This window comes from Janthinobacterium sp. Mn2066, from assembly GCF_049319705.1.
Classification (GTDB): domain Bacteria; phylum Pseudomonadota; class Gammaproteobacteria; order Burkholderiales; family Burkholderiaceae_D; genus Janthinobacterium.
Genome location: NZ_JBMOUF010000005.1, coordinates 346,030 through 449,942 on the forward strand (window position 1 = coordinate 346,030; position 103,913 = coordinate 449,942).

At 61.3% G+C, this 103,913-nt stretch carries 96 protein-coding genes and 2 pseudogenes (1 of these 98 running past the window's edge); 45 read left to right on the plus strand and 53 right to left on the minus strand.

Going from position 1 to position 103,913, the window contains the following annotated elements; genetic code table 11:
• Nucleotides 1-1,332 carry the start of an XrtA/PEP-CTERM system TPR-repeat protein PrsT gene (prsT, locus tag ACL9RI_RS12030; RefSeq protein ID WP_422726804.1) on the minus strand. 1,449 nt of this gene lie to the left of the window's left edge, so the window shows 1,332 of its 2,781 coding nt (coding positions 1-1,332); the start codon lies at nt 1,330-1,332; its stop codon lies off the left edge, out of view.
• Nucleotides 1,333-1,548: 216 nt separating this feature from the next.
• Between prsT and ACL9RI_RS12035 the strand changes: the two genes are divergently transcribed.
• Nucleotides 1,549-2,841, plus strand: a complete 1,293-nt coding sequence (locus ACL9RI_RS12035) for a nucleotide sugar dehydrogenase (protein ID WP_422726805.1) — start codon at nt 1,549-1,551, stop codon at nt 2,839-2,841.
• Nucleotides 2,841-3,932, plus strand: coding sequence for an SDR family oxidoreductase (locus tag ACL9RI_RS12040; protein WP_422726806.1), 1,092 nt, complete (start codon nt 2,841-2,843; stop codon nt 3,930-3,932). Before ACL9RI_RS12035 ends, ACL9RI_RS12040 begins: the two co-directional genes overlap by 1 nt.
• 8 nt (nt 3,933-3,940) lie before the next feature.
• Here ACL9RI_RS12040 and ACL9RI_RS12045 read toward each other — a convergent pair whose 3' ends face one another.
• From ACL9RI_RS12045 to ACL9RI_RS12055, 3 genes are read right to left on the minus strand one after another with little or no spacing between them, the layout of a single operon-like run.
• Nucleotides 3,941-5,362, minus strand: a complete 1,422-nt coding sequence (locus ACL9RI_RS12045; RefSeq protein WP_422726807.1) for a SpoVR family protein — start codon at nt 5,360-5,362, stop codon at nt 3,941-3,943.
• Nucleotides 5,359-6,645 carry a DUF444 family protein gene (locus ACL9RI_RS12050; RefSeq protein ID WP_422726808.1) on the minus strand — a complete coding sequence of 429 codons (1,287 nt, stop codon included), beginning with the start codon at nt 6,643-6,645 and terminating at the stop codon, nt 5,359-5,361. The genes ACL9RI_RS12045 and ACL9RI_RS12050 overlap by 4 nt, the downstream gene beginning before the upstream one ends.
• 2 nt (nt 6,646-6,647) lie before the next feature.
• Nucleotides 6,648-8,693, minus strand: a complete 2,046-nt coding sequence (locus ACL9RI_RS12055) for a serine protein kinase (RefSeq protein ID WP_422726809.1) — start codon at nt 8,691-8,693, stop codon at nt 6,648-6,650.
• A 243-nt stretch (nt 8,694-8,936) separates the two neighbouring features.
• Here ACL9RI_RS12055 and ACL9RI_RS12060 point away from each other — a divergent pair, with 243 nt between their 5' ends.
• Together ACL9RI_RS12060 and ACL9RI_RS12065 are read left to right on the plus strand one after the other, a co-directional pair.
• Nucleotides 8,937-10,118, plus strand: a complete 1,182-nt coding sequence (locus ACL9RI_RS12060) for a hypothetical protein (protein ID WP_422726810.1) — start codon at nt 8,937-8,939, stop codon at nt 10,116-10,118.
• A 117-nt stretch (nt 10,119-10,235) separates the two neighbouring features.
• Nucleotides 10,236-10,553 (plus strand): hypothetical protein, encoded by a 318-nt coding sequence (locus tag ACL9RI_RS12065; RefSeq protein WP_422726811.1) that lies wholly within the window; start codon nt 10,236-10,238, stop codon nt 10,551-10,553.
• Between the two features lie 58 nt (nt 10,554-10,611).
• Here ACL9RI_RS12065 and ACL9RI_RS12070 read toward each other — a convergent pair whose 3' ends face one another.
• Together ACL9RI_RS12070 and ACL9RI_RS12075 are read right to left on the minus strand one after the other, a co-directional pair.
• Nucleotides 10,612-12,048, minus strand: a complete 1,437-nt coding sequence (locus ACL9RI_RS12070; protein WP_422726812.1) for a catalase — start codon at nt 12,046-12,048, stop codon at nt 10,612-10,614.
• A 300-nt stretch (nt 12,049-12,348) separates the two neighbouring features.
• Nucleotides 12,349-13,050 (minus strand): annotated as a pseudogene (locus ACL9RI_RS12075) (GNAT family N-acetyltransferase); the annotation flags it as partial.
• Nucleotides 13,051-13,182: 132 nt separating this feature from the next.
• Between ACL9RI_RS12075 and ACL9RI_RS12080 the strand changes: the two are divergent.
• Nucleotides 13,183-14,625, plus strand: a complete 1,443-nt coding sequence (locus ACL9RI_RS12080) for a PLP-dependent aminotransferase family protein (RefSeq protein WP_422726813.1) — start codon at nt 13,183-13,185, stop codon at nt 14,623-14,625.
• On the opposite strand, the gene ACL9RI_RS12085 is transcribed toward ACL9RI_RS12080, so the two are convergent.
• Nucleotides 14,622-15,254 (minus strand): TetR/AcrR family transcriptional regulator, encoded by a 633-nt coding sequence (locus ACL9RI_RS12085; protein ID WP_422726814.1) that lies wholly within the window; start codon nt 15,252-15,254, stop codon nt 14,622-14,624. The genes ACL9RI_RS12080 and ACL9RI_RS12085 overlap by 4 nt on opposite strands.
• Nucleotides 15,255-15,323: 69 nt before the next feature.
• On the opposite strand from ACL9RI_RS12085, the gene ACL9RI_RS12090 reads away from it, so the two are divergent.
• Nucleotides 15,324-16,055, plus strand: coding sequence for an SDR family oxidoreductase (locus ACL9RI_RS12090; protein ID WP_422726815.1), 732 nt, complete (start codon nt 15,324-15,326; stop codon nt 16,053-16,055).
• A 22-nt stretch (nt 16,056-16,077) separates the two neighbouring features.
• On the opposite strand, the gene ACL9RI_RS12095 is transcribed toward ACL9RI_RS12090, so the two are convergent.
• From ACL9RI_RS12095 to ACL9RI_RS12125, 7 genes are all read right to left on the minus strand, one after another.
• On the minus strand, nt 16,078-16,770 hold the full coding sequence (locus tag ACL9RI_RS12095; protein WP_422726816.1) for a tetratricopeptide repeat protein: 693 nt from the start codon (nt 16,768-16,770) through the stop codon (nt 16,078-16,080).
• A 100-nt stretch (nt 16,771-16,870) separates the two neighbouring features.
• Nucleotides 16,871-18,970 (minus strand): bifunctional 2',3'-cyclic-nucleotide 2'-phosphodiesterase/3'-nucleotidase, encoded by a 2,100-nt coding sequence (locus ACL9RI_RS12100; RefSeq protein ID WP_422726817.1) that lies wholly within the window; start codon nt 18,968-18,970, stop codon nt 16,871-16,873.
• Nucleotides 18,971-19,071: 101 nt separating this feature from the next.
• The gene (locus ACL9RI_RS12105; protein ID WP_422726818.1) at nt 19,072-20,250 is read right to left on the minus strand and encodes a GGDEF domain-containing protein; all 1,179 of its coding nucleotides are present in this window, start codon (nt 20,248-20,250) and stop codon (nt 19,072-19,074) included.
• Between the two features lie 96 nt (nt 20,251-20,346).
• Entirely contained in the window at nt 20,347-20,805 is a 459-nt protein-coding gene (locus tag ACL9RI_RS12110) for a TlpA family protein disulfide reductase (RefSeq protein ID WP_422726819.1), read from the minus strand.
• Nucleotides 20,802-21,281 (minus strand): DUF3299 domain-containing protein, encoded by a 480-nt coding sequence (locus ACL9RI_RS12115; RefSeq protein ID WP_422726820.1) that lies wholly within the window; start codon nt 21,279-21,281, stop codon nt 20,802-20,804. The genes ACL9RI_RS12110 and ACL9RI_RS12115 overlap by 4 nt, the downstream gene beginning before the upstream one ends.
• A 10-nt stretch (nt 21,282-21,291) precedes the next feature.
• Nucleotides 21,292-22,485, minus strand: a complete 1,194-nt coding sequence (locus tag ACL9RI_RS12120) for an FtsX-like permease family protein (RefSeq protein WP_422726821.1) — start codon at nt 22,483-22,485, stop codon at nt 21,292-21,294.
• On the minus strand, nt 22,482-23,144 hold the full coding sequence (locus ACL9RI_RS12125) for an ABC transporter ATP-binding protein (RefSeq protein WP_422726822.1): 663 nt from the start codon (nt 23,142-23,144) through the stop codon (nt 22,482-22,484). The genes ACL9RI_RS12120 and ACL9RI_RS12125 overlap by 4 nt, the downstream gene beginning before the upstream one ends.
• 157 nt (nt 23,145-23,301) lie before the next feature.
• Here ACL9RI_RS12125 and zigA point away from each other — a divergent pair, with 157 nt between their 5' ends.
• The 3 genes from zigA to ACL9RI_RS12140 are packed head-to-tail and all read left to right on the plus strand — an operon-like array spanning nt 23,302 to nt 26,355.
• Nucleotides 23,302-24,540: a zinc metallochaperone GTPase ZigA gene (zigA, locus tag ACL9RI_RS12130; protein ID WP_422726823.1), complete on the plus strand. Its 1,239-nt coding sequence runs from the start codon at nt 23,302-23,304 to the stop codon at nt 24,538-24,540.
• Between the two features lie 19 nt (nt 24,541-24,559).
• Nucleotides 24,560-25,564, plus strand: a complete 1,005-nt coding sequence (locus ACL9RI_RS12135; protein ID WP_422726824.1) for a CobW family GTP-binding protein — start codon at nt 24,560-24,562, stop codon at nt 25,562-25,564.
• Nucleotides 25,561-26,355, plus strand: coding sequence for a hypothetical protein (locus tag ACL9RI_RS12140; protein WP_422726825.1), 795 nt, complete (start codon nt 25,561-25,563; stop codon nt 26,353-26,355). Before ACL9RI_RS12135 ends, ACL9RI_RS12140 begins: the two co-directional genes overlap by 4 nt.
• 6 nt (nt 26,356-26,361) lie before the next feature.
• Here ACL9RI_RS12140 and ACL9RI_RS12145 read toward each other — a convergent pair whose 3' ends face one another.
• The 8 genes from ACL9RI_RS12145 to ACL9RI_RS12180 all read right to left on the minus strand — a co-directional run bounded on the left by ACL9RI_RS12145 (nt 26,362) and on the right by ACL9RI_RS12180 (nt 36,061).
• The gene (locus tag ACL9RI_RS12145) at nt 26,362-26,787 is read right to left on the minus strand and encodes a Fur family transcriptional regulator (RefSeq protein ID WP_422726826.1); all 426 of its coding nucleotides are present in this window, start codon (nt 26,785-26,787) and stop codon (nt 26,362-26,364) included.
• Nucleotides 26,788-26,872: 85 nt separating this feature from the next.
• Nucleotides 26,873-28,195 carry an alpha/beta hydrolase gene (locus ACL9RI_RS12150; protein ID WP_422726827.1) on the minus strand — a complete coding sequence of 441 codons (1,323 nt, stop codon included), beginning with the start codon at nt 28,193-28,195 and terminating at the stop codon, nt 26,873-26,875.
• 91 nt (nt 28,196-28,286) lie between these two features.
• A complete protein-coding gene (locus tag ACL9RI_RS12155; protein ID WP_422726828.1) occupies nt 28,287-29,165 on the minus strand; it encodes a peptidase in 879 nt (292 codons plus the stop codon).
• 57 nt (nt 29,166-29,222) lie between these two features.
• Nucleotides 29,223-30,032, minus strand: a complete 810-nt coding sequence (locus tag ACL9RI_RS12160; RefSeq protein ID WP_422726829.1) for a transglutaminase family protein — start codon at nt 30,030-30,032, stop codon at nt 29,223-29,225.
• On the minus strand, nt 30,032-30,976 hold the full coding sequence (locus ACL9RI_RS12165; protein WP_422726830.1) for an alpha-E domain-containing protein: 945 nt from the start codon (nt 30,974-30,976) through the stop codon (nt 30,032-30,034). The genes ACL9RI_RS12160 and ACL9RI_RS12165 overlap by 1 nt, the downstream gene beginning before the upstream one ends.
• Nucleotides 30,976-32,424, minus strand: a complete 1,449-nt coding sequence (locus ACL9RI_RS12170; protein ID WP_422726831.1) for a circularly permuted type 2 ATP-grasp protein — start codon at nt 32,422-32,424, stop codon at nt 30,976-30,978. Before ACL9RI_RS12170 ends, ACL9RI_RS12165 begins: the two co-directional genes overlap by 1 nt.
• Before the next feature lie 142 nt (nt 32,425-32,566).
• Complete coding sequence (locus ACL9RI_RS12175; RefSeq protein ID WP_422726832.1) at nt 32,567-33,706, minus strand: sensor histidine kinase; 1,140 nt, start codon at nt 33,704-33,706, stop codon at nt 32,567-32,569.
• A 150-nt stretch (nt 33,707-33,856) separates the two neighbouring features.
• Entirely contained in the window at nt 33,857-36,061 is a 2,205-nt protein-coding gene (locus tag ACL9RI_RS12180; RefSeq protein ID WP_422726833.1) for a TonB-dependent receptor, read from the minus strand.
• 248 nt (nt 36,062-36,309) lie between these two features.
• Between ACL9RI_RS12180 and ACL9RI_RS12185 the strand changes: the two genes are divergently transcribed.
• The 4 genes from ACL9RI_RS12185 (at nt 36,310) to ACL9RI_RS12200 (ending at nt 39,921) form a co-directional block, all read left to right on the plus strand.
• Nucleotides 36,310-36,990: a hypothetical protein gene (locus tag ACL9RI_RS12185; protein WP_422726834.1), complete on the plus strand. Its 681-nt coding sequence runs from the start codon at nt 36,310-36,312 to the stop codon at nt 36,988-36,990.
• A gap of 78 nt (nt 36,991-37,068) precedes the next feature.
• Nucleotides 37,069-38,019 (plus strand): 2-hydroxyacid dehydrogenase, encoded by a 951-nt coding sequence (locus tag ACL9RI_RS12190; protein WP_422726835.1) that lies wholly within the window; start codon nt 37,069-37,071, stop codon nt 38,017-38,019.
• A gap of 137 nt (nt 38,020-38,156) precedes the next feature.
• On the plus strand, nt 38,157-39,341 hold the full coding sequence (locus ACL9RI_RS12195) for a low temperature requirement protein A (protein WP_422726903.1): 1,185 nt from the start codon (nt 38,157-38,159) through the stop codon (nt 39,339-39,341).
• A gap of 421 nt (nt 39,342-39,762) precedes the next feature.
• Nucleotides 39,763-39,921 (plus strand): hypothetical protein, encoded by a 159-nt coding sequence (locus tag ACL9RI_RS12200; protein WP_422726836.1) that lies wholly within the window; start codon nt 39,763-39,765, stop codon nt 39,919-39,921.
• Between the two features lie 275 nt (nt 39,922-40,196).
• On the opposite strand, the gene ACL9RI_RS12205 is transcribed toward ACL9RI_RS12200, so the two are convergent.
• The 4 genes from ACL9RI_RS12205 to ACL9RI_RS12220 form a co-directional block, all read right to left on the minus strand.
• On the minus strand, nt 40,197-40,481 hold the full coding sequence (locus ACL9RI_RS12205) for a hypothetical protein (RefSeq protein ID WP_422726837.1): 285 nt from the start codon (nt 40,479-40,481) through the stop codon (nt 40,197-40,199).
• Between the two features lie 448 nt (nt 40,482-40,929).
• A complete protein-coding gene (locus tag ACL9RI_RS12210) occupies nt 40,930-41,964 on the minus strand; it encodes a hypothetical protein (RefSeq protein ID WP_422726838.1) in 1,035 nt (344 codons plus the stop codon).
• A 143-nt stretch (nt 41,965-42,107) separates the two neighbouring features.
• The gene (locus tag ACL9RI_RS12215; RefSeq protein WP_422726839.1) at nt 42,108-42,596 is read right to left on the minus strand and encodes a hypothetical protein; all 489 of its coding nucleotides are present in this window, start codon (nt 42,594-42,596) and stop codon (nt 42,108-42,110) included.
• A gap of 43 nt (nt 42,597-42,639) precedes the next feature.
• A complete protein-coding gene (locus ACL9RI_RS12220) occupies nt 42,640-43,557 on the minus strand; it encodes a LysR family transcriptional regulator (RefSeq protein WP_422726840.1) in 918 nt (305 codons plus the stop codon).
• Nucleotides 43,558-43,620: 63 nt separating this feature from the next.
• On the opposite strand from ACL9RI_RS12220, the gene ACL9RI_RS12225 reads away from it, so the two are divergent.
• The 10 genes from ACL9RI_RS12225 (at nt 43,621) to ACL9RI_RS12270 (ending at nt 51,340) form a co-directional block, all read left to right on the plus strand.
• Nucleotides 43,621-45,129, plus strand: a complete 1,509-nt coding sequence (locus tag ACL9RI_RS12225) for an MFS transporter (protein ID WP_422726841.1) — start codon at nt 43,621-43,623, stop codon at nt 45,127-45,129.
• A 104-nt stretch (nt 45,130-45,233) separates the two neighbouring features.
• Entirely contained in the window at nt 45,234-46,784 is a 1,551-nt protein-coding gene (locus ACL9RI_RS12230) for an EAL domain-containing protein (protein ID WP_422726842.1), read from the plus strand.
• Nucleotides 46,781-47,224, plus strand: coding sequence for a GNAT family N-acetyltransferase (locus ACL9RI_RS12235; protein ID WP_422726843.1), 444 nt, complete (start codon nt 46,781-46,783; stop codon nt 47,222-47,224). Before ACL9RI_RS12230 ends, ACL9RI_RS12235 begins: the two co-directional genes overlap by 4 nt.
• A gap of 216 nt (nt 47,225-47,440) precedes the next feature.
• The gene (locus tag ACL9RI_RS12240; RefSeq protein ID WP_422726844.1) at nt 47,441-47,737 is read left to right on the plus strand and encodes a hypothetical protein; all 297 of its coding nucleotides are present in this window, start codon (nt 47,441-47,443) and stop codon (nt 47,735-47,737) included.
• A gap of 449 nt (nt 47,738-48,186) precedes the next feature.
• Nucleotides 48,187-48,591, plus strand: coding sequence for a hypothetical protein (locus ACL9RI_RS12245; RefSeq protein WP_422726845.1), 405 nt, complete (start codon nt 48,187-48,189; stop codon nt 48,589-48,591).
• Nucleotides 48,592-48,927: 336 nt separating this feature from the next.
• Nucleotides 48,928-49,212, plus strand: a complete 285-nt coding sequence (locus ACL9RI_RS12250) for a hypothetical protein (protein ID WP_422726846.1) — start codon at nt 48,928-48,930, stop codon at nt 49,210-49,212.
• A 435-nt stretch (nt 49,213-49,647) separates the two neighbouring features.
• On the plus strand, nt 49,648-49,983 hold the full coding sequence (locus ACL9RI_RS12255) for a hypothetical protein (RefSeq protein WP_422726847.1): 336 nt from the start codon (nt 49,648-49,650) through the stop codon (nt 49,981-49,983).
• Nucleotides 49,984-50,063: 80 nt separating this feature from the next.
• The gene (locus ACL9RI_RS12260) at nt 50,064-50,336 is read left to right on the plus strand and encodes a hypothetical protein (RefSeq protein WP_422726848.1); all 273 of its coding nucleotides are present in this window, start codon (nt 50,064-50,066) and stop codon (nt 50,334-50,336) included.
• 3 nt (nt 50,337-50,339) lie between these two features.
• Nucleotides 50,340-50,675, plus strand: a complete 336-nt coding sequence (locus tag ACL9RI_RS12265; protein WP_422726849.1) for a hypothetical protein — start codon at nt 50,340-50,342, stop codon at nt 50,673-50,675.
• A 56-nt stretch (nt 50,676-50,731) separates the two neighbouring features.
• The gene (locus tag ACL9RI_RS12270; protein WP_314631997.1) at nt 50,732-51,340 is read left to right on the plus strand and encodes a hypothetical protein; all 609 of its coding nucleotides are present in this window, start codon (nt 50,732-50,734) and stop codon (nt 51,338-51,340) included.
• A gap of 178 nt (nt 51,341-51,518) precedes the next feature.
• Here ACL9RI_RS12270 and ACL9RI_RS12275 read toward each other — a convergent pair whose 3' ends face one another.
• Both ACL9RI_RS12275 and ACL9RI_RS12280 read right to left on the minus strand, forming a co-directional pair.
• Nucleotides 51,519-52,901, minus strand: coding sequence for a serine hydrolase (locus ACL9RI_RS12275; RefSeq protein WP_422726850.1), 1,383 nt, complete (start codon nt 52,899-52,901; stop codon nt 51,519-51,521).
• A 31-nt stretch (nt 52,902-52,932) separates the two neighbouring features.
• On the minus strand, nt 52,933-53,865 hold the full coding sequence (locus ACL9RI_RS12280; RefSeq protein ID WP_422726851.1) for a VirK/YbjX family protein: 933 nt from the start codon (nt 53,863-53,865) through the stop codon (nt 52,933-52,935).
• A 183-nt stretch (nt 53,866-54,048) separates the two neighbouring features.
• On the opposite strand from ACL9RI_RS12280, the gene ACL9RI_RS12285 reads away from it, so the two are divergent.
• Nucleotides 54,049-54,696, plus strand: a complete 648-nt coding sequence (locus ACL9RI_RS12285; RefSeq protein ID WP_422726852.1) for a hypothetical protein — start codon at nt 54,049-54,051, stop codon at nt 54,694-54,696.
• Nucleotides 54,697-54,720: 24 nt separating this feature from the next.
• Here the strand turns inward: ACL9RI_RS12285 and ACL9RI_RS12290 are convergent, their stop codons facing one another.
• Nucleotides 54,721-55,737: a DNA-binding protein gene (locus ACL9RI_RS12290; protein WP_422726853.1), complete on the minus strand. Its 1,017-nt coding sequence runs from the start codon at nt 55,735-55,737 to the stop codon at nt 54,721-54,723.
• A 251-nt stretch (nt 55,738-55,988) separates the two neighbouring features.
• On the opposite strand from ACL9RI_RS12290, the gene ACL9RI_RS12295 reads away from it, so the two are divergent.
• Nucleotides 55,989-57,017: a site-specific integrase gene (locus tag ACL9RI_RS12295; protein ID WP_422726854.1), complete on the plus strand. Its 1,029-nt coding sequence runs from the start codon at nt 55,989-55,991 to the stop codon at nt 57,015-57,017.
• A 2-nt stretch (nt 57,018-57,019) separates the two neighbouring features.
• Here ACL9RI_RS12295 and ACL9RI_RS12300 read toward each other — a convergent pair whose 3' ends face one another.
• Complete coding sequence (locus ACL9RI_RS12300) at nt 57,020-57,454, minus strand: winged helix-turn-helix transcriptional regulator (protein WP_422726855.1); 435 nt, start codon at nt 57,452-57,454, stop codon at nt 57,020-57,022.
• 101 nt (nt 57,455-57,555) lie between these two features.
• On the opposite strand from ACL9RI_RS12300, the gene ACL9RI_RS12305 reads away from it, so the two are divergent.
• Both ACL9RI_RS12305 and ACL9RI_RS12310 read left to right on the plus strand, forming a co-directional pair.
• On the plus strand, nt 57,556-58,446 hold the full coding sequence (locus ACL9RI_RS12305) for an NmrA/HSCARG family protein (protein ID WP_422726856.1): 891 nt from the start codon (nt 57,556-57,558) through the stop codon (nt 58,444-58,446).
• A 93-nt stretch (nt 58,447-58,539) separates the two neighbouring features.
• On the plus strand, nt 58,540-59,682 hold the full coding sequence (locus ACL9RI_RS12310; protein WP_422726857.1) for an acyltransferase family protein: 1,143 nt from the start codon (nt 58,540-58,542) through the stop codon (nt 59,680-59,682).
• Here the strand turns inward: ACL9RI_RS12310 and ACL9RI_RS12315 are convergent.
• The 4 genes from ACL9RI_RS12315 to ACL9RI_RS12330 all read right to left on the minus strand — a co-directional run bounded on the left by ACL9RI_RS12315 (nt 59,669) and on the right by ACL9RI_RS12330 (nt 62,067).
• Nucleotides 59,669-60,091 carry a GNAT family N-acetyltransferase gene (locus ACL9RI_RS12315; RefSeq protein WP_422726858.1) on the minus strand — a complete coding sequence of 141 codons (423 nt, stop codon included), beginning with the start codon at nt 60,089-60,091 and terminating at the stop codon, nt 59,669-59,671. The genes ACL9RI_RS12310 and ACL9RI_RS12315 overlap by 14 nt on opposite strands.
• On the minus strand, nt 60,092-60,535 hold the full coding sequence (locus ACL9RI_RS12320) for a PaaI family thioesterase (protein ID WP_422726859.1): 444 nt from the start codon (nt 60,533-60,535) through the stop codon (nt 60,092-60,094).
• 75 nt (nt 60,536-60,610) lie between these two features.
• Nucleotides 60,611-61,129: a MarR family winged helix-turn-helix transcriptional regulator gene (locus tag ACL9RI_RS12325; protein WP_422726860.1), complete on the minus strand. Its 519-nt coding sequence runs from the start codon at nt 61,127-61,129 to the stop codon at nt 60,611-60,613.
• A 44-nt stretch (nt 61,130-61,173) separates the two neighbouring features.
• Nucleotides 61,174-62,067: a LysR family transcriptional regulator gene (locus tag ACL9RI_RS12330; protein WP_422726861.1), complete on the minus strand. Its 894-nt coding sequence runs from the start codon at nt 62,065-62,067 to the stop codon at nt 61,174-61,176.
• A gap of 98 nt (nt 62,068-62,165) precedes the next feature.
• Here ACL9RI_RS12330 and ACL9RI_RS12335 point away from each other — a divergent pair, with 98 nt between their 5' ends.
• The gene (locus ACL9RI_RS12335; RefSeq protein ID WP_422726862.1) at nt 62,166-62,720 is read left to right on the plus strand and encodes a GNAT family N-acetyltransferase; all 555 of its coding nucleotides are present in this window, start codon (nt 62,166-62,168) and stop codon (nt 62,718-62,720) included.
• Between the two features lie 119 nt (nt 62,721-62,839).
• The gene (locus ACL9RI_RS12340; protein WP_422726863.1) at nt 62,840-64,330 is read left to right on the plus strand and encodes an MFS transporter; all 1,491 of its coding nucleotides are present in this window, start codon (nt 62,840-62,842) and stop codon (nt 64,328-64,330) included.
• On the opposite strand, the gene ACL9RI_RS12345 is transcribed toward ACL9RI_RS12340, so the two are convergent.
• Both ACL9RI_RS12345 and ACL9RI_RS12350 read right to left on the minus strand, forming a co-directional pair.
• Nucleotides 64,311-65,375: an alpha/beta fold hydrolase gene (locus ACL9RI_RS12345; protein WP_422726864.1), complete on the minus strand. Its 1,065-nt coding sequence runs from the start codon at nt 65,373-65,375 to the stop codon at nt 64,311-64,313. The genes ACL9RI_RS12340 and ACL9RI_RS12345 overlap by 20 nt on opposite strands.
• A gap of 67 nt (nt 65,376-65,442) precedes the next feature.
• On the minus strand, nt 65,443-66,360 hold the full coding sequence (locus ACL9RI_RS12350; protein WP_422726865.1) for a LysR family transcriptional regulator: 918 nt from the start codon (nt 66,358-66,360) through the stop codon (nt 65,443-65,445).
• Between the two features lie 140 nt (nt 66,361-66,500).
• Between ACL9RI_RS12350 and ACL9RI_RS12355 the strand changes: the two genes are divergently transcribed.
• A complete protein-coding gene (locus ACL9RI_RS12355; RefSeq protein ID WP_422726866.1) occupies nt 66,501-67,283 on the plus strand; it encodes an SDR family NAD(P)-dependent oxidoreductase in 783 nt (260 codons plus the stop codon).
• A gap of 20 nt (nt 67,284-67,303) precedes the next feature.
• Here the strand turns inward: ACL9RI_RS12355 and ACL9RI_RS12360 are convergent, their stop codons facing one another.
• The gene (locus ACL9RI_RS12360) at nt 67,304-68,323 is read right to left on the minus strand and encodes a GlxA family transcriptional regulator (RefSeq protein WP_422726867.1); all 1,020 of its coding nucleotides are present in this window, start codon (nt 68,321-68,323) and stop codon (nt 67,304-67,306) included.
• Between the two features lie 169 nt (nt 68,324-68,492).
• On the opposite strand from ACL9RI_RS12360, the gene ACL9RI_RS12365 reads away from it, so the two are divergent.
• The 3 genes from ACL9RI_RS12365 to ACL9RI_RS12375 are packed head-to-tail and all read left to right on the plus strand — an operon-like array spanning nt 68,493 to nt 74,346.
• Nucleotides 68,493-69,680, plus strand: coding sequence for an efflux RND transporter periplasmic adaptor subunit (locus ACL9RI_RS12365; protein WP_422726868.1), 1,188 nt, complete (start codon nt 68,493-68,495; stop codon nt 69,678-69,680).
• Entirely contained in the window at nt 69,677-72,859 is a 3,183-nt protein-coding gene (locus tag ACL9RI_RS12370; RefSeq protein WP_422726869.1) for an efflux RND transporter permease subunit, read from the plus strand. Before ACL9RI_RS12365 ends, ACL9RI_RS12370 begins: the two co-directional genes overlap by 4 nt.
• Nucleotides 72,859-74,346: an efflux transporter outer membrane subunit gene (locus tag ACL9RI_RS12375; RefSeq protein ID WP_422726870.1), complete on the plus strand. Its 1,488-nt coding sequence runs from the start codon at nt 72,859-72,861 to the stop codon at nt 74,344-74,346. The genes ACL9RI_RS12370 and ACL9RI_RS12375 overlap by 1 nt, the downstream gene beginning before the upstream one ends.
• Nucleotides 74,347-74,370: 24 nt before the next feature.
• Here ACL9RI_RS12375 and cyoE read toward each other — a convergent pair whose 3' ends face one another.
• Nucleotides 74,371-75,222, minus strand: a complete 852-nt coding sequence (gene cyoE, locus ACL9RI_RS12380) for a heme o synthase (protein ID WP_422726871.1) — start codon at nt 75,220-75,222, stop codon at nt 74,371-74,373.
• Between the two features lie 317 nt (nt 75,223-75,539).
• Here cyoE and ACL9RI_RS12385 point away from each other — a divergent pair, with 317 nt between their 5' ends.
• Nucleotides 75,540-75,860: a DUF3817 domain-containing protein gene (locus tag ACL9RI_RS12385; RefSeq protein WP_422726872.1), complete on the plus strand. Its 321-nt coding sequence runs from the start codon at nt 75,540-75,542 to the stop codon at nt 75,858-75,860.
• Between the two features lie 17 nt (nt 75,861-75,877).
• Nucleotides 75,878-76,276, plus strand: coding sequence for a CopD family protein (locus tag ACL9RI_RS12390; RefSeq protein WP_422726873.1), 399 nt, complete (start codon nt 75,878-75,880; stop codon nt 76,274-76,276).
• Nucleotides 76,277-76,287: 11 nt separating this feature from the next.
• Here the strand turns inward: ACL9RI_RS12390 and ACL9RI_RS12395 are convergent, their stop codons facing one another.
• The 3 genes from ACL9RI_RS12395 to ACL9RI_RS12405 all read right to left on the minus strand — a co-directional run bounded on the left by ACL9RI_RS12395 (nt 76,288) and on the right by ACL9RI_RS12405 (nt 82,014).
• Complete coding sequence (locus tag ACL9RI_RS12395) at nt 76,288-77,772, minus strand: alpha/beta fold hydrolase (protein ID WP_422726874.1); 1,485 nt, start codon at nt 77,770-77,772, stop codon at nt 76,288-76,290.
• A gap of 91 nt (nt 77,773-77,863) precedes the next feature.
• Entirely contained in the window at nt 77,864-79,621 is a 1,758-nt protein-coding gene (locus tag ACL9RI_RS12400; protein ID WP_422726875.1) for a cholesterol oxidase substrate-binding domain-containing protein, read from the minus strand.
• 176 nt (nt 79,622-79,797) lie between these two features.
• Nucleotides 79,798-82,014 carry a heavy metal translocating P-type ATPase gene (locus tag ACL9RI_RS12405; RefSeq protein WP_422726876.1) on the minus strand — a complete coding sequence of 739 codons (2,217 nt, stop codon included), beginning with the start codon at nt 82,012-82,014 and terminating at the stop codon, nt 79,798-79,800.
• Nucleotides 82,015-82,115: 101 nt separating this feature from the next.
• Between ACL9RI_RS12405 and cadR the strand changes: the two genes are divergently transcribed.
• Entirely contained in the window at nt 82,116-82,571 is a 456-nt protein-coding gene (gene cadR, locus ACL9RI_RS12410; protein WP_422726877.1) for a Cd(II)/Pb(II)-responsive transcriptional regulator, read from the plus strand.
• 26 nt (nt 82,572-82,597) lie between these two features.
• Here cadR and ACL9RI_RS12415 read toward each other — a convergent pair whose 3' ends face one another.
• The 5 genes from ACL9RI_RS12415 to ACL9RI_RS12435 all read right to left on the minus strand — a co-directional run bounded on the left by ACL9RI_RS12415 (nt 82,598) and on the right by ACL9RI_RS12435 (nt 86,940).
• A complete protein-coding gene (locus ACL9RI_RS12415) occupies nt 82,598-82,978 on the minus strand; it encodes a hypothetical protein (protein ID WP_422726878.1) in 381 nt (126 codons plus the stop codon).
• A 126-nt stretch (nt 82,979-83,104) separates the two neighbouring features.
• A complete protein-coding gene (locus ACL9RI_RS12420) occupies nt 83,105-83,662 on the minus strand; it encodes a DUF4142 domain-containing protein (protein WP_422726879.1) in 558 nt (185 codons plus the stop codon).
• Between the two features lie 99 nt (nt 83,663-83,761).
• Nucleotides 83,762-84,451 (minus strand): SMI1/KNR4 family protein, encoded by a 690-nt coding sequence (locus ACL9RI_RS12425; RefSeq protein WP_422726880.1) that lies wholly within the window; start codon nt 84,449-84,451, stop codon nt 83,762-83,764.
• A 50-nt stretch (nt 84,452-84,501) separates the two neighbouring features.
• Nucleotides 84,502-85,806, minus strand: a complete 1,305-nt coding sequence (locus ACL9RI_RS12430; protein ID WP_422726881.1) for an NRAMP family divalent metal transporter — start codon at nt 85,804-85,806, stop codon at nt 84,502-84,504.
• 3 nt (nt 85,807-85,809) lie between these two features.
• On the minus strand, nt 85,810-86,940 hold the full coding sequence (locus ACL9RI_RS12435; protein ID WP_422726882.1) for a catalase family protein: 1,131 nt from the start codon (nt 86,938-86,940) through the stop codon (nt 85,810-85,812).
• A 188-nt stretch (nt 86,941-87,128) separates the two neighbouring features.
• Between ACL9RI_RS12435 and ACL9RI_RS12440 the strand changes: the two genes are divergently transcribed.
• The 4 genes from ACL9RI_RS12440 (at nt 87,129) to ACL9RI_RS12455 (ending at nt 90,293) form a co-directional block, all read left to right on the plus strand.
• Nucleotides 87,129-87,689 (plus strand): TetR/AcrR family transcriptional regulator, encoded by a 561-nt coding sequence (locus ACL9RI_RS12440; protein ID WP_422726883.1) that lies wholly within the window; start codon nt 87,129-87,131, stop codon nt 87,687-87,689.
• A gap of 243 nt (nt 87,690-87,932) precedes the next feature.
• A complete protein-coding gene (locus ACL9RI_RS12445) occupies nt 87,933-88,523 on the plus strand; it encodes a hypothetical protein (RefSeq protein WP_422726884.1) in 591 nt (196 codons plus the stop codon).
• Nucleotides 88,524-88,539: 16 nt separating this feature from the next.
• Complete coding sequence (locus ACL9RI_RS12450; protein WP_422726885.1) at nt 88,540-89,187, plus strand: hypothetical protein; 648 nt, start codon at nt 88,540-88,542, stop codon at nt 89,185-89,187.
• Between the two features lie 8 nt (nt 89,188-89,195).
• Nucleotides 89,196-90,293 carry a hypothetical protein gene (locus ACL9RI_RS12455; RefSeq protein ID WP_422726886.1) on the plus strand — a complete coding sequence of 366 codons (1,098 nt, stop codon included), beginning with the start codon at nt 89,196-89,198 and terminating at the stop codon, nt 90,291-90,293.
• Between the two features lie 76 nt (nt 90,294-90,369).
• Here the strand turns inward: ACL9RI_RS12455 and ACL9RI_RS12460 are convergent, their stop codons facing one another.
• Together ACL9RI_RS12460 and ACL9RI_RS12465 are read right to left on the minus strand one after the other, a co-directional pair.
• The gene (locus tag ACL9RI_RS12460) at nt 90,370-91,152 is read right to left on the minus strand and encodes a class I SAM-dependent methyltransferase (protein WP_422726887.1); all 783 of its coding nucleotides are present in this window, start codon (nt 91,150-91,152) and stop codon (nt 90,370-90,372) included.
• A 33-nt stretch (nt 91,153-91,185) separates the two neighbouring features.
• The gene (locus ACL9RI_RS12465; RefSeq protein ID WP_422726888.1) at nt 91,186-92,082 is read right to left on the minus strand and encodes a LysR family transcriptional regulator; all 897 of its coding nucleotides are present in this window, start codon (nt 92,080-92,082) and stop codon (nt 91,186-91,188) included.
• A gap of 102 nt (nt 92,083-92,184) precedes the next feature.
• Between ACL9RI_RS12465 and ACL9RI_RS12470 the strand changes: the two genes are divergently transcribed.
• Nucleotides 92,185-93,621 (plus strand): amidase, encoded by a 1,437-nt coding sequence (locus ACL9RI_RS12470; RefSeq protein ID WP_422726889.1) that lies wholly within the window; start codon nt 92,185-92,187, stop codon nt 93,619-93,621.
• Nucleotides 93,622-93,902: 281 nt separating this feature from the next.
• On the opposite strand, the gene ACL9RI_RS12475 is transcribed toward ACL9RI_RS12470, so the two are convergent.
• Nucleotides 93,903-94,319 carry a DUF2061 domain-containing protein gene (locus tag ACL9RI_RS12475; protein ID WP_422726890.1) on the minus strand — a complete coding sequence of 139 codons (417 nt, stop codon included), beginning with the start codon at nt 94,317-94,319 and terminating at the stop codon, nt 93,903-93,905.
• 191 nt (nt 94,320-94,510) lie between these two features.
• Nucleotides 94,511-95,872, minus strand: a complete 1,362-nt coding sequence (locus tag ACL9RI_RS12480) for a chitinase (RefSeq protein WP_422726891.1) — start codon at nt 95,870-95,872, stop codon at nt 94,511-94,513.
• A 368-nt stretch (nt 95,873-96,240) separates the two neighbouring features.
• Between ACL9RI_RS12480 and ACL9RI_RS12485 the strand changes: the two genes are divergently transcribed.
• A complete protein-coding gene (locus ACL9RI_RS12485) occupies nt 96,241-97,806 on the plus strand; it encodes a serine hydrolase domain-containing protein (RefSeq protein WP_422726892.1) in 1,566 nt (521 codons plus the stop codon).
• A gap of 309 nt (nt 97,807-98,115) precedes the next feature.
• Nucleotides 98,116-98,253: a hypothetical protein gene (locus tag ACL9RI_RS12490; RefSeq protein ID WP_422726893.1), complete on the plus strand. Its 138-nt coding sequence runs from the start codon at nt 98,116-98,118 to the stop codon at nt 98,251-98,253.
• 976 nt (nt 98,254-99,229) lie between these two features.
• Here the strand turns inward: ACL9RI_RS12490 and ACL9RI_RS12495 are convergent.
• Nucleotides 99,230-99,628, minus strand: a complete 399-nt coding sequence (locus ACL9RI_RS12495) for a hypothetical protein (RefSeq protein WP_422726894.1) — start codon at nt 99,626-99,628, stop codon at nt 99,230-99,232.
• A 561-nt stretch (nt 99,629-100,189) separates the two neighbouring features.
• The gene (locus ACL9RI_RS12500) at nt 100,190-100,492 is read right to left on the minus strand and encodes a hypothetical protein (RefSeq protein ID WP_422726895.1); all 303 of its coding nucleotides are present in this window, start codon (nt 100,490-100,492) and stop codon (nt 100,190-100,192) included.
• 123 nt (nt 100,493-100,615) lie between these two features.
• Here ACL9RI_RS12500 and ACL9RI_RS12505 point away from each other — a divergent pair, with 123 nt between their 5' ends.
• Complete coding sequence (locus tag ACL9RI_RS12505; protein WP_422726896.1) at nt 100,616-103,243, plus strand: hypothetical protein; 2,628 nt, start codon at nt 100,616-100,618, stop codon at nt 103,241-103,243.
• Nucleotides 103,244-103,381: 138 nt separating this feature from the next.
• A complete protein-coding gene (locus ACL9RI_RS12510) occupies nt 103,382-103,531 on the plus strand; it encodes a hypothetical protein (RefSeq protein ID WP_422726897.1) in 150 nt (49 codons plus the stop codon).
• A 34-nt stretch (nt 103,532-103,565) separates the two neighbouring features.
• On the opposite strand, the pseudogene ACL9RI_RS12515 reads toward ACL9RI_RS12510, so the two are convergent.
• Nucleotides 103,566-103,913, minus strand: a pseudogene (locus tag ACL9RI_RS12515) (integrase core domain-containing protein); the annotation flags it as partial.

Below are 103,913 nucleotides of genomic sequence, written 5' to 3' on the forward strand. Positions count from 1 at the left end.
GGTGCCGGCTTGCGGGGCTTTGTCATCGAGCACGGTAGCGCGCTCCAGTTCAGCGATGGCGCGCCCGCTTTCCCCCATGCCCAGGCGGCTCACGCCCAGCGCCGCATGCAGTTTTGCCGTATCGGGCGCCAGCAGGGCGGCCTTTTCGAAGTAGGCGGTGGCCTTGTCGTAGCGGCGGGCCCGCAAGTGCGCTTCGCCGGCCAGCGACAGCAGTTCCACGTCGTCGGGATTGCTTTGCAGCAGCGGCATCAGCAAGTCGATGGCCGCATCGCTATTGCCGCGCATCAGCTGGATCGAGGCCATCATCTTGTTGGCATACACATGCCTGGGATAGGCGGCCAGGAAGCGCTGCAGATAGCTTTCCGCCAGTTGTGGCGAACCCAGCGCCAATTGCACGGCGCCCGCCAGCAGCAGCGCCGGCATATGCTCGGGCGCCGCCTTGAGCACCAGTTGCAAGGCTTCCAGCGCCGCCTTGTTCTTGCCCTGGCGAAAATCGAGCAGCGCCTGCGCCTGCAGCACGCCCACGCTGTTGGGCGCGCTCTTGCGGGCCGCCGCCAGTTGCGTGCCCGCTTCGCTGTAGCGGGCTTGCTCGGTGTCGAGGTTGGCGAGGTCGATATGGGCTTGCGTATCGGCAGGCTTGAGCGCGATGATGTGTCCGTAGGCCTTGCGGGCCTCGTCGCGCTTGCCTTGCAGGCGCAGCAGGTCGCCCGAAAGGCGCAAGGCGTCCAGATTGTCGGGACTGTGCTTCAGGGCTTGCGCGATCAGCAACTCGGCTTGCGGCAATTGCTGTGCCAGCGCGGCGATGCGCGCCAGGCCCAGCAGTGCATCCGGCTGTTCGGGCTGCGCCTGCAGCATGCGCTGGTACAGTGCGCGCGCTTCATCCTGCCGCCCCAGTGCCAGCAGCGCATCGCCGCGCAAGCCCAGGATCGCCTTCGGCTGCGCCGGGTCGTCCGGCAAGTCGCTCAGGACTTTCTCGAATTGCCCCTGCATCAGCCAGGTCTTGCCCAGCAGCGGCATGACTTGCGTGGCCGGCACGCCCAGTGTTTTGGCCTTGCGCAGCTCTTTCTCGGCCGACAGTACTTCGCCCGTTTCGATATAGATATCGCCCAGCAGCAGGCGCGCCTGGCGGTTTTCCGGGTCTTGCTGCAAGACGTTTTTCAGCTGGATGATGGCGGCCCGCGCCTCGCCTTTCTGACGGTATTGCCGGGCTTCGGCCAGCAGGCTGTCGCTGCTCTGCGTGCCGTGGCACGCCGTCAGCATGCCCGCCAGCAGGATGGTGCACAGGGCCGTGGCAGGCCAGACACGGTGCTTGGGCGAAAAGGCCAGGGCCATGGGAATCTCCGGTGGGGACGGGCGCAGGAAAAGAACAAGGCAAAGGGGAACTCTAGAGTAAAAAAGATGGACGACCCTCTCATTGATTGTCCTCAAGGGCTTGCCACTTGCCTGCCGGCCTGGCTGCCGGCAGTGGGCCGGGCTTGTCCCCGCTCAAGAATGGCTGGGCCTGCAATCGTAGAATTTCCGAATCAGCAACCATTCGGAGCAAACACTATGGACAGGCAAGCGGGCGTCGTGGGCGTGGTGGGGCTGGGCTATGTGGGCCTGTCGCTGGCGGTGGCTTTCGGCACGCGGCAACGCACGATCGGTTTTGACTTGTCCGAGCGCAAGGTGGAAAGCTACCGGCGCTACATCGACCCCACCGGAGAAATCAGCGAAACCCGGCTGCGCGCCGCGCAATGGCTGAGCGTGGGCTGCGATCCGGCCGAATTGCAGCAGGCCGACTTCATCATCGTGGCCGTGCCCACGCCCGTCGACAGCGCCCACAATCCCGATTTCACGGCGCTGGCAGGCGCCAGCGCCGCCGTCGGGCGCAATATGAAACGGGGCGCGATCGTCATCTTCGAATCGACCGTCTACCCTGGCGCCACCGAGGAAATCTGCATTCCCTTGCTGGAAAGCCATTCCGGCCTGCGCTGGCGCGAGGATTTTCATGTGGGTTTTTCGCCTGAACGCATCAATCCCGGCGACAGCGAACACACTTTGGGCAGCATCCGCAAGGTGGTGTCCGGCGACGATGCGGCCACCCTGGAACGGGTGGCGCAGCTGTATGAAGGCGTGGTCGAAGCCGGCGTGCACCGGGCCTCGAGCATCCGCGTGGCCGAGGCGGCCAAGGTGATCGAAAACACGCAGCGCGACCTGAATATCGCGCTGATGAACGAGCTGGCCATCATTTTCGACCGCATCGGCATCGATACGGCCGAAGTGCTGCAGGCGGCCGGCACCAAATGGAATTTTCTGCCGTTCCGGCCCGGCCTGGTGGGCGGCCACTGCATCGGCGTCGATCCGTATTATCTGACGCACAAGGCGGAAATGCTCGGTTATCACCCGCACGTGATCCTGGCCGGGCGCCGCATCAATGACGGCATGGCCAAGTTCGTGGCGGAAAAAACCATCAAGCAAATGGTGCGCGCCGGCTTCAAGCTGAAAGGCTCGCACGTGAATGTGCTGGGCTTGACCTTCAAGGAAAACTGTCCCGATCTGCGCAACTCGAAGGTGGTCGACATGATTCATGAATTGCAATCGTATGGCGTGCAGGTGCATGTGCACGACCCGGTGGCCGATAGCCGCGAGGCGCTGGAAGAATACGGGCTCGTGCTGGAAAGCTGGGAGCAGCTGCCGCAGGCCGAAGCGCTGATCAGCGCCGTGTCGCACCAGGCGCTGCTGGTCCGGCCGCTCGGCGACTACCAGGCCAAGCTGGTGGAAAGCGGCTGCTTCATCGACATCAAGTCGCGTTTCGATGCCCGCCTGCTCGAGCAGGGTGGCCTGCATGTGTGGCGGCTGTGATGGCGGCCGAAGTAACGGTGAGCCCGGGCGCCCACGCGTATGGCCGGGCGTGCGGACAACTGGCCGACCGGCCACAGCGCTGGCTGGTGACGGGCGTGGCCGGTTTCATCGGCTCGCATCTGCTGGAAACCCTGTTGTCGCTGGGCCAGCAGGTGCGCGGCATCGATAATTTCATGACGGGCCACCGGCACAATCTGGCGCAGGTGCGGGCCAGCGTGGGCGAGAACGCCTGGAAAAATTTCGACTTTATCGAGGGCGATATCCGCGATGGCGGCACGTGCGCCGCCGCTTGCGCGGGCATCGACTTCGTGCTGCACCAGGCTGCGCTGGGCTCCGTTTCGCGCTCGCTGGAAGACCCGCTGCTGTGCCATGCCGTCAATGTCAGCGGCTTTTTGAACATGCTGGCCGCGGCCCGCGCGGCGCAGGTACGGCGGTTTGTGTATGCGGCCTCGAGCGCCACCTATGGCGACCATCCGGCCTTGCCGAAAGTGGAGTCGCAGATCGGCGCGCCGCTGTCGCCGTATGGCTTGAGCAAATACGTCAACGAGCTGTATGCGCAAATCTATGCGCGCTGTTACGGGCTTGAAACGGTAGGCTTGCGTTATTTTAATGTCTTCGGCCCAAGGCAAGACCCGCTGGGCGCCTACGCGGCCGTGATTCCCCGCTGGATTAGCGCCATGCTGGCCGAGCAAAGCGTGCACATCTACGGCGATGGCGCCACCAGCCGCGATTTCTGTTTTGTCGACAATGCCGTGCAAGCCAATCTGCTGGCCGCCACCAGCATCGACCCGGCCGCCATCAACCAGGTCTATAACGTGGCCGTCAATGCGCGCACCAGCTTGATGCAGTTGCATACGTCCATGCAAGCCATGCTGCGCCTGAGCTGCCCGGAATTGTTGCCGCAAGCGCCGCAGTATGGCGACTTTCGCGATGGCGACGTGCGCCATTCGCAAGCCGACATTGCCAAGGCGGCCCGCCTGCTGGGCTACTCTCCCACGCACGATTTGCGCCAGGGCTTGCGCAAAACCATCGCCTGGTATGTGGCGGCGCAGCGCCCGGCACAGCTTGCCGATCCGCTGGCCCACGGTTGACTGCGCCACTACGCCGGTGGACGCGCCGGTGGCGCAACGCGCGTGCTGCCGCTACTGCCGCTGGCCAGCACGCGCGGCGTGCCGCGAAAGTCGGTCGTATGCAGGCTCGCGGGCCGGCGCCATACCCTGGCCACATAAGCGAGCACCCGTTCGGCCTGCTCCAGGTCCAGCCCCCGGCCATCGCGCTGGTGGTCGTGCCGCAGCACCAGGCTGCCATCGTCGCTCAGAACGGTGACGGCGATGCACGGTGCGCCATAGTTGTACTTGGGCGCCAGGATTGCTTCGCGGATGGCGTGGAGGTCGCGGCTGGCCAGGCGCGTTTCGCCATCGCGGCGGCTTTCGTGCACGAACAGGCCCAGTTCGTCGGCCAGTTCGGCGTCCAGGTAATTGCGGATAAAGCTGAAGTCATCGTCATCGCGGCAGATCTGGCGCGCTTTTTCCAGCCCCTGGTCTTCGATGATGCGTTCCCACATGCGAAATCCCAGGTGGTAGGGATTCAGCGACAAGGCCAGCTGCCGCTCGCCGGCATGCGGCCGCACCACGTCCGAATGCGACTTGATGGCGGACAGATACAGTGCTGGCGGCAGGAAATCGGCCTCGCGCAACAGCCGCGCATGCCAGTACGAGGCCCAGCCTTCGTTCATGATCTGGCAGGCATAGACGGGATAAAAATAAAACGATTCTTCGCGTACCGCCAGGAAAATATCGCGCTCCCAGTCTGCCAGCTCCGGCCCGTACTGGGCGATAAACCATAGCAAGTCATGCTCGGGCTGCGGCGGCAGCAAGGGGCGCCCCGCCGGCTGTTCCGCGGCGGGCCGTTCGCCCGGCAAGTGCTGGTAGCGTTGCGTAAACGACGCCAGCGGCGAGGGGGCGGGCACGGCGCCGGCCGTGTCATGACAGCAATAGCGCGTCCGGTGCAGCGGCAGGTTGATATCGACATGCTGTTCCAGCGCCAGGGCCGCATCGAGTACGGCTTCGACCTGCTCCTGCCCATGGCGCTGCAAGGCCTGCTCGATACGGTGCGCCCGCGCCGCGCTTTGCTCGAGGATATGCATGCCGGCCATGGCGCCGAAACGGACGAACAGCTGGTTGCGGTGGGCGAAATCGGCGTGGCCCAGCACATGCGCCGTGACCAGGGTGTTGTCGGCCACGGAGTTGTTCTCTGCCATATAGGCGTGGCAGGGGTCGCCGGGAAACATCACTTCAAAGATGTGTGAATTGCCCATCTTTTGCTGCACCAGCTGCTGGATGTAGCGCAAGCCGAACGACCAGTGGCGCATGCGCACAGGCAAGCCGTAGATGGCGATTTCGGCCATGAAGCTATTCGGCACCAGTTCAAAATCGACGCGATGGAAGTCCAGCCCCAGTTCCACGGCCAGCGCCTCGATGCGCGCCGCATAGTCCGCCAGCGTAGCCGCGTCATTGTTCATGGCGATGCCTGCATTGCGGCGCCTTCGTGTTGAAAGAAGGTGCGGATGGCGGCCCAGACATCGTCTGTTTTGGCCAGGATGCTGCAGTGCAGGGGCAAGCCGTGGCGCTCCTGCTCCGCGCACAGGCGGTGCATTTCTGTTTCCAGGGTGCGTGGCGTGCCGGGAACGGTTTCCAGGTAGCCCATGTAGTTGAGCAAGGGTAGCAGCTCGCCGAGCGCCAGGCTGGCCGCGCTGCGGTCTTCGCTGAAGTTCTCGCCATCGGAAGCATAGAACAGGTAGGCGTTGTACTGGCCGGACGCATAGTGTTCGTTCAGCAATTCGCGGCCCAGGCGAAAGGCGCCTGAAGCGATGGTGCCGCCCATGCCATTGACTTGAAAGAATTCTTCCTCGGAAAACTCCCAGGCCCGTGTCGTATGGGCGATGAAACGCGCCTCGACCCTGGCATAACTGCGGCGCAAGCCTTGCAGTGCGAAGAAAAAGAAGGATTTGGCCAGTTTGCGCTCGGCCTGCGCCATGCTGGCCGACACGTCGAGGACGAAAAACACCACGGCGTTCGCACTGGGGCGTGGTTTCAGCAGCAACTGGCGGAAACGCAAGTCTTCGTTGATGAAGGCGACCGGCTGCTTTTGAGTCTGCGGCGTCTGCAGCTGCGTTTGCACTTGTGTCTGCACGGCGCGCCGCTTGATCGCTTCCTTCATGGTGCGCCGCCGGTCCAGCCGCGAGCGCGCGCCATGCTTGTCCCAGCCGGCCCGGACATAGGCGGCATCGTCGATCGTGCTCAGGTGCCGCGGCTGCAGATTCGGCAGTTTCAGCTCTTCCCACAGCCAGTCCATGATGTCGTCGATGGCAAATTCCAGCAGCAGGCGTACTTCGCCCTCGCCATTGCCGCCGTCGCCTTGCTCTGCTTCATCGTCGGAGCCCGGCGGCCGCGCGGCGCGCAGGATGTCGCCCGGCTGGCCTGCCCCCTGGCCGGCGCCGTGGCTGCTGCGCGGCTGCGCCAGGCGGAAGCGGGCGTGTTCCAGCAGGCGCACGGGCACTTGCACCTGGCGCTGCTGCGGCCCGCTGATGACGTCGGGGCTGGTGATCAGGTCGGACAAGTGCGCCTGCACGGCGTCGCGTACCTTTTGGCTGTGCCGCAGCCAGTCGCGCGCGCCGCGTGAAAACAGGGCGTACCAGGGCTGTGCCAGGCGCTGTCCGGTCTCGCTCTCAGCCCTGATCCCGGCCCCTGGCGTGCGTTCCGGCGTGACGTTCCGATCGGCAGCCATGTTGCGGGTCGCTTGCATGCTTACTCCTGTGCCAGCAGGGTGGTGACATAGTTGAGCGCTTCGCGCGCGCTGTGGGCGTCATAACCGTATTCATCGACCAGGCGCCGTTCGACGGCGGAAATCTTGTTGCGCACGTCATCGTCGGGGCGCTTGGACGAGCTGACCAGGCGCAGCACGTCGCGCCGCTGTTCAAACAGATATTGCTGGACGGCGTCATGCAGCTGGACATGGCTGCCCAGGCCAAATGGCTCGCCACGCTTGAAGGCGCCCATGGCCTTGCGCACCACTTCCTGGCGGAAGGACTGCTTGCCGGAATCGCTGATATGGATTTTTTCTTCCACGGTGCGCAGGAACCGTTCATCGGGCCGCCGTTCTTCATTGGTGATCGGGTCGCGGATCTGGCGGTTGTCGAGCATGGCTTCCACCTCGTCGAGATACTTGTCGAGCAGGTCCTGCGCTTCCTGCTCGAACGAGACGAACAAGGCCTTGTGCACGTCCGCCTTGACCCAGCGGTTATAGAAATCCTTGCGCGTCAGCACCAGGTAATCGATCCACTTGCGCTTGCGCCGGGGCTCGATGCGGGCGTCGTTCTCGATGGCGTCCTTCAGGGCCAGCAGTACCTCCATGGTGGAGAGGCTGTTGCGCTGCGCGGAAATGATGGCGTGCGACAGCGCATTGATGACGAAGCGGGGCGAGACGCCGGCCAGGCCTTCCTCTGGCGCCTTGTCCCTGTCGCGCAGGCGCCGCACTTCGGCCTGGTTCAAGTCTTCCACTTCTTCATCGGCGTAGATGCGCAGCTTTTTGACCAGCTCGCTTTCCTTGTCGTCGCCTTCCTGCATGCGGCTCAGGATGGCGAATACGGCGGCGGCATGCAGCACGTGCGGGTCCAGGTGCACCTCGCGGAAGGCGGGCGCGGCAGACAGGATCAGCTTGCGGTAGATGCGCGCTTCTTCGCGGTAATTGAGCGTGTACGGTACTTGCACGATGACCATGCGGTCGAGCAGGGCTTCATTCTCGCTTTCTTGCAAAAACTTGCGGAATTCCGCCAGATTCGTGTGGGCGAGGATGCATTCATCGAGATAAATCAGGGGGAAGCGCGATACCTTGACATTCTTTTCCTGCGTCAGGGTCAGCAGCAGGTACAGGAATTCGCGCTTGACCTTGAGGATCTCGATCATTTCCAGCATGCCACGGCTGGCTGCATACACGGCGCCCGACCACGACCAGGCGCGCGGATCGCCTTCGTCGCCATAATGGGCCACTTTTGACAGGTCGACCGAACCGACCAGGTCCGCCAGGTCGGCCGTGGTGGGATCATGCGGCGCATACGTGCCCACGCCGCAGCGGCTCGCCTCGGAAATCATGATGCGTTCGACGGGCATGCGCAGGAAATCGCCATGGTGCTGGTCTTCCAGGCGGGCGCAGCAATGCGGGCACAGTTCGCCGCGGATCTCGACGCCATAACTGTCGCGGAAGGCGGCGCGCATGGTTTGCGGCACCAGGTGCAGCGGCGATTCGTGCACGGGACAGCCGGCGATGCCATACAGGGCGCCTTCCTGGGTGCGGCTGTACTCTTCCAGCCCGCGCTTGAGCAGGATCACCAGGGTCGACTTGCCGCCCGAAGGCGGCCCCAGCAGCAACAGCATGCGCCGTCCGACTTCGGAGCCGGCGGCGGCCGCCTTGAAATAGGCGGCCACGCGGTCGATCGCCTCGTCGATGCCAAACAGTTCGTCGTCGAACAGGCGGCAGCGGAAATGGCCGCCGCTGTCTTCATGCCCGCTCCAGCGCATCATGTCCCACAGATATTGATGGGCGTTGCGGGCCAGCTGGGCTGCGCTACCCGGCAGGATGTGGGCGACGAAGTCGGAAAAAACGCCATCCCAGCGGTCCACGCGGTGCTCCGCCGTGAACGCTTCCATGCGCCGCATCAGGCTGCTGCGCTGGGTCGCGTCATCTTCCCCGGCTTGCGCCGCCGTGACATCGATGGCGCTGCCGTCGGGAGTCTCGCTGCCGCCGGCGGCCAGCGGCTGCGCTGGGTAGTGTGGCGTCGTTCGAAGTATCGTCATCTTTCTACTATCCCTCCGGTGGTCAGCGCGTGGATTCCAATTTGCCATCTCAGTATAGGGCGCTGGCGATGCCGGCGACGGTCGCACACCTGATGTCGCTCAACTCAAAAGGTGGAACTATTTACCTGGTCTTTTTGAAATCATTTTTATGCGCCGGCACACCTGGACACCTGGATCCAGATCAATGCCGGCCGCCGCCAGCGGCCCACACTGCCTGGGGGAGATGCCCACAAGGAGAGCAAAATGATGAGCGATGAACAAGGATTCAGTACGCCGCCCGCAGGCGGCGCCGGCAAGGGTCAAAGCGCCGACGATGAAGAAGCCGTGGGGCAATTTTCCGCGCCAGGCGAGGACGATACCGGCATTGAAAGCGCCTCGGTGGCGGCAGTCCAGGATGCGCTGGCCGGCGTCAGCATGGAATTGCTGGAAATGAAGCGCAGCATCGAGGACGGCATGCGCACGGCCATTTCGCAGGCGGCCGGCGTGCGCGCGGTCGATGCCTTCAACGATGCGGGCAATATCCAGGGCGTCGCGATCGGCCTGGGCGAGGGCGCCAGCGACAGTTCCTCCGGCGAACCGGGCCTGCCGGCGCTGACCCTGTATGTGGCCGAACCGACCTCGGTCGACCGCGCCAAGGCGGCCATCGTGTCGGCCATGGGCATCCGCGCTATGGCCAGCGACAAGGTGCCCGTCAACATCGTCGTCACGGGCGTGATCGACGCCCAGCCGCACCGCTTTCGCCTGCGGCCCGCGCCGGGCGGCGTGTCGGTCGGCCACTTCCGCATCACGGCAGGCTCCATCGCCTGCCTGGCGGTGGGCCGCAGCGCGCCGCGCAACAGCCGCCTGATGATCCTTAGCAACAATCACGTGCTGGCCAACTCGAATGGCGCCGTGTTTGGCGACTGCATCGTGCAGCCGGGGCCGATCGACGGCGGAAAATGTCCGCAAGACCAGGTCGCCACCCTGGAGCGGTTCGTGCCGATCAATTTCAGCGGCGGCGTCAATTTTGTCGATTGCGCCACCGGCTGGGCCTGGCCAGACCGGGTGCGGCGCGAACTGGTGTTTCTCAGCGGCGGCGTGCCCGCCTATTTTCGCATCAGCAGCGGACTGGTCGCCCCGGCACTGGGCATGCTGGTCGGCAAATCCGGGCGCACCACGCAACTGACGCAGGGCCGCATCACGGGCCTGGGCGCGACGATCAATGTCAATTACGGGGGCGGCAGGGTCGCGCTGTTCCAGGATCAGATCGCCATCCAGGGCTTGAGCGGCGCCTTCAGCGCGGGCGGCGATTCCGGCTCGTCGATCTGGACCTGGAATCAGCAGCGCAACCCGGTCGGCCTGCTGTTTGCCGGTGGCGGCAACGTCACGTTTGCCAACCAGATGCGCAGGGTGGTAGTGGCGCTTGATATCAACCTGTACACCTGATTTGCACCTGAGCAAGAGTCCGTGGGCGCGCCGGGATGCCTGCTTGCGCAAGCGCCTGTTTTGCACGATGATGGTAGTGTCGCCAGCAGTGTTGTGCACGGCGGCAGGAGAAAAATCATGTCAAACAGTAAATTCATGCAAGACCCTTATCTGCTGGCGGAAGATGCGGCCATGCCTTATCTGCCCGATAGCGACGGCATGGCGGCGCCATCCGTCGTGCATGGCAGGCTGGAGGCGGCGAAGCGGCGCAATGAGCGCGCGTTGATGGCCATCGAGGGCGTGGAAGGCGTCAGCCTGGGGCATAACCTGCGCGGCAACGAGACCATCGTGCTGTACGTGCGCGACGCCTCGGTGCGGCAGCGCGTGCCGGCCCAGGTGGAGGGCTATGCGGTGGAAACGAGCATCACGGGACAGATCGATATCCTGCAGCGCTAGCAAAAAGCCGAAAGCGCCGGCGTCTGCAAGGACGCCGGCGCTTGGGCAGCGTTGCCGTTTATTTGCTCAGCCTGCCGATCGCTTCGGCCACGCCGGCGCCATAGGCCGGGTCGCACAAGGTACAGTTGCCGATATGGCGGGCCTTGACTTCCGGCGAAGCGCCGGAAATGGCGCGCGCCGTGTTCTCGAACAGTACTTGCTGCTGTGCTTTTGTCATGAGCTGGAACAGGGCGCGCGGCTGCGAATAATAATCTTCATCGACCCGGTGATTCCAGTGGTCGGCCGCGCCTTCGAGGCTCAATGGCGGTTCGCGGAAATCGGGCTGTTCGGCCCATTCCTGCTTGCTGTTCGGTTCGTACGCCAGGGTGCCGCCCAGGTTGCCATCGACGCGCATCTGGCCGTCGCGGTGGTAGCTGTGGAACGGGCACCTGGGTGCGTTGACGGGGATGTGGGCATGGTTGACGCCCAGGCGGTAGCGCTGCGCATCGCCATAGGAAAACAAACGTCCCTGCAACATTTTGTCTGGCGAGAAACTGATGCCTGGCACCACATTGGCCGGGTTGAAGGCTGCTTGTTCCACTTCTGCAAAGTGGTTTTCCGCATTGCGGTTCAGCTCCAGCACGCCCACTTCGATCAGCGGATAGTCGCCGTGCGGCCACACTTTCGACAGGTCGAAAGGGTTGATGTGGTAGGTGCCCGCTTCTTTTTCGGGCATGATCTGCACGTACAGGGTCCAGCGCGGGAAATCCTTGTTTTCGATGCTTTCATACAGGTCGCGGTGCGAGCTTTCGCGGTCTTGCCCCACCAGCGCCTCCGCCTCGGCATCCGTCAGGTTTTGTATGCCTTGCTGGGTTTTAAAAGTGAACTTGACCCAGAAACGCTCGTTTTGCGCATTCAGGAAGCTGAAGGTATGGCTGCCGAAACCATGCATGTGGCGAAAACTGCGGGGCAAGCCCCGGTCGCTCATCACCACGGTGACCTGGTGCAGCGCTTCCGGCAGCGAAGTCCAGAAGTCCCAGTTGCTGTTGGGGCTGCGCAATCCCGTGCGCGGATCGCGCTTGATGGCGTGGTTCAGGTCGGGGAACTTCAGCGGGTCGCGCATGAAAAACACGGGCGTGTTGTTGCCCACCAGATCCCAGTTGCCTTCTTCCGTATAAAACTTCAGGGCAAAGCCGCGGATATCGCGTTCCGCATCGGCCGCGCCCCGTTCGCCGGCCACCGTGGAAAAGCGCGCAAACATCGGCGTGCTCTTGCCCACGGCAGAGAAAATTTTCGCGCGTGTATAGCGCGTGATGTCGTGCGTGACGGTAAACGTGCCATACGCCCCTGATCCCTTCGCGTGCATGCGGCGTTCCGGGATGACTTCGCGGTCAAAATGGGCCAGTTTTTCCAGGAACCAGACATCTTGCAGCAGGGCGGGACCCCGTGGCCCCGCTGTCTGGATGTTTTGATTGTCGACAACAGGCGCGCCGGCGGCAGTGGTGAGCTTTTTCATTGGACTCTTTCTGAATGAGAAGGGCAATGAACCGGCCTGGTGCGCACGGGCGTCCTGACGCTTATCTCTGCGCTTTCCCCATACCTGCTGTTTACCACTGGCTGGGATGCACGAAGCTCACCGGGCTGGTTCAGAATGGCGATTTCTAAAAAGCATTTCAGTGTAATCCTGTCGGGAGGCACAGCATCCCGGCGCCGCCATCGAAGGCGGCAAACCCATCATAGCCTGACGCCGCCGCCAGCTCCAACACGATTGACATGGCGCAATGAACGTTGCTGCACCTTATTGGCGGCATCGCTCCCGCATGCTGGCCAGCGACTGTCGCTGCACGCCGTCGGCCAGCATATTGTCTGGCGCCAGCCATTGCAGGAAAGCCGAGCGCAAGGCCGGCCATTCGCTGTCGATGATGGAAAACCAGGCCGTGTCGCGGCTGCGGCCCTTGTAGACGCTGGCCTGGCGGAAGATCCCTTCGAATTGAAAGCCCAGGCGCAGCGCCGCTTGCCGCGATGGCGCGTTCAGGTGATCGCATTTCCATTCATAGCGGCGGTAGCCCAGGGTGTCGAAAGCATGGCGCATCAGCAGGAACTGGGCTTCGGTGGAAATCGGCGTGCGCTGCAGGCTGGGAGAAAACATCACGTGGCCCACTTCGATGGCCCCATTGGCCGGGTCGATGCGCATCAGCGCCAGGGTGCCCACGGCGCGTCCGCTACGCAGGTCGATTACGGCGAAATGCAGCGGGTCCATGCTCTGCGCGGCCAGCTCCGCATAGGCCCGGTAGCCGGCCGCATCCGTGAACGGGCCGCTGACCATATAGGTCCAGCCCCTGTGATCGGGCGCCTGTGCATAGGCTTGATACAGGTCGCTGGCGTGGCGTCCGGCGTCGAGCGCTTCCAGGCGGCAGTAACGTCCCTGCAAGCTGATGCGTTCAGGACGGGGGCGGGTGGTCCAGCCGGGGAGCGGGGCGCCTATCGGTTGCTGCAGGTGGTTGAAAAAGGAAGACATGGTGCGCTTTCTACAAGATGGCACCGGCACCATGCCGGCCCCAGAAGGGCACGATACGGCTATCGAGGTACCATGACAAGATCCAGATCCTGTATATTTGATGGTGCCATAGACTAGCTCACGATCAATCCCATGCATCCGCAAACCTTTTTGGAACTGCCGCTGTCGCGCGCTGCCGGCGCCGCTCCCTTGCAACGCCAGCTGCATGCACGCCTGAAGAGCGCCATCCTTGGCGGCGAATTGGCGGCCGGAAGCAGCCTGCCCGGTTCACGCGCCCTGGCTGCTACCCTGGGCATCGCGCGCAATACCGTCAGCGCCGTCTATGATCAATTGGCCGTGGAAGGATATGTGCTGGCGCGCAGACAAGGCACGCAAGTGGCGCCCAGGTCGCAGCGGGAAGAAAAGCCGGCGCAATCCGCGGCACCGGTGCTGGCCCGGCGCGTGGCGCAGTTTGCCGCACCGTTGGCGATGCACAGGCCGGCGGCGCTGCGGCCGGGCGAGCCGGCGTTGCCGCAATTTCCGCTGGCCGCCTGGCGCCGGGCCCTGGATGTGGCTTATCAAGGCAACACGGCAGCGCTCGGCTATGGCGATCCGGCCGGCGAGCCTGCCTTGCGGGCCGCCATCGCCCGCTACCTGGCCGTCGCGCGCGGCGTGCGCTGCAGCGCGGAACAGATCGTCATCACGGAAGGCGCGCAGGAAGCGCTGACCTTGTGCGTGCGGCTGCTGAGCAATCCCGGAGATATGGTCTGGGTGGAGGATCCTGGCTATCGCGGCATCAAGGCGGCCATGCAGGCGGGCGACTTGCGAATACGGCCGATGCGGGTCGATGGCCACGGCCTGGCGGCCACGCCCGAGGATTGGCGTGAGTATCCGCCACGCCTGGTCTATACCACGCCGGCCCATCAGTATCCGCTGGGCGCGGTCTTGCCCGTGCCGCGCCGCCTGCAGCTGATAGCCGCGGCGCGCGCGCATGGCGCCTGGCTGGTCGAAGACGATTACGATAGCGAATTTCGTCACGCGGGCGAACCGGTGGCCGCCATGCAGGGACTGTCTGGCGATGGGCCCGTATTGTATGTGGGCACCTTCAGCAAGACCATGTTTCCCGCGCTGCGGCTGGGTTTCCTGGTGCTGCCGCCAGCCTTGCTGGCCGCGGCGCAAGCACCGTTGGCGGCGATGTTGCGCGGCGGACACCGTCACGAGCAGCTGGCCATGGCGCACTTTATCGACAGCGGCCAGTATGCGCGCCACCTGGGCCGCATGCGCAGGCTGTACCGTGCCCGCCAGCAAGCCTTGTGCGCGGCGCTGATCCATCATTTTGACGTGCCGCATACGGTCGAGGGCGGCCATTGCGGCATGCACCTGACCGTGCGCCTGCCGCCAGCCTTTCCCGACCAGATGATTGCTGCCGCTGCCCATGCTTATGGCATGGCAGTTTCGCCCTTGTCCGGTTTTTCGCTGGCGCCCACTGAGGAAGACAATGGCCTGGTGATCGGCTACGGCAACACCGCGCCCGAGCTGTATGGTTCCTTGCTGGGACGGCTGGCCAAGCTGGCCCGCCAGGCGAAACCTAGCTAAGCGCTTGCCGACAGCTTCAGATACGCAATGCACATCAATATCAGCTGCTTGTGGACGGCTTCGGCCTCGGGGCTGGAAAGGTTGCGCTCGAAAACATTGCGGACCGTGCCGAAGACGGTCGCCAGCAGCGTCAGGTTGACCGTGGGCAGGTCATGGAACGGGAGGTCGGAGGTGCTTGCCAGCATGGCGGCGCTTGCCATATCGACGCGGCGGCTGAAGGCCGCAATCAAGGACTCATTATCGAGTTCCACGACGGAACGGTAGAGGGCGCGCGTGACTTCGGGCCGCGCTGTCTTGGCGTTCCAATAGCTCGTCACCAGCGCCTCCACCATTTGCCCGATCGGCGCGCCATGCTGCGCCTGGCAAGCGGTTTCCACCTCATGCGCCAATGCCTCCAGATAACGCTCATTGAGCGCGTAGAACAGCGACTGCTTGTGCGGGAAATACTGGTACATGGTGCCGACCGAGACGCCAGCCCGCCCGGCGACCCGGGTAGTGGTCAGCCGGCGCGGCCCGTCGCTCACCAGAACCTGAATGGTTGCCTCGAAAATAGCGTCCAAAGTCGCCTTCGAACGGGCCTGGCGCGGCATTTTCCGGGCTGTCAGGTGGGGTGGCGGGCTCAAGGTCATATGCGAATTCTCAAACTGAATGATCCTTCATATACTAGCTGCAACAAACCCATATTGAAAGGAACATTCATGATCAGCAGTCACCGTATTGCCCTCGTCACCGGCGCCAACAAAGGTATCGGGCTGGAAATTGCGCGCCAGCTTGCGCAAGCCGGCGTTGTCGTCATCCTTGGCGCCCGTGATGCCGGGCGCGCCAAAGCGGCGCTCGACGATCTCTTGTCTCAGGGGCTGAAAGCGCAAGCCGTTCCGCTCGACCTCGACGACCATGCCAGCATCGCGGCGGCAGCCGAAACGATCCGTGCCGAACATGGCAGGCTCGACATCCTGGTCAACAATGCCGGTATCGTCGATGCGGCGGATGGCCCGCCGGGCACGGCCTCGCTTGACGCCGTGCGCCGCATCATGGAGACCAATTTCATCGGTGCCCTGGCGGTAACGCAAGCAATGCTGCCGCTGCTGCGCAAGGCGCCGGCAGCGCGCATCGTCAACCTGTCCAGCTCGCTGGGCTCGTTGACGCTCAACGGCGACCCGGCGTCACCCTATTATGCGGCGCGGCTGATTGGCTATAACGCCTCGAAGGCGGCGCTCAATATGCTGACGGTGCAGCTGGCCGAAGCGCTGCGCGGCACATCCATCGTCATCAACTCGGTCAGCCCGGGCTACGTGAAGACCGACCTGACCGGCCAGCAAGGTTTCATGAGCGCCGAGGAGGGCGCAAGGCTGCCAGTAGCCTATGCCCTGCTCGGGGAGGGGGCCGTGTCTGGCTGCTTCGTCGAGGCCAGCGGCCAGACACCCTGGTAGGCTCTGCTGTATTGGGACAAAGCTAGAACTTGTTCCAATTGTTATGCCGGTGCTCCGTCGCCTCCTTCAATAAATGGCTGGCCTGCAAGGCATCGTCGGCCTGCACCGTCATCGCCAGTTCCTGCAGGGCGGGCGGGTATTCGTGGTGGGCTGATTCTTCCAGCAAGGCGCGGCTCTTGGCCAGGTCGCGCGCCACGCCGCGGCCTTCGCGGTAGGCGTTGTACAGCAAAAACATGGCATGGGCGTTGCCCAGCTCGCTGGAAACGGCCAGCCAGCGGGCCGCCTCGGCCTGGTCTTGCGGTAGACCTTCGCCATTGGCTGCCAGCAAACCCAGCATCAGCGCCGCTTTCGCATGCCGCTGTTCGGCCGCCTGGCGGTACCACAGCCAGGCTTGTTGCGGCTCGGATGAGCGCAGCATCTGGCCCAGTTCGAACGCCGCTTCTGTATCGCCGGCCCGGGCTGCCTGTTCAAACAGGCGTACAGCGTCGTCGCGGCGTTCGGGACGCAGTTGGTAGACCAGCGCCAGTTCGCGCTCGGCGACCGGCAAGCCGAGGCCGGCCCAGTAGCGCACGCGGTGCTCGGCCCTGGCGTCGTTGGCCTGGCGCGCCTGCATGGCGCTCGCCTCGATTTCTGCCGAGGTCGGCAGCGTCGATGACTGGCAAGCGGCCAGCGCGGCTGCCAGCGCCAGCGCGGTGAGGGACAGATAATGTTTCATGGTGGTCTGCTTCCTGGAGTCGCTGGCCGGAACGGCGTGTTCTGGCCAGCTTTTACTTAGCGCATTTATTTAGCTTATTCACTCAGCTTATTTACTCAGCCTATTTACTCAAATCAATTGCATACTTGGCAAAGCCGCTGGCATCGAGTCCGCCTTCGGCCACCACGTTGGCAATCCCGCTGCTCTTCGCCAGCGCCAGGTGGCCCGGGGCCGAGCGCAGGATCACGGGGCCGCTGGTGGCGGTCTTGACGAAGCTCCAGCTGCGCGCGCTGCCATTGTTGGCCAAGGTGACCTTGCCGCCCTTGCTGCTGAGGGCTGCCAGGTAATTGCTGACGACGGCCTGGTTGGCGTCCGGCGACTTGATGATGGTCTTGCTGCCGTCGATGCCCGGCACGGCGCCGCCGCCACCGGCGCGGTAGTCATTCGTGGCGACGATGAAATCATCGCCGTCCAGCACTGGCGCGCCCTTGTAGGTCAGGTTGACGATGCGGCTGCCGGCTGGCTTCGTCACGTCGATCTGGTAGGTCAGGGCATTGTTTTCCGCGTAGAACACGTCGTAGTTATAGATCGTGCCATACGACGGCACCAGGTCTTGCTCGGCCGTTTTACTCGGGTCGATCTGGGCAAACTGCTTGGCCGAGGTTTCCAGCCAGGCCTTCAAGTCCGAACCCTTGATTTTCACGGCTTGCAGATTGTTATTGCTGTACAAATACAAGTCGCCCGGATTGCGCACCTGCAAGCCGACCGGTGCGGCCGGCGTGGCGCCGTTGGCCACGTCCGTGAAGTCCGACGGCCCGTTGCGGCCCGCCTTGAACGGCGCGCTGCAGGAAATCACGGGGATATTCTTGTAGCTGGCCAGGGTCGCATCGGTGCTGGTGGCAATGAAATTTTTCACATAGTCCAGCTGCGCCTGGTTGACCAGCTGGATCGCGCTGACGTCGCCCGCCAGCGCGAAATAGGCCGACATTTCGAAATCCGTGCTGATGCCCAGCGGCTGTTTGGCGTAGGCGATGGTGGCGGCGTGTTCGGTGGCGACCAGCGGTGCGATGGCCGGGTCAGCCTGTACCAGGGTGGTGCCATCGGTGTATTTGAAGCCGCGCGATTCCACGCTGGTCTTGGTTTGCTGCACCACCCATTTACCGCCCTGGTAGGCCAGGGTCATCTTGATGATGCCCAAACGGCGGCCCCAGCTTTGCGCCATCACCGTCGGCACGCCATTCACGAAACCGTTAACGGGATCAATCCTGGCGCTGGCCGGGAAGGAGGCGAACGACGCGTCCAGCGCGGCCGCGCCTTTTTCCTTGCCTTGCGGGAAAATCAAGTGCGAATGGCCGATCATCAGCGCATCGATGCCGGTGCTGGTCAAATGATAACTGCCGTTTTCCATTTTCGGGCTGTAGGGGCTGGTATCGAGGCCGCCGTGCGACAGGGCCACCACCAGGTCGGCGCCCTTGCTGCGCAGTTCGGGCACATATTGCTTGGCCGCTTCCTGCACGCCCGTCACGCTGACCTTGCCTGCCAGCACTTTTTGATCCCATTCCAGGATTTGCGGCGGCACAAAGCTCATCACGCCCACATTGATCTTGACGTTGAGCTTGCTGCCATCGGGGGCGACGGCGGCGAAATCACGGGGTAGCAGCACGTAAGGCTGGAAGATCGGCTTGCCGCTGGCCACGCCCACTACGTTGCTGAGCACGGATGGATACGTCGGCGCGCCGCAGCTGCCGGCAGGTTTCACCACGCCAGGTATGCCGAAATCGGTATTGGTGATTTGCGACAGGAAAGGCAAGCCATAGTTGAATTCGTGGTTGCCCATGCCGCCCGCGTCATACTTGAGCGCATTCATGGCCTTGTGCACGGCCAGCGTGCCGGAGCAAGGCACGGGCGTGGCGACCGCTTGCAGGTCGGCCAGCAAAGTGCCCTGGATCACATCGCCATCGTCGAGCAGGATGTTGTTGGGACTTTCCGCGCGCGCAGCCTGGATCAGGGTCGACGTGCGGTCCAGGCCCAGGCTGCTGTCTTCCGCCAGCGCATAGTAGTTGTAGCCAAGCACATTCGAATGGATATCGGTGGTTTCCAGCAAGGCCAGGGTCACGGTCGTGCCTTCCGGTATGGCAGGGGCGTGGGAACTGCCGTTACAGCCCGCCAGCCCCGCGCCCAGTGCCGCCAGCGCTGCCCGCATCATCCAGTTTGTTTTCATTGCCATCCTCACAAAGACTCAAAGGACGCGACTGTAACGCCGCGATATGACGGCGCGATGACAGTCTGGCAAGGTGCATGGATGCTGGTGTTATGCTGGAGTTATACCGGATACCAGGCCAGCGTACAGCCGCGTCCGTGCGACTTGGCCTGGTACAGGGCAATGTCTGCCCGCTGCAGCATGCTCTCGATGGTGTCGCTCTCGATGCCGGTGTCGACATCGCGCCGGCACATCGCAATGCCGGCGCTGTAGGACAGCGCGAAGCCCAGCTCTCCCGCCGAGTGCTGCTGCAACCAGAGGCGCAGCCGTTCGTCGTAAGCCTTCACCGCGGCCAGGTCGGCACAGTTGAGCAATACGCAGAATTCTTCGCCGCCATAACGGCAGAACAGGTCGCCGGCGCGGCTCACGGCCCGCAAGCCCGTCACGAAAAGCTGCAAGGCCTGGTCGCCAACGGCATGGCCGTGCGTATCGTTGATCTGCTTGAAGTAATCGAGGTCCAGCATCAGCACGCCGACAGGCTGGCGGTAGCGCAAGCTGCTGGCCAGATCAATGCGGGACTGCAGCAGCCAGGCGCGGCGGTTCAGGGCGCCCGTCAAACCGTCCTGCGTGGCCAGGCGTTCCAGTTCGCGCGCCATCTCGTCGCGGTGCGCCAGCAGGATGGCCACCACGGACAGCACCATCATCGCGTTGGATGACAAGGCAAATATCTGGTTGACCAGGTGGGGCGCATAGAAATTCGGAAATTCGGCCGTGTAAAATGCGCCCAGCACGCCGCGCAAGGCCAGCACCACCATCTGCACCGACAACGATATGACCAGTAACCAGCGCCAGCGTCCAATCGGTATCTGTGGGGTGCGGCACAGGCTCACTATCACGGTGGCAATCTGCAAGGCCAGCAAGCCGTTGGACCAGCCGACCCGAAACGGATAGTCGGCAAAGCCGATACCATAGCCGGTGGTCATGAGGACGGCGATGATGGCGGGAACGTAGGCGGCCGGCTTGCGGCCGCACCAGAGCTCGAAGGCCATGGCATTGCATACCATGCCGGACGATACGCTGGCCATGGCGAGCACCGACAGCAGGTGGTCAGCCCAGCCACCCCGCTGGCAGGTGCTCGATAACAGCAGGAAAATCCAGCCTGCCGTTTGCAGCATGATCCCGGTTTGAGCGTAACGCGCCGCCCGGTTTTCCCGCCCCATGAAATACGGCAAGGCCACAGCCATGATCAACAGATTGAGTGTCATGGTAATGAACAGGGACGATACGTCGATTGTCAGCACTAATGACACTTTCTGAAATAATTACGGAGACCGTATTATCACAATGAAAGCGGTACAAGGGTGGACTTTTTCAGAACTGTGCGGCTTAGGTGCTTCTTATATGCAGGCAGCCACGGCCTTGGCCAGCCACTGGGCATCGATGCGGCCCAGGCGCCGGGTGCAGATCTCATGCTCAGCATTTAATATCACTGTGTACGGCAAGCCACTGATTTGATTGCCAAATCTGCCCATCAGGAGGTTTGCCGGCGGGGCCGCGTGGGCCTGTTCATAGCTGGCAGGATGCTGTTGCAAAAAGCCGCGCGCCGCTTGCTGCTCATCGATGGCGATGCCGATCACGGCCGTGTGCCGCTGCCTGGCTGCTTGGGCATTTAGCAATGGTAATTCGGCTACGCAGGGTATGCAATTGCTAGCCCAGAAATTGAGGATCACGGGCCGGTGCTTGTAACTGTTCAGGCTAACCTGGCCTGCACCGGTAAGCCTGGGCAAGTCCAGTTGCAGCGGCGCCGCGCTGGCGACGCTGCCGGCCAAGCCCAAGATGCAAAGAAAACGCTTCATTCAGACCCCACGGCCGCATCCGTGATGCGGTAGTACAAGCCCATGCTGTCATTGGCCAGCACCTTGAACTTGCCTTGCATGATGATGGGTGCGTAGGTAAATTTCACGGGCGTCTTGCTCTTGATTTCCACCACGCCTTCCGGGCCGGCCGGCAGGCAATACGGGCAACTGGCGGACGTCACGGTCAGCAAAAAGTGTTTTTGTTTCTGGCCTGGTTCCAGCGGCATCATGAAACCCTGGACTTTCACGTCGGTATTGTCGAGTGCGCTGATTTCCGGCGTGTATTGGGGCACCATGCGGCCTTTTTTTGCCTTGACGGTGGTGGCCTTGCCCAGCAAGCTCCACGACACGACGCCGGGAATATCGGTCAACGGGGCAAAAAACGAGGGCGGCTGCTCGGTGGCGCCCGCCAGTGCAGAGGCGCTGGCCGAAACAGATAGCAGGGCGCAGGCGGACAGAACGATGATTTTTAACATGGGTAGTCCTTTAGTGGGATCTGGCCAGGGTAGCGGCAATATCGGTGCGGTAGGCGCGCGCGGCGGGCAGGGCGGCGGCCAGCAGCCCCACCGCCACGGCGATCAAGGGCAGCCAGGCTTCGCCATCGACGATGCGCCAGCTGTGCAGATGCAACTGCTGCGCGCTGCCCAGGCTTGCCGCCAGTACGCCCACGCCCAGGTGGCCCAGCAGCCAGCCGATCAGCGCGCCGGCCAGCGACAGCAGCAAGCCTTGCGCCAGCAGCAGCCGCAGCAGTTTGGCCGGGCTGGCGCCCAGGGTGCGCAAGATTGCCATATCGGTCTTGCGTTCCTCCAGCGCGCCATACAGCGCCACGAACATCGACAGGGCCGCCACCAGCAGCACGCCAGCGGCGATGGCGCGCAGCACATCCATGCCGATGCCCAGCAACTCGAACAGCCGCGCCGCCTCGAATGCCGGTTGCGCCGCCTGCAGCCGGGGCTGGCTATTGACCCAGCGCGGCATGCTGACGGCCGCCAGCGGCGAGGCATACTCGACCAGCACGGCCGTCAGTTCGCGCTCGGCCACCGGCTTGGCCACTTCGTCGGGGTCGGTTTCATGCACGCGCCACACCGAATCGACGGGCGTCAGGATCAAGCGGTCCAGCACGCTTCCGGTCGGTTGCAATATGCCGACCACCGTGTACGGCGCATGGTCGTGCAGCTCGCCGCCGGCCGTCAAACCGTGCGAACCGGCAAACTTGGCGCCCAGGGTGGCGCCCGTTTCACGCGCCGCCAGGGCGCCAAACACGGCTTCCATCGGGTGCTCGAAAGGCTTGCCCTGCGCCAGCTGCGCATCGTAGTGTTCGGCATAAGCGGCATTGGTGCCGACGATGCGAAAGCCATGGAAATTGTCGCCCAGCGCCAAAGGAATCGCCGTCCTGACCAGCGGCTGCGTGGCCAGCGCCTGCAAGGTAGGGTAGGGCACATTGCCGGTGGGAATATCCACGTGGTAGACGGAAGACAAGATCAGTTGCAGCGGCGACCCCTTGGCGCCCACCACCAGGTCGATGCCCTCGGCGTCGCGCAGCGCGCCTTCTTCCAGCTGGGTCGAGACGGCCAGGATAAACGTCATCATGGCAATGCCGATCGCCATCAGCAGCAAATTCAATGCCGTGGCCAACGGCTTGTGGCGCAAGGCTTTCCAGGCCAGCGACAGCGCATTCATGCCGCCACCCGCAATGCAGACAAACGCAACACCCTGGCATCTGGCAAGGCGGCCAGCACGCGCGCGTCATGGCTGGCGATCAATAGCGAGGCGCCGGCCTGTTCCGCCTGGCTGGCCAGCAAGCGCACCACGGCCGCGCACGCCTCATCGTCGAGGTTGGCGGTCGGCTCATCGGCCAGTATCAATTTCGGCCGCATCGCCACGGCGCGCGCGATGGCCACCCGTTGCCGCTGGCCGCCGCTCAATTGATGCGGGTAGGCATCGAGCTTGTCGCCCAGGCCCAGGCTATCGAGCAAGCCCGCCGCATGGCCGGGGTTGGGGCGTTGGCCGCTGGCATAGGCGGGTAGCAGCACGTTTTCCAGCACGCTCAAGCTGGCCACCAACGCCAGTTGCTGCGGCAGCAAGCCGATGGCCCGGCCGCGCCAGCCGTCGCGCTGGCGCGGCGTCAGTTGCGACAGTTCCATGCCCGCCACCTCCAGCTTGCCGCCTTGCGGCGTCAATATGCCGGCCAGCAAATGCAGCAGGGTCGACTTGCCCGAGCCCGATGGCCCCAGCAGCAGGCCATGCTGGCCGGCCGGCAAATGAAAGGCGTCGACGGCGAGCACGGCTTGTGCAGGGGGCGGGCCATAGCGATAGCTGAGGGAAGCGAGGTGGAGCATGAAGCCTCTGGTCTGGTCAAAAGAATACTGTGTGAAGAATGCTGCACAAATGCAAGTGAGCTGCATTATAATTTAAAAACGCAATCGACTTGCATTACTGAATGTATCTCTGATCGCATATCGCTTCCACACTGTTCACCCATCTCTAGGATTTTCCATGACGCAACATCGCAAACTCCCCGTGACTGTCCTGTCCGGTTTTCTCGGCGCGGGCAAGACCACCTTGCTCAACCACATACTGCGCAACCGCGAAGGCAAGCGCGTGGCCGTCATCGTCAACGACATGAGCGAAGTCAATATCGACGCCTCGCTGGTCAAGGAAAGCGCGGACGCGGCCGGCGCGGCGCTATCGCGCACCGAGGAAAAACTGGTGGAAATGTCGAATGGCTGCATCTGCTGCACCCTGCGCGACGATCTGTTGCTGGAAGTGCGCCGCCTGGCACAGGAAGACCGTTTCGATTACCTGCTGATCGAATCGACGGGCGTGGGCGAACCGATGCCGGTGGCCGCCACCTTTGATTTCGAAGATGAAAACGGCGACAGCCTGAACGACGTGGCCCGCATCGACTGTATGGTCACCGTGGTCGACTGCGCCAACCTGCTCAACGACTTCGGCAGCGAAGATACGCTGGAGCAGCGCGGCGAAACGGCGGGCGAGGGCGATGACCGCCAGCTGGCCAACTTGCTGACCGAACAGATCGAATTTGCCAATGTGATCGTGCTCAACAAGGTGGACATGGTTGACGCTGCCGAGCGCCTGCGCGTGCTAGGCGTGATCAAGGCCTTGAATCCCGGCGCGCGCGTGATTGAAACCAACCAGTCCGTGGTGCCGCTGGACGCCATCATGGGGACGGGGCTGTTCGACCTGGAACAGGCAGCCAGCATGCCGGGCTGGGCCCAGGAATTGGCGGGCGTGCATACGCCGGAGACGCAAGAGTACGGCATCAGCAGTTTTGTGTATCGCGCCAAGGAACCGTTCCATGCGCAGCGCCTGCATGACTATATTTCGCAGCCGATTGCCGGCGTGGTGCGCAGCAAGGGGTATTTCTGGCTGGCCAGCCGCCCGGAATGGGTGGCCAGCCTGTCCGGCGCAGGCAAGCTGATCAATATTGAACCGGTGGGCCTGTGGTGGGCTTCCGTGCCGAAGGAACGCTGGCCGACCGATGCGGAAACCCTGGCGGAACTGAAAGCCGGCTGGACCGAGACTTATGGCGACCGCTACCAGGAAATCGTGTTTATCGGCCAAAACATGGACCAGGCGGCCATCGAAGCGGACTTGAAAAAATGCCAGCTGAACTTTACCGAAACACGCAAGGGCATGGCTGCCTGGCGCAAGCTGCCCGACCCTTTCCCGCAATGGCAGCGTATGGAAGAGCTGGAAGAAGAGGAAAATTAACCATGAACAGGAAGCGAGCATGACAGAACTGATCCCCGTCACCATCATCACCGGTTTTCTCGGCAGCGGGAAAACCACTTTATTGAAACGCATCCTGCAGGCGGACCACGGTTATCGCATCGCCGTGATCGAAAACGAGTTTGCCGCCGAAAGCATCGACAATGCGCTGCTGGTGCAAGACCGCGACGAGCAGATCGTGGAAATGAATAATGGTTGCATCTGCTGCAGCGTACGCGGCGACTTGATCCGCATCCTGGGCGAGCTGCACGCCAAGCGCGAGGCGGGCACGCTGGCCTTCGACCATGTGATTATCGAGACGACGGGCCTGGCCGCGCCGGGGCCGGTGGCGCAAACCTTCTTTGCGGAACCGTCCGTCAGTGAGTTCTACATGCTCGACGCCATCCTGACGGTGATCGATGCACGCCATGCACAGCAGCAATTGACGGCACACAAGGAAGCGCAGGAGCAGGTGGGCTTTGCCGACCGCATCCTGCTGTCGAAAACGGACCTGGTCAACAAGGAGGAGCTGGTCGCCCTGCGCCGGCGCCTGGTGGCCATCAATTGCCGCGCCAGCATACAGAAGGTGAGCTTCGGCAATGTGCCGCTGCGCGATATCCTCAATATCCGTGGCTTTAATTTGAACGCCATCGTCGAACTGGAGCCGGATTTCCTCGGCGAACTGGGACACCGTCATGGCGACGGCGTGCAATCGTTCGTGTACCACCAGCCGCAGGCGATGGACTTGATGCAGGTGGAAAATTTCCTCGATGCCGTGGTGCAAGTGTTTGGCACCCAGCTGATGCGCTACAAGGGCATCTTGAACATTGCCGGCACGCCATGCCGCGCCGTCTTCCAGGGCGTGCACATGCTGATGGGCTCGGAATTGGGCGCAGCATGGCGCGACGATGAAGTACGGGCCAGCAAGATGATTTTTATCGGCCGCAACTTGCCCCAGGATATGCTGATCCGTGGTCTGGACAAGTGCGTGGCCGGCGTCAGCCCCGGCATCATGGAGGCGGCATGAGCGTCGAAGCAGGCTTGCCCGCCCTGGCCCTGATCTTTATCCTCGGCATGCGACATGGCCTGGAACCCGATCACCTGGCCGCCGTCGATGGCTTGACCATGCGCAGCATGCCCACCCACCCGCGCTGGATGCCGTGGATGGGCGGCATGTTTGCCCTGGGCCATGGCATCACCGTGCTGGCCATCATCGCTGCGGCCGCCATGGCGTCCAGCGAGCTGGCCTTATCTCCCGAAGTGTTCGATGCGCTGGAATGGCTGCCGATCGCCTTGCTACTGGTCATCGCCGTGATGAATGGGCGCTCCTTGCTCAGCAAGCAAGGCCCGGCCCTGGCCAGCGTGCGCAGCCGCATCCTGCCGCCGTGGCTGCGCGGCGCATCCGGCCCCGTGGCGGGCGTGCTGGTGGGCATGCTGTTTGCGCTGGTGGTCGATACGGCCGTGCAGGCGGCCGCCTGGGGTTATGCCGCCGTGGCCCTGGGCGGCATGGGGCCGGCCTTGCTGACGGGACTCGTATTTACCTTGGGCATGGGCGTAACGGACTTGTTCGATGGCTGGGTCACGGCCAAGGTCATGCGTACCGGCAAGGAAGAGGTGATGCGCGCCTTCCGCCGCCGCCTGGGCTGGCCCATCGTCGCCATCTGCCTGCTGATGGCCGTGTATCTGGCGGCCAGCAAGCTCGAACCCGGGCTGGCCTTGCCGGAAGCCTGGTATGCGGCGCTGGGTGCGGCAATGGTGCTGCTGATGGCAGGCTTGTATGGCTGGACCTTGTATGGCTTGCGCCAGGCACGGCCCTGAGCAGGCTTATTTGCAGCGCGGGCACAGCCCCTTGATCAGATAGTCGACTTCCCCGCCGCTGAAACCTTCTGGCAAGGCAACAGGGGCGGGCAGCTTGACTTCATTGAAGCAGGTCACGTCGGCGCAGCGCGTGCACTGGAAATGCGCGTGTTCGTGCGCCTGGTGGCCGGCGCCGGCGCTGAAGCGCCAGACCTGGTCGGCGCCCGCGATGCGGTGCACCAGCTCGTTTTCAGTCAGCCATTCCAGCACGCGGTACAAGGTGACGGAATCGATATCGCTGTCTTGCGACAACGCTTGCTGGATTTCATGGTGGGTTTGCGAACGGTTGTGCGACAGCAGATAGTCGAGCACTTTCACGCGGGTCTTGGTGACGCGGGCGTTGGTGCTGCGTATCAGCGATTCGGCTTGCGGGGTAGGAGAAGATGTCAACATAATATGGCCTGCTTATGGTAGCCGGGCGCGCGGCATGATCGCCGTGTCCTTGCCACACTCTAAGGCCGTATCTTAGCATGCGTACTCAGGGCCTGAACATCCAATAGCGCCCGGCAGGCGTATCGACGGGGTCGAGGAAGCGCTGGTCGGCCCGCGCCTGGTTATGGATCAGGTAAAACATGTCGGACAAAGCCGAGCGTTTTTCAGCGAAATACATGTGTTTCACAAAGCCCGTGTCCACCTTGGTGGCATCGATGGTTTCCACCCCCGCCACGATTTGCATGCCCGGCCCGCTGTCGCCCGCGCGCGCATAGCCGTGCACGGCTTTCGAGGCGGCCAGCGCCAGGTCGTCCGACGATGCATACAGGGTGACGGGATTGCGGGCGCTGGCCAGTTGCGGGGCGATATCGTTCTTGAAGATGGCGGCATCGATATCGGGCGCGGCCAGGATGATTTCCGTAATCTTTTGCGCCAGCACGGGTTGCGCCGCCATCAAAGCGGCGACGGCGCGCGTCAAGCCCCGGCTACCCATGCTGTGGGCGATCAGGTAGACATGCTGCGCGGCAGTCTTGTCGAGAAAATCACTTAAAAAGCCCAGGAGATGGGGCGTGCTCCATTCGATATTGTTTTCATCGATGGTGTAGCCGGACAAGTCGCCCTGCGAGGGCCAGCTGTAAAACACGGGCGCGCCATCGAAACCCAGGTCGTAGGCCATCTGGCCCGTGCGCCGCGCCGCATTTTCAAACGTGACGTTGTAGCCATGGATAAACAAGAAGGCATTCTTGCCGGCCGAGCCGGCGATCTGCGTGCTCAAGGCGGCATAAAAAGTCCCGGCATCCTGCACCTCGGCTGTCAGCAGCACCACGTGCTTGGCCGGATCGTCGCGAAACTCCAGCCGCCACAGCGACGGCGATTCCAGCTGGCCCATGCGGTGGTCGCGCGGGATGCTGATATCGCAACAGCCATAGCTGAGCGTGTCCTGCTCCGCGCTGGGCGCGTTGCGGGCGCCGCTGAAACGCTGGGCCGGCGGCTTGCCCAGGTCGCGCTGGCGGTCGGTGGCGAAATACGTTCTCACCACGGCGTAGTTCGATACCACGCCGCTTTTTTCGATTGTTTCCGCGCTGGCGGAAGGCAGGGGCAACTGGCCGAGCAAGCCTTGCGCGGCAAACAGGCTGGCCATATCGTCGGCTACTTTGGCGTTTGATAAGGCGTGCGCCAGCGCCAGGCGCAGCGATTCGGAGGCAGCATCGGCTTCCAGCGCCGCGATGGCAGCCAGGATGGCAGTTGCGCTGTCGAGCTGGCCGATGGCTGTCTTCAGCTGCTGGTAATAGCGGGTGATGGCTGCGGGAGCGTGATCGGGCGCGCCCTGCCCGATGGCGGCCACGACGGCGAAAGTGATCAGGTCCATCTGCGCCACCTTATGCGTGTTGTCTATATGGTCATAAGATCACGCTCCAGGCGGCTTGTCCAGCGGCGCGTGCGCGAGTGGCGCAACTGTATCAATATTGCCGCTCGTCTAACGCCTGCTGCGCCAGCGATTGCAGCGGTACTGCCTCCTGGCTGCCACGGCCGACATGGGCGGGAATGGCCACGCGCACGGGTTTTCCCTGCACATTGCCGGATGACAAGACATTCGTCGTGATGTCCGGTGCGGCGTTCCACACGGGATCGTCCATGCCTTCGAACACGCGTTTCAATTGTTCGCCCCAGGTATCGCGGATCATGCGGAAATACTGGTTCTTTTCATCGATGGTCACAAAACGCGTGACGGCCAGCCGCTCCGTTTCATACACCAGCAGATCGAGCGGCAAGCCGACGGAGATATTCGAACGCAGGGTGGAATCCATGGAAATGAGCGCGCACTTGGCCGCTTCGTCCAGGCGGGTGGCGGGATTGATCACGCGGTCGAGGATGGGCTTGCCATACTTGGCTTCGCCGATCTGGAAATACGTGTTTTCATCGTGCGATTCGATGAAATTGCCTGCCGAATACACCTGGAACAGGCGGCAACGCTCGCTGCCGATCTGGCCGCCCAGGATGATGCTGACATTAAAATCGATGCCGGAGTCGGCCAGGGCCTTGGCTTCGCGCTGGTGCACGGCGCGCACGGCGTCGCCGACGATGCGGGCCGCCTCGTACATGCTGCTGACGCTCCAGATGCTGCGCCCGTCGGCATCGACGTGCTCGGCCACGATCTGGCGGATCGCCTGTGAAATCGACAGGTTGCCGGCGGTCATCATGACCAGCATGCGGTCGCCGGGATTTTCAAATACGCTCATCTTGCGGAAGGTGCCCACCTGGTCCACGCCCGCATTGGTGCGCGAATCGGACAGGAAAACCAGGCCTTCATTGATACGTATGGCAACACAATAGGTCATCGTAGCGCGTTGTAAAAGATTCAAAGGGAAAGGATTCTACACCAGGCGGGCTGGCTGCTAGCGGGTCAGGATCTGCACCTCCACCGACATGCTTTCCTGGCCGCCCCCCTGGCGCACGCCGCGCACGGGGGCGGCGGAGTCGTAGTCGCGGCCGATGGCCAGGCGGCAATAGGCGTCCGTCATCAGGCGCGCATGGGTCACGTCGATGCTGACCCATCCCTGGAAATCGCTGTCCACGGCCCAGGCGTCGACCCAGGCGTGGCTGGCCGCGTGGCCCGTGGTTTCCGGATCGATATAGCCGGAAACGTAGCGGGCCGGAATGCCCCAGGCGTGGCAACAAGCCAGGAACAGGTGTGCATGGTCCTGGCACACGCCGCGACCCAGCGCCAGTGCGTCGGCGGCGGTGGTGCTGACCATGGTGGCGCCGCTTTCATAGGCGACCTGGCCGGCGATGGTTTCCGCCAGGCGCAGCAAATGCTGCGTACTGGCCGCCGTGTTGCGGTCGGGCAAGCTGCTTGCGGCCAGCTCCACGATGGCCGGCGCCGCCTCTGTCAGCCGGGTGGGCATGGTAAACAACAGCGGCGACAGGGTGTCTTCCAGGTTCAGCCGGCCCTGATACGGATAAATGGTTTCCACTACGCCATGCGCCACCAGGCTCAGGCTTTGGTGGTGTCCATTGATGGTCAGCATATGCGACAGGTTGCCGTACGCATCCGTATAGGCGTGGCACTGGCCCGGCGTGGAGAGCTGCCAGGACAGTGCGCGCTGCTGCGGCTCGATACGCGGCGTCAGGTGCAGCTGCTGGATGGTGTGGGCCAGCGGCGCGCTGTAGCTGTAGCGGGTTTCGTGGCGGATGGTGATCTGCATCAGGCCGCCAGGGGAACGAGGAAGTCGCGGCTGACACGGTTGCCCAGTTCATAGATGCTTTCCAGGAACTCGGTCAGGGTCCGGTGCAAACCCGCTTTCATGATGTCATCGATATGGCCGAATTTCAGCTGCGCGTGCAGCTTGCCGGCAAAGCGCTCCGTATCGGCCGACACATCGTTGCGCAGTTGGCGCAGATTATCGACCACGTCTTCCATGCAGGCAAGTAATGAGCGGGGCATATCGCCGCGCAGCATCAGCAATTCGGCCACGCGCTCGGGCGTGATCACGTCGCGGTAGACCTTGCGGTAGATTTCAAAGCCGGACACGGAGCGCAGCAGGGCCGCCCAGTAATAAAAGTCGCGCTGCTGCACGTCCTTGGCCGCGTCCCTGGCGCCATGGAATTTCACGTCGAGGATGCGCGCCGTATTGTCGGCCCGCTCCAGGAAGGTGCCCAGGCGGATGAAGTGGATCGCTTCATCCTTGAGCATGGTGCCCAGGGTGACGCCGCGCGACAGGTGCGAACGGTATTTCACCCATTCGAAGAACTGGCTGGGATCGCTTTCCAGCAAGTTGCTTTTCAAGCGCTTCTGCATGTCGAGCCAGGTGGCGTTCTGGATTTCCCATACTTCCGTGGTCAGGGTGCCGCGCACGGCCCGGGCATTTTCGCGGGCGGCCGTCAGGCAGGCCATGATGGAGGACGGGTTGTGCGGATCGCGCACCATGAAGTCGAGCACGTCCTGGGTGTGGAAGCGGCCATATTTCTCGTCGTAGGCGCTTTGCAGCTCGGAAATGCCCAAGGTGGCGCGCCAGCCTTGCTCGGCGTCGGCTTCCGATTGGGGCAGCATGGCCGTTTGCATGTTGACGTCCAGCATGCGGGCCGTGTTTTCGGCGCGCTCGGTGTAGCGCGCCATCCAGAATAAATGATCGGCGGTTCTGCTCAGCATTATTGCTCTCCTCCAAACGCCATGGTTTTTTCCAGTATCCAGGTATCCTTGGTGCCGCCGCCCTGCGAGGAATTGACTACCAGCGAGCCTTCGCCCAAGGCCACCCGCGTCAAGCCACCGGGCACCATGGAAATCGTCTTGCCGGACAGCACGAATGGCCGCAAATCGATATGCCGTGGCGCGATGCCATTCTCCACATAGGTGGGGCAGGCCGACAGGGCCAGCGTAGGCTGGGCGATGTAGCCGCCCGGATTGGCCAGCAGGCGCTGGCGGAAATCGTCGATCTGCGCCTTGCTCGAAGCGGGCCCGACCAGCATGCCGTAGCCGCCCGCGCCGTGCACTTCCTTGACGACAAGTTCCGGCAGATTGGCCAGCACATACGACAGGTCGGCCGGTTTGCGGCACTGGTACGTCGGCACGTTGTTCAGTATCGGTTCTTCCGACAAATAAAACTTGATCATGTCGGGCACGTAGGGGTAAATCGACTTGTCGTCGGCCACGCCAGTGCCAATCGCGTTGGCCAGGGTCACGCGGCCGGCGCGGTAGACCGACAGCAGGCCCGGCACGCCCAAGGAAGAATCGGCGCGGAAGGCCAGCGGATCGAGGAAATCGTCGTCGACCCGGCGGTAGATCACGTCGACCCGTTTCGGTCCGCGCGTGGTGCGCATGTAGACGGCATTGTCGTTGACAAACAAATCCTTGCCTTCCACCAGTTCCACCCCCATTTGCTGGGCAAGGAAGGCGTGCTCAAAATAGGCCGAGTTGTACATGCCCGGCGTCATCACGACCACCGTCGGATCGTTGACGCCGATCGGCGCGACCGAGCGCAAGTTGTCGAGCAACATGTCCGGGTAATGATCGACAGGCGCGATCTTGTTGCGCGCAAACAGGTCGGGAAACAGCCGCATCATCATCTTGCGGTCTTCCAGCATGTAGGACACGCCGGACGGCACGCGCAGATTGTCTTCCAGCACATAAAATTCGCCCTGGCCGGCGCGCACGATATCGACCCCGGCGATATGGGCGTAGATGTCGGAGGCCACGGCGATGTCCTGCATTTCAGGCCGGTACTGGGCATTGCGGTAGATTTGCTCGGCGGGAATGATGCCTGTCTTGATGATATTTTGCTCGTGATAAATATCGTGCAAAAACATGTTCAGCGCTTGCACCCGCTGCACCAGGCCCTTTTGCATTTGCGCCCATTCGGTGGCGGGGATGATGCGCGGGATGGTGTCGAAAGGAATCAGCCGTTCCGTGCCGGCATCGTCGCCATACACGGCGAAGGTGATGCCCACGCGGCGGAACAGCAAGTCGGCTTCGGCCCGCTTGCGGGCAATGGTGTCAGGGGATTGCTGTTGCAGCCAGTGGCTGAATTCACGGTAGTGTTCGCGTACCTTGCCATCCGTACCCACTTCATCCGCAGTCATTTCATTAAAAAAATTTGCCATGTTGTGATTTCCCTTGAGCCGTGGACATGGTTAGCTCAGCAGAAATCGTGCCAGCGCGCTAGCGATGGATCGTGTTAAAAACGATCACTTTTGTGGCATGCGCCGCTCTTGCGCACCGCTGTGGTGCGTCACGGGCAGTCATTCAGGGCGGTGGCGCGACAAAGGGCCGGCAATCGATGGGGATATCGAAGATGAAGGTGGTGCCCGTTTCCGGTGCGCTATCGACGGCGACGCTGCCGCCATGGCTTTCGGCCACGTTTTGCACGTAGGGCAGGCCGATGCCCCAGCCAGGCTGCGTGCCCTGATGGTCGCGGCGCAGGTATTCGAAGATGCGGGCCGTCTGTTCCGGCGCGATGGGGCTGCCGGTATTGTGTACGGTCAAGATCATACGCCCGTGTGTTTCTTCTACATGCACGGTAATCGGGCCGTCATCGCCATATTTCACTGCATTGTTGAGCAGGTTTTCCAGTGCGCGCCGCAGCGAATTTTCACACCACCAGCCAGTCACGGACACGCCGGACACGCTGCATTTATCGCCTTGCGGCAAAGTGACCAGGCCGTTGATCTGCGCGCAAACGGTGCGCGCCAGCGACAGGATATCGAATTGCGACAGGGCCAGCGGCAAACACTGGCCCTGCTGGTAGCTGAGCGTATCGAGCAATTCCTCGATCATGGTGTCGAGCCGGTGGCCATGGTCGAGTATCTTGCTTGCCAGGTCGCTGATATTGACCCTTTCCGGGTACCGCTGCAGCAACTGGGCCGCCGTGGTGATGACGGACAGCGGATTGCGCATATCGTGCGACAGCCCGGCCGCGATGCGGCGCTGGAATCCCTCATGCATGGCCGTGAATTCGCGTATCGATTCGCGTATGCCCATGTCGATCGAGGCATTGATGATGCGCCAGTCGTGGCGGCGCAGGGCAATGCCTGCTTCGCGCGCCGCGTCGGCAAAACAGTCGCGGAAGATCTGGTATTCCTGGATCACCTGTTCCGGCCCGTAGCTGGTCATGCGGGCCCGTTCATTACCGTGCACGGCTGGCACATTGCTGTTGCTGGTGGCGTCCTGGCGCGGATGGCCTGGCGTCAGGGCTTCGGCCAGGTTGTCGAAGAAGGAGGGCAGGGTATTGATCAGTATCGGCGTCAGTAACTGGTCTGCGCCCTGCACGGTTGCGCGCACGCGCTGCTCCCAGTTGGTCAGCACGGCCTCGCGCAGTGCAAACAGGCGTTGCACCCGCATGGGTTGGCGGCGCAGGAGGTGCTGATGACTGCTGGCAATGCTCACGCGAACTCCTTGACAGGGTAGGTGATGCGTCTTGCAGTATGCGCTCAATCGGCGGCAGGTGGGAATAATGTCTGTATTAATCAGACAACGGTGATTTGATGTTGATCAAGCCTGTAGCCGCAGGGGCTACAGGCGTGTGGTGCTGGAAGCTTAGAATCCGACTGTTGCGGAAACGGCAAAAGTACGTGGCGACGCCAGCACCAGGCTACCCGCGCCAAACGAGGATACGGCGGAGGCCCAGTAGTTACGGTTGGCAACGTTGTCGATGCGGGCGCGGATGGCCACATCGTGCTCGGCGATGCGCGTCAGGTAGCGCGCGCCCAGGTCGAGCCGGGTCCAGGACGGCAATTGCTTGGTGTTGGCCAGGTCTGCGTACTGGCTGGACGTGTAGATGGTGCGCGCGTTCAAGCTCAGGCCTGGCGCGCCCGGCACGTCCCATTCGGCGCCCGCGCTCAGCTGCGTTTGCGGTGCGCCGATCACTTTCTTGCCATCATTGCCGGCGATGCCCGTATCGCTTTGCCTGGTGTCCAGCCAGGTCAGGCCGCCCAGCAGGCGCACGCCATTCACCGGCATGCCGAACACGGACAATTCCAGCCCCTGGTTGCGTTGCTGGCCAAACAGGCCCGCTTCGGTGCCGCGGATGGCCAGCAGCGGCACATCGGTACTGAACAGGGCGGCGCTCATGCCCAGCTTGCCGCCGTCATACTTGACGCCAACTTCCTTTTGCCGGGCTTTATACGGTGCAAATACTTGATTCAGGTTGGTGACCGGAATATTGTTGCCGTAGGTGCCGCCGGCTGTCGGGCCCTTGACCAGTGCTTCTATATAGTTGGCGTACAGCGACACGTTTTTATCGAGTTTGTAGACGATGGCGGCCACGGGCGTGTTGGCGCTCTTGTCGTAGGGATTCGCCAATGGCGCTGCCGTGCCATAGGCATAGCTGGCGTCGCGGATTTGCTGGTGGCGCAGGCCCAGCGTCAGCAGCAGGCGCTCGTCGAGGAAAGCCATGGTGTCGGCCACGGCATAGCTGGTCAGGATGGTCTTTTGCGTGAGGCGCGGGTCGCTCATGTCGCCGCCCGAGTTTTGTGGCAGGGTAGGCGGCATGGCCGCATCGACGGGGTGATAGATGTTGGTCGGCAAGCCGGCGTAATCGCTGATCGCGTAGGCATTCTTTGCTTCGTTCCAGTGGCCCGACCAGCTGGCCACCAGGGTGTGCTTGACGGCGCCCGTATTGAGCCTGGCGCGGATACCCAGTTCACCCGTGCGGATTTCTTGTTTGCGGGCATTATCGAAGCGGTAGAAGCTGGCGTCGCCATTCAGGGAAGTGAGCGAAGGCTGGGCCAGGCTATTCGATTCGCGGGTGGAGCGCGAGCCGAAGGCGGCCCAGGCCGTGACATTGCTGGCCAGGTCGTATTCACCGCGCATCGTGCCAAAGACGTCGTGCTCCTTGGAAAAACTCCATGGTTGGGCGAAGTTGCTGGATGCGTCCGGTGCGGCCGGCACGCCCGCTACGCCCGAGGTGCCCACGCTGGGGCGCGGCGCCGTCAGGTCAAAATTCTGGTAGCCGGCATCGGCCGACAGGCGGTAGCCGCGTCCGCGGTAATCGAGGCCCACGGAAAACATGCCCACATCGTGGTCTTCACGCTTGACGCTGGTCTCGCCCTGGCGCTTGGCGGCGTTGACGCGCACGCCAAACTCCTGGTTGTCGCCGAAGCGGCGCGCCACATCGGTGGCCACATAGGTATGGCCACCGCTTTCCACGCCCACCGTCACTTCCGTCAGCGGCGTATTGCCGGCGCGCTTGGGCATCAGGTTGATGGCGCCGCCCAGCCCGCTACCGCCGGGCGCTGCGCCGTTCAGGAACGCGCTGGCGCCGCGGAACACTTCCACGCGCTCCAGCAATTCGGGGGAAATATACTGGCGCGGCAACACGCCATACAAGCCGTTGTAGGCGATGTCGTCCGAATCGAGCGCAAAGCCGCGGATCACATACACTTCCTGGAAGTTGCCATAACCGCGAGACAGGCGCACGGCCGGATCGCTTTGCAGCAAGTCGCCCACGCTGTGCGCTTGCTGATCAGAAATGAATTGTTGCGTGTAACTGGTGCTGCTGAATGGCGAATCCATCATGTCGACATTGCCGAGGATGCCTGCGCGGCCGCCACGCGCTACCTGACCACCGGCATAGGCGCGCGACAAGCCTTCGGCCGAGGCATCGGCCGAAGCGTTGACGGTGACCGTGGGCAACGCTTGCGCTGTATCAGCGGAGGGCGTTGTTTGCGCGTGCGCAGCGGCGCTGGCCAGCAAGAAGGCGGCCAGGGCGAAAGGGGTAGGGGTGCAGTGAAATTGGCGCATGTGGATGTTGGTTGAATATAAATGAGAATGATTATCATTATATAGCTTGAGACTGACTTGCGCAGGCATACCGCAGTTTTTGTGAAAAAAACGCCAGCTCTGGCAACAGCGGTGACGGCCAGGTAAGGCGGAGGTACTGGAATCGAGTAAAAAAGGTAGTGCCAGGCGATACCTTGTGGATTTGTCTATTCTTGCTTAAAAGTATGATTACAATAGTGAATCGCGTATAGGCGTCTATGGAATACAGCATGGATCGGTTGGCAGAGGGGCAAAGCGGTGAGAAAAAGCAGCGGCGATTGAGCCTGAAAGGCGCGGCCGTGGCGCTGATCCTTGCCATGCATGGGCTGGGCCTGTATTTCCTGTTGTTGCCGGCACGGCAATTGAAGCAATATACGGAAGTCGCTTTTTTGACCCTGATGCCGGTGCGGCCGGCAACACCGATTGCGGCCACGCAGCTGCCCCTGCCGATTTCCCCGCCGCGCCCCTCAGTGCGCTCCCCAGCTTTCAAGACGCCGCCTGCCAGCGTGAGTCCACCAGCAGTGAACGAAACAATCACCTTGCCTGCCGTGGATGAACTGGCGCTCACACCCGCAGCCCCGGTGGTGGAAGACTTGCGCGCGCGGGCGCGCTTGTCCGTTGCGGCCATCGACAAGGTCATGCGCAAGGAAGTGGACAAGGACACCCCGTGGCTGGCGCCCGCGCCGCTCGACAGCCAGAGCAAATTCCAGAAACGCGTTGCCAGCGCCTACCGTGGCGGTCCCGTGCTGACGGTGGAAGAGTATCTGACAGCCGATGGCCGGCCCGCCTCGCGCGTGCGCTCGGCCGGCGGCGGCTCCCGTTGTTATGCCATGGCGGAAAATCCCGGTGCCGGCGCCGATCCCTTCAAGACGGGCGGCAAGGTCAAGCAAGTGCCTTGCCCCGGCAGCTAGGCACTGGCACGGCAGGTCTTCCCGGCCAGCCGCCAATTATGTTAAGTTGAGTCTACCCATCACTCAGCCCCGACATCCATGCTACCCGACCTGTTAATCCTCGCCGCCAGCCCATCGGCTTCAGTCAATACCCAACTGGAACAAGCTTACACCTGCCACCATGCCTGGAAAGTCGCGCCCGAACAGCGCCATGCCTGGCTGGCCGAACTGGCGCCGCGTATCCGTGGCGTCGTCACCACGGGTGCGCTGGGTTTGAACGCTACCGATATGGGGCTATTGCCCGCACTGGAAATCATCGCCATCAATGGCGTGGGCCTCGATGGCGTGGCGCTTGACGTCGCCCGTCAGCGTGGCATCGCCGTGACCACCACGCCGAACGTGCTGACGGATGACGTGGCCGACGTGGCGCTGGGCTTGCTGCTGGCCAGTGTGCGCCAGATTCCTGCGCTGGACCGTTATGTGCGCGACGGCGCCTGGGAGCGGCGCGAGCCCTTGAAACCTGCGTCCAGCCTGCGCGGCAAGACGGCTGGCATCTTTGGTTTCGGACAGATCGGGCAGGCGATCGCGCTGCGCCTGGCCGCCTTTGGCGTGCATGTGCGCTACTACCAGCCGCGCCCGGTGGCCAATACCACGGTGTCACGCGCCGATTCCCTGCTGGCCCTGGCCGGACAAAGCGATTACCTGATCGTCAGCGCGCCGGGCACGCCGGCCACCCGCCAGGCCATCGACCAGGCGGTACTGGAAGCGCTGGGCCCGCAAGGCACCCTGATCAATATCGCGCGCGGCGCGCTGGTCGATGAAGAGGCGCTGATTTCCGCTTTGCAAGATGGCCGCCTGGGCGCGGCCGGACTGGACGTGTTCAGCGATGAACCTAGAGTACCGGCCGCCCTGCGGGCCTTGCCCAATGTGGTGCTGACGCCGCACGTGGGCAGCCTGACGGTGGAAACGCGCCACGCCATGGGCCAGCTGGTGGTCGATAATCTGCAGGCGCATTTTGCCGGCTTGCCCCTGCCGACACCCGTCAAGTAAGGACGCAAATAAGAGCGAAAACTTTGGCGCCGCCGCCGTTTGCCGTAAGATGCGCCTCACCGCGCGCGTGACGCGCCTGGCCGGCCCGCTTGTTGCCAGCACGGCCAGCGATGAATAGAGAAAGAGCTTGTATGGAATTGACTAAATCCCTGCTGCGCAAGCGCGGCGGGCACGAAAGCGGCAAGGTCGGCATGATCGAGCTGTTCTTCGACCTGGTGTTCGTGTTTGCTGTGACGCAACTGTCGCACGGCTTGCTGGCCCATCTGAGCGCCATGGGCTGGCTGCAGACGGCATTCCTGCTGATGGCCGTCTGGTGGGTCTGGATTTTTACATCCTGGATCACCAACTGGCTGGATCCCGAGCGCATCCCCGTGCGCGTGGCCTTGTTCGTGATGATGCTGGGCGGGCTGGTGATGTCCGCCTCGATCCCCGAAGCGTTCGGCACGCGCGGCCTGGCGTTTGCCGCCGCCTATGTGGCGATGCAACTGGGCCGCCCGCTGTTTGCCTGCTGGGCCGTGCGCACTGAAACGCTGGAGCGCCGCCGCAACTTCCAGCGCATCGCCGTGTGGGCCGCGTTTGCCGGTATTTTCTGGATCGCCGGCGGCCTGGCCGAGCCGGAATTGCGTATCTGCTGGTGGGCGGTGGCCTTGCTGATCGACCTGGCCGGTCCATGGATGATGTTCCGCGTGCCTGGCCTGGGCCGTTCCTCGACGGCCGACTGGGATGTCGACGGCAGCCATATGGCCGAACGCTGCGGCCTGTTCGTCATCATCGCCTTGGGCGAATCCTTGCTGGTGACGGGCGCCACGTTTTCCGGCATGGCATGGACCGGCGGCGCCTGGCTGGGCTTTTTTTCGGCGCTGGTCGGCAGCATCGCCATGTGGTGGATTTATTTCGACACGGGCGCCGAAGCGGGGCACCAGCGTATTTCTCACTCGAAAGAGCCGGGCCGCATCGCCCGCGTGGCCTACACCTATATCCACGTGCTGATCATCGGCGGCGTGATCGTCAGCGCCGTGGCCGACGAGCTGGCCCTGATGCATGCCGAGGAAACCAGCTTTGCCGGCATCAGCGCCATGCTGGGCGGCCCGATCATGTATCTGCTGGGCAATGCGCTATTCAAATGGGTCAGCAACGACCGCCCCACGCCGCCGCTGTCGCACCTGCTGGGCCTGTTGATCATCCTGGCCCTGATTCCGATGGCCTATGGCCGTCTGTACTCGCCGCTGATCTTGACCTGCATCACCACTTGCGTGCTGGTGTTGGTGGCCGTGTGGGAACATCTGGCCCTGCGCCGCCCGCCGCCTGAAATCGATCCATGATCCATGCCGCCTTGCTTACCGCAGGGCGGCGTCTTTAACCGATCTGGCGCGCGATGTTGTTTGCGGCGGCGTTCTCAATACATCACGCGCCAGGCAGGTCAGGTCTTTAGCCTTGGGGAGATTGCTCTGAATGCGACGGGTTGTCGCTGGGGCGGCATCGCTACAGATTTGGCCAGCGTTTTTCTGCCACCGCGCACAGCGCACCATCCCGCATCCAGCAGCACCTTGCTACTGCCGTACTTTTCTTCGTCGACGACTTCTAAAGTCGATAATTCCGAGGAAAATAGCTATGACGGGTAGCAAGAACACCCCAATGACACTAGCACTACCCAAAAGCCCGAGAAATTCACTGTACTGTACCGTCTGGAAGTGAAGTGCCAACATTTCAACACAGTGTTTTTCTCCGGTCTTGATATCGACCATGAGCGCAACCCCGCTATGGTTTGCAAGATATACAGCAGCAAGCCACAGCAAAGAAATACAACAATACGGCAACAATTGGTGGGGCTTGATAGACATATTTTTTCAGCGGGCCGTCGGCGATATGTATGCGATGCGTAAATTGAATTTCCATAAATAGCTGCTCTTGACTAAACCCAGCCGTTCGGGCCAGCATAGCAGGTTGTCAGGGTGAAAATCTAGCGGCTGCATCGCCAGGCTGAATCCACCCCAAAGCGCTCATGGAACTACAGAAACAGACGGATCAATGAAGTGAATTCACAGCGTCTTGGATATCGTTGATCAACAATGGTGAGCGCTTTTGGCCGTTTGCTGCCGCCCCAAAGCGGGCGGATTGCTTGTGAAAATGGCTACATTGCAACCTAATGATAGCTCTCACAACTAGGTACGCGTGTTTCATGTTTGATCCTTGTAACGAACGCCACCAAGCAGCTTGGCGGACAGGTTGTACGCTAAGCAGGACAGCGCCGTCATGATGCCGCCGAACAGTGCAAAGACGGCCGGCACCATGATCCAGAAAACCCACCAAGCGGTGTGGTCTTGGTAACCTGAACGTTGCGGATCGAAACCCTGGAAGAAGCGCATCATCGCCACGCTCGGATAGGCCAGCAAGAAGGCAACAAGGAGGCCATGTAGCGTGGCGCTCATCACGGCAATATAGGTCAGTCGTTTTTCGTTCATGCGTTATTTTCAAAGTGTGCGTCAAGCAATGCAATTTTCGGTAAGGAATCGAATAGTATTATGCTTCGCGGATCTGCGAAAACCGGCGACACTGTGCCACCCGGCCCGTTCTAGTAATTGACTAGGCAGGTTAATCGATAAATGAATAAGTAGCGGTGTGTAAGCAGAGTCCGCTTCTGGCCGATAGCGGCACGAGAGCATAGCGGATTGCCAGGCAGAAATGCTCACACATTGTCACTCTGCTCTAAATGGTCGCTTGTGGCCGTTAGCGGCTGTTCCTGAGAGCATCTCCACCATGCTGCCTCATGGATAACTTTATTGTTTGCCGACACGTGCTGCTGCTTGCGCTTGCTGCCTGCCGCCTTGCGTTCGTCGCGCATGGCGTTGTCGATACAGGTGCCGGCTCGCCATTTGCAGCTCGCTGATGGTGTAAGAAACGGCCACATCCTTAGGCGCTGCTTGCCGCATCTTTCGCCGCTGGCAAGGGGAAGATAGCGGCTGGCAGCACGATGGAGGCGTGGGCCAGCGCGGCCAGCGTGGTGGCCGAGGGCGGGGAGGATGGTGCAGGCAGGTACAGGTGATTGAGCAGGTGGATGGCGCCCAGGAAGCGGATCAGCGTGCTCAGCAGTGCGTTATCGTGGCCTGGCATGATGCTCAGCGCAAAATAGCTTTGCCAGGCCGCTGCGGTCGCGTCGTGGCAGGCAGGGCTGGCCAGCAGTGCGGCGAGCTGCTCGTCGGTTTCGGCATCTAGCAGGGTGAAGATGCGTTGCCGCAAGCGCTGTGGCTGGCTACATAATTGTTGCGCCGCCATCGCCACCTCAACATAGCCGTGCCACAGCGCCGGCAGCGCACCGGGCAGGCCAAGAAACGGGGGCTCCCATGGGCCTTCGCCCTGGATATAACGCAATGCCAGCGCTTCCATTGCCTCGCGGCCGGCAGGGCGTGCGGCCAGCAAGGCCTGGTACAGGGTGTTGCCCGGAGGGTCCGAAGGGTCCACTATTGCAGGCGCATAAGAGATAAAGTGCAGGTGCAGCGCTTCTGCGCCGACGGCCAGGCATGGCGTGGAATCGGGTGCATTCACAGGCAGGGGCGGCGCTATCGGCTCGGATGCAACTGGCGTCTCATTGCAATTGATGGCGATCATGAGACCTTCGAAATGCTGCTCCTCATGGCTGCCCTGATGGCCGTAGACGATGTCGGCAAAGACGGTGATATACACGTTGCCATCGCCATGATGTATCAACTCGCGGCGCAGCATGCCTTTGACGTAGGCCACGCCTTCCGTGGAGAGATTGAACTGGAAATTGAGATGGCGCGCGGAGCCGGAGGGAAAAAGGATTTCATGCACGCGGCGCTCGCGGTCGCCTTCGAAGCTTATCTTGACGATGCTGGCGCCATGTTCCTCAACCCGATACAGGGTGAAATCAAATATCAGCCTGTGTTTAAGGTCAGTCCAGGTTTGCGTGAACGCTAGGGTGGTCATGGCGGCGGCATTTTCAATGTAAAGAGGAGTTCGGCTTCAATCGGTGGCACAGATCCACCAAGTTTGCCAATTTACCATGTTATTCCTGCCTGAAGTGAAGGATGCAGGGAAGGCGACGGCCGATGATGGAACGTGACAGTCAATTAGCCAGGCCGACGCGGCACCATGAACTCTCCCTCGACAATCGCGCCGCGCACGATGCAAAACGGCAGTGTGCCGATGCGCAGTTCGCCCCGGCGCTGTTCGATCACCGCGTCGAATTGCATGCCGTTCGGCAAGGCGCGGGCGATCTGCTGGCGTAGCCGGTGGAGCTGGATAGCCAGGTTGCCGGAGTCCAGCCCCAGCATGCGCGCCAGTTGCTGGCGCTCCAGCCAGCCCTGGCTGCCGGGGGCGACACCGCGCTGGGCATCGCTGAGCCGCAGGCGTGCCAGCGTCAGCAGGCAGTAGTGGTGCTGGCGTTCGCCCAGGTCCAGCGTTTGCCCGCCCTTGAGCATGATGCTCAGATAGACGTGTTCTTCGTTCAGGCTCACTTGCAAGCGCAACTGCAGCAGGCTGGCCGGTATTTCGCCCGGCATTTCACCCGGTGTCTGGCCTGGAATCTCTTCAACACCAATGCGCTTACTGGCAGTCATGCGTTTCTCCCGGTACAGTTAGACCTCTGATCGTCATCAAATTCTATGCCATCGCCAGCGCCGCCGCGCGCAACTGCGTAATAAAAAGCCGCGCTGCGGGCGCCGGTTCGTGGCGGCGGTAAGCCGCCGCGATTTCCGAGGCAATCAGCGGCCCGGCCAGTTCCCGGTAAGTCACGCCCGGCATATTGACGGTGGCCATCAGGGAATGGGGCACGATGGCGCAGCCTGCCCCCAACGACACTTCCGTCAAGACCGCCACCAGGCTGCCCGGGCGCGACACCACCTGCGCCGCGAAGCCGCCGCGACGGCTCACTTCCACGGTTCCCCATTCCTGTTCCGGCACGATAAAGGCCGCCTGCGCCAGCACGGTGGGGGCGATGGCGGCGCCCGGCAATTGCGCCAGCACGCTGTCGGCATGCACGGCCAGCACGAAGCGGTCGCGCAGCAGCACCACGCTGTCCAGGCCGTCGGGCAAGTGCAGGGGCGGGCGCACGAAGGCCAGGTCCAGCCGGCCCTGGTCCAGTAGATCGGGCAATAATTCCATCGCATATTCGCGCGCGCTGATGTGGATGCCGGGGTGGGCAGTGCGGAAACGCGCAAACTGCGTTTGCAGCACGCCGGAATACGCCGCCGAGGCGATATAGCCGATTTCCAGCCGGCCCAGTTGACCACGGCCGGCCCGCCGCGCCACATCCTGCGCCTGTTCCAGCTGGACCAGGGCGCGCCGTGCCTCCAGTACAAACAACTCGCCAGCCGCCGTCAGCGCCACCGAACGCTTGCTGCGTTGAAATAGCCGCGTGCCCAGCAGGGCTTCGGCTTCCTGTACCTGCTTGGTCAGCGCGGGCGGGGAAATGCCCAGTTCCACGGCGGCCCGCGCAAAATGCAGGCTGTGCGCCACCGCCAGCACGCAGCGGAAGTGGCGCAGCTCCATCTGTTTGTCTGTGTATTCTGTATTCACCATGGGGAAATTATAAGCCGCTTGTCTTATAACAGGAAATAACATCGACCTGCCTAAAATACAGGCATGAAAAATCTCAACTGGACCTTATATACCTGCTCGGGGGTGTGCGCGCTGATCATGCTCGACACCAATGTCGTGGCCGTTTCCCTGCCATCGATTGCCCGCTCCCTCAACGCCAGCTTCGTCGACGTGGAATGGGTGGTCAGCGCCTACATGCTGGCGTTCGCCTCGTTCCTCTTGCCCGCTGGTAGCATCGCCGACCGCCTGGGCCGGCGCAAAGTCATGCTGTTCGGCCTGGCCGTGTTTGCGCTGGCGTCCTTGCTGTGCGGCATGGCCTGGACTACCACCGTATTGAATGTGGCCCGCGCCATCAAGGGCATCGGCGCGGCCTTGCTGCTGACGTCTGCGCTGGCCGTGATCGGCCACACCTTCCACGGCGAGCGCGAACGCACGCGGGCCTGGTCGATCTGGGGCGCGGCGATGGGCGTGGCGATGACGGTGGCGCCCCTGCTGGGCGGCCTGATCACCAGCGCCATCAACTGGCGCTGGATCTTTTATTTGAACCTGCCGGTGGTGGCGATATTGATCTGGCTGGTGTCGCGCCATGTGGACGAATCGAAGGACGCCGGCAACGCCAGCTTCGATCCGATCGGCGCGGCGCTGTTTTCGGCCGGCCTGTTCTGCATCATCTGGGGCTTGATCGAGGCTGGCGTGGCCGGCTGGGGCAGCCGCATCACCATGCTGCGCTTTACGGGCGGTGCACTGCTACTGGCCGCGTTCATCGTGTTTGAACGGCGCCAGCGCACGCCGATGGTCGATTTGACCCTGTTTGGCCAGCGGCTGTTCGTGGGCGCCGTGCTGGGCATGTTCGGCTACGCCATCGCCGCGCAGGTGCTGATGACCTTTTTGCCGCTGTATCTGCAGAATGCGTTTGGCTATACGGCAGTGGTGGCCGGCTGCGCCATGCTGCCGTTCGCCGTGGCGATGGTGGTGTTTTCGCGTCTGGCGCCCTTGGCCGGGCGTGTATTGTCCGACCGGGGCATCCTCGTCACGGGCCTGCTGATCGTTGCGGCCGGCAATGTGGCGACGGCGTTGGCCGCCGTCAGCCTGTCGTACTGGCTGGTGGCGCAGGGCATGCTGGTGACGGGCGCCGGCGCCGGCTTGTTGAACGGCACCACGCAAAAAGCCATCCTGGCCTGCATCCCCCGCGAGCGCTCCGGCATGGGTTCCGGCATCAGCACGACGACCCGTTTTGTCGGCATCGTGCTGGCCGTGGGTGGGCTGGGCGCGGTGCTGGCCCTGCGCACGGCCGCATCGTTCGAGCGCCTGGCGGCCAGCCATGGCTGGACGGCATCACCGGACATGATAGGGCGCATCGTGGCCGGCAATGCGGCCGAAGCGTTCGGCCAGTTGCCGCCCGCCATGCAGGTGGTGGCGCAGGCGGCGGGGCGGCAAGCGTTCATCGATGGCTTTTCCAGCGTGCTGTACCTGGCCGGCGCGCTGGCGGCGGTAGTGGCGGGACTGGTGTTTATGCTGGCCAGGCCAGCGCCCAGGGCAAAGATTGAAATGTAACTAATCAACAAGTTTCACATGTGCAAGCCCTGGCTGTAATATGATTCCACCTAGAAATACATGGCAATCATCTAACAAAATCAGTCCAAGGGCAGGAGGCGCGCATGCGCAGGAACCGCATCATCATATTCGGCGTGCTGGCCGCGATCGCTGGCGTGGCCGCGCCGATCACCGTTGCCTGGTTATGGTCGCAGGAGCGCGCCGTGGCGGCCGAGCAGCAACGCCTGCACTTGCTGGCCCGCCACGCGCTGATGCGCTCCGAACGCACCTTCCGCGACGCCAGCGCGGCCTTGCGCAGCTTTGAGCCGCTGGTGGAAACACCGTGTTCCGAAGCGCATATCCAGCGCATGCGCCGCACCACGATACGCACGCGCAGCGTCGATGATATCGGCTACGTGGAAAATGGCTTGCTCAAATGCACGTCGAGTGGCATCGAACACGATGTCATCAAGGTCAGTCCGCCGCAATTCCTCATGGATAATGGCGTTGGCGTGGATATCGACCTGCATCCGGTGGTCAGCGGTGGCAAGAAAATGGTCGGCGTGGCCTATCTGTCGCACAAGGCGCTGATCGATCCCGTGCGTTTTGCCGACGTGATTACTGATGCGGAAATCGAGCTGGCCGTGGTGGCTGTCAACGGCGCCGTGCTGGGCACCCTGAATCAACCCGATCCTGAGCTGGTCAAAAGCCTGATGGGCCGTGAAGGGGCTGGCAGCGACGCCAACAACATTTACGCCGTGGTGCCCGGTGACGGCCTGAAGGCGGTGATCATCGAACCGCGCAGCAAGCTCGAAGCACGCTTGCGCAATGAACAAATCGTCTTGCTGCCGCTGGGCCTGCTATTTGCCGCACTGATCGTCGCTGGCGTCGTCTGGGTCTCGCGCCGCCGCCTGTCCTTGCGCGGCGAACTGAAACTGGCGGTCGAACAGCGCGAATTCTTTGTGCATTACCAGCCCATCATCGCCTTGGATACGGGGGTGTGCGTGGGCGCCGAGGCGCTGATACGCTGGCGCCGCCCGGACGGCAGCATGATACGGCCCGACCTGTTCATCCCGGTGGCCGAAGAAGATGGCTTGATCCTGCCGATCACGGACCAGGTGATCGACAGCGTGATTGCCGACATGCGGTCGGCCTTGGTGGCCGACCGCGCATTGCACATTGCGATCAACCTGTGCGCCAGCGATATCGAAACGGGCAGGGTGCTCGACGTGCTGGAGCGGGCATTGGCCGGCACCGGTATCGAAGCGCAGCAGATCTGGCTGGAAGCAACCGAGCGCGGCTTTATCAACGCCGAGGCAGCACGCGCCACCATCGAAAAAGCCCGCGCGCGCGGCCATGCGGTGGCCATCGACGACTTCGGCACCGGCTATTCCAGCCTGTCCAGCCTGCAAAACCTGCCGCTGGACGCCTTGAAAATCGACAAATCCTTTGTCGACACCATCGCCACCGACGCCGCCACCAGCAGCGTCACGCCGCACATCATCGATATGGCGCGCACCCTGAATATGCAGATCGTGGCCGAAGGCATAGAAACCCAGGCCCAGGCCGACTACCTGCTGGCGCGCAAAGTGGAATTCGGCCAGGGCTGGCTGTTTGCCAAGGCCTTGCCGGCGGCCCAATTCCTGGCCTTTTACGAGGCGCGCCGACCCGGATGATCGCTGTTCGACCGTATGCGGTGGCCGATGCGGCTGTCTGTGCCGGGATTTTGACGCTGGCGGGCCGGGTCGCGTTTGGCGCCAGCGCCTGGCCCGTACATGACGTGGCCGCTTTTCTTTCTGTGACGCAGGATGAAACCATCCTGGTTGCCGAGCGCGAGGGCGTGGTCATCGGCTTTGCTGCCGTGTATGCCAGGGAAGCCCCCGATAATTTCCTGCATCACCTGTATGTGCATCCGGCCGCCAGCGGCCAGGGCGCGGGAACATTGCTGCTGGCGGCCGTGGTGGCGCAGTTCGGGCCGACACTGTCATTAAAAGTACAAGTGAGTAATACCCGGGCCAGGCGTTTTTATGCGCGTGCAGGGTGGGTGGAAGATGATCAGGTTTGCGGCGTGGATGCTGTCGGGCCGTGGATTACTGTGTGCCTGAGAGAAGAATGAAGGTGATACCGAGCCTCACAACTTGGAATGATGGCTTAAAGCCCACTTTAGCCACCAACAAGCGTGTCTATCCATTAGAATAAGTACTATAAAAATAAAACCTATTGATCGTGAGTTTTACGGATACGAAATTGATGAGTACTCGGCTTTCGGCCAGAAGCGGCCGGGGTTTGCTCGAAAGCAGCAACCAAGTTTTGTTCTTGATAGGGAAATTGCATGCTATATGTGCTGTACTCATCTGTAGGGAATACCGAAGGAGTCGAGGACTATCTTGCGTATTCCGAGATTGACGACGAAGGCTATTTCAGCCGACATATCGAAATCCGTTCTGATGGGACAGCACTAAAATATACAGAGGACCTTGCCGCAGACATCTACGGCCAACTACCTGAAGGACTTTGGGATGCTACTGAAGCGAGCAAGACGGAATATGGCATTGTTTTTCCGATTACTGAATCCCTTTTTAGTGCAGTATGGCAGCTCACCAAATGTACAAATTCGGAGTGTCGTTAATCGGCCAGGAGCGAACCTTGGTTTGGAGATAGAAATGAAAATTGATCAGTATAAACGCGCGGCTCGGGCATGGACCATTCTGGCAAAACAGGCAAACAAAAAGGGGCCGCCTTTTACCTACGGTGAACTCTGCTTAAAGTTAGGATTGCATCATAGAGCCGCCGGCTGGTTCCTTGGTGTAATTCAAAGATATTGCCAAAAAGTAGGGCTCCCTCCATTACAGGCACTGGCAGTAAACAAGCGCACTGGGCTGCCAGGGTCTGGCTATGTGGGGTCTACTCGAACTCCTGGAGCCCATCAAGCCGCCCTCCAAAAAGTCTATTACCCCGCAAATCCATGGTCGACTAGCGCACCGGACTTTAAGTCCACGTTAGATTTATAAATGACTGTCAGCGGCCAGGAACAGACGGTTAGAATACATAATTAATTTCAATCACTCAGGAGTCCTTTTGAAAAGGACAAATTTTTTCCTTCTTTTGGTTTCAATTTTCTCGGCTGCAACTGCAACTCCTGCTGTACGTGCTCAAGAACACCTGCCCCAAGAGATATGTAAAGAGCTCAACATTCAGCCTTGCAGCGTAAGAAGCGTCGATGCATTTTCCGAGGTTGATCTCAATAGTGATGCAAAGAAGGAGATCATCTTCGCCTATAGTGGTGGGTCTTGTGGAGAACAACATTGGGTCTACGTCCAAAAAGGAAAAAAGTGGATTGGGATTGCCAGCTGGTGTGGAATGGATGGAGGCGCGTATAGAGTGCTTTCATCGAAACATAATGGATACTTCGATATCGATACAAATTTTGGAGTGATTCGATTCAATGGGAAGATTTATTCCAATACCACTAGACAGAACTGACCCCGTCTTCAGTACTCGGCTTTCGGCCACAAGCTGACTTTTAGGGTTCGAAGAATATACTATTTTTAGTAATAAAATTGGAGAGTGGAATGTCTGTCGAGAGTAGGAAAAGTAAGAAACGGAGCGGTTTTCTTTTCATTGGCGCCGGTTTGATGTTTTTTGTCGCTGCGTATTTCGGTGACCAAGCAGGATTGGCCGGGGTTGGGGTGGCATTTATTGGTATCAGTATAGTTTTTCTTCGAAAAACCAAGTGATGGCATAACGGGTTTGTTAACGGCCAATAGCGGACAAAGATTTTTTTATGCCGAGGTGAAAACAGATGAGCAAGAGGAAACCATGGAACGTAAACCGAATGATTCCTTAATCGGCTGCATCGTGATGGCCCTGGTTATGGGCCTGTCTGTGTTAGCCGGAGGCGTAAAAATCCTGATTTATGGTGGTTGGTGTGTTGTGTGTGGACTTCTTATCTTCTTTCTTCTGAACCTGAAGCGGGTAGGCAGCACAACACTGGCAATAGTCTTAATGCCAACCATTTTGTTGAGGTATTTTCTGCCGAAGAAATTTCGTAGACAGTTGGAACAAGTCAAAACGGAAGAAAAAAAGACGGCTTCGAGACTGTAAATGGACAGAATCAGACACTCGAATTGTACTTTTTTGCCAATGACACCTGAGCAGCGAACCGCAAGAATAAAGAGATTGGTCAGTGCTTCTAAAGCACTTTTGACACTGCAAGTCGGACTTTTTGTAGGGGCGCGACGTATCGAAAACGTACTCCTATCGCTTGAGGCTGAATTCGATAAAAAGCATAGAATATTTTCGGAGTTCACCGATGCGGTCCCCAGAGACATACCTCTTGGTTCCGCGCGCCTAATGTGGGATTCAGAGGCCATGCTACGTACGGATTTGAAGCTGGCTCCATTAGAAGAGCGTTTTCGGTCAAAGCTGTTGGCTGAGTGCGTTGTTATTATCCGTCTTTATGACCACGTGGTTGGCTGATTTCGGCCAGTAGCAGACATTCGGCAGAACTAAGCTTCAGCCACTATAAGATAAAGCAGAATGCGATTAGCAGCACATTACTATGTAGAGTTCGAGACCTTAGGGAAAAAGCCAACTCAATTGGAGTTCAGGTCCCTTAGCGAGGATGATGTTCTGACGTTCTCGATTGTCAATCTGAAGCCTGAATCGGACCTTTTTGTCGCGTGCCTCGGCGACGGCATCGACTATGGCAATTTTATAATTAACGTAGATGCACAAGGTCGAGCCACGGTACAAGCACACGAGCATCGAGGGTTTTTTGTGGATGGATTGACCGTCGAGACTGCAATAAATGCATTGAAGTACTGGTTGCCGCTGCAGGTGAGAACACCTGAAATCCAGTGGATGGGCCAATGATTCATCACTAAATTTAGGCGGCATTCGGCCAAAAGCTGCCGGTCGACATCGGCGCTTTTATTTGAATTTGTAGGAAAAATATGAAGCAAGTCTTGCCCTATATTCAAATTGGATTTCACAATGATGAGCATGTCATCGTCGTTGTGGGCGACTATGAGCTTGCTGACTTCATCGAAGACTTCCTCGGAGATGATTGCGATCTACCTTACGATTACCGAACTACCGTCGAACGGCCAGGCGGTGAAATTGTCACCTTACATTTTCCAGCATCTGCACTGTTGCAAGAAATAGAAGGTGGCCTTACAAAGCTGTCCTTGGACGAAGTTGATCGCATCTATCGCCTCAACAACTAGAACATGACTCGTACCGGCCACAAGCGGACGGCCCTTGGCACGAAATGCATCTGTACTGATGATGGAATCATTGAAATGCAACATAAAATTCGAATTGCAGTCGCTGGAAACACGCTTGCCCCTGCGTTGGGAGTCTTGAACAAACTTGGCTATACGGTAACTCGAGACAAGACGGCTGAACAACAATATCAAGCGGAAGATGACACTTGTATTTTTGTCGCTGATGACCCAGTGACTCTAATGGGGCTTGTAAAGATTTACGAGGAACGTGGTGCTGACTGGCAGCCGAGCGATGAAGAAGTGCAGCTCTTGCTTTTGCTCGACGAATGTGATGAATAACGGCCGGGTTCGGCAAAAAACGGACAGTTGGATATAACAAACTTGTACTGAGGCATATGAAAGAATTACTCGAATCCTTAAACGAAAACTTTGACGATGCTGAAGGTTGGATTCGACTTGTCGATGCTAAATGGTTTGCAGATGACCTTAAGTTAAATTTGTCGATTCAATTTCACGATGGCCGTGACCCGGAACTGTGGGAGATTTCTTGCCTCGGAGTAGTCGAGGAGTTTCTTTGCTCAAGTGGAACAGAGGCCCTTTCCGTTTCGAGTAATTCCCCATTACTGAAGCCTTTTTTAGAGCCGGTAGTTGACATTATGTTTTCCCAAAACTCAGTGGCGCCTGAGATTTTGTTCGGAATTGTTTGTTCATGCTGCATAGAAGTCATGGGCCGGCCAGAAAGCATCGTGAAATTTATGAATGCGGTGCCGACCATTAGGGGAATATCCAGTTCGAACTACGGACTACTCGGGCGATTCCCTGAGTCGGTGGCAATACACGTTCTAGAGGCGTTAAAGGACAAGCCCATTATCACGAACGCGTTACCCGGGCGCCTGCCAAAGCTCTGGGACGGTTCAAAGCACGTGGACTATGGGAAGCTGCAAGTACTTGAATTTGGACGGTCGTATATTGTTGCAGAACAGTTTAGCGCCTGTCGCGTCTAGCAAAGGTCAGACGATTCTTCCCCATGACTGAAGTGTAGGTAGCTACCGCATCATCCTGTCAACGAAGCAAGAGCGACAGTCCGCTATGGGGCGAAACCCGCCTGCCGTGGCTAGCAGTGATGTTTCACTACGACAAACTGCTACGCCGCCCCTAAAGCTGAGCCACACTTCTGGCATGTTATGGCTTGCGCTTTCCCAATATCGCCTGCCCATTCTGGTGCAGCACCACGCCAGTAATGACTCCCTGGGCATCGCGCTGGAATTCCAGCTGGGCATCGACGGCCTTGTAGAAAAAATGGTCCTTGGCACTGGCATAGACGGGCGCTTCGCCCTGGCCGGTGGCGCCCACCAGCAAGCCTTCAGGGCCCTGGCGCACGGTCAGCACAAATTGGGGGGCCAGCGCATAATCGCCCGCATATTGCGCCAGTTCGGATGGCGCGATGGAGATTTCCTTCAGCTGCGGCGTGACTTTTTTCAGGGGCGGCAAGGTGCCCGGCACCAGGCTGGCCAGGCCCAGCGCATCGACGTCGCTGGCCGTGTTGGTCAGGATGATCACGCCACGCTTGCCATCGAGCGTATAGCCGGCGAAGCTCGCGTAGCCGCCGGTCTGGCCGTTATGCCAGGCAAATGGCTGGCCCTTGGCCTGGTCGATGATCCAGGCCAGGCCGATCTTCTTGCCGTGCTCTTCTTCCAGGACTTGTTGCGGCTGCACCGCCAGTTGCTGGGCTGCGCCGGTCTTGTTCATATAGGATTGCAGATAAATCAGCATGTCGCGCGCGTCGGAATACACGGCGCCGGCCGGGGCGATGGCCTGGAAGTCCCAGTTGTGGGCCGGCTTGCCATCGCTCAAATGGCCTTGTGCCAGCCGGCTGCGCATGGCCGGCGTGGCGGCGGTGGACGTGGAACGCAAGCCCAGCGGACGCGCAATTTTCTCCTGCAGCAGGTTTTCGTACGTCGTGCCCGCCTTGGCCGCCAAGGCCGTGCCCAGCAAGCCATAACCGAGGTTGGAGTAGTCGAAGACCGTACCGGGCCGATGGGCCAGCGCGTGGCTGGCCAGGAAGGTGCGCAGCTGCGCATCGCCATACCCGGCATAGGGATTGTTCATGTCGGCTGGCGCCAGGTTGGCGGGCAGGCGCGGCAGGCCGGAAAAATGCGTCGCCAGGTCCAGCAAGGTGATCTTTTGTCCCTCGAACGCGGGGATGGTGTAGCCGGGCAGCAGGCTGGCTACCGGTTCGTCGAGCTTGACCTTGCCGGCCGTCACGGCGTCGGCCAGCAGCAGGCCCGTCATGGTTTTCGTGATGGAGCCGATTTCGTAGACGGTGTCGGCATCTGGCTCGCTGTTGCTGTCGGCGCGTGCGCGGCCGAAACCGTAGACGGCGCTGTTCTTGCCATCGGTCAAGGCGATCACGATGCTGGCGTGCCGGCCCTCGTGCACCAGCAGTTCGGCGCGCTGGCGCACGGCGGCATCGAGTGCAGGGCCGCTGGCGGCAGTAGCTGCAGAGACCGGCACAATAGACAGGGCCAGCAGGCACAAAGGCAGCGAGTGCAGTTTTAATAACATGGCGATATCCTTTATGATTGATTTGATAATGTCAATACTGTAGCATTGCTGCATCTGTCGGCGGCGCTTGCAGCAGGGCCGCCAGTTGCGCGCGCATGTCCCGCGCCATCGCGTGCAGCAGCTCGCCACGGCGGCGGGTTTCGGCGCGTTTGTTCGATGGCACCTCGGACAAGTCTGGCGACCGGTAGGGGGTGCATGGCAAGTGATAATTCCCATCGCGCATAGGCAAGGCGTGCAGTTCGCGCCAGGCCAGGTCGTAATCGGCGGCAATATGGCGCCGGCGCCGGGCATTGAGGGCGATGCGGTTGCCGTTGCTGACCAAAAACAGGTTGCCGCAGCCGAAAAAATCGCCGAGATCGCGCAGGGCGGCAATCATCAGGTTTTTCGGACGGCAGCCGTGCAAGGCGCGGGTGGCCGTCCTGACCATGTCGGCCGCCGCTTCCGAGCGCAAGCCCTGCAGCGCGCCCAGTTGGATGGCCACGCCGTCGGCGCGCGGCACGAACAGGAAGCTGGCCAGGTACAGGGGCAGGCCATTGCGCGTCAGGCGCAGGCAGAGTTCGCCTTCGCGGTAACTGTCGTGGATGGCGCTCAGCTGCAAGCGGTACAGCGCGCCATCCTTGCCGGCGACATGCGACAGTATCAGCGGACGGCGGGCGGCCAGTTCCACCAGCGCGCGGGCGCCGGCTTGCCACAGGAAGCGGTAATGGCCTTCCAGCAAGGTCACCCGCGCCGTGCAGCCCAGCTGGCGTGTAGCGTAAGGACGGTATATCTTGTAGCGCAGGCAGGGGTGGAGGCGGGCCAGCGCCGCCAGGCCCGGCGTGCCGTCCAGGAAGGCTTGCCAGCGGGCGCGCTGGCGCGGATAGACCAGCGCGCCCAGGGCCGCCTTGAGCAGGTGGCGGTTGCCATCTTCGGGCTGCGGCATAAGCGCTGGCGCATTGACGAGGATATGCGCGACGAAATTCATGGCCGCTCCCTGGGATGGGCGCGCAAGCCGGACTGGTCTGGAATGTGCATGAAGGTGTCGTCCAATCATTGTTCATATTGGAAGGCGCTACCCGATGAGCACCTTGCCGATTTCTATCGTACGCAAGCAAGGTGAATTTCTTATTAAGATGGCGTACGCCTATTTCTTCAAGGAAACCGCATCATGTCGAACCGCGTTTATCTCTGCTGCACGGATTTCTCCACGCCGCCGGCAGAGGGCGACTGGCATGCGTTCGGCGAGCGTTCCGGCACGGAATATGAGGCGGCGTATTGCATCCCGCTGTACTGGCTCTGCCTGTTTGGGGCTGAGGATATCCGCCTGGCGCGCACCGAGGCCGAAGAAGACGCCGAGGCGCGCGACTATGCGTATCTGGTGTGTGAGCGCCAGGTTGGGCTGTCCAGGCTGCAGGCGCGCGCGGCGGCGCTGCAAGGGCCGCTGGGGGCTGAACGCCATGCGCTGTATCTGGAATGGATGGCGCGTATCGCCCGGGAACCGTTCAGCCATGTGCTGGTGCGCACGGAAGAACTGGACGCGATGGATGAAGAGGGGCAGTTTCAGCAGGAGTTGCGCATGGCGCTGAGCGACCTCGACGTGGCGTGCAATACGGTGATTGTTACGGGCGAACTGGTGGTCAGCCCGGCCCTGGCCAACCTGGCCGGCTTTCCCAATCCGCCCGAGCTGCAGCACTATGATGCTTTCGTGCTGGCTGGCGCAGCCAATAGCGGCGAGCGCTGGCCGACGCCGTTTGCGCCAGCGCTCCAGCAGCCTGCCGCTGACCATCCGTCCTCGCCATGGTGGAAATTCTGGTAGCGTGACCTGATAACCTGGGGCAAGCTAGCGGTCGGTTTTCCTGGCCGCCCGCACTTCGGCTTGCGCCAGCAGCATGGCGTGTTCGCGCAGCAAGGCATCGCGCTCCTGGGCCAGGTCCTGTTCACGCTGTAGTGACTGTTTTGCTTGCTCGGCCTGCATATCGAGCTGCCGGTCTTGCGTCGCCAGCGCTATTTTGGCATCGCCCAGCGCTGACATCGCCGTTTCCAGCTTGGCCAGCAGGGCGTCGGCCGAAGCGGCTGCCTGCAGGTATTGATATTCAAACTGGTCGCGCTCGGGACGCAAGGCCGCCAACGCTTCACGGTCGGCATTGGCGGCGATCGCCATGCGCGCATGCTCGTCCTGCCATTGCGCCAAACGGACATCCTGCTGCACCAGGGTCGCTTGCTGGCCCTGCAGGCGCTGCTGCAACTGGGCGTTTTCCTGTTCCAGCCGGCTTTCGCGCTGCTGCGCCGCCTGGCGTTCTTCGCTGCGCTGGCTGACAGAGGCTTCCTGGTAATGGTCGAATTGCGAGCGCACCTGCGCCAGCTGGCGGTTCAGGGCGGCGATTTCCTCGCCCCGGTCGCTCAAGCGCTGCGTCAAGCCTGCATTATCGCTATGCAGGGTAGCCAGCGTGACGGCGCGGAAATGGTGTTCTTCCTTCAGTTGTTCCAGCGCATGCTGGGTAGCCCGCAATTCCTGGGTAAGGGCGGCCCGGATTTCCGTCAGCTTCAGCCGTTCGCTTTCCGACTTCTTCAATTTCTCCAGCGCCGCATTCAGTTCGCTGCGGTTTTCCTGCATGGCCTGTTCCAGCTGCTGCGCCACATCGCGCTGCTGCTTGTGATACACGCCACGCATGGCTTCCATCAGTTCGGCCGGCAAGCCTGCTTCCGTCTTCGGCGCGCCGGCACTTTGAAACTCTTCCTTCCAGCGCTTCAGCAGCGGGGCGATGGTGCTTTTGCTGCCCGTGCTGCCCAATGCTTCTCGCACATTGTCGACCGTGGGATTGCGTCCATCGGCAGCGACGATTTGGGCTGCTTTCATAACGTCAGAGTACAAAATGCCGGCGCGAGCCATAAAATCACCTATGAGCGAAATTTAGTAACGTATTACATGATACGTAATATTGCATAATATTACGATATAAATTTGATTAAAATTAGAAAATATAAGCTGTGATAAGATAGCTTATCGCGTGTTAGAAGATGGTTTTCAGTGGTATCCTTCGTCTCTGGCGTTACACAAGCCCCATTTCGCCGGTTTTGCCCACGATTTAGCCCACGCCCACCTCGCTTATGCCTGATTTCCCGCTGAAAAAAGCCCGCCCCGCTGCGGCCGCCATCGCCGCCCCTGCCAGCGCCACGTTACAGGGCAGGGGAGACGGCGCCCTGATCACGGCCGAACTGGCAGCCCGCCACCAGGCGTTCCTCGCTGCCGCCACCTCGGACAACACGCGCCGCACCTACCGCTCGGCGATCCGCCACTTTCAAAGCTGGGGCGGAGCCTTGCCTGCGGACGAATCGAGCGTGATCCGCTACCTGCTGGCCTATGCGGAAAGCCTGAACGTGCGCACCCTGGCGCTGCGCCTGACGGCTTTGTCGCAATGGCATGTGGTGCAGGGCTTTATCGACCCGGCTTCCACGCCCACCGTGCGCAAGACCTTGGCCGGCATCGCTCGCCTGCACGGCAAGCCGAAAAAGAAGGCCAAGGCCTTGCCCTTGGAGGATCTGGAACACATCGTGACCCAGTTGCATGCGCTGGGCAGCCTGAAAGCGCTGCGCGACAGCGCCTTGCTGCAACTGGGATTTTTTGGCGGCTTTCGCCGCAGCGAACTGGTGGCCTTGACGGTGGCTGACGTGGACTGGGAGGCGCAAGGCCTGGTGATGACCTTGCCCCGTTCAAAGACCGATCAGCTGGGGCAGGGCATCGTCAAGGCGATACCGTTTGGGGAAGGTGTCTGCTGCCCGGCCACCGCGCTGCGCAACTGGCTGGCCGCTGCCGATATTGCGGCCGGGCCGCTGCTGCGCACGGTGAACCAGTGGGGGCAAGTCAGTGCAAAAGGGCTGCACGCGAGCAGCATCAATACGATACTGGAAGGCTGCGCCAGGCTGGCGGGACTCGATTACGTGCCGGAACTGTCGAGCCACAGCCTGCGGCGCGGCATGGCCACCAGCGCGCATCGCGCCGGCGCCGATTTCCAGTCCATCAAGCGCCAGGGCGGCTGGCGCCACGATGGCACGGTGCATGGCTATATCGAGGAAGCGGGCCGCTTTGACGACAATGCGGCCGGCAGCTTGCTGAAGGCCAGGCGCAAGCCGGCCTGACGTCACGGCGCCGGGTTGGCGTCCAGCCGCGCATCGTAGGCCACGCGCGCCTCTTCGATGGCGGGCCAGTGCGTGCGTATCCAGCCCGTAAATCCTTCCAGCGCCGGCAGCATGCTCTTGCCCATGGCCGTCAATTCATATTCGACCCGGGGCGGCACCTCGGGATAATAATGGCGCAGCGCCAGTCCGTCGCGCTCCAGGTGGCGCAGGGTCAAGGTCAGCATGCGCTGCGAAATGCCGTCGATGCCACCCTTCAATTCGGAAAAGCGCAAGCGGTTGCCGGGCGCCATGGCCAGCAGCGACATCGCCAGCATGGTCCATTTGTCACCCAGGCGCGTCAGTACCGAATGCGGCGCGCACGGCTGCAAGATGGGCGCGTCGCCATTCCATGTGTTGCGGCGCTTGACGGGAGGGGAAGGCGGGTCAGGTCGATTCAAAGGTTCTCTCCAGGTAACTGAAGCACAAAATAGTGCCGTCTTCCCCATTATATTCCATGGGTATATATTCGTAACTCCTGCAACTTTACGAATTGAATTCCATGAATCATCACGACAAAACCATCCTGGTGCTGGGCGCCACAGGCCAGCAAGGCGGCTCGGTAGCCAGCGCCCTGAAAGAGAAGGGCTGGCAAGTGCGCGCGCTGGTGCGCGACCCCGGCAGTGCCGCCGCGCAAGTCCTGGCGCAAGCGGGCATCGTGCTGGTGGCCGGCGACATGGGCGACACGGACGCGTTGCACACGGCCATGGCTGGCGTGCATGGCGTCTTCAGCGTCCAGCCCAGCTCCGGCGGCAATGGCGTGCTCGATGCCGACGAGGTGCGCTTCGGCAAGGCGGTCGCCGATGCGGCCGTGGCTGCCGGCGTGCAGCACCTCGTGTACACCTCGGGCGGCGGCGCGTCGGCCGAAACGACCATCCCCCATTTCGCCACCAAATGGCAGATCGAGCAATATATCCGCAGCTTGCCGGTCGCCAGCACCATCGTGCGCCCGGCGGCTTTCATGGAAATCCTGCTGGTGCCCGGTTTTGGCCTGGGTCCCGGACAACTGCGCTTTTTCATGCAGCCCGGGCAGGCCATGCAATTCATGGCCGTCTCGGATATCGGCCAGATCGTGGCCCGCATCTTTGCCGACCCGGCCACTTTTACGGGCCGCAGTTTCGATATCGCCAGCGATGCCGTGACCGGCACGCAACTGGCGGCCAAGCTGGGCGCGGCGGCCGGCGTGCCGGTGACTTACCAGCGCTTCCCGGACGAAGTGCTGCGCCACAGCGAGTTGCTGCGCATGCTGATAGCGGCCAGCGACGAGGGGCAGCTCGATGGCCAGGCCGACCTGCCCATGCTGCGGCAGCTGTATCCGGGCTTGAGCAGCTTTGATCGCTGGCTGGAGCAGGCCGCCAACCGGGCGGCGATACGGGCGCGTTTGACGGCCTGATAGCGCAAGCCAGGTACCGTATTGACAATATGCGACATCAGTCACATACTGGTGCCTTCTGTCACATACGGTACTGCCAGCGCGCTTCTATTTATGACCATTCCAACACCGCGCAATGCGCGCATCGATTTTTTGCGCGGCGTGGCCATCGCCTGCGTGCTGGTCCTGCATTTCACCCTGGCCTTTGGCCTGCTGAAAAGTCCGTTGGGCGATCTGCTGGGGCCAGCCGCCATCAAGGCCATCGCGTTCAATGGCAATTATGGCGTGACCATCTTTTTCGTGATTTCGGGTTATCTGATTACCAGTGGCATCCTGACGCGCTGGGGCAGCCTGGGTGCGATCGATGCGTCCAGCTTTTATTGGATGCGTGCCGCCCGCATCCTGCCCAGCCTGCTGCTCGCGCTGGCCATCATCGTGTTGCTGGGCGTATTGAACGTGCCGTTTTTCAATAATGGCGACGCCAGGCCGCCGTTGCCAGCCAGCTATTTCGGCATCGCCGTACTCTCCATCTTGACTTTCTGGCATAACGCGCTGATGCAGTCGGCCGGGTACTTCAATTACTGCCTGAATGTGTACTGGTCGCTATCGGTCGAGGAAATGTTTTACCTGGCCTTGCCGCTGCTGTGCCTGGTTTTGCGCCGCACCTGGCTAATTGCTACCGTCTGCGTGGCCGCCATCGTGGCGGGGCCATATTATCGGGGACTGCATGCCGACAATGAAATCTACTTCATGTATGGTTATTTCGCCTGTTTCGATGCGATTGCGATCGGCTGCCTGACGGCATTATGGGCGCCACGACTGGCCTTGTCGGCGCGCGCAAAGCGGGTCTTGCGTGTGATCGCGGGTGTTGCTTTGCCCCTTATCTATCTGCGCGGCATTGCCGGCCACGAAATGTTCGGTTTCAGCCTGATCGCGCTGGCCGCCGCCGGCATCCTGCTGGGTTCGCATGGCGAAACGCGACCGGGCTGGACGACTGGGTGGCTGGCGGGCCCGCTGCGCTGGGCCGGGCGCCACAGCTATGAACTGTATCTGTTCCATATTATCGTGCTGGCGGCCATGCGCAACGTCGTGACGAAGGCGGAACTGAGCTACGCCATGCGCTTGCCCTGGCTGTGCCTGTTTATCGCGGTATCTGCCTTTGTTGCGATGCTGGTCAGCCGCCAGGTATCGGAACCGGTCAATGCCGCCTTGCGCGGCTGGTATCGCCGGCGCCAGGCAGCGGTCAGAGTGGCTTGATAAAGGCAATCCGTTCGTGGGCAGGATCGCCAAACTGCTCCACGGTGCGGATCTGGTAGCCATTTTTGATCAAGAGGCGCAGCATGGATGGGTAGCGGTTCATCGATTTCACGCTGAGCGCGCGAAATCCCCGTTCTCTGGCGCAGTTTTCCTGAAACGCCAGCAATTGCTGCGCCAGTCCCGTCTGGCGATAGGCGGGCAGTACGCCGCCCAGCCAGCTGTACAACTCGGTGTCGCTGACGGGATAGGCTATCTTGAAGCCAGCCAATAGACCATCCAGCTCGGCGACCAGGATCAGCGCGCCTTCAGGCAGCCGGGCCTGCATGTCGTGCAGCGAGCGGGGGCGGTCGAATTCCGGGATGCCCAGCATCAGCTGATGGGCTTCTTCCACAGTGCCTGTTCGTATCATTTAGGCAGACGCCGGGCGGATAATCATGCAGGTGGCCGTCGCGTGCGCAAACACCTTGCCCGCTTCGTCGCGGATGTATCCCTCGGAAATGACCAGGTTGCGGCCCGCATTGATCACTTTACCTTCCGAAAACACGGCCTTGTTGAAGGGCAGGGGACGGCACATCTTGATGCTCAGGTCGGTGGTGGCGTAGGTTTCGCCGGCACCCAATACCGTGTGCGTGGCGCAACCCGTGACCGAGTCGAGGATGGTGGCGGCAAAACCGCCATGCACGCCGCCCATGGCGTTGGTATGGGTTTCGTTGGCCGTGGCCGTGAATAACACGCGGCCGTGCTCGGCTTCCACGCAATCCATCGGCATGGTGGTGGTGATCGCCGGTCCAGGCAGCTTGCCTTGTGCGAAGGCCTGCATCAATTGCAAGCCGGTCATGTCTTTCAAATGCATTGCTACTCCTGTCAAGTATAAAAACGCGATAAATTGAATGAAACTAGCCCCAAAGCAAGTGCCGGGGTCGGACCCTCAGGGTCCGATCCCGGCCGTGGTACTTGGGTTGGATTGATCTTGCGCAAACTTTAATTTCCCGGCATGGATCAGGAAACGGGCAACGATGGCCAGTTCCTGCTCGCTAAAACCTTGTTTCAATTGGATATTCAAACTGTCGAGCAGCGGCAGGGCGACGGCCAGCACGTCGCGGCCCTTGCTGGACAGGCGCAGCGAACCGGCGCGCGCATCATGGCGGGACTGGCCGCGCACGATGAGCTCGTTTTCTTCCATGCGCGCCACCAGGCCCGTGACAGCCGAATTTTTCAGCTGCAGCGCCCGCCCCAGGTCCTTTAATTGACAGCCTTCCTCGCCCTTCAGGGCAAACAGGGCGACGATTTGAGTGCCGGAATAACCGAGTTCGTTGCTGAACACGGCATCGGCCGAACGGAACAGGTTCTGGCGCGCCAGGGTCAGCAGGTTGAACAGGCGCGGCGAGCGCTCGCCCAGCGGGCAGGCGTCGACGGGACTGGAAAGGGGATCGGTATTATTACGCATGCGAAGTATATTACTACGCTTGCGTAATAAATGCATGTATCAAATCAAGGGTTTTTATCGTGCCGTGGCCCATCTTGCAGCAACTCCGCCAGCCGGCTGGTCAGCCACAGGCTGGTTTCGCTGAGTTTCTTGCCGTGGATGGACAAGCGCCGCACGGGCAGGCGCGACAGGGCCAGCGCGGGGCAGGGTACTTCCTGCAGATAGCCCTTGTAGTTGTCGTAGTTGGCTATGTTCAGGGGCAAGATGGCCCAGCCCAGCTCGTCGGCCACCATTTCCGCAATCGAATAAAAGCTGTCGGAATACCAGACGGCGGGACTGTAGGCGTTTTCGCGGTTCAGCTCGGAATCCATGATCAGCTGGCGATAGCGCGTCAACTCGCTGCGCGTCACTTCCTGTCCATGCGCCATGGCATGCCCCTTGGCCACGAACACGCCCTGCGCCACGCTGCCGATATGCTGCTGTTCCAGCACCGGCGAAATCGGGCCCCGGTCGAAGTGGAAGGCCACGTCGGCTTGCTGCTGTTCCACATATAAAGCCACTTCGGACGCGGTGGCGTTCAGCATCACCAGTTCCAGCGCCGGGTAGCGCGCCGCCAATTCTTTCACCAGGGTACTGATAGCCAGGTAGGGCAGGGCTTCATCCAGGGCCAGGGTCAGCCGCGCTTCGGGCGCCACGCTCAGCAATTGGGCGCGCAGTTGCAGCCGCTCGGCCTGGCGCAGCAATTCGCACGCTTCCAGGTGCATCACCTTGCCTGCTTCCGTCAGCACGGCGCTGCGCCGCGAACGGTCGAACAGTTCCAGGCCGAATTCCGCTTCCAGCAAGCCGATGGCCGTGCTGACCACCGATTGCGCGCGCCCCAGACGCCGCGCCGCACCTGAAAATGAACCGGCTGCGACGGCCGCTTCAAAGTAGCGCATTTGTTCCAGAGTCCATTGCATGGCGTGCTCCCATCTGATTTACAGATGGATTTTAACTTGAAGCACAGTCCAGCGCGACATAAACTGAGGACACTTAGTTCAATCACACGAGATTTGCCATGAATAAGACTCAAGCCATCACGACTCAAGCCATCACCTTCAACTGGTGCCACGACGCCACCCAGGAAGACGCCCTGTGCGCCCTGTACCTGAATAATGTCAGCCCCGACTACATTTCCCATTCCGAATTGCAAGGCCCGCGCGCCGATGCCCCCGGCAACTGGCGCGCCGACTTGCCGGACGTGATACGCAGCGAGATCCGCGCCGCGCTGTCGCACGACTGGGAACATGGCGATTCGACCTTGCTGGCCGTGGCGCAGGATGGCGAGCGCATCATCGGCATGGCGCTGGTCTCCATCGATACGCGCCAGCGCGCCTCGAAATCGTTTGCCGCCTTGGACGATATCGTACTGCACCCGGATGCGCGCGGCAGCGGCGCCGGCACGGCGCTGGTCGAATGGGTGGCAAGCGAATTGCGCAGCCATGGCATCGCCCGTTTATTCCTCGAATGCGGCGCGCACAATCTGAACGCACAGCAATTTTTCCAGGGCCGTGGTTTCCAGCAAGTGTCCGTCGTCATGCTGCGCGAACTCGATGGAGGTCGCCGTGCTTGACGACCTGCCGCGACGTACGCCGCACGCCCTGTATCCCCATACCAAGAATTTGCGCGGCAAAAACCTGCGCAACAAGGCTTTTACGCACACCGATAGTTGTTAATTGAAATGAGTTGTCTATGCATCCCATCCAAAAGTGGCTGACCTTGGCCATCGTCTCCAGCGCCCTGTTCCTCATCGTGGTCGACATGACCGTGCTCTACACGGCGCTTCCCGGACTGACCCGCGAATTGCAGGCCAGCGCCTCGCAAAAGCTGTGGATCATCAATATCTATTCCCTGGTCGTCTGCGGCTTGCTGCCCGGTTTCGGCACGCTCGGTGACCGCCTCGGCCATAAACCCGTTTTCCTGGCCGGCCTGGCCGTGTTTGGGGCCGCTTCGCTGTGCGCCGCGTTTTCGCCCTCACCAGCCTGGCTGATCGTGGCCCGCGTGCTGCTGGCCGTCGGCGCCGCGCTGATGATGCCGGCCACCTTGTCCATCATCCGGCTGACTTTCAGCGACCGCCGCGAGCGCTCGTTCGCCATCGGCGTGTGGGCAGCCATCGCCTCGGGCGGCGCCGCCTTCGGCCCCGTGCTGGGCGGTTTCCTGCTCGAACATTTCTGGTGGGGTTCCGTGTTCCTGATCAACGTGCCGATCGTGCTGCTGACCGTGGTGCTGGCCGCCTGGATCTTGCCCAGGCGGGCCGGCAACCGCGACAAACCCTGGGATTTGGCGGGTTCATTGCAAATCATGATGGGCCTGCTCGGTGGCGTGTACGCCATCAAGGAACTGGGCAAATCCTCGCCGTCCTACCTGATCGCCACAGCCGCGCTGGCCGTGGGCGCCGTGTTTACCATCGCTTTCGTGCGTCGCCAGAACCGGCAAGCCAAGCCGCTGATCGATTTTGACTTGTTCCGCGCACTGCCGTTCTCCAGCGCGGTGGCCGCCGCCATGGTCGCCTCGGCCGCCCTGATCGGCATGGAACTGGCGCTGAGCCAGCATTTGCAGCTGGTGCGTGAATTGTCGCCGCTGGAAGCAGGCCTGCTGCTGTTGCCACTGCCGCTGGCGTCCGTCTTTGCCGGCCCCATCACCGGTTTCATGCTGCCACGGGCCGACAAGGCGATGGTCTTGTGGGGCTCCTTGCTGCTGTCAGGCATCGGCATGGCCGCCTATTTGTTGCTGCACAATGCCGCCGTCCCGGCGCAAGTGGCCAGCCTGGTGGTGCTGGGCCTGGGCCTGGGCGCCGTCATGACGGCTGCGTCCAACGCCGTGATGCTGAATGTGGCGCCGCAGCAGGCGGGCATGGCCGCCTCGATCGAGGAAGTGTCGTATGAACTGGGCGCCGTGATCGGCGTGACGGTGCTGGGCACCATCCTGTCGGCCGTCTACAGCGCCACCCTGGTGATCCCGGAAAGCGCCGGCTTGCTGCCGAACGCCCACGATACCCTGGACGCGGCATTGATGGCTGCCGAACACTTGCCGGCCGAACTCGGCTTGCAAGTGTCGGAACTGGCCCGCTCGGCGTTCGACCAGGCGTTTATCGTGGTGCTGGCCACCGCTTCCGGCATCCTGATGGTGGCGGCGATGGCGATCCGTTACTTGAATATCCGGGCTAATGTAGCAAGGGCGTAACTTGTTCGCGTAACACGCGCCACTGCGCATCGAGCACGGCCTGGTTCGGGTCGTGCCCGGCGCGTTTCACCAGCACAAAACCTTTCTGCGGCGCCTGGATGCTGTCGAAATAGCTGCGCGCGATGGCCGGCGAGCTGAGCAAATCTTCCTCGCCCATTATCATGTACACGGGCAAGCCGAAGCTTGTGCCCAGCGCAGGCAAGTCCACCCTGGAAAACATGCCGTCGCCTTGCCAGCCCATGAATTGAATGTAGGAATAATCGTCGCCCGCCTCGGCATCGCTCAGCGCTTGCGGCGTGGCATACAGGGCAGCCGGCTGCCACCAGGCTTTCGGCGGCGCCTCCGTCACCTGCGCTTCATACTTGCGGTCGAACCGGCGCAAGATGCCGAAATTGCGGGGATCGCGCCATGGAGGACTCCCCAGCGCCGCCAGTTTTTCCACCGTCGCGATATCGTTGGCCGCTTGCGCCAGCGCCAGGACCTGGCGGTACATGGAGCCCAGGTTTGCCTGCGCATTGACCACCTGCGCCGTGCCGATATAGACATGGAACAGGTCCGGCCGCGCCCTGGCCATATACACGCCGAGGATCGAACCCCAGGAACTGCCCATCAAAATAACTTTTTGCTGCCCCAGATGCTGTTGCAGATATGTCGCCACGGCAATCCCGTCATCGCGCATCTGCTGCAAGCTCAAGGGCACATCGTCCGCCGGCCGGTTCTTGCTGTACGTCATGCCCGCGCCGCGCTGGTCCCACTGCACCAGCGTGTAGTGCTGTTCCCAGCCTGCATAAATGGTATCGGCAAACGGACTGAGCGGATTGCCGGGACCGCCATGCAAGAACAGGATCACCGGATTGCCGCAGCGCGCACCGTTGATCGTGATCCATTGCTCGATGCCATTGATGGGGACATAAGCCTGTTCGCGGATGGCAGCATCGGCCTTGGCGCAAGGCGGTGCAGGGGAGGCCGGCGCCGCCTGGGCCAGGCCAAAACACGATAAAACGATTAACGCCAGCAAGATCAGGACAGGACCGAGTTTGCGCATGGGGGCTTTCATGGTGACAGGCCCATGAAGATAGGGTATCAAATGGTGATTGTCAATAATGAAATACTCAGCCTGGATTTTCTGGCGTGGCGTTGTCGCCAGCGCACAGGAAATCGATCAAGGCGCGCAGGGCGGCCGGCATCTGGCGCCGGCTGGGATAGTACAAATGAAAGCCGGCAAATGGCGGGCACCAGTCGTCGAGTACACGCACCAGCCTGCCAGCAGCCAGATGCCCGGTGACGGTACTTTCCAGCGCTGAAGCCAGGCCCACGCCTGCCAATGCCGCATCGAGCATCAGTCCGGGCGTGCCCAGCACCATGGGGCCGCCAACCTGTATTTCCAGTGCCTGGCCATCCCTGGCAAATTGCCAGCGGCACAAGGCGCCGCCCGCCACCAGGCGGTAGCCGATACAACGGTGTGCCTGCAGGTCATGCGGTGTGCGCGGTGCTGCATGTTGCGCAAAATAAGCCGGTGTACCAACGATGGCCAAGCGCTGCTTGCCGCTGACGGGCACGGTTGTCATGTCCAGTTCCACGCTGTCGCCCAGGCGCATGCCGGCATCGTAGCCTTCGCGCACGATATCGACCAAACCGTCGTTGATGGCAACTTCAAGCACGATATCGGGGTAGGCGGCGTGAAATTGCCCAAGCCGCGGCGCCAATATCATTTGCGCCGCCAGCAAAGGCAGGTTCAGGCGCACGGTGCCGCGTGGCCGCTCGCGAAACGCATTCACGCCATCGATGGCCGTGGCGATACTGCTGAATGCGGGGGCGATTTGCGCCAGCAAGGCCGTGCCCGCATCTGTCAGCGACACCGAGCGCGTCGTGCGTTGCAACAGGCGTACGTCCAGCCGCTGCTCCAGTGCGCGCAAAGAATGGCTGAGGGTGGATGGTGTCAAATTCAGGCGCGCTGCCGCACGCCGGAAGCTGCCTTCTTCTGCAATGGCAATAAAAGCTGACAGTTCGGCAAATTCATGGGGGCGCATAGAGTGACTATACCGCGAATGGCAAGCTTGATTGATGAATCAGGGCCAGCAAGGCCATGGTGAAAGCAGGGCTTATCAGCATGAATCGATGGCCCTACACTGGATTTCTCTGCTTCTCTTTGATAATAGAAAGATTACCCATGCACAGCCATTCTTCTACCGAGCAACGTTTTACCAGCAAAGTCGCCCTCGTCACCGGTGGTGGCAGCGGCATAGGCCGTGCCGCCGCGCTGGCTTATGCACGTCAAGGCGCCAGGGTGGCAGTGGTTGGCCGCAAGCTGGAAAAGTTGCAGGAAACGGTGAATCTGATACGCGATGCTGGCGGCATGGCAATCGCCGTGGTAGCCGATGTGTCTGTTGCGGCTGACGCCGAAGCGATGGTGAATCGCACACTGAGCGCGTTTGACGGTCTCGATATCGTTTTTAACAATGCGGGCACGGAAGGCGCTTTCGCGCCGATCGCCGAATTGACAGAAAACGACTTCGATCATGTGCTCGGCATCAATCTGAAGGGCGTGTGGCTTTCCATCAAGTATGCAGCGCCAGCCATCGTCGAGCATGGTGGTGGCGTCATCGTCAACACCAGTTCGTGGCTGGCGGACACGGCGGTCAGTGGCTCTTCCGCCTATGCCGCCAGCAAGGGGGGCCTGCTGGCCATGACGCGCGCGCTGGCGGTGGAACTGGGGCCGCTGGGCATACGGATCAACAGTATCTTGCCCGGGATTATCGCTACACCCATGTTCGCGCGCCTGGGGGGCAACGATGCGCTGGCCGATACCTTTGCCGCCGCCACGCCACTGCGCCGGGTAGGCCAGCCGGCGGACGTGGGCGACGTGGCTGTCTGGTTGTCGAGCGATGAGGCACGCTTTGTGACGGGGCAAAACCTGCTGGTCGATGGCGGTTATACGGTTGTGGGGATCTAAAGCCAGACGGCTGCGCAGGCTCAGGCTTGACCGGCATGGCCCGCCATGCGTCGTATGCTTTGCGGCGGATGGCCGGTCACGCGGATGAAGGCGCGCCGCATCCGTTCAGGATCGGCAAAGCCGGAGGTGCGGGCAATGATTTCAATCGGTTCAGCGCTGCGTTCCACCTTCAGCCGCGCCACTTCCACGCGCAGCCGCTCGACCGCCTTCGCCGGCGTTTCGCCCGTCTCCAGCAGGAAGGAACGGCCGAACTGACGCGGACTCAGGCAGGCGACGGCTGCAAGATGCTCCGTCGACAGCTCTTGCCGCAGATGTTCCCGCATATAAATCAGCACTTGCCGGATGCGGTCCGACTCGGGTTCCATGGCCGCCATGGCGGAGAACTGCGACTGATTGCCGGGCCGGCGGTGATACACCACCAGCATCTGCGCGGTGTCGCGCGCGGTATCGCTGCCCAGGTCATCCTCGATCATGGCCAGCGCCAGGTCGATGCCGGAGGTCACGCCGGCGGAAGTCCAGATACCCTGGTCGCGGGTAAATATGCGGTCTCCTTCCACCTTGATCCTGGGATATTGGCGTTGCAGGCGAGCGACATATTTCCAATGCGTCGTTGCCCGCCGGCCATCGAGCAAGCCGGCTGCCGCCAGCAGGAAGGCGCCGGTGCAGACGCTGGCGATGCGGCGGCTGCCGCGCATGGCGGCGATGTTCAACTGGTCGGAGATGGCGGGAAGGATGGCCGGATCGGACGACATCGAGCCCCCCACCACCAGCAGCGTGTCATAGGGCTGGGTCCGGACCTGGCGGGTCACGATTTCCAGTCCGGACGAACTGCAGATGGCGCCGCCTGCGAGCGACACCACCTCGCACCGGTAGCGGCAGCCGCCGTGGATCGTCGCCGCCACCTCGAACGCCGCCAATGGCCCGCTCAGGTCCTGTATCTGGAAGCCGGGGTACACCAGGAATGCAATCTCGCGTGCGTTGCCGGCGGCGCTACCCTGGGGCGGGGAAGCGGGTTCCTTGAGTTCGTCTATGGTATTCATGGGGCCATGATGCAACAAAATGGCAGTGGCGGCAATGACATATTTCCCTCAAAAAACGTCATGGCAGGCATGTGCCAGTCGATGACCAGAAACGAGGGAACTACGTCCTTTGCGTTGCCGCAGCCAGCACTGAGAATTGCGGCACCGCAACTATCTTGTTCAATTCCTTATGTCTCTTTTTTCTTTTTCCCGCTCCAGGATGGCCTCGGCCTCGCTGGTCGCCATCGCCGTGGCCGGCTTGGACGCGTATGGCGCCCTGCGGGCCGGCACGCCGCCGCCGTCGTCCCAGGCCGCCTTGCCGGAAGTGGATGTGGCCGTCGTGCTGCAACAAACCATTACTGAGCTGCACTCCTATTCCGGCCGCCTGGCGGCGGTGGAACAGGTTGAAATACGGCCGCAAGTGTCGGGCGCCATCGTCGCAGTCAACATCCACGACGGTGCGCTGGTGCAAAAAGGCGATCTGCTGTTCTTCATCGATCCCCGCCCGTACCAGGCGGAAGTGGACCGCGCCACGGGCCTGCTGGCGGCAGCGCAGGCGCGTGCCGATTATCTGCAAGCCGATGGCGAGCGCGCGCAACGCCTGATCGGCGACAACGCGATTGCGCGCCGCGATTACGATGAAAAACGCCATGCCGCGCGCGAAGCGGCGGCCAATCTGCAATCGGCGCGCGCCGCGCTGGCGGCGGCAAAGATCAATCTGGACCATACGCGCATCGCCGCGCCGATTGCCGGCCGGGTGTCCCGCGCCGAAATGACGCTGGGCAATGTCGTTGGCACGGGCGCAGGCGCCGCGCCGCTGACGACGATCGTGTCGGTGTCGCCGATGTATGCGGAATTCGATGCGGACGAACAAAGCTACCTGCAATACAGCAGCCGCACCCGCCAGGGCGGCAAGGTTGCCGCCCAGCTGGGACTGGCCGGTGAAAACGGCTATCCCCGCCAGGGCGAGATGCAGTCGGTGGACAACCGCCTGAATCCGTCGTCGGGCACGATACGCATGCGTGCCCGCTTCGACAACCGCGACGGCGTGCTGGTGCCCGGCCTGTATGCGCGCATCCGCATGGGCGGCGGCGCGCCGCACGCGGCGCTGCTGGTCGACGACGCCGTCATCGGCACGGACCAGTCCAGGAAGTTTGTCTATGTGATCGATCAGCAAGACCGCGCCATTTACCGCGAAGTGCAGGTGGGCGCCTTGCGCGGCAATCTGCGCGTCATCAATCGCGGCTTGCAGGCAGGTGAGCGGGTGGTGGTCAACGGCGCGCAACGCATCCAGGCCGACGCCAAAGTGCGTCCACATCTGGTGGCGATGGGCGGCACGCCAGGCGCCGGCCAGCTGGCGGAGAACACAATCCGATGAATATCTCCAGGTTCTTTATCGACCGGCCGATCTTTGCCGGCGTGTTGTCCGTCATCATCCTGCTCGCTGGCCTGGTGGCCGTGTTCCAGTTACCGATATCGGAATATCCGGAAGTGGTGCCGCCGTCCGTGATCGTGCATGCCCAGTATCCGGGCGCCAATCCGAAGGTCATCGCCGAGGCAGTCGCGGCGCCGCTGGAAGAGCAGGTCAATGGCGTGGAAAACATGTTGTACATGCAGTCGCAATCGACCAATGACGGCAATCTGACACTCACGGTGACGTTTCAGCTCGGCACCAATCCCGACCTGGCGGCGCAGCTGGTGCAGAACCGCGTGAACCAGGCGTTGCCGCGCCTGCCGGAAGATGTGCAGCGTCTGGGCGTGACCACCACCAAAAGTTCGCCGACGGTGACCATGTTCCTGCATTTGCTGTCGCCGCATGGCCGCTACGACATTACCTACCTGCGTAACTACGCGCTGCTGAACGTGCGCGACCGGCTGGCGCGCATACGGGGTGTGGCCGAGGTGCAGCTTTGGGGCGCCGGCGACTATGCCATGCGGGTCTGGCTCGATCCCGCCAGGATCGCCCAGCGCAAGCTGACCGCGATGGACGTGGTGAGCGCGATCCGCGAGCAGAACGTGCAGGTTGCCGCCGGCGTGGTGGGCGCTTCGCCGTCGGTGCCGGGCGCGCCCCTGGAACTGTCGGTGAATGCGCGCGGCCGGCTGTCGACCGAGGAGGAATTCGGCGCCATCGTGGTGAAGACGGCCGATGGCGCCGTGACTTACCTGCGCGATATTGCCAGGATAGAACTGGCCGCCGCCGAATATGGACGGCGTTCGATGCTGGACAACAAGCCCGCCATTGCGCTGTCCATCAACCAGAGTCCGGGCGCCAATTCGCTGCAGATCGCCGACGATGTCCGTGCCGCCTTGAAGGAATTGAGCGCCGATTTTCCGCAGGACGTGGAATACAGCATCGTGTACGACCCGACGCGGTTCGTGAAATCGAGCATCGAGGCGGTCATCCACACCCTGCTGGAAGCCATTGCGCTGGTGGTCGTGGTGGTGATTGTGTTCCTGCAAACCTGGCGCACCTCGATTATCCCCCTGATTGCGGTGCCGGTATCCATCGTCGGCACTTTTGCGCTGCTGCTGGCCTTCGGTTTTTCCATCAATGCGCTGTCCCTGTTTGGCATGGTGCTGGCAATAGGCATCGTGGTCGACGATGCGATCGTGGTGGTGGAAAATGTGGAGCGCAATATCGCATCGGGACTCAATGCGCGTGACGCGACCTATAAAGCCATGCAGGAAGTGAGCGGCCCCATCATCGCGATTGCCCTGACGCTGGTGGCTGTCTTCGTCCCGCTGGCGTTCATGAGCGGACTGACTGGCCAGTTTTACAAGCAGTTTGCCATGACGATCGCCATTTCGACGGTCATTTCCGCCTTCAATTCGCTGACCCTGTCGCCGGCCCTGGCGGCATTGTTACTGCGCGGGCATGGCGCCAGGGAAGATGCTGTGACGCGCGCCATCAATCGCGTGCTGGGGCCTTTCTTCGATTGGTTCAACCGGCTCTTCCGGCGCGGCTCGGATCGCTATGGGCGCGGCGTGAAGGGCGCGTTGCGGCACAAGGGCATGATGCTGGTGGTGTATGCGGCGCTGCTGGGCGTGACCGTGCTGGTGACGCGTATCGTGCCGGGCGGTTTCGTGCCCGCGCAGGACAAGGAATACCTGATTTCCTTTGCCCGCCTGCCCAATGGCGCCTCGCTGGAGCGCAGCGAGCAGGTCGCCCGCGCCATGGGCGACATCATCATGAAGCAGCCCGGCGCAGCGCATGCGGTCGCGTTTCCCGGCCTGTCGGTGGATGGCTTTACCAATAGCTCGAACGCGGCGGTAGTGTTCGTGCCGCTCAAGCCGTTCCGCGAGCGCCAGGGCAAGGATTTGTCCGCCGCCGCCATCGCCGCTTCCCTGAACCAGCAGTTTGCCGGCATCAAAGGGGCTTTTATCGCCGTGTTCCCGCCGCCGCCAGTGCTCGGCATAGGCACCCTGGGCGGCTTCAAGATGCAGCTGGAAGACCATGGCGCGGTCGGCTATGAGGCGCTCAACCGGGCCAAGGCGGCATTTGTCAAGCGCGCCGCCAGCGCGCCCGAGCTGGGACCCATGTTCTCGAATTACGAGATCAACGTGCCCCAGCTCGATGTTGACCTGGACCGTGTCAAGGCCAAACAGCTGGGGGTGCCCGTGACCGACGTCTTCAACACGATGCAGACCTACCTCGGTTCGCTGTACGTGAACGATTTCAACCGCTTTGGCCGTGTCTATCAGGTGCGGGTACAGGCGGATGCGCCTTACCGCCAGAACGCCGACGACATCCTGCAGTTGCAGACCCGCAACGTCGCCGGCGATATGGTGCCGCTGGCGTCACTCGCAACGGTCACGCCGACCTATGGCCCGATTTCGGTGGTCCGCTACAACGGCCATACCGCCGCCGACCTCAACGGCGGGCCGGCGCCCGGTTATTCTTCCGGGGAAGCGCAGGCGGCGGCCGAACGTATCGCGGCCGAGGTATTGCCGAAAGGCGTCAAGTTCGAATGGACCGACCTGACGTACCAGCAAGTGCTGGCGGGTAACGCCGGCATGTGGATATTCCCCATCAGCGTGCTGCTGGTGTTCCTGGTGCTGGCGGCACTGTATGAAAGCCTGACATTGCCGCTGGCGGTGATCCTCATCGTGCCCATGAGCGTGCTGTCGGCGCTGGCCGGCGTGTGGCTGACCGGTGGCGACAATAATATCTTCACGCAGATCGGCATGATGGTGCTGGTCGGCCTGGCGTCGAAAAACGCCATCCTGATCGTGGAGTTCGCACGCGAACTCGAACATGACGGCCATACGCCGATGGCGGCGGCGATTGAAGCGAGCCGGCTGCGCCTGCGGCCCATCCTGATGACCTCGATCGCCTTCATCATGGGGGTCATACCGCTGGTGCTCTCCGGTGGGGCCGGCGCCGAGATGCGCCAGGCGATGGGCGTGGCGGTGTTTTTCGGCATGCTGGGCGTGACGCTGTTTGGCCTGATGCTCACGCCCGTGTTCTACGTGGTGCTGCGCACGATGGCTGGCGGAAAAATACATGTGGCGCAAAAAGATGCGCCGCACCAGACCGACTATAACAAGGGAGCCTGATGAAGAAACGCAAAATGACGAAACGCCTGCCGTTGCCACGGCTGGCGATAGGTGGCGCGCTGCTGTCGCTGATGGCGGCGTGCTCGGTAGAACAGCCATGGCAGCGGCCCGAGGCCAGCATCCCGTCCACCTTCAAGGAGGCGCCGGCGCAAGACAACGCCGGCTGGAAGCTGGCCGAGCCGGCCGAAGAGGCGCAGCGCGGCCAGTGGTGGGCCATCTTCGGCGATCCGCTACTGGACCAGCTCGAACACCAGGCCATCGCCGCCAACCAGGATGTGCAGGCCGCCGCCGCCCGCTTGCGGCAGGCGCGGGCGCTGGCGCAAGCGCAGGAGGCGACCCGCCTGCCGGCGCTCGACGCCGGGTTTGGTGCAACGCGGCAACGCGCTTCGCCGGCGTCGCAGTCGCTGGCAGACGGCGCGCAAGTGCCGGGCCAGACCTTGTGGCGCGCCCAGGCGGCGGCTTCGTATGAAGTGGACCTGTTCGGCCGGGTGGGCAGCGGCATCCACGCGGCGCAGGCAGAGGCCGGCCGCAGCGTGGCGCTGTTTCATTCGGTGCTGCTCGCGCTGCAGGCCGATGTGGCGCAACACTATTTCCAGCTGCGTGAGTTTGATGGGCAACTGCGTGTGTATCAGCAAACCGTGGCTCTGCGGGAAGATGCGCTGAAGCTGGTCGAGCGCCGCTTCAAGGAGGGCGAGGTCGGCGAACTGGACGTGGCGCGCGCGCGCAATGTGCTCGAGAGTGCGCGTGCCGATGCGGCAGGCGTGGCGCGCCAGCGCGCTGCTGCCGAGCACAGCCTGGCCGTGTTGCTGGGCAAGCCGCCGGCGCAATTTGCCTTTGCCGCCATGCCGCTGGCGCCGGTCGAGGTGCAGGTGCCGGCTGGCTTGCCCTCGGCCTTGCTGGAGCGTCGTCCCGATATTGCCGCGGCAGAACGCGCCATGGCGGCGGCCAATGCGCGCGTTGGCCTGGCCCGCTCGGCATTTTTCCCCAGGCTGGACCTGACCGCCGTGCTGGGTGTCGAGTCTGCCACGCTGGGCAACCTGTTCCACTGGTCCAGCCGGACCTTCCTGCTCGGGCCGCTGGCCGGCACGGCGCTGTCCGTCCCCCTGTTCGATGGCGGACGGCGCAGCGCCATGCTGGGCGGGGCGCAAGCCCGGCTGGACGAAGACGTGGCCCTGTACCGCCAGCAGGTGCTGGTGGCGTTTCGCGAGGTGGAGGACAGCCTGGCCGACTTGCGCCTGCTTAAGGTACAGCATGCCGCGCAGGTGGCAGCGGTCGCGGCCGCCCAGCGCGCCGGGCAATTGTCGCAGAACCAGTATGAAGCAGGGCAGGTCAGCTATCTGGAAGTGATCGACGCACAGCGGCAGGTCCTGCAGGCGCGTCTGCAGCTGAACCGGCTGGCCGGGGCGCAGGCTGCGGCGACCGTCAGCCTGATACGCGCACTGGGCGGCGGCTGGGATGCGGCGGCGGGGCAGGTGGCTGCCCGCTGAAAGTAGCCGCCAGGGTACGCCCGTTCACACGGCATGCAGCGCCATCGCCACGCTGAGCACGCTGACCACCGCGATCGATGCCAGGAAGACCTGGCGTGCCCATCGGGCATCGTCGCGGGTGCGCAGGCCGGCGATGCCGACCGCCAGCCAGCAGGCGCCGGCTGCCAGCATGGACAGCATATACAAACGTCCCGCACCGAAGGCGCCCAGCGACAGCGAGGCCGCCATGAAGGCGATGATATACAGCAGGATGTGGCGCTTGGCCGTGGCATGGCCGCGCACCAGCGGCAAGACGGGAATGGCGGCGGCCCGGTAGTCAGCGGCGCGGAAGATGGCGATGGCGTAGGAATGCGGCATTTGCCACAAGCTGAACATCACCAGCAACAGCAGCGCCGTGGCGTCGAAACGGCCCTGTGCCGCGCAGTAGCCGGCCACCGGCGGCATCGCGCCGGAAATACTGCCGACCAGGGTGCCGTGCACCGACGTGCGCTTCAGGCCTAGCGTGTACAGGCCGGCGTAGACGGCATAGCCCAGCAATACCAGCATCAGTGGCAGCCAGCGCTGGCTTGCCGCGTACAGCAAGCCCAGCCCCGCCAGCAACAGCAGGCCGGCATATGCGCACGCTGCGCGTATGCCGATGGCGCCGTTCGCCATCGGCCGCCTGCGCGTGCGCTGCATCAGCTGGTCGATGTCGCGGTCGATGACGTTGTTGACGGTGCAGCCGGAAGCGACCACCAGCGACACGCCGGTAGCCACCAGCGCACCTTGCCACCAGTCAACCTGGCCTTGCGTTGCCAGCAGGAAGCCGCCCGTGACGGAAACCAGATTGCCCAGCACGATGCCGGGCTTGGTCAGGGAGAGATAAGCTTTATACATCAATATTGCCGGGTGCATTCAAGCGCAGGGCGCGGCGCTGGCGCGCGCCGGGTTGCTGCGGCAGGGCAGGTGGCCAGTGTAGCCGGGAGTCGTACATAGCATCCTTTCAAAGTAGGCAATTGGCTGGGTAATTATTTGTCGCGCGAATATTGTATTGGCGTGCCCATCTGGAAAGAGGACGTAGTTCCCTCATTTGCCGTCATCTGAGTGGTATGCCGCCTGATGTCTGGAATGGTGGGAAATATGGCGTTTGTGGCCCGTCCGGGCGCGCTAAGATGCCGGCTGTATCGACCAGGGGAAACCAGATGGATGGAGCCATGACAGACCAGGAAGCGCGCGCACAGCTACGCAAGATGCGCTGCATATCGTTATTCGAAGGGGGCACGCTGCTGCTGTTGCTCGGTATTGCCATGCCGCTCAAGCATCTGGGCGGATACCCGGGCATGGTGTCCCTCATCGGGCCGGTGCACGGCCTGGCCTTCCTGCTGTATTGCCGGATGTTGATGCAGACGCTTTCCGTTGGCAACTGGACACGTGCGGAGCGCTTGCGCATGGCGTTGGCGCCCATCATCCCGTTCGGCGGCTTCCTCAACGAGCGGCTGCTGGCGCGCCGCCTGGCGTCGCTGGCACGGGAATAGCCGGCATGGATTATTTTTTGCTGAGAACGCTGCACATTGCGGCAGTCGCCACCTGGATCGGCGGCATGCTGGCCGTCGCAGGCATCCTGGCCTGCCGCAGCCAGGCCGCGGCTCCCTTGCTGGACAGCCTGCGCGCGTGGGACCGGCGAGTCACTACGCCGGCCATGCTGCTGGCATGGATACTGGGACTGGTGCTGGCGTCGACGGGCGGCTGGTTTCCGCAAGCCTGGCTGATCGCCAAATTGTTTCTTGTGCTGTGCTTGTCCGGGCTGCATGGCATGCTGGTGGCCCGGCTGCGCAACAGGTCGCCGAACCCGGCGCAGCAAGCCTGGCCTGGCCGCCTCGGCTTTCTTGCAGGCATCCTCGTCGCGACAGCCATCATTACCGTGCTTGTGATTGTCAAGCCGCAAGTGTAGGGCATCGATCGCTACGGAAGGGCTGCAGTGGGCCGGTTCGCGCCAGGCTGGCAATCCTGCACCGGTTTGCCGGCAATAAAGCGCTGGCTCGCCTGCTCAAAACAGGCCGGCGCCGTCCACAGAATAAAATGCGGCGCGTGTTGAATGGTGGCCAGCGCCACCTTGCCGGCCCTGGCTTTGGTCAAGGCATCCACTTGCGCCTGGGCGCCCGCATACGGCGTTTTCGGATCCAGGGTGCCCTGCAGCACCAGGGGCGGTGGCATTTTTGCCGGCAACTGGCCGAAATAGCGGTCATGTGGATAGGTGGGCAGGCCGCCGCCCAGCAGGATGCGGGGCAGGGGGCTGGTGAATAGCAAATCTGCCTCTTCGCGGTCGATATCGGCCGCTGTCCAGTCTGGGCGCAGCGACGGCTGCAGATTGTTTTCCGAATTGCTGATGATGTTGACCAAGGGCATGGACAGCGGCGATTGCGGATAACTGCCCAGGCTGGCCGCCGCCGTCTTCAGGGTCTCGCGCACGGCCGCCAGCTCCGTCTCGCCGCCTTTATCGAGGTCTTGCAGCAGATACGGGATGCGGGCGCGGGCGGCCGGGATGTCGAGCAAACCACCGAGGAAGTTTTTCAGGTTCTTGCCGGGAATTTTCGCCAGCAGGGCAGGGTCGGCCAGGGCCTTGTCCAGCACGCGGCGATACAGCGTTGCGGCTGGCTCGCCCAATGCCACGTGACAAGCGGCATCCGCATCGCACTGGGCCAGCACTTGCAGGCCGACCTGGTTGACCACGTGCGAACGCTGGCTCAAGTCCCAGCGCGGGTCCGTCTGCGGCGGCACCAGCGAGTCGAGGATCACGCCTTTGACGGGCAGCGGGCCCAGTTGCAGGGTACGCAAGACCAGCTGGGTGCCGTACGATACGCCATACAGGTACACAGGCGGCTGGCCACGGTTGTTCTTACCCTCGTGCTCACCTTCGATCAGGGCTTTCAAGTCGCGCGCGGCGCTGGTGATGCTGAAGTGGCCGGCAACCTCCGGCACCAGGTTCAGGCCGGCAAAGCAGCTGCCCCATTCGGCGCCCACCAGGGCGCGCCCGCCGGGACTGTGTTCGGACTCTTCTACACGGCACAAGCGCGTGGAGTGGCCCGTGCCGCGATGGTCGGGGATCAGGAATTCGAAGCCGGGAAAGCTGCGGCGCAAGGTGGGCAGCAGATTGTAGAACGAGGCGCCCGATTCGCCGGGGCCACCGGACACCAGCCACAAGCTGCCCTTGGGCCGCTTGCCGGCAGGCACGTCGGCGGCAATCTTGCGGACAAACACGTGGACTCTGTCTTCTTCACCGGCCAGCGCATCGCCCTGTTCATCGTAGCCGCCCGGCAGGTTCAGGCCTGAACACAGGCTGCCTGGCACGGCTGTGTCCGCGCAGGGAGTAAATAACATCGGTTCGGCGTGCAGACCGGCGCTGGCCAGCAAGGCAGTCAGGAAGGTCAAACGGGGCAAGCATGGCATGGGGCTACCTTGGTGGCGGTTGAAGTCGGCCGACAAGGTAGCGTTGTTTACATCAGTTGTCTACTTTAAAATATTTTTTTGCAGGACTACCTTACAGCCCCAGGCTATCTTGCAGCGCAGACGAGTACAGCCGGTGCGGATCGTATTTGTTCAGCACGGCCACGGCGCTATCCCAGTTGCTGCCGGCAGGCTGGCCCGTGCGGAAAGCGTTGGGCACCGTCGTTTGCAAGGCGATCGGATCGGCCCAGGCCGCCTGGTTGCTGTAGCCCCAGCCTTTCGACCATTCCGGACGCACGGCCGCATCGCTGCCGTTATAGGTCGCTTCCAGCCATTGCTCCACTTCCCGGTAAAACTCGTTCGCATACGGCGTGCCGGGGAAGGTCAGGATGTCGAGCCAGATAGCCACGTCCCAGTCGGCATGGTCGGGGCGTGGGCGGATGGCCGACAGGATGGGCGAGACGCCGTTCGCGCCCGCCACGTCGCCCGGCTGGTCCAGGCCCGTGACGCGGATTTCCACCGGGCCATTCATCGGATAACGCGACAGGGCCTGGTAGGCGGCCACGCGCGCGCGGTAAAAGGTGGCGAATTCATTCAAGACGCGCTGCACATTGTCGCGCCGGGTCAGCACGGCGTAGCCGTTGGCCGTGATGCGCAGGGTGGTCGGTTTGACATACAGCAACAGGTTCTTCGACCAGCCCCACAAGTCCCAGCCTCCGGTAAATGTCAGGCCGCCGCCGACCACCGTGAACTGCGTCTGGCCGAACAGCGGCGTCAGGCCGCCCTGGCCCAAGGTGGCAATCTTGTAGGCTAGGTCGTTGAGGTTGGCCGGCAAGTTGTCTGAAAAGGTGTAATTGAACGGCACCGTCGTTTCGCGCGCGAAAGGCGGCTTGACGGGGGAGACGCTCCATACCTTGAGCCAGGGATGGTCGGTAAACGGAAACCAGATCGCTTCCGCCCGGCCCGCGCTGTCGAGGAAGCTGGAAAAGGTTCGCCCACCCGATCCCTTGGGCGCGAACATCTCGGTGTAGGGGATATTGGTCCAGCTCTGGCAACGCAGGCGCTGGTTGGGCGACACCTGCAAGGTCGCCTCGACGATCAGGGCGCGGCCCACGTGGGCCAGCAGGGCGCCGGTTTCCGGGTCGCTGCGCACAAAGGTTTTCAGGATATAGGCACGGCTGACGCTGTCATACACCACGGCCTTGAGCGACAGCACCAGGTTGGACAGCGAACCATAGGTGGCGCCTAGCGGCCGCTGTTCGTTTTTGGCGGGCACGGCCGTACCATGGCCATTGATGGCCAGCACGCCGCCCAGGGTCAGGTCGCCCGGCGCCGGCGTGGCCGTCAAGCCCAGGCCCGCGTTTTCCAGCGCCGTCAGCAACGCTTCCATGCTGATGCCGGCCTGTGCCGTCACTTGCGGCACCGGCCCGGAGGTATCGATGCTGGCGGCAGTTAAATGCGTGGTGGTGTCGAGCAAGACCACGCTGGGGCACACGGCGCCGGCCGGCACGGTCAGGGGCGACCAATTGTGCATCATGCCGCGCGGACGCACCTTGTAGCCATTGTCCCTGGCCCAGTTGACCACTTTCACCACTTGCTGTGCATTGGTGGGCGCGCACGTCCAGACATCGTCGACCTTGATATCGCCAGCCCAGTTCTGGAAGGTTTGTTTATATAGTGCAATATCGAGTGGAAAATTGCCGGGCGTGGCGCAATTGACGGCTTGGGCGGCGCTGATGCGCGCCAGCGGCAGCCAGCCGGCCAGGGCGCCGGCGGCCGTGAATTTAGCTGTTTTCTTCAGGAAATTGCGACGCCGGGAAACTGCCTGCTGCGGATCGTTTTTTGCATTCATTGCGCCATCCTCCAGTGTGGTGTGCATCGGTGGTAGTGGCCTCAACCCCGCATATTCAGCGGGTTTGAAGCCGTATGTACCATAACGAACATAGAGGAATATTGCAAAAAATGATAATTATTTATGTCAATTGTGAATAATTGACATCATTGGTGAGAATATCAACGGTCCCGCTGTCAGGCGGTTTTTGTCCGCAGCAAACGCAAGCCATTCGCCACTACCAGCAGGCTGGCGCCCACGTCGGCAAACACGGCCATCCACAAGGTCGCCATGCCGGCCAGCGCCAGGGCAAAGAAGACTGCCTTGATACCGATCGCAAAGCTGATGTTTTGCACCAGGACCCGGCGCGTGCGCTGGCTCAGGCTGATGAACTCGGGCAACTTGCCCAGTTCATCATCCATCAGGGCCACGTCGGCTGTCTCGATGGCCGTGTCGCTGCCGGCCGCGCCCATGGCGAAACCGATGTCCGCTTGCGCCAGGGCCGGCGCATCGTTGACGCCATCGCCCAGCATGGCGACCAGGCCAAACTGTTGCTGCAAGGCCTTGATTTCATCGAGTTTATTTTCCGGCAGCAATTCTGCCTTGACCAGGCTGACCCCGACTTCGGCACCGATCCTTTGCGCCGTCAGCAAGTTGTCGCCCGTCAGCATCACAGTGGTGACGCCCAGCGCATTCAGACGCGCAATGGCAGCTTTTGCCGTTGGACGCAGCACATCGGCCACGGCAATCACGCCCAGCGCGCCCCCGTCCGTCGCCAGCACCATGGCCGTGTAGGCTTGCTGTTCCAGCCGGGCCAGTTCCGTTTGCAATTGCGGATTTAAAAGGTTCAGTTCCGTCATCAAACGGGCATTGCCCAGGTAATAGGTCCGGCCTTCGATAGTGCCTTGCACGCCGCGGCCATGCAGGGCGGAAAACTGCGACACGGGCAAGTGGCTGGCCGCGGGCGGGCCTGCCTTGACGATGGCGGCGGCCAGCGGATGGGCTGAATTGGCGTCCAGGCTGGCGGCCAGCAGCAAGATGTCTTCGCGGCGGCTGCCTTCCAACGCCAGCACGTCCGTGACGGCGGGCTTGCCCATGGTCAAAGTCCCCGTCTTGTCGACGGCGATGGCTTTCAAGCGGTAGCCGGTTTCCAGGAATTGCCCGCCTTTCACCAGGATGCCGCGCCGGGCCGCTGCCGTCAGGCCGCTGACCACCGTGACGGGCGTGGAAATAACGAGGGCGCAAGGGCAGGCGATGACCAGCATCACCAGCGCCTTGTAGACCCAGGCCATGAACGGCGCGCCCGTCAGCAGCGGCGGCAAGATAGCCACCAGGATGGCGAACACGACCACGGCCGGCGTGTAATAACGGGCAAAGCTGTCGACGAAACGCTGGGTGGGCGCCTGCTTGCCCTGCGTTTCCTCGATCACCTTGACGATTTTCGCCAGGGTGGAATTGCCGCTGTTGGCCGTGACGCTGATGTCGAGCACGCCGCGCTCATTGATGGTGCCGGCATACACGACGTCTCCTGCGGCCTTGTCCACCGGCATGCTTTCACCGGTGATCGGCGCCTGGTTGACGGACGACGCACCGCTTTTCACGACGCCATCGAGGGCGATGCGCTCGCCCGGTTTCACGCGCATGGTGGCGCCCACGGCGACAGTTGCCACGGCTACTTGCTGCCAGCCACCGTTGCCATCTGCGACGGTGGCCACGTCCGGCGCCAGTTGCAGCAAGCTTTGCACGGCATTGCGGGCGCGGTTCAGCGACAGCCCCTCGATCAGCTCGGCAATCGCGAACAAAAAGATTACCATCGCCGCTTCCGGCCATTGGCCGATGGCAATCGCGCCAAACACGGCTAAAGACATCAGGAAATTGATGTTCAAGGTAAAGCTCTTCAGCGCGATCCAGCCTTTTTTCAGGGTCGGCCAGCCACCCGTGGCGATCGACAGCAAGGCCAAGGCGATGACGGCAGGGGAATGGTCGTTTTGCGTGCTCCATGCCAATGCCTCCGCACCGGCAGCGGCCAGGCCGGACACCACCAGCAAGCCTTTTTGCATGCCGGACAGACCACCTTGCGTGGCGGCGCGCGTTTCGCCTTCCTGCATCGGCACGGCCTGCATGCCGATGCTGTGCAGCGCGGATTCGACGGTTGCCAGCGCCGGCAAGGTGTGATGCACATCCAGTACGCGGTTCATCAGGTTGAAATCAAGCCCCACCACGCCATGCATGCCGGACAGCTTGTTGCGGATCAGCCGTTCTTCGGTGGGGCAATCCATATTCTCGATGCGGTATTTGGCCGTTTGCGCGCCGGCAATCGGGGCACTGGGCAAGGCGGGCGCCGCCGGCATTGCGGGTGGCGCCGCATGTTTATGGGAGCAGCAGCTATCGTGGGAATGAGTATCATGCGGCATCGCATCGTCCTTCAGGGATTCGTGTATGCTTGCATTAGAAACCCTGTAGCCACTACAGGGTCAAGCAGAATTTGCACGAAAACATGAAAGAGGGAAACGTCATGCGTATCGGAGAACTGGCCAAACGCACAGATTGCGATGTAGAAACTGTGCGCTACTATGAAAAAGCAGGCTTGCTGCAAGAGCCCGGCCGCAACAGCGCCGGCTACCGCGAATACCAGGACGAGCACCAGGAACGGCTGCAATTCATCCGCCATTGCCGCTCCCTGCAAATCGGCTTGACCGATATCCGCGCCTTGCTGGAATTTAAGAATAACCCCGCCGATGGTTGTCAGAGCGTCAATACCTTGCTCGACCACCATATCGAGCGCATCGCCGAACAAATGGCGAATTTGCAGACATTGCAACAGCAACTGGTGACCCTGCGCCACCAGTGCGACCAGCCGCAGCCGTCGCAAGATTGCGCCATTTTGCAGAATTTATCGGAAGCGGCCAGCGGGCATGATTGCGCCTGCCATACAGAATCTGTCGACGTACGACACTCAGCACAACATTAACAACGCCTCACAAAACCGGTTTCCGGTCAACCACACTGCGGCAGGGTCCAGCCCTCGTAGCCCATGTCGGTGGGATAAATCGCCCGGTGATTGCCCCAGCGGGCGTAGTCCTGGATGCCGTCTTCATGCATGTCCAACACCCATTCCGTGCTTTCCAGTAAGTTACCTTGCTTGTCATACACGCGGAAGAAGGAAGCCGTACTGAGGGCGCGTACGATGTTGTTCGGCAAGCCATTGCCGTAATGCGGAATATACGTCTTGATCACGCAATTGCCGTTGTCACTCCATTGCTGTGCATACACGGTAGCGTTGCGCGCGGCGCTCAGCTTGATGAATACCCACCCCGTCAGCAGGATGGTGAACAGGATGGCGGTGGTGATCAGGCCAGTCTTCTTGAGTAGCTGCATGAGTTCATGGCGTCGCTAAAAACAAAGGTGCCGCATTGTATGCCAAGAGTGGAAATACTTGCCGTACGGCACGATCCGTAGCACGCGACCGGTATTTCCACGCTTGCAGTGCTCTATTTGGCCAGGCTATTTGGCCAGAGTTTCGTGCAGGGTATTCGCCATGTCCAGATGATGTTGCAATGCAGGTAATGTCTTGGCGGCGAAGGCCTTGATATCGGGATCGGTCGCCTTCTGGCTGGCCTCGGTGAACAGTTTCACGGCATCCTGGTGGGCCGCCACGCCGATCCTGGCCACATATTCCTGATCAAACTGTTTGCCGGCCAGGGTATTGAGCTTGGTCAGTTCCGACTTGTGCCGGGCGCCAGGCTGGTCGCTGACGTCGATCTGCTTGCTGCTGGCCAGCTGTTTCAACTCGTCCGCCACCTTGCCATGGTCGCTCACCATGGCATCGGCGAATTTTTTGACCTCCGCATTGGCGCTTTTGCCTTGTGCAATTTTGCTCGCGGCAATTTCCGTACTGCCCGCGTCGGCCGCCTTGCTGAGGAAAGTGCGGTCATAGGCCCCGGGCGCGGCGGCAGCGATGCTATTGATGGCCATGCCGCTAAGCAAGGCCACGGCCGCGCCGAGGGCGACGTTTTTCATCGAAAGAGCGCGGGTACTGGTGCTGGTGGTGATAATAGCCATGGGAAATCCTTTCAGAGTGATTTTTTCTGCAAGCTGGTAACAATGTTAAGCCAGCAGCTTGCGCACACCCATAGGACACCCACGGCCACGCACGTAGGACTAGTCTTGTTCGCCAGCGCACAATTGCACTTGTTTCAGTGCCAGCAAGGCGCAAATGCCCGCATCCTGGCGCCAGTGGGGCATGCCGATATCCAGCCATTCCCTGGTCGCTTCCAGGTGCGACGGTTCGGACGCATTGTGTTCGAGTTCGTCGAGCACGGTTTCGCGGTCGATATACAGGCTGTCCAGCCAGGCGTCGAACGAGGGCGCCAGGGTGATGAAGCCGTGGGCGCGCCGCCCGGTCCAGTCCGGCAACTCCTGCACATAGGCGAGCACGCGGCCGCCGCCTTCCGGCGTCAAGTCCAGGTACACCATGGAATTGCCGCCATCGCGGGCAAATGGCAGGATTTTTGCGGGCATGGCCGTGTGCTGGCGCGCCGCGCGGATTTCGCCCACGAAAGTTTCATCGCAAAAATCGCCTTCATCGGTATTGAAAAAAGTGTTGAAGGCCATGTGTTCCACGCCGCCCTCGCCATCGGGCACATCGCAGGTGTAATCGATATACGCCCCATTGGCCACTTGCAAAAACGCCAGGAAGGCGGGCGGCAGCGGTGCTTCCAGCAGGCTTTCGATGGCCGCAATCTGCTGTGCCGTCGGCGCGGCCTGCGCTTCGGCGATCGCCAGGTGGCGGTACGCGGTGTAATAGTGATACACCGTGTTGTTGACGATTTTATTGATTAAGTTGCTCATTGATTATTTTTATAAGCTGGCCGGCTGTGCGGCGCGCTTGTTTTCGGCAGTCAAAACGCCATGGTAGCAAACATCGCCAGCACTGCGGCAGCCATGACCAGGGTGCACAGCCAGCCCAGCCAGCGCAAGCGGCGTGAAATGACCAGGCTGCCCATCACGGCGCGGCGCGTGGCCATGGCCATCATGATGACCATGATGGGCACGGAAATCACGCCATTGATGACGGCGCTCCAGTACAGCGCCTTGATCGGGTCTAGCGGCGTGAAGCACAGGGCTGCACCCAGCAGGGTGGCTGCGACGATGATGGCATAGAATTTCTTGGCCGCCCTGGGCGCCAGTTCCAGGCTGTTTTTCCAATCGAAGGCGCCCGCCATGGCATACGCGGCCGAACCGGCCAGCACGGGAATGGCCAGCAAGCCCGTGCCGATGATGCCCAGGCTGAACAAGGCAAAGGCGAAGTTGCCGGCGATGGGACGCAGCGCCTCGGCCGCCTGGGCGGACGTATCGATATGCGCGACCCCATGCGCCCCCAAGGTCACGGCGGTGGTCAGCATGATGAAAAAAGCCACCAGGTTGGAAAACCCCATGCCGATGGCGGTGTCCATCTTGATGCGCCGAAATTGCCGTGGCGCCTGTTCCGGCTTGCGCCGCAAGGCCTGGGCCTGCGCATCGGCGTGCAAGTCTTCCACCTCTTGCGATGCTTGCCAGAAAAACAGATAGGGACTGATGGTGGTGCCGAAAATAGCTACCACCATGGTGATGGCCGCCGTGCTCCATGCCAGGCGAGGCCAGACGGTGCGCAGCAATACTTCGCCCCACGCGATATGCACGGTCAGCACGGTAGCGACATAGGCCAGCAAGCCCAAAGTCAGCCATTTCAGGATGCGTACGTACTTGCGGTACGGTATGAATACCTGCAACAGCAGCGACAGCAAGCCGAAGGCCATCGCATACAGGTGGGTGGGGCCGCCCACGATCAGGGCCATGGCGTCGCCCATGGCGGCCACGTCGGCAGCGATATTGATGACGTTGGCCAGCAACAGCAGGCCGACGATGCCATACAGCAGGGCAGGGGAGTACTGGCGGCGGATATTCGTCGCCAGGCCATGGCCGCTGACCCGGCCGATCCTGGCGCTGATGAGCTGTATGCCCAGCATCAGGGGAAAGGTCAGCAACAAGGTCCACAGCATGCCGTAACCGAACTGGGCGCCGGCCTGGGAATAGGTGGCGATGCCGCTGGGATCGTCGTCGGCCGCGCCCGTGATCAAGCCCGGCCCCAGCTTGGCCAGCCAGGTTTGCGTCGGTTCGTGCTGCGTATCGGCAATGATAGTGGCGATTTTATCCAGGCTGGACATGGCTTAACCCGCCGGCCAGTCGTCCAGGTTGCGCGGTTCTTGCATCAGATGCCCCGTACGCTCGAAGCGGAAACGGGCCGACATCCGGTAAGCGGCCTTGCGCACGCGCATGATGGAACCCAGCGGCCGGTGCGCCAGCACGCCGTGCCAGGGACTGAAGGCCATGCCGTCATCGACCAGGCGCGACAGTGCTTCGCTCCAGCCCGCCTGTGGCAAGGCCGTGATGCGCGCCACCGCAAAATACGGGCTTTCGTCCTCAGGCCAGACGACGGAAGCGTCTTCCAGCGGCATGGTTTCCATATTGCGGCACAGCTGCACGCGCACCTCCCAGGTGGCGGAATGGCGCGCGAAAAAGTCCATCACGGCCTGGCGCAAGCCGTTCGGCTTGCCATGCAGGTCGACCGGCGCGCCTTTTAATGCCGCCAGTTCGGGCGAGACGGGCGCGACCGCCACCTTGGCCATGTACTGGCCATACAGGATCGGCGCCTGGCTGTAATAGGTTTCGCCCAGGACATGGGTTTCCGGATGGCCACCCAGGCTTTTTAATGCGCCGCTGTCGCCACCGGCCGCTTCCAGCACTTTTTCCACCCCTTGCAGCACGGTCGACAGCGCCTGTTTCAGGCGCGGCACTTTATCCGTGGTGCTGGCAAGCAATTTGAGGCTGCCGAGAAATTGCCTGGCGGTTGGCGCCAGGAAGGCAGGGCCGTTGACCAGCACGAAATCTTGCGTGGTGGCATCGTGGTCGGCGGCGTCGGCATCGGGGTCCAGGCTGGACAGCTGCACGCCCGGCACGCCGATCAGCTTGACCGCCAGCCCGCGCGGCGTGGACACCTTGTCATCGAGCAGGTCGCCGGGGATGGTCGAGTAGCGCATCACCACCTCAAACCGGCCGGGCTGGGCAAAGATGCCTTGCGCCAGCTCGGGCGCCAGGCCGTCGAGCACGTGCAGATGCCCGCGCAGCAAGCCGTGGCTCTTGGCATGCACGCTGCGGCTGGCGTGGCCGGAGTCCTTGTAGGTGGTGGCGGAAATGCCGTGCAGGGTGTGCAGCAGCTGAGCCCTGGTTTCCTGCTCGCCTTCCTCTTCGGCTTCATGGCGGCTATCGTAGGGTATTGCTGGCTTGGGAATGGCGGTCATGGCTTTTCCTGTGCAGTGGGGGAAGGTAGCCCATGATTGCCGCTTATGCCATCGGCATCTGTGGGCCAGCGTACGCTTGCAGCAATCAGTCGGGCGATGTTGCGGCGGACTTAAGCCGGCGCCGCCCTTGAATAGAGGAGTAAACAGGGCTATGCTCGCTGTCCTCCATGTTGTTCTTGATGAAGCTTATGCCCAGACTGACCAAAACTGAAATAGACGCCGAAATTATCGACCGTGCCGCAGGCCTGTTCGCCAAGCATGGTTTCGAGCATACGTCGCTACAACAGATTGCCGATGCCGTGAAGTATTCGAAAGCGGGCTTGCTGCACCACTATCCCAGCAAGAAAGCCATTTACGACCAGGTGCTGGTCACCTGCCTGGAGCAGATGCGCGCGCTGCTGCTCAAGGTCGATGGCATTGCCGTGGGCCGCGAGCGCGACCTGGCGGTCGTGGAAACCTCCGTCCAGCTCAGCTTTGACTGGCCCGGCATCTCGGCCTTCACCAACCGCCTGGCGGACAATGGCGAAGGCACCACGCCGGAAATGACGCAGATGGGCATGATGATGTACGAAGCGCTGGGGATCGACCTGGCGGCCCTGAACCTGGAACGCCTGATCCGCGTCACCAGCGCGTTTTCGGGCCTGGGCGTGTCGGCCATGATCGCCGCCCGGCTCGATTTCAAGCGCGAATGGCGTCCCTCCATCGTCCAGGCGGCGATGGATGCGCTGGGACACGCCAAGGCCGGCTGATACCGTGCAGATTGGCGGCAGCAATCACCTCCATCCCTTGCCGTGATGGTCCGTCTGCGCACATGCAAAAAAAACAGAATAGATGCTCCACAAGAAATGTTTCATACGGTACACTTTTAATAAATGCATGTGGCAACGATAATTTCTAATTAGCATCATCCTGAAAGGATTTCTGTGGAATGAACGCAGATTTCAGGTGCCGGGATGCGCTATTTATCACCTTAAACTTGCAAGGGTATATCTATGTTGTTTTCGACACCGATCGTCAAGGAGCAAGTCAAGCTGGACCCGCGATTTGCCGGGGAGGCCAATATCAGCACCGAGGACCTCGCGACGATTGCTCTGGAACGGCGCGGCCTGCGTGACCTGGAGACGATGCGTTATTTAAACTCCATGCTCAAGGATGCGAATGGCAAGTTTTTTGCCGTACGCATTTATAACGGTAGTGGCGAGCGGCTTTGGCTCAACCGTGATTCCTACACCAATGACTCCGCGATCTGGAAATATCCGCCCGATCTCATGATCGATCCCGGGCAATGGAGCGTAGTGGTGTCCGAGGGGACCCACACCAGTGACGGCGCCCTGTGGGGCAGCCTGGCCTTGGGCTACCGCGGCGACGTCTCGCGCGTCACCGCCACCTGGGCGATTGTCGGCGCTGGCACCTATCTGGGCATGACCAGTCCCGACAGGCCCGGCGTGCATGGCGCCGTGCTGTCACTCGCCCATGAGAATCGCGTCGCAGCCATCCGGCGTGGATATGTGGGAAAAAATGCGGTGGTCGACTGTCTCTACTCGACCTTGCAACAGTTCCCCCACCTGGCCCCCAAATTCTAAAGTACGGAGAAAAACCATGCTTCTTGGCTCTGCAGTCACCAAAGCCGTTCTGCAAACCGATCCTCGCTACCAGAAAGTGGACATCACGCTGGACATGCTGTCCAATTACGCGCTGGAGCAGCGTGCCGCCACCGATTCCGACGTGATGAAAGTGCTTAACGGCATGAAGGACGAATATGGTTCAGGTGCATCAACCCTGATCCGTATCTTTAATGCGTCCGGTGAACGCCTGTTCTTGCGCGACGACTTTCATCTGCGCGGCAACACCTGGAAATATCCGTTCGACATGGTCATCGAGAACGGGCAATGGCTGGTGGCCCTGGTGGTTAAAAACGGCACCATGGAAGGCGTGGCCGGCGGCGTGGTCTATCATTCCGCCACCGCTGACATGTTCTTTGGATGGGATGTCCCCTATGTTGACGCCGCACTGCGCGGGCACAAGAATACCGTGTACAGTGAAATCCGCCACCTGAACAACTGGGACCGCAAGCCGGCACGCGACGAGGCCCACCGTATAACCAACAGGGCAGCTGCTTCCTGGCATGCGCCACGCGCTGAGTCCAATGAACCGAAAGACCTCGGTTATCGCGTCTCGATCTTTACGGCAGCAGGTAGCAGCCCGATCACTGATATCACGATCGGCCGGACCGAGACCTTGAAATAGGCCTTGCCATGCAAATAGCGCTGCCATCCGAAAAGGACATCACCGATGAAATTACGGCACTTCAGGCACGTGAATGGCTATTGCTGCTGAATGAGCCGCTGGCGCCAGGCGAATGCCTGCGCCGGGCGCAGGCGCTATCGATGACCCAGCGAGAAACGAAAAGCCTGCTGCATGACCTCGATCATCCCGGGATCGACGCTTCGATACTGCAAAAGTACAGCGACAAGTACACCGACTATCGGCGGTATATCAAGGGCAGCCTGCTTGATACGTTTCGCAGTGTTCAGGCGCTGGAGTTTCGCTGGGCATACTGCGTCCAGATCAAAGCGGATGCCACCATCTTTGCCGACCTGATCCGCGAAGCGGGAACCAATGCCGACCGCGCCCGCGAATTGGCGGAAAAAGCCATCTACGTGCGCAACAGCACGCGCGACAAGTTGTTAAGCGCTTCCGCGCGCAAGGCCAGCGAGCTCAAAAAAGTTCCTTGGGAAGCTGTCAAAAAGGCCGGCAAGGACTTCCTGAACGCCCCCATCCAGGACAAGCGCCATATCGATTATCTGATTGGCAAGGTCAACAAGGATGGCACTGTCTTCAAGGACCTGGGCAAGGATAAGCAAATCGAAATACTGGCCCAGGTAGCGGAGCGCTCAGGCAAGGCGGGCGGCTGGTCAAGCACCAAGAAAGTACTCAGCAGCTCGGTGGGACCATTGATGGCGACCGTCGATTTGATCCTGGTGGCAAACGACGCCTTCAATGCCCGCGATCCGTCCCGAACGATGATGTCCTATGGCGTGCGCCTGGGCACGGCGGCTGTGGTCAGCATGGCAACTGAGGCGGTGGCGCTGGCCGTGGTCAGTGCCCTGGCCATGAGTACCGGCGTAGGCGCGGTTCTCATGCTGGTCGCGCCCATGTTGGCCAATTCTTTCATCAATGAATGGGTCAACAGCAGTGTGATGGCGATCTACGATGAGTTTAATCCCCGCATCTCTGCCGTGTTACGCGATGTCTCCTGGGAACCGGCGGACCTCAAGCTCAGTTTGAAGGAAGAGGTTCCCATGCTGTCGATGACAAGCGGCTTTACGATGAGCATGATCGAAGGCGGCTAGCCAGGCAGCCAGCCAGTGCACGCAGGCGATAGCACAGGTAACAGGCTGCGGCAAGGCACGGCCTGTGATCTGTATCCTAAACCAGCTTTTGCGCCACGAAGGCCGCCGTCTGGTAAGGCACGGTGACCACGTCGCCCTTCAAGTCTTCCTCGGACTCGATCAGCGTGCGTATCTGCTCTTCGATGACCTGGCGCTCATGCTCGGGCAGGGCGGCGATAAAGCTGGTCGAACGCACGCGGTTGAGCAGCACGTCTTCCGGCGAACCCGTGTGGCCCAGCGCAAAATGGGTTTCCTGCAGCGGGCCGTAGCCGGCGTGGGGGAACGCCTTGCGCCAGGCGCCCGTGTAATAACGGGGCGTATCGCCTTCGACCCGGTTGACGATGGCGTCCAGCTTGGCGACCCAGTCGACCCGCGGATCGCGCAAATTCCATATCAGGCCCAGCTTGCCGCCAGGTTTCAATACGCGCAGGATCTCGCCCAGCGCCTCGGACGTGGCAAACCAGTGGAAAGCCTGGGCGCAAATCACGGCGTCGACCGAGGCATCGGGCAAGGGAATCGCGGTTGCCGAACCGGCCAGTGCCTGTACCTGGGGATGGGCGCTGGACAGCTTGGCCAGCATTTGCGGCACCGGTTCGACGGCGATCACCGAGGCGCCCGTTTCCAGCAAGCGCGGCGTAAATTTGCCCGTGCCGGCGCCCAGGTCCAGCACGGTGACGCCTGGCGCCAGGCCCAGCGCCGTGCGCAGCCAGCCGGCCACTTCGGGCGGATAATCGGGCCGGCCCCGCACATATGGATCCGCGCCCGTAATATAGCCTTCGGCTGCCGCGTGGTGAACCTTGTTGTCTACGTTATTACTCATGCCGCCTCCTTGTGGATGGATAACAGCAGCCTATCACAGCCGCGCGGCAATCTGCTCGCGCAGCCAGCGGTGCGCCGGCTCCAGGTGCATGCGTTCGTGCCACACCATGGCCATGTCGTAATCGGGGATAGTCACGGGCGGCTCCCAGGTGCGCAAGCCGCCCAGCGCATTTTTCAGCAGGCGCGAAGGCAGCATGGCCACCATGTCGGATGCGGCCAGCAAGTGCGGCACGATCAGGAAATGCGGTACCGATAACACGACCTTGCGCCGCCGGCCCAATTGCTCCAGCGTGGCATCGACGGCCGTGCGGTAGCCGCCGCCATTGGTGGACACGACGATAAATTCCAGCGCGCAGAACTGATCGAGGCTGGGCGGCGCTTGCAGCAACGGGTGGTCGTGGCGGCACGCCAGGACATAGTGTTCGCGAAACAGCAGCCGGTGCCGCAGGCCGGCAGGCGCTTCTTCCTGCGCCACAAAGCCCAGGTCGATCTGGCCATGTTCCAGCTGTTGCGCCATGCGCGCCGGCACCGCTTCATGCACGGCCATGCGCGACAAGGGCGCCTGGACCCGCAAGGCAGGCAGCATCGGCAGCAGGATTGCATACTCGGCGGCATCGGCGGCCGCCAGCTTCCATTCCACCTGCGCTTGCGCAGGGTCGAACGCCGCTACCGGCAACAGCACTTGTTCCAGCTGGGCCAGCACGGCTTGCAGGGGCGCCAGCAATGCCAGCGCCCGCGCCGTGGGCAGCATGCCGCGTGGCCCCGGCAGCAGCAGCGGATCGTCAAAGGCGTCGCGCAATTTGCCCAGTTGCACGCTGACGGAAGGCTGGCTCAGGTGCAAGCGGGCCGCCGCACGCGTCACATTGCGCTCGATCAAGAGTGCATTGAGGGTCAGCAGCAAGTTCAAATCCAGCCTGCGCAAATTGTCCATGACTATACCTTGTATTTCAACTATTCATTTCTCCTATGATAGCGCAAAGATTACAGTGCTTCCTGTCGCGACATTTTCTTCATCCATTACAGGAATAAACTGATGCAACTCCATGAATATACGCAATATGATGGTTTGGGACTGGCCCGGCTGGTGCGCGACGGCGAAGTCCGTGCCGATGAATTGCACAAGCTGGCGCAGCATGCGCTGAGCATCGTCAATCCTCGCATCAATGCCGTGGTAGAACACTGGCCAGCAGGGAACGAGAGCATCGCCGCGAACGCACCGTTTGCCGGCGTGCCTTTCCTGATCAAGGATATCGCCGTCACCATGGCCGGGAAACGGGTGGAATACGGCAGCCGCCTGGCGGCCGGCCATGTGGCCCAGGCCGACTCTTGTCTGATGACCAAATTCCGCCAGGCGGGCCTGGTGACTCTGGGCCGTACCAGCACGCCGGAGATGGCGTTTGCCACCACCACCGAGCCGGTGCTGACCGGCGCCACGCGCAACCCGTGGAACCTGGCCTTGAGTGCGGGCGGCTCCAGCGGTGGCGCGGCGGCGGCCGTGGCAGCCGGCATCGTGCCGCTGGCCCATGCGACCGATGCGGCCGGTTCCATCCGCGTGCCGGCCGCGTCCACCGGCCTGTTCGGCCTGAAACCGAGCCGCGGGCGCGTTTCCAACGGGCCGGACATGGACGAGATCTTCAGCGGCCTGGGCGTGCAACTGGGCCTGAGCCGCAGCGTGCGCGACAGCGCAGCCCTGCTCGATGCGGTGCAGGGCGGGGCGGCGGGCGAACCGTATGTCACGGCCGCACCGGGCCACGGCTGGCTGTCGCAGGTGGGCGTGGAACCGGGCAAGCTGCGCATCGGCGTACTGAGGGATGCCTGGAATGGCGCCCGTCCCATGCCGCAAATCAGTGCCGCGCTGGACGCCACGGTGCGGCTGCTGGAAGGACTGGGCCACCAGGTGGAAGCGGCGAACCCGGTGCTGGGCGTGTCGTGGGAAGCCTTTGTGCTGGCCAATGCGCGCATCTGGTGCGCCAACCTGGTGGGCTGGATAGATGGCCTGGCGCAACAACATGGCCGCGCCGTGTCATTCGATACCTTGGAAGCAGCCACCCTGGCATGCTATCGCTACGGCAAGACGGTGTCCGCCGTCGATTTTGTTGCTGCACTGGCCGTACGCAACACCGTCACGCGCCACAGCGGCGCTTTCTTTGCGCAATACGATGTGCTGTTGACGCCGACCTTGCCGGACTTGCCGTGGCAGCTGGGCCGCTATGCGGAAAATGAGGACCAGCTGGACGGTATCGGCTGGACGGCGCGCCTGTTCGAGCACTCGCCGTACACGCCGCTGGCCAATGTGGCCGGCCTGCCCGCCATGTCCGTGCCGCTGGCCATGTCAGCGGACGGTGTGCCGATCGGCATGCAATTCATGGCGGGCTATGGCGCCGATGGCGTGCTGCTGCGGCTGGCCGGACAACTGGAGCGGGCGGCGCCGTGGAGTGCCCGCCGGCCGCAGGTGTGGGCCGGTAGCTGATGCGAGACCAAAGGGACAGCCAGGATTCGTGCAACACGTTCAAATTCAATTGTAAGTCTTTGATTTTAAGAATTTTTCTTTACTGACCAAACCTTTTGAGCGCTCTGAATGCCGGCGAGGTGACGGAATCCCACGAAGGACTCCTGTCACTTGTCGGCCACCCTCGCCATCAAATGACGATGGCATGGTGCCGCTTTGATATATCGAGAATACTAACTTCATATAATCATGGGGTTACAGAATCATTTGCATCTTTCACTTGAATCCCGGTCGGCCATCGCCTAGGCCGCGAGCGCGGCGCCACGGCTTTCCAGCCGGGTGCGCAGCCGTTCCCACATGCGGTCGTGGATCGGCAGCACGATCACGTTGCAGATCGGTTCGACAATCGCCAGCAAGCCGCCAAACGCCATCGAACCGGTGGCCCAGTACAGGACGACAAACGCCACGCTGATATGCAGCAGGGTCTGGCTGACTTTTTCACCTGCCACGGCAGCCAGGCCAAACCGCGTGCCGGCGTAGCGGTGGCGGATCGCATGCCAGGTCTTTTCATGTTTGGGCAGCAGCGCGACATTGAGTATCGGCTCGATGATGGCCGCCAGTCCGCCGAGCGCCAATGACCCTGTCAGCAGGTAGGCGAGGCCGAAGGCGATCGACATATGCGTGGCAACCTGGCTCACTGTTTTGATGGCGGTAATCAAGGGAAACTCCTTCCTGAGTTGGCTAATCCTTGATTTGAATAGTAACGATTCTCATTTACAAAAGATAGTGAAATATTCCAAACGGATCAATAGATAATTTCTATCTGATGATCTGTTGCCATAAATAAAACAAAGCCCGCATCTCCAGCGCAGAGATGCGGGCGTCTGCTACTACCTCAGGTCAAGCTGGCTTACGGCAGGGTTTTCAGCACGTTCTTGGCTGGCACCGAGAAGTTATAGCCGTCATGGCGGTCCCAGTTGATCGACCATGTCATCACGCCGCGGAAGTCCGGCAATGCTTTGTTAGGACTGATGGTGCCGCAGTTCAACAGGCGCGTCAGGCAATTCAAGGCATTGGCGACATCGGCGTTGGTGGTGAAGCCAGAACCGGCCGAGCTGGGGCCTGACGGTACGCCGAAGGCTACCTGGTCGGGACGCAAGCCGGCGAAGGTGTTGCCGCCATAGTTGAAGCCTTCGGTCAGCATGCGCGCCGTGGCCACCAGCTGGTTGGCCGAACCGGCCTTCAGGGCGCCCGATGCGTATGGCGTGTAGACATCGCCATTGTTGTAATACTGCGGGTGCAGCACGGTCAGCTCATTGCGCAAGGCGTTGATGATGGGAATGTACGCACCCCAGATGCCGCCGTAGCTGGTATAGCCGCCTTCCACATACACCCATTCCGGCGCCATCGACAGGTAGAAATTGCTGCCCACTTTGGCCTTCAGGTTTTTCACGGCGATCGGCAGATAGGTCTGGATAGGCGCGCCTTGCGTCACGCCGTTTTCCAGGTCCAGGTCGATACCGTCAAAACCGAACTTGGTGATGATGGCGTACAGGCTGTTGGTGAAGTTGGTGGCTTCCGCCGTCGACCCCACGGAGACGGAACCGTTTTGGCCGCCCAGCGACAGGATCACTTTCTTGCCCTTGGCCCGCTTGGCCGCCACGTCGGCAATGAATTGCGCTTCCGAACCGGCCGATGGGTCGATGGTCAGGCTGACATTGCCATTGCCCGCATTGTCGGCGAACGACACCACGATCACATCCCAGTCATCGCTGACCTGGCTGATCGGGTAGGTGTTGCCGCTAGGGTTGGAGAAGTTATGCCAGTAGCCGATCAGCGCATGCTTGGCCAGGCCGCCAATCGGCGTAGGCGTTGGCGTAGGGGTAGGCGTCGGGGTCGGCGTTGGCGTAGGAGTTGGAGTGGGGGTCGGCGTTGGCGTAGGAGTTGGGGTCGGTGTTGGGGTAGGAGTCGGCGTTGGCGTGCCGGTGCCGCATTCGCCAACCGAGGTCCATGGTTGTCCCGTGCCCGTGCCGCCATTGCTGGTCGATGGGTTATTGCCCTGCGTCCACCAATTGGCGGTGTAATTGACGTTGTTGTAGCTGGCCTGGCCGCCGGCATTGTAAATGGTGCTGCTGCTCCATGGCGTAAAGCAGGCGACCGCTGCATTGGTCACCGTGTCCGCCAGCAGCTTGCTGGAGGCTGGCGCGTCGCCGCTGCCGCCACCGCAGGCGGTCAAGGTACCGCCCAGCAAGCCAACGATCAAAGTGTTCATCACTGTTCTCTTCATATACCGCTCCTGGTTAGTTTTGTCGTGGCCGATCCGGATCGAAATCCGGTGGAATTTCCAGATTGCAAGTGTTGCAGGTGGTAGTCAACTGGTTTTAAGTTTTGTGCAATATCACGATACCACCTTGGTAAAGCGTGGGGATAATAGCGCGAAGAAGTAATACCAGTTCGTTCTTTTGGATGGAGTGGTATTGCCCCAAAATGGGGCGGCAAAGAGGGCGGATATGGACAAAAGATGCACCAAAAAAGGAATCCAAAAAGAAATTATATTGACGACAATCTTTCCTTGGTGAAGCGTAAAATAAGACACTGTTTTTTCACCCTGGTATTCACCACAACGTCGAAAGCAATCGCATGCATCGCTGTCACCGCGTCCTGTTTGCCAGCGTCATGAGCACCATGCTGGCAGCGCCAATGATCGCCATCGCAGCCGCCCCGGCAGGCAGCAGCCGGCATGCACAAGTCGATGCGCTGTTTGCGCGCTGGGATGGCCAGGCGACGCCGGGCTGTGCGCTGGGCATACGGCGCAATGGGGAGCTGGACTATGCGCGCGGCTACGGCATGTCCAACCTGGAGCACGGCATCCCGATCACGCCGCAGTCGATCTTTCATGTCGCCTCGATTTCCAAACAGTTCACCGCATTTGCCATTGGTTTGCTGGCCCAGCAAGGCAAGTTGTCGCTGGACGACGATGTCCGCAAATATGTGCGGGAAATGCCGGACCTGGGCCACGCCATCACCATCGCGCAACTAATCCACCACACCAACGGCCTGCGTGAACAGGGGCAGCTGGTCAACCTGGCCGGCTGGCGCAGCGACGACCTGACCACCGAGGCCGACATACTGTGGGCCCTGGCCCGCCAGCGCCACCTGAACTTCGCGCCCGGCACGGAAGTGGTCTACGGCAATGCGGCCTACACCGTGCTGGCCGTGATCGTGCGACGCGTATCGGGCACATCGCTGCGTGCCTACGCGGAGGAGCACATTTTCCAGCCGCTGGGCATGTCCAGCACCCATTTCCACGACGACCACAAGGAAATGGTGGCAGGGCGCACGGCAGCCTACAGCCCGCGGGCGGGCGGTGGCAGTGGCGGCTGGAGCATCAGCATTCCCCATATCGACCATTACGGCTCGACCAGCCTGTTCAGTACGGTGGGCGACTTGCTGACATGGCAGCAAAACCTGCTTGACGGCCGTGTTGGCGGCCCGGCATTGAGCGCCTGGATGCAAACGTCGGGCGCCTTGAACGATGGCAGCCCGATCGCCTACGGCAGCGGCCTGCGGCTGGGCGCCTACCGGGGACTGCGCATGGTCAGCCATGACGGCGCCGACGCCGGCTACCGCAACGAAGCCGTGATGTTTCCAGATCAAAAGCTGGCCATCGTCGCACTGTGCAATGCTTCGCCGGCAACCCCCACCGAACTGACGCGCAAGGTGGCGGAACTCTATCTGGGCGAACAAATGACGGAACCAGCGCTGGCGCCCGCATTACCTGGGCCACCAGCGGCGCCTGCAGCCTGGGCCGGTCTCTACTGGAGTGCGCAAACCGATGAAGTATTGCGCCTGGAATGGCAGGATGGCGTGCTGCGCCAGGCGGGCGCCACGGCTGGCCTGGTGCCGATCGCCGATACCGTGTTCCGTCCGGCCGACATGCCGCATGAATGGCGTTTTACTTCAGCAACAGCTTCGGCGCCAGTCTCGCTGGACATCCGCGATTTCTGGCCCACCCGCCGCAGCTTCGTCCAGATCAATCAAGCGATGCCAGACCCAGCCGCGCTGGCTGCCTACGCCGGCCTCTACCACAGCGACGAAACCGATATGCGCCGCCGCCTGCGCAGGTTTGAGGTCTTGCGGGCGGCGCAGATGGAGCCGATGGTAGACAGGGAGGGCAGTGCGCAGGGCAGTGCGCAGGGCAGATGAGCAGCCAGGTTGATGCCGAAAGAGGGCGCTTCAGCGCACATTTATTGCCGAGATAATCTGCATCGTGTCTGCAGTCGTATCGCCGGGATGGTCGCAATGGACGATATTTTATTCGCTACCATCACAAAAGAAGACGGCATTTTTCTTATTAGTCAGCGATGGGGAACAAAAAATGATGCCTGAATTGATAATTCCACTTGGCAATAATTTTTCTTGCAACAATCAATTTTTCTTGCTATCGTCAATTCGCTGTCTTCTTTATTTATTATTGCGGGAGGGCAGAAACTGTCAACTTTATGAGGCTTAAAAATGATTGAAATGAATGAACAGGAAATTCAGTCGGTTTCCGGTGGCGTAGAAATTCCAGGATATCCTGTCCGGGATCCAATTGAAGACGATCCGTTGCATGGCAGCGAAACCGATCCTACGGTTAAAATGCAAAATTAAATAATATAAACCTAATGGCTTGATTTCAACCATTAGGTTTTTTAACATTAGATTCAATTAACATGGCTTTGTCGCACATATCGTTCACGTCTGCCTTGACCTGAAAACAGAAATTCACAAAAACATGCAGTAATTACGTGGGGATATCTATTGTTTTGCTGCCGGAATACCTATAATTGGCCGCTATGCACGACGGCGGATTCCAACGATACATCGGCAAGACCAGGCTGAAGTTCCATGCGTTTGCGACGCTCATGGACATACGCCAGGTATCTCCCGCAGTTTCAGCTGAGGCCCTTGCCGTTATCCTGGAGTGTGGAGCGGCATCGCTGGGTGAGGCGTACTCCCTTTATGGCAATTCCAGAAAACGAACGGCATCGATACCATCATTCTCGTCAATGACTCGCCGCAGGACGTGGCCATTTCGGCGTTCTGGTTCGAGGCGAACATTTCCATCGGCGTCGGGCTCGGCCAACAGCAGCGCAATCTGACGTCTGGGTCCGCTTCCCTGATCAGAATGATCCTGTGCAAGTTCCGCTGGACCTGATCAAGTCTGCCGTCGCCCGATACGCTCGCGCCGGTCGGGATTGTGACGTTCGGAGACGCTGAACAGGCTGGCGATGCTGCCCCGCTGCTCTGCGTGGCTAAAACGACAGGCGAGGGCAGGAAGAGGGCGACACATCATACGAGCCGCCAAGCTGGCTGGATCAGAATCACGATTCAACAGTTTTGCCAACCATCCGCGCCAACTGGCATGGATACGACGGATTGGCGATTATTGCTGCCGAGAAGCGTACGAAAGAATCGCAGATATGACGGCGTATCTAACTGGCATTGGACTATGGTGCTTTTGCCAGGAATAATCTGGCTCTCGCTACAGCAGACGCACTGTGCAAGTGCCTCCGGTGAACATCGCGCCTCAAAAGCGCGAACAAGCCGTTTGTCCGCGCAGTTGTCGGCGCCATCAACCAAGCCATCATCGGCCAGGCGTAAAGTCATCAAGCCGCAAGCCTGTCGCTTGCGCTTCTTTTTTGGGCTGGTGCGTGGCCAGTTCGATGACTTCGCCACGCACCACGGATTCTTTCTTGCGCGTCTCGACGGCAATAGTCGCTAATCCGTGGTCTCCATGCCATTCCATCTTTGTATCGATGGCCGTCATGTTCATCCCGCGCCGGATATCGGCTTGCTCCATCTGGCGCAGGCGCATGTACTCGGGCACCCACCAGGGAACACGCTTTTTCGCGCGTAGCCAGTCGCTGACGGTGCGCTCGTCGCGGCGCAGGATACGCGCCAGGTCTAGGTCTTTAAGAGGGATGCCCATGGCATAGTGGGCGAACCCTGCAGGGTTGCCGTATCGAAGGTTTGGAAATCGCATATGTGATTCAGAAATGGGGGGAACTAAGATATTTTATGATCAGTCAAATACTTCGCAATCTTGGTAAGTTGGGTGATCTGTTGCGCGCGACTTCATTGGGAAACGTGACAAAAACTTAGCATTTCTGTTGCGATCAGCAGGCTGCTGGTTTTGTTGCGCTAAATGGAGCAAAGAACGAAACACTTATCGGCTACTAAATAAAGACTCTTCACGTAGTTGTTGCGTATGATCACGCGAAATCAAGCACATGCCGTGCATGGCAATGGGTTATGGTAGCGGCGGGTATTGACATACCGGTAGGGGCCGAGCGGAGCATGATCGCGAAAGCGTCGACCAGGTTGGTCTACGGATAGAAGTGCTTGATCTCCGAAACTGCGGGAACGGGTACTTCGAATTTGCCAGGCATCGCAGGCGGCTGCGGAGTCTGGTGGTGGATGCGGGACTGCGATCAGAGTAATTGTTGATCAAAGTGTAATATTATAATCATGAACGGAAGCGGTAGAAGGGTGCAAAAAAAGAGGCCGCCTGCGTACGGGCCGCCTCTTGACATACCGACCAGCATTATGTGATGTCGTCCTCGACGTAAGTGTTCTCGCAAGGCTCATCCGCCGCAGGGAAATACTTCTCGACGCTCTTGGCAGCATGATCGAAACCGAACTCGCCACGCGACATCATGTGGATTGTTTCGACCGCCGTCTCCGCTTTGACGCGTGCGCTGTTGTAATCGCCGCCGTTAAGGCGACCGAATACGCCCATCGCAAGATCGACGCACAGGTCGGGATCGCGCTTTGCCATCTTGGCGAAGCCGTCAAATTCCTTGAGCAGATTGCCCTTGTGTTGCTCATGTGTCAGTGGTTTACTCATCGCGTTTCCTCTCTGGATCTGCAGAACATGATTGTTCGGCATTGATCCAACTTTATGTTCTCCCGACGCTTGTGGCAACGAGTTAAAATACGATTTGTAGCGTTTTGTACCGATACATAATCTATGTTATCCAACCTCCTTTTAGTCGCTCTTCGCAAGAAGGGAATCAGCCAGCGCAAATTTGCCAAACACTTGTGGGAGAACCATGAGAAGCTTTTTGAATCGCTGGATCGCACGACACGGTCACTGGAAGCGCGCCTCACTTTGCTGGGTAGGGGCGAGCGGCTGGAATGGTGGGAGAAGAATCCTGATGCGCTGCAAGTTGTGGCGCGGGAACTGGGTGTCGAACCGAGTATGCTGTGTGCTGGTCGAGGACCGGACAAGTACATATTCACGTTCGCCAGCTATCCGGCATTGCCTGCGCTGGATCTGAAGCGCGAGGACCGATATCACATCGGCAGGCCGGAATTCATCTCGGACGAAGATAGGTGGCGCAACACATGGCCCAATCTGGATCATTGGTTCTTTGGCGAGGGATCGAGTCGAAGCCCCGAAATACTCGACTGGTTGCAGATCGAGGACGAGACCGAGTTTAGGTTGATCGCGAGCCACCTTGCTGCAGCGAGCCGCCACACCGTTCTGGTGCTGGCATCTGCGGCAGATTTGCTCGGGGAGCACGTCGACGTTATGCGCCACAGGTCACCCCTGATCGTGGCAATCGATGGCAAAGTAGGTGCTGGACAATTGCAGTCCTTGCGCGATCGCGCGCAAACTGCACCCCTGCTCGTCATTTCCCGTCACGCGCTTCCCAGCCACCAAGGAGGCGCTTTGCCGATTGTTGCGGACCAGGTAGCAAAAAGCATCAACATGTGGCGATGGACGCTGGACCCAGATTGGCGCGGCAAGGTCATCGCTTGGGTCGAGCAGCGCCTTGCGGAATACGGTGTGAAACCCGGCACGAGCGCCAAACAGTTGATTGCCTGGCTCGCGACCTTCGACCCAGGGCACCGCTGGCTATCGCGCACTGGGGATGTGCTGCAGCTTTGTCGAATCGCGCAAGGCGAGTCTTTCGCCACGTTCGTGGAACTGGAAAGAGGACAGAACACCCGCGCACTGCTGGAACGGGTATTCGATATCAAGGCTAGGCATCTGCGGGTGATGGAGTCAGTCATTCGCAAGCGCTGGAATGACTGGCGTGGAATATGGGATGGCGAGCTTGCCCAGGCAGGCTGGAAGGCGGCCGGCGCGACCGACAACGAATTCCAGACCTTGATGAGCGCAGGACAACTTCTGCCGGGAGACAACAGCTACCGATTCGCCAATCCCTTGCTCTCCCGCCTGGTGCTGCGCCACGTTCTCGGCACGCAGATCCGTACATCGTCACCGGATGCCTGGTGGCCGGCGTGTTTCGACGGGGGCCGCCGTGCGCTGGTTGACGCCACGCTCGACACGATGTCGATTGATGGATTGGCGCAGGCATCGCGTCTGCAGAAAAATCGCATCGACGAGAACGTGGGACTGATGGGCGCGGCCGAAGCGCTGTTCGTCGCGATCGGCAAACGCCTTGCGCGTGGAGCAGATATCGTTGACGGAATGCAGGCCATCGGCGACATCGTGCTGTCCAGGCTGGCAGAGGCGCCCGAAGCGACTCAGCCATGGTCACGGCCATACGACATGACCGAACAACGGTTTGAATGGATCAGTTCGGTCTGGATATGGAGCTTGTTTGTTGAGGCACCGAAGGGTGCGGTGGCCAGTTGGCGCGTCCCTGGCTGGAACAGGGAACTACTTCCGGAAAAGTTTCCAGATTGGCTAAATCCTCGCGCCAGCTACTTTCGTGAAACCATGCCAGTACCAAGACGCGAGAGCCTGGCCTATTTCTCCGACGCGGCCTATTTGTGGAGCAAGACACTTCAAGCCGTGCCGCAACGTGAAGCGCCGCCTTTGCTCGTGCCGGCGTTGATGTGGCGCGGTGCATGCGGCGCCTGGCCTGTGGATCCAAACTGGTGGGGGAAAATCCTGGTCGACGACTGGTCCGAAAGCATGCTCCTCAGGTTGCTCACGACGCAGCGAGCCGACGATGGCCGCAAGATGGCGCGCTTGCTTTGGCCGAGTCTGGTCGCTTGGCAGATGGGAGCAGGCAGGGGCACGGCGCCCCCGCATGTTCTCGGAAAAGAATTGCAGCTTTCGAGTTGCCGCCCGGACGCTCAGCGGTTTTCTTCCTCCATCCACTGGATAGCGCAGCGCCTTGCGGAGGATGACGTACTGGGATTGCTCACGACGGACGGGAAACGCTATCTCGACGATCATCCGCAGTGGCTGCTGACTGAACACAAGCTTGTGGTCCTTCGCTCGCTGGCCGAGCGCCTGCCGCTTGCACTGCCGTCGTATATGGCAATCAACTACTTTTCGGCGTTTTTGCCAGATGCAGTAGCGGGGCTTGTCGATTTCCTACACGACGAGCAGCTCGGTGGCGAGGCTGCCGTCGGGGTCTGGAACTGGGCGCCGTTGCTCGCCGTGGAACTGCTCCAGCGCTCTGACAGCAGCAATTTTCAGGCCCGTAGCCGACTGATATTGACATGCCCTACAGAGCAACTAGGCGCAGTGCTAGCTGCACTGCAAAGCACGCCTGATGGATTGCCGGCGGCCAGGCGTGAGGCGTGGGCGCGATACCATCTGCCGAATGCAGGAGTGCATGCGGCAGCACTGTTCGAGCTATTGAAGACATGTAGTGATCGCGACTTGATCTGACAGTTATCTCAGTGAAGATCAACTCTCCATACGCAGGCGCGGTCTTTACTGCAGCTTGCCCCATGGGGTCACGCTGATAATCTCAGCGAGCAATGCTACGTAACGTAGCCGTCTACACAAATTAATAGGATGACTTTAATGAATAAAACGTTTGCTGATTATGCATACGATGCGGCTGAAGAGATCGCAAAAATGTCCCTTGAGAGTCAGGCGGCTAGCTTGCGCGAAGTAGAGTTGATAGCTCATCAAGAATCGAGCCAAATGAGAGAGTTAGCTCTTGCATGGTAATCCCCCCATTTTTAGAGCGCGCTAAAAGTAGAGGTTAAGCGGCCAGGGCAAGCTTCTGTTTTGGTGTAATGCCGCCAAGTGCCATGTTGGGCCGGTCGTGATTGTAAGTCCACAACCAGCGGGTTGCAAAATCCTAGATATCCTCGAGTGTTTCAAACAGGTGATGAGCCAGCCAGTCGTAGCGCACGGTGCGGTTATAGCGCTCGACATAGGCATTTTGCTGTGGCTGCCCAGGCTGAATGAAGTCAATGCGTATGTCACGCCTGGCGGCCCAGGCCAGCGTCACGGCGCTGATGTATTCGGGGCCGTTATCGCAGCGAATGACCTGGGGTTTGCCACGCCATTCGATGATCCTGTCGAGGGAGCGGATGACGCGTTCGGA

Bases quoted from the DNA above. Each gene is read 5' to 3' on its own strand.
- ACL9RI_RS12035 (WP_422726805.1), top strand. From the start codon at position 1,549: ATGGACAGGCAAGCGGGCGTCGTGGGCGTGGTGGGGCTGGGCTATGTG.
- ACL9RI_RS12040 (WP_422726806.1), top strand. From the start codon at position 2,841: ATGGCGGCCGAAGTAACGGTGAGCCCGGGCGCCCACGCGTATGGCCGG.
- ACL9RI_RS12045 (WP_422726807.1), bottom strand. From the start codon at position 5,362: ATGAACAATGACGCGGCTACGCTGGCGGACTATGCGGCGCGCATCGAG.
- ACL9RI_RS12050 (WP_422726808.1), bottom strand. From the start codon at position 6,645: ATGCAAGCGACCCGCAACATGGCTGCCGATCGGAACGTCACGCCGGAA.
- ACL9RI_RS12055 (WP_422726809.1), bottom strand. From the start codon at position 8,693: ATGACGATACTTCGAACGACGCCACACTACCCAGCGCAGCCGCTGGCC.
- ACL9RI_RS12060 (WP_422726810.1), top strand. From the start codon at position 8,937: ATGATGAGCGATGAACAAGGATTCAGTACGCCGCCCGCAGGCGGCGCC.
- ACL9RI_RS12065 (WP_422726811.1), top strand. From the start codon at position 10,236: ATGTCAAACAGTAAATTCATGCAAGACCCTTATCTGCTGGCGGAAGAT.
- ACL9RI_RS12070 (WP_422726812.1), bottom strand. From the start codon at position 12,048: ATGAAAAAGCTCACCACTGCCGCCGGCGCGCCTGTTGTCGACAATCAA.
- ACL9RI_RS12080 (WP_422726813.1), top strand. From the start codon at position 13,183: ATGCATCCGCAAACCTTTTTGGAACTGCCGCTGTCGCGCGCTGCCGGC.
- ACL9RI_RS12085 (WP_422726814.1), bottom strand. From the start codon at position 15,254: ATGACCTTGAGCCCGCCACCCCACCTGACAGCCCGGAAAATGCCGCGC.
- ACL9RI_RS12090 (WP_422726815.1), top strand. From the start codon at position 15,324: ATGATCAGCAGTCACCGTATTGCCCTCGTCACCGGCGCCAACAAAGGT.
- ACL9RI_RS12095 (WP_422726816.1), bottom strand. From the start codon at position 16,770: ATGAAACATTATCTGTCCCTCACCGCGCTGGCGCTGGCAGCCGCGCTG.
- ACL9RI_RS12100 (WP_422726817.1), bottom strand. From the start codon at position 18,970: ATGAAAACAAACTGGATGATGCGGGCAGCGCTGGCGGCACTGGGCGCG.
- ACL9RI_RS12110 (WP_422726819.1), bottom strand. From the start codon at position 20,805: ATGAAGCGTTTTCTTTGCATCTTGGGCTTGGCCGGCAGCGTCGCCAGC.
- ACL9RI_RS12115 (WP_422726820.1), bottom strand. From the start codon at position 21,281: ATGTTAAAAATCATCGTTCTGTCCGCCTGCGCCCTGCTATCTGTTTCG.
- ACL9RI_RS12120 (WP_422726821.1), bottom strand. From the start codon at position 22,485: ATGAATGCGCTGTCGCTGGCCTGGAAAGCCTTGCGCCACAAGCCGTTG.
- ACL9RI_RS12125 (WP_422726822.1), bottom strand. From the start codon at position 23,144: ATGCTCCACCTCGCTTCCCTCAGCTATCGCTATGGCCCGCCCCCTGCA.
- zigA (WP_422726823.1), top strand. From the start codon at position 23,302: ATGACGCAACATCGCAAACTCCCCGTGACTGTCCTGTCCGGTTTTCTC.
- ACL9RI_RS12135 (WP_422726824.1), top strand. From the start codon at position 24,560: ATGACAGAACTGATCCCCGTCACCATCATCACCGGTTTTCTCGGCAGC.
- ACL9RI_RS12140 (WP_422726825.1), top strand. From the start codon at position 25,561: ATGAGCGTCGAAGCAGGCTTGCCCGCCCTGGCCCTGATCTTTATCCTC.
- ACL9RI_RS12145 (WP_422726826.1), bottom strand. From the start codon at position 26,787: ATGTTGACATCTTCTCCTACCCCGCAAGCCGAATCGCTGATACGCAGC.
- ACL9RI_RS12150 (WP_422726827.1), bottom strand. From the start codon at position 28,195: ATGGACCTGATCACTTTCGCCGTCGTGGCCGCCATCGGGCAGGGCGCG.
- ACL9RI_RS12155 (WP_422726828.1), bottom strand. From the start codon at position 29,165: ATGACCTATTGTGTTGCCATACGTATCAATGAAGGCCTGGTTTTCCTG.
- ACL9RI_RS12160 (WP_422726829.1), bottom strand. From the start codon at position 30,032: ATGCAGATCACCATCCGCCACGAAACCCGCTACAGCTACAGCGCGCCG.
- ACL9RI_RS12165 (WP_422726830.1), bottom strand. From the start codon at position 30,976: ATGCTGAGCAGAACCGCCGATCATTTATTCTGGATGGCGCGCTACACC.
- ACL9RI_RS12170 (WP_422726831.1), bottom strand. From the start codon at position 32,424: ATGGCAAATTTTTTTAATGAAATGACTGCGGATGAAGTGGGTACGGAT.
- ACL9RI_RS12180 (WP_422726833.1), bottom strand. From the start codon at position 36,061: ATGCGCCAATTTCACTGCACCCCTACCCCTTTCGCCCTGGCCGCCTTC.
- ACL9RI_RS12185 (WP_422726834.1), top strand. From the start codon at position 36,310: ATGGATCGGTTGGCAGAGGGGCAAAGCGGTGAGAAAAAGCAGCGGCGA.
- ACL9RI_RS12190 (WP_422726835.1), top strand. From the start codon at position 37,069: ATGCTACCCGACCTGTTAATCCTCGCCGCCAGCCCATCGGCTTCAGTC.
- ACL9RI_RS12200 (WP_422726836.1), top strand. From the start codon at position 39,763: ATGAGCGCAACCCCGCTATGGTTTGCAAGATATACAGCAGCAAGCCAC.
- ACL9RI_RS12205 (WP_422726837.1), bottom strand. From the start codon at position 40,481: ATGAACGAAAAACGACTGACCTATATTGCCGTGATGAGCGCCACGCTA.
- ACL9RI_RS12210 (WP_422726838.1), bottom strand. From the start codon at position 41,964: ATGACCACCCTAGCGTTCACGCAAACCTGGACTGACCTTAAACACAGG.
- ACL9RI_RS12215 (WP_422726839.1), bottom strand. From the start codon at position 42,596: ATGACTGCCAGTAAGCGCATTGGTGTTGAAGAGATTCCAGGCCAGACA.
- ACL9RI_RS12220 (WP_422726840.1), bottom strand. From the start codon at position 43,557: ATGGTGAATACAGAATACACAGACAAACAGATGGAGCTGCGCCACTTC.
- ACL9RI_RS12225 (WP_422726841.1), top strand. From the start codon at position 43,621: ATGAAAAATCTCAACTGGACCTTATATACCTGCTCGGGGGTGTGCGCG.
- ACL9RI_RS12230 (WP_422726842.1), top strand. From the start codon at position 45,234: ATGCGCAGGAACCGCATCATCATATTCGGCGTGCTGGCCGCGATCGCT.
- ACL9RI_RS12235 (WP_422726843.1), top strand. From the start codon at position 46,781: ATGATCGCTGTTCGACCGTATGCGGTGGCCGATGCGGCTGTCTGTGCC.
- ACL9RI_RS12240 (WP_422726844.1), top strand. From the start codon at position 47,441: ATGCTATATGTGCTGTACTCATCTGTAGGGAATACCGAAGGAGTCGAG.
- ACL9RI_RS12250 (WP_422726846.1), top strand. From the start codon at position 48,928: ATGGAACGTAAACCGAATGATTCCTTAATCGGCTGCATCGTGATGGCC.
- ACL9RI_RS12255 (WP_422726847.1), top strand. From the start codon at position 49,648: ATGCGATTAGCAGCACATTACTATGTAGAGTTCGAGACCTTAGGGAAA.
- ACL9RI_RS12260 (WP_422726848.1), top strand. From the start codon at position 50,064: ATGAAGCAAGTCTTGCCCTATATTCAAATTGGATTTCACAATGATGAG.
- ACL9RI_RS12265 (WP_422726849.1), top strand. From the start codon at position 50,340: ATGACTCGTACCGGCCACAAGCGGACGGCCCTTGGCACGAAATGCATC.
- ACL9RI_RS12270 (WP_314631997.1), top strand. From the start codon at position 50,732: ATGAAAGAATTACTCGAATCCTTAAACGAAAACTTTGACGATGCTGAA.
- ACL9RI_RS12275 (WP_422726850.1), bottom strand. From the start codon at position 52,901: ATGTTATTAAAACTGCACTCGCTGCCTTTGTGCCTGCTGGCCCTGTCT.
- ACL9RI_RS12280 (WP_422726851.1), bottom strand. From the start codon at position 53,865: ATGAATTTCGTCGCGCATATCCTCGTCAATGCGCCAGCGCTTATGCCG.
- ACL9RI_RS12285 (WP_422726852.1), top strand. From the start codon at position 54,049: ATGTCGAACCGCGTTTATCTCTGCTGCACGGATTTCTCCACGCCGCCG.
- ACL9RI_RS12290 (WP_422726853.1), bottom strand. From the start codon at position 55,737: ATGAAAGCAGCCCAAATCGTCGCTGCCGATGGACGCAATCCCACGGTC.
- ACL9RI_RS12295 (WP_422726854.1), top strand. From the start codon at position 55,989: ATGCCTGATTTCCCGCTGAAAAAAGCCCGCCCCGCTGCGGCCGCCATC.
- ACL9RI_RS12305 (WP_422726856.1), top strand. From the start codon at position 57,556: ATGAATCATCACGACAAAACCATCCTGGTGCTGGGCGCCACAGGCCAG.
- ACL9RI_RS12310 (WP_422726857.1), top strand. From the start codon at position 58,540: ATGACCATTCCAACACCGCGCAATGCGCGCATCGATTTTTTGCGCGGC.
- ACL9RI_RS12315 (WP_422726858.1), bottom strand. From the start codon at position 60,091: ATGATACGAACAGGCACTGTGGAAGAAGCCCATCAGCTGATGCTGGGC.
- ACL9RI_RS12320 (WP_422726859.1), bottom strand. From the start codon at position 60,535: ATGCATTTGAAAGACATGACCGGCTTGCAATTGATGCAGGCCTTCGCA.
- ACL9RI_RS12325 (WP_422726860.1), bottom strand. From the start codon at position 61,129: ATGCGTAATAATACCGATCCCCTTTCCAGTCCCGTCGACGCCTGCCCG.
- ACL9RI_RS12330 (WP_422726861.1), bottom strand. From the start codon at position 62,067: ATGCAATGGACTCTGGAACAAATGCGCTACTTTGAAGCGGCCGTCGCA.
- ACL9RI_RS12335 (WP_422726862.1), top strand. From the start codon at position 62,166: ATGAATAAGACTCAAGCCATCACGACTCAAGCCATCACCTTCAACTGG.
- ACL9RI_RS12340 (WP_422726863.1), top strand. From the start codon at position 62,840: ATGCATCCCATCCAAAAGTGGCTGACCTTGGCCATCGTCTCCAGCGCC.
- ACL9RI_RS12345 (WP_422726864.1), bottom strand. From the start codon at position 65,375: ATGCGCAAACTCGGTCCTGTCCTGATCTTGCTGGCGTTAATCGTTTTA.
- ACL9RI_RS12350 (WP_422726865.1), bottom strand. From the start codon at position 66,360: ATGCGCCCCCATGAATTTGCCGAACTGTCAGCTTTTATTGCCATTGCA.
- ACL9RI_RS12355 (WP_422726866.1), top strand. From the start codon at position 66,501: ATGCACAGCCATTCTTCTACCGAGCAACGTTTTACCAGCAAAGTCGCC.
- ACL9RI_RS12360 (WP_422726867.1), bottom strand. From the start codon at position 68,323: ATGAATACCATAGACGAACTCAAGGAACCCGCTTCCCCGCCCCAGGGT.
- ACL9RI_RS12365 (WP_422726868.1), top strand. From the start codon at position 68,493: ATGTCTCTTTTTTCTTTTTCCCGCTCCAGGATGGCCTCGGCCTCGCTG.
- ACL9RI_RS12370 (WP_422726869.1), top strand. From the start codon at position 69,677: ATGAATATCTCCAGGTTCTTTATCGACCGGCCGATCTTTGCCGGCGTG.
- ACL9RI_RS12375 (WP_422726870.1), top strand. From the start codon at position 72,859: ATGAAGAAACGCAAAATGACGAAACGCCTGCCGTTGCCACGGCTGGCG.
- cyoE (WP_422726871.1), bottom strand. From the start codon at position 75,222: ATGTATAAAGCTTATCTCTCCCTGACCAAGCCCGGCATCGTGCTGGGC.
- ACL9RI_RS12385 (WP_422726872.1), top strand. From the start codon at position 75,540: ATGACAGACCAGGAAGCGCGCGCACAGCTACGCAAGATGCGCTGCATA.
- ACL9RI_RS12395 (WP_422726874.1), bottom strand. From the start codon at position 77,772: ATGCCATGCTTGCCCCGTTTGACCTTCCTGACTGCCTTGCTGGCCAGC.
- ACL9RI_RS12400 (WP_422726875.1), bottom strand. From the start codon at position 79,621: ATGAATGCAAAAAACGATCCGCAGCAGGCAGTTTCCCGGCGTCGCAAT.
- ACL9RI_RS12405 (WP_422726876.1), bottom strand. From the start codon at position 82,014: ATGCCGCATGATACTCATTCCCACGATAGCTGCTGCTCCCATAAACAT.
- cadR (WP_422726877.1), top strand. From the start codon at position 82,116: ATGCGTATCGGAGAACTGGCCAAACGCACAGATTGCGATGTAGAAACT.
- ACL9RI_RS12415 (WP_422726878.1), bottom strand. From the start codon at position 82,978: ATGCAGCTACTCAAGAAGACTGGCCTGATCACCACCGCCATCCTGTTC.
- ACL9RI_RS12420 (WP_422726879.1), bottom strand. From the start codon at position 83,662: ATGGCTATTATCACCACCAGCACCAGTACCCGCGCTCTTTCGATGAAA.
- ACL9RI_RS12425 (WP_422726880.1), bottom strand. From the start codon at position 84,451: ATGAGCAACTTAATCAATAAAATCGTCAACAACACGGTGTATCACTAT.
- ACL9RI_RS12430 (WP_422726881.1), bottom strand. From the start codon at position 85,806: ATGTCCAGCCTGGATAAAATCGCCACTATCATTGCCGATACGCAGCAC.
- ACL9RI_RS12435 (WP_422726882.1), bottom strand. From the start codon at position 86,940: ATGACCGCCATTCCCAAGCCAGCAATACCCTACGATAGCCGCCATGAA.
- ACL9RI_RS12440 (WP_422726883.1), top strand. From the start codon at position 87,129: ATGCCCAGACTGACCAAAACTGAAATAGACGCCGAAATTATCGACCGT.
- ACL9RI_RS12445 (WP_422726884.1), top strand. From the start codon at position 87,933: ATGTTGTTTTCGACACCGATCGTCAAGGAGCAAGTCAAGCTGGACCCG.
- ACL9RI_RS12450 (WP_422726885.1), top strand. From the start codon at position 88,540: ATGCTTCTTGGCTCTGCAGTCACCAAAGCCGTTCTGCAAACCGATCCT.
- ACL9RI_RS12455 (WP_422726886.1), top strand. From the start codon at position 89,196: ATGCAAATAGCGCTGCCATCCGAAAAGGACATCACCGATGAAATTACG.
- ACL9RI_RS12460 (WP_422726887.1), bottom strand. From the start codon at position 91,152: ATGAGTAATAACGTAGACAACAAGGTTCACCACGCGGCAGCCGAAGGC.
- ACL9RI_RS12465 (WP_422726888.1), bottom strand. From the start codon at position 92,082: ATGGACAATTTGCGCAGGCTGGATTTGAACTTGCTGCTGACCCTCAAT.
- ACL9RI_RS12470 (WP_422726889.1), top strand. From the start codon at position 92,185: ATGCAACTCCATGAATATACGCAATATGATGGTTTGGGACTGGCCCGG.
- ACL9RI_RS12480 (WP_422726891.1), bottom strand. From the start codon at position 95,872: ATGAACACTTTGATCGTTGGCTTGCTGGGCGGTACCTTGACCGCCTGC.
- ACL9RI_RS12485 (WP_422726892.1), top strand. From the start codon at position 96,241: ATGCATCGCTGTCACCGCGTCCTGTTTGCCAGCGTCATGAGCACCATG.
- ACL9RI_RS12490 (WP_422726893.1), top strand. From the start codon at position 98,116: ATGATTGAAATGAATGAACAGGAAATTCAGTCGGTTTCCGGTGGCGTA.
- ACL9RI_RS12495 (WP_422726894.1), bottom strand. From the start codon at position 99,628: ATGCGATTTCCAAACCTTCGATACGGCAACCCTGCAGGGTTCGCCCAC.
- ACL9RI_RS12500 (WP_422726895.1), bottom strand. From the start codon at position 100,492: ATGAGTAAACCACTGACACATGAGCAACACAAGGGCAATCTGCTCAAG.
- ACL9RI_RS12505 (WP_422726896.1), top strand. From the start codon at position 100,616: ATGTTATCCAACCTCCTTTTAGTCGCTCTTCGCAAGAAGGGAATCAGC.
- ACL9RI_RS12510 (WP_422726897.1), top strand. From the start codon at position 103,382: ATGAATAAAACGTTTGCTGATTATGCATACGATGCGGCTGAAGAGATC.